Origin of the sequence: Novosphingobium barchaimii LL02 (assembly GCF_001046635.1) — a bacterium.
GTDB classification, from domain to species: domain Bacteria; phylum Pseudomonadota; class Alphaproteobacteria; order Sphingomonadales; family Sphingomonadaceae; genus Novosphingobium; species Novosphingobium barchaimii.
Genome location: NZ_KQ130452.1, coordinates 1,086,391 through 1,201,733 on the forward strand (window position 1 = coordinate 1,086,391; position 115,343 = coordinate 1,201,733).

At 65.1% G+C, this 115,343-nt stretch carries 101 protein-coding genes, 1 tRNA gene and 1 pseudogene (2 of these 103 only partly in view); 43 read left to right on the forward strand and 60 right to left on the reverse strand.

Going from position 1 to position 115,343, the window contains the following annotated elements; translation table 11 throughout:
- From scpA to gor, 5 genes are all read right to left on the reverse strand, one after another.
- A protein-coding gene (scpA, locus tag V474_RS05380; RefSeq protein ID WP_059150439.1) for a methylmalonyl-CoA mutase crosses the window boundary here: on the reverse strand, window positions 1–384 show its 5' portion. The gene continues 1,776 nt to the left of window position 1, outside the view; 384 of the gene's 2,160 nt are visible here — the first part of the coding sequence; its start codon is at window positions 382–384; its stop codon lies beyond the left edge, outside the window.
- Between the two features lie 125 nt (window positions 385–509).
- The gene (gene mce, locus V474_RS05385) at window positions 510–947 is read right to left on the reverse strand and encodes a methylmalonyl-CoA epimerase (RefSeq protein ID WP_059150440.1); all 438 of its coding nucleotides are present in this window, start codon (window positions 945–947) and stop codon (window positions 510–512) included.
- Window positions 944–2,125: a beta-ketothiolase BktB gene (bktB, locus tag V474_RS05390; protein ID WP_059150441.1), complete on the reverse strand. Its 1,182-nt coding sequence runs from the start codon at window positions 2,123–2,125 to the stop codon at window positions 944–946. Before bktB ends, mce begins: the two co-directional genes overlap by 4 nt.
- 119 nt (window positions 2,126–2,244) lie before the next feature.
- On the reverse strand, window positions 2,245–3,771 hold the full coding sequence (locus V474_RS05395) for an acyl-CoA carboxylase subunit beta (RefSeq protein WP_059150442.1): 1,527 nt from the start codon (window positions 3,769–3,771) through the stop codon (window positions 2,245–2,247).
- Between the two features lie 212 nt (window positions 3,772–3,983).
- Entirely contained in the window at window positions 3,984–5,330 is a 1,347-nt protein-coding gene (gor, locus tag V474_RS05400; protein ID WP_059150443.1) for a glutathione-disulfide reductase, read from the reverse strand.
- A 203-nt stretch (window positions 5,331–5,533) separates the two neighbouring features.
- Here gor and V474_RS05405 point away from each other — a divergent pair, with 203 nt between their 5' ends.
- The gene (locus V474_RS05405; protein WP_059150444.1) at window positions 5,534–6,184 is read left to right on the forward strand and encodes an RBBP9/YdeN family alpha/beta hydrolase; all 651 of its coding nucleotides are present in this window, start codon (window positions 5,534–5,536) and stop codon (window positions 6,182–6,184) included.
- 212 nt (window positions 6,185–6,396) lie between these two features.
- Here V474_RS05405 and pgi read toward each other — a convergent pair whose 3' ends face one another.
- Complete coding sequence (pgi, locus tag V474_RS05410) at window positions 6,397–7,917, reverse strand: glucose-6-phosphate isomerase (RefSeq protein WP_059150445.1); 1,521 nt, start codon at window positions 7,915–7,917, stop codon at window positions 6,397–6,399.
- 151 nt (window positions 7,918–8,068) lie between these two features.
- Here pgi and lepB point away from each other — a divergent pair, with 151 nt between their 5' ends.
- The 5 genes from lepB (at window position 8,069) to V474_RS05435 (ending at window position 13,298) form a co-directional block, all read left to right on the forward strand.
- Entirely contained in the window at window positions 8,069–8,926 is an 858-nt protein-coding gene (lepB, locus tag V474_RS05415; RefSeq protein WP_082699593.1) for a signal peptidase I, read from the forward strand.
- A complete protein-coding gene (rnc, locus tag V474_RS05420) occupies window positions 8,927–9,595 on the forward strand; it encodes a ribonuclease III (protein ID WP_059150446.1) in 669 nt (222 codons plus the stop codon). It begins immediately after the preceding gene.
- Window positions 9,592–10,488 (forward strand): GTPase Era, encoded by an 897-nt coding sequence (gene era, locus V474_RS05425; protein WP_059150447.1) that lies wholly within the window; start codon window positions 9,592–9,594, stop codon window positions 10,486–10,488. The genes rnc and era overlap by 4 nt, the downstream gene beginning before the upstream one ends.
- Window positions 10,488–11,672, forward strand: coding sequence for an SGNH/GDSL hydrolase family protein (locus V474_RS05430; RefSeq protein ID WP_236710702.1), 1,185 nt, complete (start codon window positions 10,488–10,490; stop codon window positions 11,670–11,672). Before era ends, V474_RS05430 begins: the two co-directional genes overlap by 1 nt.
- A 111-nt stretch (window positions 11,673–11,783) precedes the next feature.
- The gene (locus V474_RS05435) at window positions 11,784–13,298 is read left to right on the forward strand and encodes a hypothetical protein (RefSeq protein ID WP_059150448.1); all 1,515 of its coding nucleotides are present in this window, start codon (window positions 11,784–11,786) and stop codon (window positions 13,296–13,298) included.
- Here V474_RS05435 and V474_RS26935 read toward each other — a convergent pair.
- From V474_RS26935 to plsY, 6 genes and pseudogenes are all read right to left on the reverse strand, one after another.
- Window positions 13,299–14,470, reverse strand: a pseudogene (locus V474_RS26935) (alpha/beta fold hydrolase).
- Window positions 14,471–14,530: 60 nt separating this feature from the next.
- Window positions 14,531–14,710, reverse strand: coding sequence for a hypothetical protein (locus V474_RS05450; protein ID WP_007680958.1), 180 nt, complete (start codon window positions 14,708–14,710; stop codon window positions 14,531–14,533).
- Window positions 14,707–17,307 (reverse strand): type I DNA topoisomerase, encoded by a 2,601-nt coding sequence (topA, locus tag V474_RS05455; RefSeq protein WP_059150451.1) that lies wholly within the window; start codon window positions 17,305–17,307, stop codon window positions 14,707–14,709. The genes V474_RS05450 and topA overlap by 4 nt, the downstream gene beginning before the upstream one ends.
- Before the next feature lie 136 nt (window positions 17,308–17,443).
- The gene (locus V474_RS05460) at window positions 17,444–18,124 is read right to left on the reverse strand and encodes a hypothetical protein (protein WP_148649280.1); all 681 of its coding nucleotides are present in this window, start codon (window positions 18,122–18,124) and stop codon (window positions 17,444–17,446) included.
- 109 nt (window positions 18,125–18,233) lie between these two features.
- Window positions 18,234–19,340, reverse strand: coding sequence for a DNA-processing protein DprA (gene dprA / locus V474_RS05465; RefSeq protein WP_059150453.1), 1,107 nt, complete (start codon window positions 19,338–19,340; stop codon window positions 18,234–18,236).
- The gene (gene plsY, locus V474_RS05470) at window positions 19,337–19,924 is read right to left on the reverse strand and encodes a glycerol-3-phosphate 1-O-acyltransferase PlsY (protein WP_059150800.1); all 588 of its coding nucleotides are present in this window, start codon (window positions 19,922–19,924) and stop codon (window positions 19,337–19,339) included. The genes dprA and plsY overlap by 4 nt, the downstream gene beginning before the upstream one ends.
- 126 nt (window positions 19,925–20,050) lie before the next feature.
- Between plsY and murI the strand changes: the two genes are divergently transcribed.
- The 3 genes from murI (at window position 20,051) to V474_RS05485 (ending at window position 23,856) form a co-directional block, all read left to right on the forward strand.
- A complete protein-coding gene (murI, locus tag V474_RS05475) occupies window positions 20,051–20,884 on the forward strand; it encodes a glutamate racemase (protein WP_407938316.1) in 834 nt (277 codons plus the stop codon).
- A gap of 502 nt (window positions 20,885–21,386) precedes the next feature.
- Window positions 21,387–22,601, forward strand: a complete 1,215-nt coding sequence (gene hemA, locus V474_RS05480; protein ID WP_059150455.1) for a 5-aminolevulinate synthase — start codon at window positions 21,387–21,389, stop codon at window positions 22,599–22,601.
- A gap of 154 nt (window positions 22,602–22,755) precedes the next feature.
- Window positions 22,756–23,856, forward strand: coding sequence for an NADH:flavin oxidoreductase/NADH oxidase (locus V474_RS05485; protein ID WP_059150456.1), 1,101 nt, complete (start codon window positions 22,756–22,758; stop codon window positions 23,854–23,856).
- Between the two features lie 105 nt (window positions 23,857–23,961).
- Here the strand turns inward: V474_RS05485 and V474_RS05490 are convergent, their stop codons facing one another.
- The 5 genes from V474_RS05490 to V474_RS05510 form a co-directional block, all read right to left on the reverse strand.
- Window positions 23,962–25,170, reverse strand: coding sequence for a type III PLP-dependent enzyme (locus tag V474_RS05490; RefSeq protein ID WP_059150457.1), 1,209 nt, complete (start codon window positions 25,168–25,170; stop codon window positions 23,962–23,964).
- Window positions 25,171–25,538: 368 nt separating this feature from the next.
- Entirely contained in the window at window positions 25,539–26,732 is a 1,194-nt protein-coding gene (locus V474_RS05495; protein ID WP_059150458.1) for a carboxynorspermidine decarboxylase, read from the reverse strand.
- Window positions 26,733–26,748: 16 nt separating this feature from the next.
- Complete coding sequence (locus V474_RS05500) at window positions 26,749–27,099, reverse strand: DMT family protein (RefSeq protein ID WP_059150459.1); 351 nt, start codon at window positions 27,097–27,099, stop codon at window positions 26,749–26,751.
- Between the two features lie 8 nt (window positions 27,100–27,107).
- Window positions 27,108–27,527, reverse strand: a complete 420-nt coding sequence (locus tag V474_RS05505) for a hypothetical protein (RefSeq protein ID WP_059150460.1) — start codon at window positions 27,525–27,527, stop codon at window positions 27,108–27,110.
- On the reverse strand, window positions 27,527–28,738 hold the full coding sequence (locus tag V474_RS05510) for a saccharopine dehydrogenase family protein (protein ID WP_059150461.1): 1,212 nt from the start codon (window positions 28,736–28,738) through the stop codon (window positions 27,527–27,529). Before V474_RS05510 ends, V474_RS05505 begins: the two co-directional genes overlap by 1 nt.
- A gap of 250 nt (window positions 28,739–28,988) precedes the next feature.
- Here V474_RS05510 and V474_RS05515 point away from each other — a divergent pair, with 250 nt between their 5' ends.
- The 5 genes from V474_RS05515 to V474_RS05535 all read left to right on the forward strand — a co-directional run bounded on the left by V474_RS05515 (window position 28,989) and on the right by V474_RS05535 (window position 32,516).
- Window positions 28,989–30,203, forward strand: coding sequence for a DUF3419 family protein (locus V474_RS05515; protein WP_059150462.1), 1,215 nt, complete (start codon window positions 28,989–28,991; stop codon window positions 30,201–30,203).
- Between the two features lie 5 nt (window positions 30,204–30,208).
- Entirely contained in the window at window positions 30,209–30,847 is a 639-nt protein-coding gene (locus V474_RS05520) for a class I SAM-dependent methyltransferase (RefSeq protein WP_059150463.1), read from the forward strand.
- Between the two features lie 71 nt (window positions 30,848–30,918).
- Window positions 30,919–31,890, forward strand: coding sequence for a threonine ammonia-lyase (locus V474_RS05525; RefSeq protein ID WP_059150464.1), 972 nt, complete (start codon window positions 30,919–30,921; stop codon window positions 31,888–31,890).
- A 100-nt stretch (window positions 31,891–31,990) separates the two neighbouring features.
- Entirely contained in the window at window positions 31,991–32,224 is a 234-nt protein-coding gene (locus tag V474_RS05530; protein ID WP_082699595.1) for a hypothetical protein, read from the forward strand.
- A 31-nt stretch (window positions 32,225–32,255) separates the two neighbouring features.
- Window positions 32,256–32,516: a hypothetical protein gene (locus V474_RS05535; RefSeq protein WP_059150466.1), complete on the forward strand. Its 261-nt coding sequence runs from the start codon at window positions 32,256–32,258 to the stop codon at window positions 32,514–32,516.
- A gap of 41 nt (window positions 32,517–32,557) precedes the next feature.
- Here V474_RS05535 and V474_RS05540 read toward each other — a convergent pair whose 3' ends face one another.
- From V474_RS05540 to V474_RS05570, 7 genes are all read right to left on the reverse strand, one after another.
- A complete protein-coding gene (locus V474_RS05540) occupies window positions 32,558–33,817 on the reverse strand; it encodes a class I SAM-dependent RNA methyltransferase (RefSeq protein ID WP_059150801.1) in 1,260 nt (419 codons plus the stop codon).
- Between the two features lie 63 nt (window positions 33,818–33,880).
- Window positions 33,881–35,281, reverse strand: coding sequence for an NAD(P)H-hydrate epimerase (locus tag V474_RS05545; protein WP_059150467.1), 1,401 nt, complete (start codon window positions 35,279–35,281; stop codon window positions 33,881–33,883).
- Window positions 35,268–35,447, reverse strand: a complete 180-nt coding sequence (locus V474_RS05550) for a hypothetical protein (RefSeq protein WP_059150468.1) — start codon at window positions 35,445–35,447, stop codon at window positions 35,268–35,270. The genes V474_RS05545 and V474_RS05550 overlap by 14 nt, the downstream gene beginning before the upstream one ends.
- A 269-nt stretch (window positions 35,448–35,716) precedes the next feature.
- Window positions 35,717–37,573 carry a dihydroxy-acid dehydratase gene (gene ilvD, locus V474_RS05555; protein WP_059150469.1) on the reverse strand — a complete coding sequence of 619 codons (1,857 nt, stop codon included), beginning with the start codon at window positions 37,571–37,573 and terminating at the stop codon, window positions 35,717–35,719.
- 180 nt (window positions 37,574–37,753) lie between these two features.
- Complete coding sequence (locus V474_RS05560; RefSeq protein ID WP_059150470.1) at window positions 37,754–38,473, reverse strand: N-formylglutamate amidohydrolase; 720 nt, start codon at window positions 38,471–38,473, stop codon at window positions 37,754–37,756.
- A gap of 28 nt (window positions 38,474–38,501) precedes the next feature.
- Window positions 38,502–39,311 carry a 4-(cytidine 5'-diphospho)-2-C-methyl-D-erythritol kinase gene (locus tag V474_RS05565; protein WP_059150802.1) on the reverse strand — a complete coding sequence of 270 codons (810 nt, stop codon included), beginning with the start codon at window positions 39,309–39,311 and terminating at the stop codon, window positions 38,502–38,504.
- A 96-nt stretch (window positions 39,312–39,407) separates the two neighbouring features.
- Entirely contained in the window at window positions 39,408–41,054 is a 1,647-nt protein-coding gene (locus V474_RS05570) for an electron transfer flavoprotein-ubiquinone oxidoreductase (RefSeq protein ID WP_059150471.1), read from the reverse strand.
- Window positions 41,055–41,183: 129 nt separating this feature from the next.
- Here V474_RS05570 and V474_RS05575 point away from each other — a divergent pair, with 129 nt between their 5' ends.
- The 3 genes from V474_RS05575 (at window position 41,184) to moaB (ending at window position 44,312) form a co-directional block, all read left to right on the forward strand.
- Window positions 41,184–41,942, forward strand: a complete 759-nt coding sequence (locus tag V474_RS05575; protein ID WP_059150472.1) for a uracil-DNA glycosylase family protein — start codon at window positions 41,184–41,186, stop codon at window positions 41,940–41,942.
- Window positions 41,943–42,019: 77 nt separating this feature from the next.
- Window positions 42,020–43,792 carry a lytic transglycosylase domain-containing protein gene (locus V474_RS05580; RefSeq protein ID WP_201786005.1) on the forward strand — a complete coding sequence of 591 codons (1,773 nt, stop codon included), beginning with the start codon at window positions 42,020–42,022 and terminating at the stop codon, window positions 43,790–43,792.
- The gene (gene moaB, locus V474_RS05585) at window positions 43,782–44,312 is read left to right on the forward strand and encodes a molybdenum cofactor biosynthesis protein B (protein ID WP_059150473.1); all 531 of its coding nucleotides are present in this window, start codon (window positions 43,782–43,784) and stop codon (window positions 44,310–44,312) included. The genes V474_RS05580 and moaB overlap by 11 nt, the downstream gene beginning before the upstream one ends.
- A 17-nt stretch (window positions 44,313–44,329) precedes the next feature.
- On the opposite strand, the gene V474_RS05590 is transcribed toward moaB, so the two are convergent.
- Window positions 44,330–45,172 carry an arylamine N-acetyltransferase family protein gene (locus V474_RS05590; RefSeq protein ID WP_059150474.1) on the reverse strand — a complete coding sequence of 281 codons (843 nt, stop codon included), beginning with the start codon at window positions 45,170–45,172 and terminating at the stop codon, window positions 44,330–44,332.
- Window positions 45,173–45,395: 223 nt separating this feature from the next.
- Between V474_RS05590 and malQ the strand changes: the two genes are divergently transcribed.
- Window positions 45,396–47,408 (forward strand): 4-alpha-glucanotransferase, encoded by a 2,013-nt coding sequence (gene malQ / locus V474_RS05595; protein WP_059150475.1) that lies wholly within the window; start codon window positions 45,396–45,398, stop codon window positions 47,406–47,408.
- Here the strand turns inward: malQ and V474_RS05600 are convergent.
- The 3 genes from V474_RS05600 to V474_RS05610 all read right to left on the reverse strand — a co-directional run bounded on the left by V474_RS05600 (window position 47,401) and on the right by V474_RS05610 (window position 50,703).
- Window positions 47,401–49,035 carry an alpha-D-glucose phosphate-specific phosphoglucomutase gene (locus V474_RS05600; protein WP_059150476.1) on the reverse strand — a complete coding sequence of 545 codons (1,635 nt, stop codon included), beginning with the start codon at window positions 49,033–49,035 and terminating at the stop codon, window positions 47,401–47,403. The genes malQ and V474_RS05600 overlap by 8 nt on opposite strands.
- A gap of 197 nt (window positions 49,036–49,232) precedes the next feature.
- The gene (locus V474_RS05605; RefSeq protein WP_236710706.1) at window positions 49,233–50,129 is read right to left on the reverse strand and encodes a cytochrome-c peroxidase; all 897 of its coding nucleotides are present in this window, start codon (window positions 50,127–50,129) and stop codon (window positions 49,233–49,235) included.
- Between the two features lie 73 nt (window positions 50,130–50,202).
- Entirely contained in the window at window positions 50,203–50,703 is a 501-nt protein-coding gene (locus V474_RS05610; protein ID WP_148649281.1) for a homogentisate 1,2-dioxygenase, read from the reverse strand.
- 130 nt (window positions 50,704–50,833) lie between these two features.
- On the opposite strand from V474_RS05610, the gene V474_RS05615 reads away from it, so the two are divergent.
- The gene (locus tag V474_RS05615) at window positions 50,834–52,867 is read left to right on the forward strand and encodes a TonB-dependent receptor plug domain-containing protein (protein ID WP_148649282.1); all 2,034 of its coding nucleotides are present in this window, start codon (window positions 50,834–50,836) and stop codon (window positions 52,865–52,867) included.
- Here the strand turns inward: V474_RS05615 and V474_RS26790 are convergent.
- From V474_RS26790 to V474_RS05645, 6 genes are all read right to left on the reverse strand, one after another.
- A complete protein-coding gene (locus tag V474_RS26790) occupies window positions 52,864–53,460 on the reverse strand; it encodes a JAB domain-containing protein (RefSeq protein WP_269085127.1) in 597 nt (198 codons plus the stop codon). The two genes, V474_RS05615 and V474_RS26790, sit on opposite strands and share 4 nt — an antisense overlap.
- Window positions 53,400–53,927: a hypothetical protein gene (locus tag V474_RS25465; protein WP_059150480.1), complete on the reverse strand. Its 528-nt coding sequence runs from the start codon at window positions 53,925–53,927 to the stop codon at window positions 53,400–53,402. The genes V474_RS26790 and V474_RS25465 overlap by 61 nt, the downstream gene beginning before the upstream one ends.
- 39 nt (window positions 53,928–53,966) lie before the next feature.
- On the reverse strand, window positions 53,967–54,299 hold the full coding sequence (locus V474_RS05630; RefSeq protein WP_236710710.1) for a hypothetical protein: 333 nt from the start codon (window positions 54,297–54,299) through the stop codon (window positions 53,967–53,969).
- An 87-nt stretch (window positions 54,300–54,386) separates the two neighbouring features.
- The gene (locus V474_RS05635) at window positions 54,387–54,989 is read right to left on the reverse strand and encodes a helix-turn-helix transcriptional regulator (RefSeq protein WP_236710718.1); all 603 of its coding nucleotides are present in this window, start codon (window positions 54,987–54,989) and stop codon (window positions 54,387–54,389) included.
- 173 nt (window positions 54,990–55,162) lie between these two features.
- On the reverse strand, window positions 55,163–56,965 hold the full coding sequence (gene lepA / locus V474_RS05640; RefSeq protein WP_059150482.1) for a translation elongation factor 4: 1,803 nt from the start codon (window positions 56,963–56,965) through the stop codon (window positions 55,163–55,165).
- A 69-nt stretch (window positions 56,966–57,034) separates the two neighbouring features.
- A complete protein-coding gene (locus V474_RS05645; RefSeq protein WP_059150483.1) occupies window positions 57,035–59,773 on the reverse strand; it encodes an EAL domain-containing protein in 2,739 nt (912 codons plus the stop codon).
- A gap of 170 nt (window positions 59,774–59,943) precedes the next feature.
- On the opposite strand from V474_RS05645, the gene V474_RS05650 reads away from it, so the two are divergent.
- Entirely contained in the window at window positions 59,944–61,251 is a 1,308-nt protein-coding gene (locus tag V474_RS05650; protein WP_059150806.1) for an FAD-dependent oxidoreductase, read from the forward strand.
- Window positions 61,252–61,458: 207 nt separating this feature from the next.
- Window positions 61,459–61,818, forward strand: coding sequence for a DUF4168 domain-containing protein (locus tag V474_RS05655; protein ID WP_059150484.1), 360 nt, complete (start codon window positions 61,459–61,461; stop codon window positions 61,816–61,818).
- Between the two features lie 87 nt (window positions 61,819–61,905).
- Here V474_RS05655 and dnaN read toward each other — a convergent pair whose 3' ends face one another.
- The 5 genes from dnaN to V474_RS05680 form a co-directional block, all read right to left on the reverse strand.
- Window positions 61,906–63,024, reverse strand: coding sequence for a DNA polymerase III subunit beta (gene dnaN, locus V474_RS05660; RefSeq protein ID WP_059150485.1), 1,119 nt, complete (start codon window positions 63,022–63,024; stop codon window positions 61,906–61,908).
- Window positions 63,025–63,207: 183 nt separating this feature from the next.
- Window positions 63,208–63,972, reverse strand: a complete 765-nt coding sequence (fabG, locus tag V474_RS05665; RefSeq protein WP_059150486.1) for a 3-oxoacyl-[acyl-carrier-protein] reductase — start codon at window positions 63,970–63,972, stop codon at window positions 63,208–63,210.
- A gap of 87 nt (window positions 63,973–64,059) precedes the next feature.
- The gene (gene fabD / locus V474_RS05670) at window positions 64,060–64,995 is read right to left on the reverse strand and encodes an ACP S-malonyltransferase (RefSeq protein WP_059150487.1); all 936 of its coding nucleotides are present in this window, start codon (window positions 64,993–64,995) and stop codon (window positions 64,060–64,062) included.
- A gap of 131 nt (window positions 64,996–65,126) precedes the next feature.
- Window positions 65,127–65,651 carry a VOC family protein gene (locus V474_RS05675; RefSeq protein WP_059150488.1) on the reverse strand — a complete coding sequence of 175 codons (525 nt, stop codon included), beginning with the start codon at window positions 65,649–65,651 and terminating at the stop codon, window positions 65,127–65,129.
- Window positions 65,652–65,695: 44 nt separating this feature from the next.
- A complete protein-coding gene (locus V474_RS05680; protein WP_059150489.1) occupies window positions 65,696–66,505 on the reverse strand; it encodes an LD-carboxypeptidase in 810 nt (269 codons plus the stop codon).
- Between the two features lie 126 nt (window positions 66,506–66,631).
- Here V474_RS05680 and V474_RS05685 point away from each other — a divergent pair, with 126 nt between their 5' ends.
- On the forward strand, window positions 66,632–68,044 hold the full coding sequence (locus tag V474_RS05685) for a glutamate ligase domain-containing protein (protein WP_059150490.1): 1,413 nt from the start codon (window positions 66,632–66,634) through the stop codon (window positions 68,042–68,044).
- A 37-nt stretch (window positions 68,045–68,081) separates the two neighbouring features.
- Here the strand turns inward: V474_RS05685 and V474_RS05690 are convergent, their stop codons facing one another.
- Window positions 68,082–69,026, reverse strand: coding sequence for a DUF808 domain-containing protein (locus V474_RS05690; RefSeq protein WP_059150491.1), 945 nt, complete (start codon window positions 69,024–69,026; stop codon window positions 68,082–68,084).
- A 189-nt stretch (window positions 69,027–69,215) separates the two neighbouring features.
- Here V474_RS05690 and V474_RS05695 point away from each other — a divergent pair, with 189 nt between their 5' ends.
- From V474_RS05695 to V474_RS05730, 8 genes are all read left to right on the forward strand, one after another.
- A complete protein-coding gene (locus V474_RS05695; protein WP_059150492.1) occupies window positions 69,216–70,040 on the forward strand; it encodes a flagellin N-terminal helical domain-containing protein in 825 nt (274 codons plus the stop codon).
- A 175-nt stretch (window positions 70,041–70,215) separates the two neighbouring features.
- Window positions 70,216–71,460 (forward strand): putative DNA modification/repair radical SAM protein, encoded by a 1,245-nt coding sequence (locus V474_RS05700; protein WP_059150493.1) that lies wholly within the window; start codon window positions 70,216–70,218, stop codon window positions 71,458–71,460.
- The gene (locus V474_RS05705) at window positions 71,457–72,845 is read left to right on the forward strand and encodes a UdgX family uracil-DNA binding protein (protein WP_059150494.1); all 1,389 of its coding nucleotides are present in this window, start codon (window positions 71,457–71,459) and stop codon (window positions 72,843–72,845) included. Before V474_RS05700 ends, V474_RS05705 begins: the two co-directional genes overlap by 4 nt.
- Window positions 72,846–72,959: 114 nt before the next feature.
- The gene (locus V474_RS05710; RefSeq protein ID WP_059150495.1) at window positions 72,960–73,481 is read left to right on the forward strand and encodes an RNA polymerase sigma factor; all 522 of its coding nucleotides are present in this window, start codon (window positions 72,960–72,962) and stop codon (window positions 73,479–73,481) included.
- Window positions 73,482–73,551: 70 nt separating this feature from the next.
- On the forward strand, window positions 73,552–74,493 hold the full coding sequence (locus tag V474_RS05715; RefSeq protein ID WP_059150496.1) for a FecR family protein: 942 nt from the start codon (window positions 73,552–73,554) through the stop codon (window positions 74,491–74,493).
- A 3-nt stretch (window positions 74,494–74,496) separates the two neighbouring features.
- Window positions 74,497–76,935 carry a TonB-dependent receptor gene (locus V474_RS05720; RefSeq protein ID WP_059150497.1) on the forward strand — a complete coding sequence of 813 codons (2,439 nt, stop codon included), beginning with the start codon at window positions 74,497–74,499 and terminating at the stop codon, window positions 76,933–76,935.
- A 199-nt stretch (window positions 76,936–77,134) separates the two neighbouring features.
- Complete coding sequence (locus tag V474_RS05725) at window positions 77,135–80,353, forward strand: autotransporter outer membrane beta-barrel domain-containing protein (RefSeq protein WP_059150498.1); 3,219 nt, start codon at window positions 77,135–77,137, stop codon at window positions 80,351–80,353.
- Between the two features lie 6 nt (window positions 80,354–80,359).
- Complete coding sequence (locus tag V474_RS05730; RefSeq protein WP_236710722.1) at window positions 80,360–80,887, forward strand: DUF6438 domain-containing protein; 528 nt, start codon at window positions 80,360–80,362, stop codon at window positions 80,885–80,887.
- A gap of 69 nt (window positions 80,888–80,956) precedes the next feature.
- Here V474_RS05730 and V474_RS05735 read toward each other — a convergent pair whose 3' ends face one another.
- The 5 genes from V474_RS05735 to V474_RS05755 form a co-directional block, all read right to left on the reverse strand.
- Window positions 80,957–81,457: a nuclear transport factor 2 family protein gene (locus tag V474_RS05735; RefSeq protein WP_059150499.1), complete on the reverse strand. Its 501-nt coding sequence runs from the start codon at window positions 81,455–81,457 to the stop codon at window positions 80,957–80,959.
- Window positions 81,450–82,505: an NADP-dependent oxidoreductase gene (locus V474_RS05740; RefSeq protein ID WP_059150500.1), complete on the reverse strand. Its 1,056-nt coding sequence runs from the start codon at window positions 82,503–82,505 to the stop codon at window positions 81,450–81,452. Before V474_RS05740 ends, V474_RS05735 begins: the two co-directional genes overlap by 8 nt.
- A gap of 30 nt (window positions 82,506–82,535) precedes the next feature.
- Window positions 82,536–82,838: a putative quinol monooxygenase gene (locus V474_RS05745; protein ID WP_059150501.1), complete on the reverse strand. Its 303-nt coding sequence runs from the start codon at window positions 82,836–82,838 to the stop codon at window positions 82,536–82,538.
- 101 nt (window positions 82,839–82,939) lie between these two features.
- Window positions 82,940–83,575: a Dabb family protein gene (locus V474_RS05750; RefSeq protein ID WP_059150502.1), complete on the reverse strand. Its 636-nt coding sequence runs from the start codon at window positions 83,573–83,575 to the stop codon at window positions 82,940–82,942.
- Between the two features lie 97 nt (window positions 83,576–83,672).
- Window positions 83,673–84,260, reverse strand: a complete 588-nt coding sequence (locus tag V474_RS05755) for a TetR/AcrR family transcriptional regulator (protein WP_059150503.1) — start codon at window positions 84,258–84,260, stop codon at window positions 83,673–83,675.
- Between the two features lie 248 nt (window positions 84,261–84,508).
- On the opposite strand from V474_RS05755, the gene V474_RS05760 reads away from it, so the two are divergent.
- Entirely contained in the window at window positions 84,509–85,816 is a 1,308-nt protein-coding gene (locus tag V474_RS05760) for a sensor histidine kinase (protein WP_059150504.1), read from the forward strand.
- A gap of 16 nt (window positions 85,817–85,832) precedes the next feature.
- Here the strand turns inward: V474_RS05760 and V474_RS05765 are convergent, their stop codons facing one another.
- Window positions 85,833–86,369, reverse strand: coding sequence for a DUF924 family protein (locus V474_RS05765; protein WP_059150505.1), 537 nt, complete (start codon window positions 86,367–86,369; stop codon window positions 85,833–85,835).
- 166 nt (window positions 86,370–86,535) lie between these two features.
- On the opposite strand from V474_RS05765, the gene V474_RS05770 reads away from it, so the two are divergent.
- The 3 genes from V474_RS05770 (at window position 86,536) to V474_RS05780 (ending at window position 90,507) form a co-directional block, all read left to right on the forward strand.
- Window positions 86,536–88,194, forward strand: coding sequence for a phospholipase D family protein (locus V474_RS05770; protein WP_082699597.1), 1,659 nt, complete (start codon window positions 86,536–86,538; stop codon window positions 88,192–88,194).
- Between the two features lie 85 nt (window positions 88,195–88,279).
- On the forward strand, window positions 88,280–90,325 hold the full coding sequence (locus V474_RS05775; RefSeq protein WP_059150506.1) for a carbon starvation CstA family protein: 2,046 nt from the start codon (window positions 88,280–88,282) through the stop codon (window positions 90,323–90,325).
- Complete coding sequence (locus V474_RS05780) at window positions 90,322–90,507, forward strand: YbdD/YjiX family protein (RefSeq protein ID WP_059150507.1); 186 nt, start codon at window positions 90,322–90,324, stop codon at window positions 90,505–90,507. Before V474_RS05775 ends, V474_RS05780 begins: the two co-directional genes overlap by 4 nt.
- Before the next feature lie 123 nt (window positions 90,508–90,630).
- On the opposite strand, the gene V474_RS05785 is transcribed toward V474_RS05780, so the two are convergent.
- From V474_RS05785 to V474_RS05800, 4 genes are all read right to left on the reverse strand, one after another.
- A complete protein-coding gene (locus tag V474_RS05785; RefSeq protein ID WP_059150508.1) occupies window positions 90,631–91,413 on the reverse strand; it encodes an enoyl-CoA hydratase-related protein in 783 nt (260 codons plus the stop codon).
- Between the two features lie 29 nt (window positions 91,414–91,442).
- A complete protein-coding gene (locus V474_RS05790) occupies window positions 91,443–92,423 on the reverse strand; it encodes an NAD(P)H-dependent flavin oxidoreductase (RefSeq protein WP_059150509.1) in 981 nt (326 codons plus the stop codon).
- A 237-nt stretch (window positions 92,424–92,660) separates the two neighbouring features.
- Entirely contained in the window at window positions 92,661–94,151 is a 1,491-nt protein-coding gene (locus V474_RS05795) for a DEAD/DEAH box helicase (RefSeq protein ID WP_059150510.1), read from the reverse strand.
- Window positions 94,152–94,318: 167 nt separating this feature from the next.
- Entirely contained in the window at window positions 94,319–94,930 is a 612-nt protein-coding gene (locus tag V474_RS05800; protein ID WP_059150511.1) for a hypothetical protein, read from the reverse strand.
- Window positions 94,931–95,105: 175 nt separating this feature from the next.
- On the opposite strand from V474_RS05800, the gene V474_RS05805 reads away from it, so the two are divergent.
- Window positions 95,106–96,539, forward strand: coding sequence for an FAD-binding oxidoreductase (locus tag V474_RS05805; RefSeq protein WP_059150809.1), 1,434 nt, complete (start codon window positions 95,106–95,108; stop codon window positions 96,537–96,539).
- Between the two features lie 114 nt (window positions 96,540–96,653).
- Window positions 96,654–97,430: a SapC family protein gene (locus V474_RS05810; RefSeq protein WP_059150512.1), complete on the forward strand. Its 777-nt coding sequence runs from the start codon at window positions 96,654–96,656 to the stop codon at window positions 97,428–97,430.
- Window positions 97,431–97,738: 308 nt separating this feature from the next.
- On the opposite strand, the gene V474_RS05815 is transcribed toward V474_RS05810, so the two are convergent.
- Complete coding sequence (locus V474_RS05815; protein WP_059150513.1) at window positions 97,739–98,683, reverse strand: N-formylglutamate amidohydrolase; 945 nt, start codon at window positions 98,681–98,683, stop codon at window positions 97,739–97,741.
- A 173-nt stretch (window positions 98,684–98,856) separates the two neighbouring features.
- Here V474_RS05815 and cpdR point away from each other — a divergent pair, with 173 nt between their 5' ends.
- From cpdR to V474_RS05830, 3 genes are all read left to right on the forward strand, one after another.
- Window positions 98,857–99,231, forward strand: coding sequence for a cell cycle two-component system response regulator CpdR (gene cpdR / locus V474_RS05820; protein WP_059150514.1), 375 nt, complete (start codon window positions 98,857–98,859; stop codon window positions 99,229–99,231).
- A 99-nt stretch (window positions 99,232–99,330) separates the two neighbouring features.
- Window positions 99,331–99,405: transfer RNA gene (locus V474_RS05825), tRNA-Val, on the forward strand.
- Window positions 99,406–99,625: 220 nt separating this feature from the next.
- The gene (locus V474_RS05830; RefSeq protein WP_059150515.1) at window positions 99,626–100,849 is read left to right on the forward strand and encodes an NADP-dependent isocitrate dehydrogenase; all 1,224 of its coding nucleotides are present in this window, start codon (window positions 99,626–99,628) and stop codon (window positions 100,847–100,849) included.
- A 130-nt stretch (window positions 100,850–100,979) separates the two neighbouring features.
- Here the strand turns inward: V474_RS05830 and V474_RS05835 are convergent, their stop codons facing one another.
- Both V474_RS05835 and V474_RS05840 read right to left on the reverse strand, forming a co-directional pair.
- Complete coding sequence (locus V474_RS05835) at window positions 100,980–101,822, reverse strand: TauD/TfdA dioxygenase family protein (protein WP_059150516.1); 843 nt, start codon at window positions 101,820–101,822, stop codon at window positions 100,980–100,982.
- 158 nt (window positions 101,823–101,980) lie between these two features.
- Complete coding sequence (locus V474_RS05840; RefSeq protein ID WP_059150517.1) at window positions 101,981–102,571, reverse strand: TetR/AcrR family transcriptional regulator; 591 nt, start codon at window positions 102,569–102,571, stop codon at window positions 101,981–101,983.
- Window positions 102,572–102,669: 98 nt separating this feature from the next.
- On the opposite strand from V474_RS05840, the gene V474_RS05845 reads away from it, so the two are divergent.
- The gene (locus V474_RS05845; protein WP_059150518.1) at window positions 102,670–103,740 is read left to right on the forward strand and encodes a PA0069 family radical SAM protein; all 1,071 of its coding nucleotides are present in this window, start codon (window positions 102,670–102,672) and stop codon (window positions 103,738–103,740) included.
- Window positions 103,741–103,839: 99 nt separating this feature from the next.
- Complete coding sequence (locus V474_RS05850; RefSeq protein WP_059150519.1) at window positions 103,840–104,112, forward strand: hypothetical protein; 273 nt, start codon at window positions 103,840–103,842, stop codon at window positions 104,110–104,112.
- A gap of 10 nt (window positions 104,113–104,122) precedes the next feature.
- On the opposite strand, the gene V474_RS05855 is transcribed toward V474_RS05850, so the two are convergent.
- From V474_RS05855 to V474_RS05885, 7 genes are all read right to left on the reverse strand, one after another.
- Complete coding sequence (locus tag V474_RS05855) at window positions 104,123–105,718, reverse strand: long-chain fatty acid--CoA ligase (RefSeq protein WP_059150520.1); 1,596 nt, start codon at window positions 105,716–105,718, stop codon at window positions 104,123–104,125.
- 238 nt (window positions 105,719–105,956) lie between these two features.
- Window positions 105,957–109,556: a DNA polymerase III subunit alpha gene (gene dnaE / locus V474_RS05860; protein ID WP_059150521.1), complete on the reverse strand. Its 3,600-nt coding sequence runs from the start codon at window positions 109,554–109,556 to the stop codon at window positions 105,957–105,959.
- Window positions 109,557–109,659: 103 nt separating this feature from the next.
- Complete coding sequence (locus tag V474_RS05865) at window positions 109,660–111,066, reverse strand: carboxylesterase/lipase family protein (protein WP_059150522.1); 1,407 nt, start codon at window positions 111,064–111,066, stop codon at window positions 109,660–109,662.
- Between the two features lie 115 nt (window positions 111,067–111,181).
- Window positions 111,182–111,673: a glutathione peroxidase gene (locus V474_RS05870; protein ID WP_059150523.1), complete on the reverse strand. Its 492-nt coding sequence runs from the start codon at window positions 111,671–111,673 to the stop codon at window positions 111,182–111,184.
- A gap of 11 nt (window positions 111,674–111,684) precedes the next feature.
- Window positions 111,685–111,963 carry a hypothetical protein gene (locus tag V474_RS05875; RefSeq protein ID WP_059150524.1) on the reverse strand — a complete coding sequence of 93 codons (279 nt, stop codon included), beginning with the start codon at window positions 111,961–111,963 and terminating at the stop codon, window positions 111,685–111,687.
- Window positions 111,964–112,061: 98 nt separating this feature from the next.
- A complete protein-coding gene (locus V474_RS05880) occupies window positions 112,062–112,760 on the reverse strand; it encodes an ABC transporter ATP-binding protein (protein WP_059150525.1) in 699 nt (232 codons plus the stop codon).
- Entirely contained in the window at window positions 112,753–113,994 is a 1,242-nt protein-coding gene (locus V474_RS05885) for a lipoprotein-releasing ABC transporter permease subunit (protein ID WP_059150526.1), read from the reverse strand. Before V474_RS05885 ends, V474_RS05880 begins: the two co-directional genes overlap by 8 nt.
- 170 nt (window positions 113,995–114,164) lie before the next feature.
- Here V474_RS05885 and V474_RS05890 point away from each other — a divergent pair, with 170 nt between their 5' ends.
- Both V474_RS05890 and purF read left to right on the forward strand, forming a co-directional pair.
- Window positions 114,165–114,566: a hypothetical protein gene (locus V474_RS05890; RefSeq protein WP_059150810.1), complete on the forward strand. Its 402-nt coding sequence runs from the start codon at window positions 114,165–114,167 to the stop codon at window positions 114,564–114,566.
- 161 nt (window positions 114,567–114,727) lie between these two features.
- A protein-coding gene (purF, locus tag V474_RS05895; RefSeq protein WP_059150527.1) for an amidophosphoribosyltransferase crosses the window boundary here: on the forward strand, window positions 114,728–115,343 show its beginning. 833 nt of this gene lie beyond the right edge of the window; the window shows 616 of its 1,449 coding nt (coding positions 1–616); its start codon is at window positions 114,728–114,730; its stop codon lies beyond the right edge, outside the window.

Here is a 115,343-nt window from a genome sequence, read left to right on the forward strand (position 1 = left end):
GTCGATCGCAACGCCGGCCTTGCCGACATCGCCAACCACGCGGGGGTGGTCCGAATCGTAACCGCGGTGGGTGGCAAGGTCGAAGGCGACCGACAGACCCTTCTGCCCGGCGGCAAGGTTACGGCGGTAAAAAGCGTTCGATTCCTCGGCGGTGGAGAAACCGGCGTACTGGCGGATGGTCCAGGGGCGGCCCGCATACATCGAGGCTCGGACGCCGCGCGTGAACGGCGCGTAGCCCGGCAGGCCGGGGTCCACGGTCACGTCCTCGGCGGTGTAGAGCGGCTTGACCGCGATGCCTTCAGGCGTGTTCCAGGTCAGGTCCCTGCCCTTGACCTCCTTGTCAGCCGCTGCCTGCCAAGTCTCGATGGTGGGTTTATCAGTCATCGCCTTGCCTCGCCAATTTCGTCATCCTGAACGTGTTTCAGGATCCATTTTTCGATCCAATCCGTTCGTGCCTCGCCTGCACGATGGATCCTGAAACACGTTCAGGATGACGGACAAAATCACACTCAGTGCGCGCCCTTGGGCGTTTCCATGATCTCGGTAAGCTGTCCGCCCATGTCCTTGGGGTGGACAAAGAAGATCATGGTTCCGTGCGCGCCGATACGCGGTTCACCCAGGACGCGTTTGCCAAGACCCTCGAACCAGGCCTTTGCCTCCTGAATGTCGGGCACTTCGTAGCAGATGTGGTGCTGGCCCCCGAGAGGGTTTTTCTCCAACCACTTGCCCACCGCCGAGTCCGGCGTGGTCGGCTGGAGCAGTTCGATCTGCGTGCCCGCAGTACCGTTTTCGCCCGGCGTGTTGACGAAACACACGCGCACCTGCTGGCTTTCCAGCACGAACGGTTCGGTCACGTCGGCGGCGCCCATCACGTCCCGGTAGAACGCGATCGAGGCGTCGAGATCGGGCGTGGCGACGCCGATGTGGTTGAGGCGGCCCAGCTTCATGCGACATTCTCGATCACTAGAGCGATGCCCTGCCCGCCGCCGATGCACATCGTGACGAGGCCGTACCTGCCGCCGGTGCGCTTCAGTTCATAGGCGCACTTGATGGTGAGCATCGTGCCCGTCGCGCCGACCGGGTGACCGATCGAAACGCCCGAACCATTGGGGTTCACCTTTTCGGGATCGAAGCCAAGGGCCCGGGCGACGGCGCAGGCCTGCGCCGCAAAAGCCTCGTTGCTCTCGATAATGTCGATCTGGTCGAGGGTCAGGCCCGCGCGCTTCAGCGCGATCGGCACCGCCACGATCGGGCCCTCGCCCATGTATTCCGGCTCGACGCCGGCGTGGCCCCAGGCAACGATCCGGGCGAGCGGCTTGAGACCGCGCTTCTCGACCTCGGTGCCGGTGGCCAGCACCACGGCGGCGGCGCCGTCGTTGATGCCGCTGGCGTTGCCGGCGGTGACCAAACCGTCCTTCTTGAAGGCCGGCTTCATCTTGGCCAGCGTTTCCGGGGTGGTGTCGGCGCGGACATGCTCGTCGGTGTCGAATACGGTGACACCCTTGCGCGTCTTCACCTCGACGGGAAGGATCTGGTCCTTGAAGCGGCCTTCCGCGATGGCGCGGGCGGCTCGGCTGTGGCTGGTCGCGGCCAGCGCGTCCATGTCTTCACGCGAAACGTGGTGGCGCTCGGCCACGTTCTCGGCGGTGATGCCCATGTGGTATTCGCCGATGGCGTCCGACAGGCCAAGCGTCAGCGCGTCTTCCTGCGTGTTGGCGCCCATCTTCTTGCCCCAGCGCACGCCGTGGTCATGGTAAGGCACGTTCGACATCACCTCGGCGCCGCCGGCCAGCGTGACCGATGCCTCGCCCAGCTTCATCATCTGCGCGGACGAGATGATCGCCTGAACGCCCGATCCGCACAGGCGGTTCAGCGTCAGCGCGGGAGTGGCCAGCGGGATACCGGCCTTGATGCCGATCACGCGGGAAAGCGTCTGGTCGCGGGCGCTGGTCGGCATCACCTGACCGATGACGACATGTTCGACCGCTTCGGCTTCGATGCCCGCACGCTTCAGCGCCTCGGCGGCGACAAGCGCGCCCAGATCCGACGGCATGAAGCTCTTGAGCGAGCCGCCGAAGTCGCCGACTGCCGTGCGCACGCCGCTGACGATGTAGATCTCTTCCATGATCTGCCTTCCAATCTTTATCTCGGTTTCGAGTGGAGGGCCTATTCGCCCTCACCCCGCGATCGCGGTACTCTCAAAAAGAACACCGCCCGCAGCCCCGACCACGCCTCCGGCGCGCGTCAGAGCGGTATGTTGTCGTGCTTTTTCCAGGGGTTCTCGATGCTCTTGTTGGCCAGCTTGCGCAGGCCCAGCGCGATGCGCCGGCGCGTCGAGTGCGGGTAGATGACCTCGTCGATGTAGCCCCGGCTCGCCGCCACGAAGGGGTTGGCGAAGCGGTCTTCGTATTCCTTGGTCTTGGCGGCGATGCCGTCCGCATCCTGTCCGCGAAAGATGATCTCCACCGCGCCCTTGGCCCCCATCACCGCGATTTCCGCAGTCGGCCAGGCGTAGTTGAGATCGCCGCGCAGGTGCTTCGAACTCATCACGTCGTAGGCGCCGCCATAAGCCTTGCGGGTGATGATGGTGATCTTGGGCACGGTTGCTTCGCCGTAGGCGAACAGCAGCTTGGCACCGTGCTTGATGATGCCGTTATGCTCCTGATCGGTGCCGGGCAGGAAGCCGGGCACGTCGACGAAGGTGACGATCGGGATGTTGAACGCATCGCAGAAGCGAACGAACCGCGCGGCCTTCTTGGACGAGTTGATGTCCAGCACGCCCGCCAGCACCATCGGCTGGTTGGCGACGATGCCCACGGTCTTGCCCTCGATGCGGCCGAAGCCGATCAGGATGTTGCCCGCGTGGAGCGGCTGCAGCTCGAAGAACTCGCCCTCGTCAAGGGTTTTGCGCAGCACTTCCTGCATGTCGTAGGGCTGGTTGGCGGAAGGCGGGATGATCGTGTCGAGGCTATGCTCAAGACGGTCCCAGGCATCGGCGCAGGGGCGTTCCGGCACGTCGTCGCGGTTGGAGGCAGGCAGGAAATCGAAGAAATCGCGCGCCGCCAGCAGCGCCTCGATGTCGTTCTCAAGCGCCAGATCCGACACCGAAGTCTTGCTGGAGTGCGTGATCGCGCCGCCCAGCTCTTCCTGCGTGACGACCTCGTTCGTGACCGTCTTGACCACGTCGGGGCCGGTCACGAACATGTAGGAGCTGTCCTTCACCATGAAGATGAAGTCGGTCATCGCGGGCGAATAGACCGCGCCGCCGGCGCAGGGCCCCATGATGAGCGAAAGCTGCGGCACCACGCCGGAGGCAAGGATGTTGCGCTGGAACACGTCGGCATAGCCGCCCAGCGAGGCGACGCCTTCCTGGATACGCGCGCCGCCCGAATCGTTGAGGCCGATCACCGGCGCGCCGACCTTCATCGCCGCGTCCATCACCTTGCAGATCTTCTGTGCATGACGGGCAGAAAGCGAGCCACCGAACACCGTGAAGTCCTGGCTGAACACGAAGACGAGACGGCCGTTGATCGTGCCGGAACCGGTGACCACGCCGTCGCCGGGTATCTTCTGGTCCTGCATCCCGAAATCGACGCAGTCATGCTCGACGTAGAGGTCCATCTCCTCGAAGCTGTCCTCGTCGAGCAGCACGTCGAGACGTTCGCGCGCGGTCAGCTTGCCCTTGGCGTGCTGCGCATCGATGCGCTTCTGCCCGCCACCCAGCTTCGCTGCGGCCCGGCGCTTTTCCATTTCGGCGATGTTTGCTGACATCCGGCTTCCCTATGTACCCAATGGTCGCGGCATCGAAATGCCCATGCCCCGTAAAGGCAGCTGGAAGCGCTCAGGTCAACAGTTTTAATCGCCCGGTTAACACAATTCGTAGGGCTGTTTCGGCTATATCCGTCAGGCGATATGGGCAGCAGCGCGCCGTCCCGGACCTGATCCGGGACGGCATTGATATTATCGGCCCCTGCCCGCTGCGCTCACTTCAGCAGGACGAGTTCCTCCGACATCGTCGGGTGGATGGCGACGGTAGCGTCGAAGTCGGCCTTGGTGAGGCCTGCCTTCACCGCGACGGCAGCAGCCTGCATGATCTCGGGGGCTTCGGCGCCGATCATGTGAATGCCCAGCACGCGCTCGGTCTGTGCCTCGCAGACCATCTTGTAGAGCGAGCGTTCGTTGCGGTGGGCGACGACGTTCTTCATCGAGCGGAAGTCGCTGGTATAGACCTTGACCGAGCCGTACTGCGCCGTCGCCTCGGCTTCGGTCAGGCCCACGGCGGCGATCGGCGGATGGCTGAACACGGCAGAGGGAATGCACGAATAGTCGACCGTCGTCGGCTTGCCGCCGAACACGCTATCGGCAAACGCCTGCCCTTCGCGGATGGCGACAGGGGTGAGCTGCACGCGGTCGGTCACGTCGCCCACGGCGTAGATGCTCTCGACGCTGGTGCGCGAATTCTCGTCGACCTCGATCGCGCCCTTCTCGTTGAGGTTCACGCCCACGTCGCCGAGGCCAAGGCCCTCGATGTTAGGGACCCGGCCGGTGGCGAACAGCAAACAGTCGACTTCAAGCGGTTCATGATTGCTCATGTGGACGGTGAGCGAACCGTCCTTGTTCTTCTCCACCTTCTCGAACGCGGCGTTGAAGCGGAATTCGATGCCTTTGATGAGCGAGATTTGCAGCAAGCGGTCGCGCAGAGCCTCGTCATAGCCGCGCAGCAACTGATCCGAGCGGTTCATCAAAGTCACCTTCGCACCGAACTGGTTGAAGATGCCGGCAAATTCGTTGGCGATGTAGCCCGCGCCGGCGATCAGCACGCGCTTGGGGATGGCATCGAGGTGGAACGCCTCGTTCGAAGTGATACCGTGTTCGTGGCCCGGGCACGTGGGCACCATCGGGCGCGCACCTGTGGCAATCAGGATGTGCTTGGCCGTCTTCTTCTCGCCGCTCGCCAGCGTGATCTCGTGCGGGCCGGAAATGACGGCACGCTCGTGAAAGATCTCGACTTTGTTGTTGTCGAGCGTCTGCGTGTAGAGGCCGTTCAGCCGGTCCACGTCGCCCAGCACGTTGTCGCGCAGCTTGATCCAGTCGAACTTGGGCTGACCCACGTCCCAGCCGAAGTGGCGCGCATCCTCAAGATCCTCGGCGAAGTGGGCACCGTAGACGAGCATCTTCTTGGGCACGCAGCCACGGATCACGCAGGTGCCGCCGACCCGGAACTCCTCTGCCACGGCAACTCGCGCCCCGTGCGCCGCCGCCACACGGCTGGCCCGCACGCCGCCCGAACCGGCGCCGATGGTGAAGAGGTCGTAGTCGTATTCGGCCATGCGTCTGTGCTCCGTTGCGTTGGGGCGCATATGGGACATGGCCCCGCCGATTGCCAGCAACCACAAGGCCGCTTCGCCGTTTCCATCCGGCGTGCGGTTCACTCGATTTAGCGCCGGCCTATTGTCAACTATATTGGTTGAGTTTATATCCGAGTCCTGGCTGCTCCTTCGTACAGCAGCGCATCACGACTGGGAGATCACCGATGGCACGTTCGCATAACGCCTCGGCGGACAAGCAGGAGCCGCTGATATTGCTCGTACCCGGCCTCGAAGGCAGCGGCCCCGGCCACTGGCAGCGGCGCTGGGCGGAAGAGATCGACAATTGCCAGATCGCCGAACTGGGCAGCTGGGACACCCCGCACCGCAATACCTGGATCAACCGCCTAAACCTTGCGGTACACCGCGCCGGACGGCCGGTGGTGCTGGTGGCCCATAGCCTGGGCTGCGTGCTGACCGCATGGTGGTCCAAGTTCGAGCAGCCCGGCTACTCGACGCCGGTGATCGGCGCCATGCTGGTCGCGCCTCCCGAGGTCGACTTCTTCCCTCGTGACGAGCGCCTCACCGGCTTTGCGCCAACCCCTGCGGATGCGCTGCCCTTTCCCTCGCTGTTGGTGGCGAGCCGCAACGATCCCTGGATCGGCTTCGATACCGCCCGGGGCCTCGCGCGGCGCTGGGGGAGCGATTTCGTCGATGCCGGCAATGCCGGGCACATAAACGCCGATTCCGGGCTGGGAAGCTGGGAGGACGGCAAACACCTGCTGGCGCGTCTGCTCGACGGTCAGGTAGCGGCGGCGCCCGTGCCGCTACGCACCGAACATGGCGACTGGGCGGAAGGCCTCGAATACCGCGCCTGACGGCAACGTCAGCGCGTCAACAGCCCCTTGCAGGGCGCCGGGGCGGGACTTGCGCCCGCTCCGGCGTATGTTCCTGCGGCGGCGGATTACCCCATCCTTCGACAAGCTCAGGATGAGCGGAGCGGATGGGGAGACCGCGAATTAAAGAAACACCGTCCCAACCCCGCTCAGGCTGAGCCTGTCGAAGCCCCCTTGCGACAGGCCCTGCCCGATCAGCCGATACCGGCGATAGCCAGCAGCGCCTCGGTCGAAGGGTCGAAGGTCGTCCCGCCCTGCTCGATCTTGTTGGCGATTTCCTTGCCCAGTTCCACGCCGAACTGGTCGAAGGGGTTGATGCCCATCAGGACCGCGTTCGCAAAGGTGCGGTGTTCATGGAACGCCACCAGTGCGCCGAACGTCACCGGGCTGACTTCGTCCAGCAGGATCGTCGCCGAAGGACGGTTGCCGGCATAGGCGCGCGCCGGGTCTTCGCTGGCCTTGCCCGCCATCAGCGCCGCGCCTTGCGCGAAGCAGTTGGACAGCAGGATGCGGTGATGCGCCGAAGCCTGGTCATGGCCCGGCTCGATCGAGGCGATGAAGTCCACCGGCACCAGGTTGGTGCCCTGATGCAGCAGCTGGAACACCGCATGCTGGGCATCGGTGCCGACGCCGCCCCAGGTGATCGGCGCGGTAGGGCCGTCGACCGGGGTGCCGTCCATCTTCACGCTCTTGCCGTTCGATTCCATCTCCAGCTGCTGAAGATAGTCGGGCAGCAGCGCCAGCCGTTCGTCATAAGCGAATACAGCACGGGTCTGACAGCCGAGCAGGCGGGTGTAGTACTGGTCGGCGAAAGCAGCGCGCAGCGGCAGGTTGTCGATGCCATCGGCATCGCGGAAATGCACGTCCATCGCGGCGGCCCCGGCCAGGAACTCGGCGAAATCGGGCCAGCCCAGCGCCATGGCGACCGGGAAGCCGATCGAGGACCATAGCGAATACCGCCCGCCCACGCTTTCCGAGAACGGCAGGACGCGGGTTTCGTCCACGCCCCATTCCATCGCCTTTTCCGGCGAGGCGGTCAGCGCCACGACGCGGCCATAGGGGTCCTCGACGCCGTTATCACGCAGCCACGCGATCGCGCTTTCGGCGTTGGTCATCGTTTCAAGCGTGGTGAAGGTCTTGGAGGCGACCGCCAGCATCGTGGTGGCCGGGTCGCACGCCTTGAACGCCTGCTCCAGCGCGCAGCCATCGATGTTGGAGACGACATGCACGTCCACCAGCGCGCCCTTGCGGGCCAGCGCGTCCACGGCCAGCGCCGGGCCAAGCGCCGAACCGCCGATGCCGATGTGGATCAGGTGCTTGACTTCGCCCATCGCTCCGCGGTGGATAGCCTCGACGATCGCGGCCATGCGGTGGTGGTACATCGCCGCCAAATCGACGCTTTCCTCCTTGCCGATGCCGCGCTGGGCGGTGTGCTCGGCCGCGCGGCCTTCGGTGGTGTTGACGATCTCGCCGGCAAACAGCGCGGCGCGGCGGCCGGCAAAGTCCATCACTGCTGCCAGTTCCTCGAAGGCGGCGACATGGGCCGCGTCGAGGTGCGTCTTCGACCAGTCGAAGCGGATACCGGTGGAGTTCTCCTCCTCGCCCAGCTCAAGCTCGGTGGCGAATGTGTCGAGACGCGCCGGGTCACTGTCGAAAAGCTGCGCCAGAGTCGGCTTTTCCAGTCCCTGAAGCTTCTTCCAGACCGCTTCGCTCATGCCGTGCAACTCCTGTTGGCCGTGTTGGTCGGCCTTATGCGTTCCGCAAGTGCGAAATCCAAGCCCGAGTTGTGCAATTATCGGCCAGTGTCACACCTTGGTGGGGATCGCACTTGACGGGAGCGCGCCCGCGTGGGCAAGGGTTTCGATCATGAGCGATACCCCTATCCAAGCCGCAGAGGCCGCCGCGAAAGCCCCTGCGGACAAGCCCGTCACCGGACCGGCAACCCCGGTCAAGAAGGACGAGAGCTTTTTCTCCTTCCTGGCGTGGCTGGTGCTGGGCGTGCTGATCCTGCGCAGCTTCATCATCTCGCCCTTCAACATCCCCAGCGAATCCATGCTGCCCCGGCTGCTGACCGGCGACTATCTGTTCGCCACCAAGTGGTCCTACGGCTTCTCGCGCTATTCGCTGCCGTTCAGCGTGCCGCTGATCCCGGGCCGCATCTTCGCCAGCCAACCCGAGCGCGGCGATGTGGCGATCTTCAAGGCGCCTCCCGGCAACGACGTCGACTACATCAAGCGCGTCATCGGGCTGCCCGGCGACGAAGTGCAGATGAAGGGCGGCCAGGTCTGGCTCAACGGCAAGGCCATCCCCAAGGTCAAGGTCGCGGACTTCCTCGTGCCGATCAGCCCCAACACCGATTGCGGCCCCGGCTTCGACAGCACCGACAAGGACGGTACCCCCGTCTGCCGCTACCCGCAGTTCCGCGAAACCCTGCCCGGCGGCAAAAGCTACACCGTCCTGGACATGGGCCAGACCCCGCAGGACGATACCGGCGTGTTCATCGTTCCCGAGGATCACCTGTTCATGATGGGCGACAACCGCGACAACTCGATGGACAGCCGCTTCCCGGCAGTGGAAGGCGGCGGCATCGGCATCGTCCCGCAGGAAAACCTGGTGGGCAAGGCCGCCGTCATGATGTTCTCCACCGATGGCTCGTCCGAATGGATCAAGCCGTGGACCTGGTTCACCGCCGCTCGCTGGAACCGCATCGGGAGCGTTATCTGAGTGCTTGATGCGCCCACCCGCGCCTTCCTGACCGAACACGCCGGCTACGAACCCGCCGACGAGGCCCTCTGGCTCTCGGCCCTGACCCACGGGTCCACCGGTGATAAGCGCAATTACGAAAGGCTCGAATTCCTGGGCGACCGCGTCCTGGGACTGTCGGTCGCAGAGTGGCTCTACCGTAACAGCGAGGAGGCGGAAGGCCGCCTCTCGCAGCGCCTCAACGCGCTCGTCAGCCGCGCCACCTGTGCGATCATCGCGCGCGAGATCGGCCTCGGCCCGCACATGCGGCTGGGCAAGCAGGCGCGCGACGACGGCGGCGAGGATTCCGAGAACATCCTGGGCGACGTGATGGAGGCGATCATCGGAGCCTGCTTCACCGAACGCGGCTTCGAAGGCGGCCGCGACATGGTCCTGCGCCTGTGGAGCGACGTGCTGCACGGCAAGACCGGCAAGCGAAAGCATCCCAAGTCCGCCCTGCAGGAATGGACCGCCGGCAACCGCCGCCGCATGCCCGAATACAAACTGCTCGACCGCTCCGGCCCCGATCACGCCGCGCGTTTCACGGTCGAGGTATCCGTTCACAACGTCGGTTCGGCCCAGGCCACCGCAAACTCGAAGCAGGACGCCGAGACCGGCGCCGCCGAGGAATTCATGAGGAAATTCGGATGACCCAGCACTGCGGTCTCGTCGCCGTCCTAGGCGCTCCCAACGCGGGCAAGTCGACGCTCGTCAACGCTCTGGTCGGCCAGAAGGTGGCGATCACATCGGCCAAGGCCCAGACCACCCGCGCCCGCTTGCTGGGCATCGCGCTGGAGGATGAAACCCAGATCATCCTGGCCGACACTCCCGGCATCTTCGAGCCGCGCCGGCGCCTCGACCGGGCGATGGTAGCCGCCGCCTGGGAAGGCGCGCAGGAGGCCGACGCGATCCTGCTCGTGGTCGATGCGGTGAAACTGCGCCGCCACGAACTGGCACCTTTGCTGGAATCCCTGAAGGGCCGCCCGGAGCGCAAGCTGCTGGTGCTCAACAAGGTCGATGCCAGCGTCAAGGAAAAGCTCCTCGAACTGGCGCAGGAATTCAGCGCTGACTCCATGTTCGATGAAGTGTTCTTCGTCTCCGCGCTGACCGGCGACGGTGTTCCCCAGCTCAAGTCCTGGCTCGCCAAGCTGATGCCGGAAAGCCCGTGGCACTATCCGGAGGACCAGGTTTCAGACGCCAGCGAGCGCCTGCTGGCCTGCGAAATCACCCGCGAGCAGATCTACCGCCAGCTCCACGACGAGCTGCCTTACGACGCCGCCGTGCGCCCGGAAAGCTACACTCCGCGCAAGGATGGGTCGGTGGAGATCCGCCAGCAGATCGTGGTCGCCCGCGAAAGCCAGAAGGCCATTGTGCTGGGCAAGCGCGGCGCCAAGATCAAGACCATCGGCGAAGCGGCCCGCACCGAACTGGCCGCCGTGCTCGGCCATCCGGTCCACCTGTTCCTCCACGTCAAGGTCGAGGAAAACTGGGCAGATTCCGCCCGCGACATCTACGAAGAAATCAGGCTGGACTGGGTTAAGTGATGACGCCGGTATTGAGGAATCTCGGTGCAGCGCTGCTGCTGGGCTGCGCGGCCGCCTCGATGCCGGCACTCGCCCAGCAGGCGACGACAACCGACAGTGCCAAGGCCTCCTCGGTCAAGAAGCCGAAGGTCGAAAAGCCCAAGGTCTTGAAACCCAAGGGCAAGAAGGGGGCGCCCGCCCCCGTCGAAGCCGCCAAGGTGGTCCTCCCCGCCGAGGCGACAAAGCCCGTCGTCATGGAAAGCCTGCTCGACAAGCGCTACGTCGCGATCGGCTCATCTTTTGCGGCCGGGCCGCAGCTGCCGCCCTCCAAGCCAAGCTGGCCGGCGCGCTGCGGACAGAGCTTCAACAACTATCCCACGCTGCTTGCCGAACGCTTCGGGGTTGAGCTGATCGACCGCAGCTGCTCGGGCGCGACCACCGAAAACGTGCTCGGCCCGTGGAACGAAGTGCCGCCGCAGATCATCAGCGTCACGCCCGAAACGCGCCTCGTCACCGTGACGATCGGCGGTAACGACCTGTCGTACATCGGCAACCTGTTCTCGGCGACCTGCGCCTTCAACGCCAAGCTGGCCCCCGTTCCGGGCGCCAAGACCCGCGCCTGCGGCGCCGTTCGCATCCCCACCGAAGCGGACTATGTGCGCGACGAAGCGCAGTTGAACGAGATCGCGCGCCGCATCAAGGCCACCGCCCCGCAGGCCCGTCTCGTCTTCGTCCAGTACTTCAACCCGCTCCCCAAGCCCGGCGGCCTGTGCCCGGCGACCCCGGTCAGCGAGACCGACGCCGCCATCGTGCGCGAAATCGGCCGCCGCCTTGTTGAGATCACTTCGCGCGTCGCGGAAGCCCACGGCGTGCCCGCGATCGAGATGAACCTTTCCTCGGCCGCGCATACTCCGTGCGACAAGGAGCCGTGGATGATCGGCTCGCCTGCCGGCTACGACGGCCGCCAGGGCCTTCAGTGGCACCTCAACAAGGCCGGGATGCAGGCCACCGCCGACGCCATCGCCGCCTGGCTCATCAAGAGCGGCGTCAAGCCGGTACGCTCACCCGTCACCGCCGAACCGGGCCTCAACCCGCCCGGACAGGCCCCGACGATGACCGCACCGAACGCGCCCGCCCCGGCAGTCCCGGTGCCCGCGCCGACGGTCAAGGCCCCCGCGAAGCCCACAACCGGTACGAAGCGCTAAAAGCCCGCACAGGCCCATGCCCGCAACCCGTCGCAATTCTGCAAACTTGACGCAGTAATCGCCCCTTCAGCGAGCGCCCCCGGCGGCCGCACCGAGGAAGGGCTCGCCAGAATGATCGCGCGGATCGCCGCAAAAGCGCATTGGGCGATCCGCCCGGCCGCCGCGGACGCCCTGCGCCTCGGCTCGCTGGCACTCTATCTGCCTGTCGCCTTCGCGCTACGGATGGTGATGCTGGGCAAGCCCGCGTTCCAGTCGGACGAACAGTTCTACCTCCTCGTCGGCCAGCGCATGGCGGCGGGCGCCCTGCCCTATGTCGACATCTGGGACCGGAAGCCCTGGGGCCTTTTTGCCATCTTCCGGGGGGTCTACGCGCTGCCGTTCGACCCGGTGCTGACCTACCAGCTGCTCGGCCTTGCAAGTTCGGTGCTGACGGCGCTGGTGATCGAGCGGATCGCGCGGCGCATCGCACCGCCCCGCGCCGCGCGCATGGCGGGCCTCGCCTATCTGATCTGGCAGCCGGTGTTCAACGTGGCGCTGGGCCAGTCGCCGGTGTTCTACAACCTGCCGGTCGCGCTGGCGGCGCTGATCGTACTCGATGCCCGCCTGAAGCCCGGCGATCCGCTGCTGGCGCGGCGCGGAATGGAGGCGATGCTGCTGATCGGCCTCGCCCTGCAGATCAAATACAGCGCCGTGTTCGAAGGACTGGCCTTCGGCCTCCTCCTCCTCGCCCGGGGCCGGGCCAACGGCTGGACCGCTGCCCGCCTCGCAATGACCGGCACCGCATGGGTCACCGCCGCCCTTGCCCCGACCGGCGCGGTGCTGCTCGGCTATGTCTGGGCCGGCCACGGCGAGGCTTTCGTTCAGGCGAACTTCCTGTCGATCCTGGGTCGCTCCACCGACCATGCCGACGCTTTCGCCCAACTCGGCAAGGAATGCCTGGCGATGATCCCCTTCGGCCTTGCCCTCATCCTTGCGCCCCGGCGCCTGTCCACCGTTCGCGGCGAGCGGCCCGCGACATTGCCCGACCTGCGCCTTTGGGCACTGGCGAGCATCGGCGGCTTTTTGATCTTCGGCACATGGTACGACCACTACCTCGGCCCGGTTCTGGTACCGCTCTGTATCCTCGCCGCCCCGGCGCTGGCCCGCACCGCAAAAGGTGAGCGCTGGTACGGCCGCCTGCTGCTGGGCCTTGGTGTGATCGGCGCCATTGCCGTGCCCGTCGCCCAGGTGATCGAGCGGGGCACCGCTGCCCAATTCGCCGCCGCCACCCGCGCCGTCGCCGGCGAACTGCACGGCCGCTGCCTCTATGTGTACGAGGGCGACAGTGCGCTCTACCGCACCACGGGGGGCTGCATCCCGACCCGCTTTGCCTACCCCAGCCACCTTAACGCCATGAACGAGGCCGGCGCACTGGGCGTGTCTGCCGAAGCGGAGGTGCGGCGAATTCTGGCCAGCAAGCCCGGCGTGATCGTGGTTTCGGAAACAGGCCGCCCCAACCAGCCCAACCGGGCAACGCGCGCCTTGGTAAAAGCGGCGCTAGGCCGCGACTACGAGCGCTATCAGGTCGCCGCACTGGGTCAACGGCGCTACGGCCTGTGGCGCCTCAAAAGCGCACCGCGCCGCTGATCAGAACTTCCGGCAATCGTTGGCCGGTGTTCTGCCGGCAAAGCGCGCATCGATCCAGTCGAGCGTTTCCGCCGCACTGTTGCGCGCGCTGGCCGCATGGTCGCCGCCAGGGATCGCGATGTAGCGCACCGCCCGGCCCCGAGCGCAGAGCCGGCGCGCGAAATCCCGCGTCGCATCCGGCGAGACGAGCGGATCAGCGACGCTCTGCGCGATCAGCACCGGCCCCGGTACCTTGCCAGCATCCACGCTGTTCGTGCGTGCCAGCGTTGCCCAAGGCTCGATCGTGCCCAGATCCTTGCCTTTGAGGCCGCTGCGCACCGACATCACCCCCAACATCGTTCCCAGCTTCGGCGTCTTGTCCAGTTGGACGCAATTGTTCCGCGCCAGCCGTGTGACGACGCCCCGGTTGGTGGGACCGAACACACTGGCAAGGGGCGCGCCGTACCGTCTGGACCAGGAATAAGTCACGAATGCCGTGAACATGGCCTTCACAGCCGGATTGCCCTTATAGGCAAGGTTGACCAGCAAATCGGTCGGCGGCGCTGCGGCGGCCGTGCCGACAAGCGTGAGGTCCGGCGCATAGCGCTGCGCCTCGGCTGCGGTCCAAAGGGTAGCGTGCCCCCTTGCGATTCGCCCCAAAGCGCCAGTCTTGCGCTTGCACCGGTGCCGGGGATCGCCCGCGCCGCGCGCACGGCATCGAGCACCGAATGGGCCGTCTCGCGCCCGGCAAGGAAGCCGTGGACGCCTTCCGAGCCAAGCCCCGGATAATCCGCCGCCGCCACGACATACCCCCGCCGCACCATGTCGGCGAGCGCCGGGGTCGCCTCGAAGAAATTGCCGCTGAGCGAAGGCGCGCATTTGCTGGCAACGCCCCACGCACCATGCTGCCACGCGATCACAGGCCGGCCGCGCGGCGCCGGCGCCTCACGCGGCGCGATGACCATGCCCGTGGCCCGAACGGCGGCGCCGTCGTCCAGCGTGGTCCAGTACGTGATGCGCCAGGCCTGCATCCCTTCGGGCGGGGCGGCGATGGGATCGGCAGAGATCAACGAGCCGGGCATCGAGGGTTCCGGCTTGGCAGAAATCTGCCGCGCCCACGCCGGCGCCGAAAGGTTCAGGCAGGCCAGCCCCAGGACCAGAGCCAATGCGGGGCGATAAATGCGCGCGGCCATGCGGGGCTTCCTCTCCGATTCGAGGGGAAGCTAACACGCACGGCCGCCGCACCAAACCGGTCAACGCGCCTTGGCGACGCCGATATTGTGCTGCTTGGCGGCGTCCTTGGTCGATTCCTCGGTACGGTTGAGGGCCTTGGCGATTTCCTTGAGGCCCTTCCCCTTACCGGCGAGAATCTGCAGTTTCTGCAGTTCCTCGGGCTTCCAGGGCTGCTTGTGCTTGGCTGTCTTGTCGCTCATTCCGCTGCCTCCGCAGGCTTCTTCTTGACGGGAGCCTTCTTGGCAGCCGTCTTGGTGCCAGCCGCCTTGGGAGCCGCTGCCTTCTTGGCGGCAGGTTTCTTCGCCGCTGCCTTCTTGGGAGCCGCCTTCTTCTTGCCCTTGGCCGGGCCTTTCGCAGCCTTCTCGGTGATGAGCGTGACGGCCTGTTCTTCGGTGATGTCCTCGGGTTTCATGTCGCGCGGCAGCGTGGCATTGGTAGTGCCGTCGCTGACGTAGGGGCCGTAGCGCCCTTCCATCACCTTCATCTCGCCGCCGCTGACGGGGTGCGCGCCGAATACCTTGAGCGGCTCCGCCTTGGTGCGCGAGGCGCCGCCGCGATTTGCCGCGTCGGCCAGCATCGAGACAGCCGCGTTCATGCCGGTGTCGAACACCTCGGCAGTCGAGCGCAGTTTGGCATATTTACCATCATGAGCGAGGTATGGGCCGTAACGTCCTATGCTGGCAGTGATATCCTTGCCGCTCTCCGGGTGCTGGCCCACAGCGCGCGGCAGGCTGAGCAGCTTGATCGCCCATTCCAGATTGAGCTCGTCGATGTCCTTGGGGATCGACGCGCGCTTGGCCTCCTTGCCCTCACCCAGCTGGATGTAGGGACCGAAGCGGCCGGTGCGGCGCATGATATCCTGGCCGGTCTCGGGGTCCTGGCCCAGCGCCTCGTCATCGCCGCCGCCATCGGCGCTGCCACCGGGCTGCGCGAACTTGCGGGTGAACTTGCACTCAGGGTAATTCGAGCAGGCGATGAACGCGCCGTAGCGGCCACCGCGCAAGCTCAGGCGCCCCGCCTCGCACTTGGGGCAGATGCGCGGGTCGGTGCCGTCTTCCTTGGGCGGGAACAGATAGTCCGAGAGGAATTCGTCCAGCGCCTCGGTCACTTCCGAGGGCTTCTTCTCCATGACCTCGTCGGACTTGGGCTTGAAGTCGCGCCAGAAGTTGGCGAGCAGCACCTTCCATTCCTCGCGTCCGCCCGAGACGTTATCAAGCTGGTCTTCCATGCCTGCCGTGAAGTCGTAGGCGACATAGCGGTCGAAGAAGCGTTCGAGGAACGAGGTGAGAAGTCGGCCTGATTCTTCTGCAAAGAAACGGTTTTTCTCGGTCCGCACATAGTTGCGGTCCTTGATGACCTGGATCGTCGAGGCATACGTCGACGGACGGCCAATGCCAAGTTCTTCCAGCCGCTTCACCAGGCTCGCCTCGGAAAAGCGCGGCGGCGGCTGGGTGAAGTGCTGCTCGGCCGTGACGTCCTTCTTGGCCGGCATGTCGCCCGCCTTCATGAACGGCAGCAGGCCTGCCTCGTCGTCGTCGTCCGACTTGTTGTCGCGGCCTTCCTCGTAGACGGCGAGGAAGCCGGGAAACTTCACCACGGTGCCGGTGGCGCGCAGTTCGTTGCGGCCAGTACCGTCGCGCATCGTGATGGTGGTGCGCTCAAGCGCGGCGGAGGCCATCTGGCTGGCCATCGCGCGCTTGAAGATCAGGTCGTAGAGGCGCGCCTCATCGCCCGAATCAAAGCGGTCCTTGGTGAATTCGGTCGGCCGGATAGCCTCGTGGGCTTCCTGCGCGTTCTTTGCCTTGGTTTCGTAGTGGCGCGGCTTTTCAGGGACGTAATGGCCCGAGAAACGCTCGGCGATCGCCGCGCGTGCGGCCGAGATCGCGCTGGGGTCCATCTGCACGCCGTCGGTACGCATGTAGGTAATCGCGCCCGCCTCATAGAGCGACTGCGCCACGCGCATCGCCTGGCTGGCCGAGAAGCCCAGCTTGCGCGCAGCCTCCTGCTGCAGGGTCGAGGTGGTGAACGGCGGCTGCGGGTTGCGGCGGTGCGGCTTGGTCTCGACGCCCTCGACCTTGAAGGCGCCGGCCTCGACGGCGGCCTTCGCGCGCATCGCGGAGCCTTCGTCGCCAAGGGTCAGGCGGTCCAGTTTCTGGCCGTCGAAGGTCACCAGCTTGGCGGTGAAGTCGGTGCCGTCATGCGCCATCTGCGCGGCGACGGACCAGTACTCCTGCGCCTTGAACGCCTCGATCTCGCGCTCACGGTCGACGATCAGGCGCAGCGCCACCGACTGGACGCGGCCAGCGGACTTGGCGCCGGGCAGCTTGCGCCACAGCACCGGCGAGAGCGTGAAGCCGAACAGGTAGTCGAGCGCGCGGCGGGCCAGATAGGCGTCGATCAGGTCCTGATCCAGCTCGCGCGGCTGGGTCATCGCCTTGGTGACGGTTTCCTTGGTGATCGCGTTGAACGTCACGCGCTGCACGTCCTTGGGCAGCGCCTTGCGCTTGGCCAGCAGTTCGCGAACGTGCCATGAAATCGCCTCGCCTTCGCGATCAGGGTCAGTCGCGAGGATCAGTCGGTCGGCGTCCTTGGCCGCATCGGTGATCGCTTTCACCTGGCGCTGCTTGTCTCCGTAAAGCTCCCAGTCCATCGCGAATTCCTCGTCCGGGCGGACGGAGCCGTCCTTGGGCGGCAGGTCGCGGACGTGGCCGTAGCTGGCAAGGACCTTGTAGTCCTTGCCCAGATACTTCTCGATGGTCTTGGCCTTTGCAGGCGATTCGACGATTACCAGCTGCATTTCAGACTTTCGTTATGCCTTATACGCGTAGGCGCGTTGTGCTCGTGCACATGCGCGCTCTCGCGTGCGCATATGTGTGTACGCATAGGGTGGGAAGCATTGGGGCGGTTCGTCAAGCGCAAGACACGTCCTTTGCTCAGGCGAAAACCGCAGCCACACGCTCGTCCCGGTCGACCAGGAGTGCGAAGAGAGCCACGGTGCCGCAGGAAATCAGAGCGGAAAGCCCGTAACTGGCGATGTTGCCGAGAAATTCAACGATTTGCTGCGCCACGCCGATATTCGCGGCCTCCTCGCTGATCGCTGCATAGATACCCAGCGGCAGAAGGACAGCGGCGAAAGCCACGCATACGACAGCCAGAAAACCCACAATTGGCCAGGTGGAGCCGCGCGTCAGCCGCCAGCTTTCCGCGAGAGCCGGCAAGACCGAAGAACCCCGCGCCACGGCAAGCGCCCCTGCCAGTGACCAGCGCGCTATCAGGATCAGGCCGGGCAGGATCAGGAGCACCAGCCCCAGCAATCCCGCGACCGAGGTAATGAACGAAATGGCTGCATAGGCCATGAAGCCCGCGCCTCTGCTCCGGCTACCCTCCAGAAGCCCTTCGGTCGCCAGCACCTGCCAGAACAGAAAATAACCGGCGACCGAAGATACCGCCATTTCCACCCCGATGCCCGGCATATCGTCGGTCATGAATGACAGGACGCTGGAAACCAAGCTCATGCCCAGCGCGAAGCCAGCCAGCACCGCGCGACTGCGCCCGGCGATGCCCGCGCCTTGCGCAAAAATGTCGCCCACGCGAATTGCCGGTTGGGTAGTCACCGCCGAAAGCCCCGTTTCTGCCTTGGGTCGAGGCTCTGCGCGAGGCGGTCCCGGTCGTCAATCTGCAAGTTGCCAATTCGTTCTGATTGTTGGATAATTTGCTTAAGCGTCAGCCAATGCTGACCCGCCCGCCCGCATGGCGTACCAGTTGGCCCGCCAGTTCGAGTTCGAGCAGAGCCAGTTGCACGCTGGCGGCGCTGGCGCCCGACTGGCGGATCAGTTCGTCCACCCCCACCGGCGCGGTGGTGAGCAGCCCACCTACATCTGCCGGATCGCCGGTTTCCTCGGCCAGCTCCGACGCTCCCCAGTCCATGGCCACCTCGCGCAGGGAGGAACGCGGGTCGCCGGTGAAGCCGGACAGCAGTTCGATCACGTCGGCCGCGCCCTGCACCAGTATCGCTCCGTCGCGGATCAACTGGTTGCAACCATGCGAGCGCGGATCGACCGGAGATCCGGGGATCGCCATGACCTCGCGTCCCATTTCACCGGCGAGACGCGCGGTGATGAGCGAGCCGGACCGGGGCGCGGCCTCCACCACCAGCGTGCCTGCCGCCAGCCCGGAAATGATCCGGTTGCGGGTGGGAAAGTGGCGCGCAAGCGGCTCGGTGCCGGGCGGCTGTTCGGCCAGAAGCAGGCCTTTTGCCGCGATATCTTCCTGCAGCGCCGCGTGCTCGGGCGGGTAGGAAATGTCGATGCCGCTGGCGATAACTCCGATCGTCGCGCCGCCGGCCAGGGCACCGTGATGCGCGGCCCCGTCAATCCCGCGCGCCAGGCCCGAAACGACGGTCCAGCCCGCGCCCGCAAGATCGTGGGCGATTTCCCGCGACAGACGGATCGCGGCGGCGGATGCATTGCGCGCGCCCACCATCGCGACGCAGGGCCGCGATGAAAGCGCGATATCGCCCCGGTAGGTCAGGATTGGCGGCGCACCCTCGGATTCGGCGAGGAGGCGCGGATAATCGGGCGAATCGTGGAAAAGGTAGCGCGCGCCGGCCTTGCGCAACGCGGCGATTTCGTCGTGGATGCGCCGCTCGGGCGCGGCGGTGTATGTCCGGCCCTTGCGTCCGGCAATGTCGGGCAATGCTGCCAGCGCCGCCATGCCGCTGCCGAAGCGCGCCATGAAGTGCCCATACGTGACCGGCCCTACATTGGGCGAACGCAGCAGGCGGATGCGGGCGAAAGCCTCTTCCTGCGAAAGTCCGCCCTCTGCGCTCATCCCTTCTTGCCGCTGCCGATGCGTGGCTCGGTTCCGGCGCGCAGACGGGCGATGTTCTCGCGGTGCTGGAACAACACGAGCGCGGCGATCACCGCCAGCACCGTGGCGGCCTCACGCTCCCCCAGCGCCAGCGCGGCCAGTGGCGCGACGATGGCGGCGGTCATCCCTGCGACCGAGGAAATCTTCGCGGTTGCAAGCAGGCCAAGCCACGTCAGCGCATAAGCCAGCCCCACCGGCCAGGCGAGGCCGAAGGCAATGCCCGCCATGGTAGCCACGCCCTTGCCGCCCCTGAACCCCAGCCAGACCGGGAAGCAGTGACCCAGGAACGCCCCCAGCCCCGCCAGCGCGGCATAGTCAGGCCACAGGCGCGCGGCGATCAGCACGGCGGCAAGGCCCTTCGCAAGGTCGAGCAGCAACGTGGCCGCCGCCAGCCCCTTGCGGCCGGTGCGCAGCACGTTGGTGGCGCCGATATTGCCCGAACCGATCGAGCGCAGGTCTCCTGCGCCGAACAGGCGGGTGATGATGAGGCCAAACGGTACGGAACCGAAGGCGTAACCGAGCGCAAGTGCGAGAATCCAGTCCATGACGCGGTGCATTAGCGCCCTATCGCGCCAAGCAGAAGACAGGTTGCAGCATTGGACGTTGCCCTGTCCACGCCTGCGCGGTTAACAGGTGGCAAGGTCCAGGGAAAAACGATGGCTTCCGATACAATGAACGCGCCGCGCGGCGCCGGCACGGCTTTTGCCGCGATCGCTCGCTGGGCGCCAATTCTGGTGTTCGATTCGGGCGTCGGCGGCCTGACGGTGCTGGAGGAAGTACGCAAGGCCCTGCCCGATGCGCCGATCATCTACGCCGCCGACACAGCCGGTCTGCCCTATGGCACCAAGACCGAGGCGCAGATCGCCGCGCGCGTCGCCGGGCTGCTGGGCCGCATGACCGAGCGATTCCGCCCGCGCCTCGTCTGCATCGCCTGCAACACGGCTTCGACAATCGCGCTGGGGATGGTCCGCGAAGTGCTGGAGGTGCCCATCGTCGGCACGGTACCCGCAATCAAGCCCGCCGCCGCGATGACCCGCACCGGGGTGATCGGCCTGCTCGGCACCGAGGCAACCGTGCGGCAGGCCTATGTCGACCGGCTGGAGCACGAATTCGCCGCCGACAAGCGCCTGCTGCGGCACGGCGCGCCCGGCCTCGTCGAAGCGGCCGAGGCCAAGCTGCGCGGCGAAACCGTCGATCCGGCCATCATCGAACATGCCGCCAACGCCTTGCGCAGCCAGCCCGGCGGCGAGTTGATCGACACCGTGGTGCTGGCCTGCACCCACTTCCCTCTGGTTGAGGAGGAACTGGCCCGCGCCTTCGGTCCGGACGTGCGATTCGTCCACGGCGCGCAAGGGATCGCGCGCCAGGTCGCCCGTCTCACGGCGGGACAGGAATACGCCCGCCAAGCCCCTGACAGGGCGCTATTTACAGGGGCGGGAGACGTGCCTGATGCGTACCGCACGAAGCTGGCGCAATATGGATTGCTTGAGGTTCAGAGATTTTGACGCGGCAACTGAACATCTGGTTGTTGTCGGGACTGCTCACCATTGGAATTCCCTGCTACCGGGTACCTGGTCGACCCGGGCGCCGGTCCGACCCAGGGCAAAGCCGGTGGCGATAGCGCAACTTCGCGCGCTTGCGGCAATGCCCGAAGGCCAGCACCTGTCGCCTTGCGGGTGGAGACGGCGGCCCTGCGCTACAGCTCGCGCTAATAACTCATCGTGTCGGGCGGCAGTCCGATCGTAATCGACGCGCAGATGCCTATCGTAGCGAAAACCTCTCGTGGTTGAGTACGATCAATGCGTTCCACCGCGCCGAGCCGCAGATAGTGGTCGTCGCCGGACGCGACCCGGCAAAAGTTCCGTTTTCCGCGGGCACGTTTTCCGATTAGACCCTTGTCATAAGCGACTGGCAATGGATGACACGATACGCTATTGGCCGCCGGAAAAGCTAACCGGGCCGTTGATAAGGCGCACAGGGCAAGCAACGCAGGACACAGTCTCAACCGTGAACTACGAACATATATTTGACCAGGCGATCGAGCGGCTCCATTCCGAGGGCCGTTATCGGGTATTCATCGACATCCTGCGCAACAAGGGTGCCTATCCCAACGCGCGCTGCTTTGCCGGCCATAATGGTCCCAAGCCAATCACGGTCTGGTGCTCGAACGATTATCTCGCCATGGGCCAGCACCCCAAGGTGATCGAAGCCATGGAAGAAGCGCTTCACGATGTCGGCGCCGGTTCCGGCGGCACCCGCAATATCGGCGGCAACACCCATTACCACATCGAGCTTGAGCACGAACTGGCCGACCTGCATGGAAAGCAGGGCGCGCTGCTGTTCACCTCGGGCTACGTCTCGAACGACGCCACATTGTCGACGCTGGCCAAGCTGCTGCCGGGCTGCGTGATATTCTCGGACGAGCTGAACCACGCCAGCATGATCGCGGGCATCCGCAATTCGGGCTGCGAAAAAAAGGTCTGGCGCCATAATGACCTCGAGCATCTTGAGGAACTGCTGGCCGAAACCGACGAGACCGTACCCAAGCTGATCGCCTTCGAATCGGTCTACTCGATGGACGGCGACATCGCTCCGATCCACGCGATCTGCGACCTGGCGGACAAGTACAACGCGCTCACCTATATCGACGAGGTCCATGCGGTCGGCATGTACGGCCCGCGCGGCGGCGGCATCACCGACCGCGATGAAGCCGCTCACCGGATCGACATTATCGAGGGTACGCTGGGCAAGGCCTTTGGCGTGATGGGCGGCTACATCGCCACCAACACCAAGATCATCGACTGTATCCGCTCCTACGCGCCGGGCTTCATCTTCACGACCTCGTTGTCGCCGGTGCTGGTCGCGGGCGTGCTGGCCTCGGTCAAGCACCTGAAAAGCTCCAGCGCGGAGCGTGAGGGGCAACAGCGTTCGGCGGCCCTGATGAAGCAGATGTTCCGCGATGCCGGCCTGCCGGTCATGGATTCCACCACGCACATCGTGCCGCTCATGGTAGGCGACCCGGTGCGCGCCAAGCAGATCAGCGATATCCTGCTGGCCGAATACGGTGCCTATGTTCAGCCGATCAATTACCCCACCGTACCGCGCGGCACCGAACGCCTGCGCTTCACCCCCGGCCCGGCCCACACCGACGAGATGATGCAAGACCTTACACAGGCCCTTGTCGAAATCTGGGAACGGCTGGAGATGCGCGAAGCAGCCTGAGCCGCGCTTTACGGCATGGCAGCAATACTTTCGTAGGGGCTCCCCGCCAAACCGGCCGGGAGCCCTTTTCGTTGCGCTGCACAATCCCCAAATCACGTCCGCACCGCAGGCCCCCTCCCCCCGTGGACCTGCGCCCGTGATCGAAGGATATTTCATGGCCAAGCTGTTCGAACCCATTACCCTGGGCGACCTGACGCTCTCCAATCGCATCGTTATCGCCCCGATGTGCCAATATTCCGCCGAAGATGGCCAAATGACCGACTGGCACGCCGTCCACCTCGGCAACCTTGCCCAGTCGGGCGCAGCGCTCCTGACCATCGAGGCTACCGCCGTGACGCCAGAGGGCCGGATCTCCTACGGCGACGTGGGGCTCTGGGACGACGCTACCGAAGAGGCCATGGCCAAGGTGCTGGAAACGGTGCGCCGCTGGTCGGACATGCCGATCGCGATCCAGCTCGGCCATGCCGGACGCAAGGCGAGCTGCGCCAAGCCTTGGGATGGCGGCGGCCAGATCGCCCCGGACGCCCCGAACGGCTGGCAGACGCTGTCGGCCTCCAACCTGCCTTTCCAGCCTGACGAGAACCCTCCAACCGCGCTCGATAAGGCAGGCCTTGCCCGAATCCGTGATGCTTTCACCGAAGCCACGAAGCGCGCAGCACGCCTTGGGATCGACGCGGTGCAGATCCACGGCGCGCACGGCTACCTGCTCCATCAGTTCCTCTCGCCGCTCTCCAACCAGCGCACCGACGAATATGGCGGCAGCCTGGAGAACCGCCTGCGCTTCCCGCTTGAAATCTTCGACGCCGTGCGCGCCGCTTTCCCGCCTGAAAAGCCGGTAACCATGCGTGTCTCAGGCACCGACTGGGTTGAGGGCGGCTGGGACGCCGAACAGACCGTCGCTTTAGCCCAGGCGCTGGAAGCACGCGGCGCTTCGGCGATTCATGTCTCCAGCGGCGGGCTGGATGCATCGCAGCAGATCCCGGTCGGGCCCAACTACCAGGTCCCGCTGGCCCGCGCCGTGAAGGAAGCCGTGACCATGCCCGTGGTCACCGTCGGGCTCATCACCGAACCGGAACAGGCCGAGGCTATCATCGCCACCGGCGAGGCTGACATGATCGCGCTTGCCCGCACCGTGCTCTACGACCCGCGCTGGCCGTGGCATGCGGCAGCAGCGCTGGGCGCGAAGATGCCCGTGGCGCCGCAGTATCTGCGCAGCCAGCCCCACCGCGTGAAGGAACTTTTCGTCAAGGCATGACCGGAACCTCCTCCCCGTTACCAAAGGGGTATAGGGAGGATCGCAACAAAAAAGGCCCCCGGAACAGCAGTTCCGGAGGCCTTTTTTCGCTAAATCACGAGCGCATCAGCGCAGCGAGACGACATTGTCCGAAACGCGCGGATCCTTGCGACCGGTGTAAAGGCTGGCCATCGGCTCGTCCTGCGCCACCACGACTTCGCCGCCGCCGAAACCGTTGAAGGCCGTGCGCATCGCCGCGCCGTAGGCGCCCAGCATGCCGACTTCGATGAAGTCGCCCGCCTTGATATCGGCAGGGAGCATGAACGGGCCTTCCATGAAGTCGGCATCGTCGCAGGTCGGGCCGTAGAACGAGAAGCCCTGAAGCTCCGTCGACCGGTCGCCTTCACGCGGGATCGCCTTGACGGGGAAGCGCCAGGCGACATGGGCAGCATCGTAGAGGGCGCCGTAAGCACCGTCGTTGATGTACAGCTCATCACCACGGCGCTTCTCGACCTTGACCACCAGCGAGTTGTACTCGGCTGAAAGCGCCCGGCCGGGTTCGCACCACAGCTCTGCGTTGTAGGCGATCGGCAATGCCTCGAAGTGGCGGTGGATGATCGCGAAGTAATCCTCGAGCGGAGGCGGCTCCATGCCGGGGTAGCACGAGGGGAAACCGCCGCCGACGTCGATCATGTCGATGACGACGCCGGCATCCGCGATCGCGGCGCGTGCGCGCTCCAGCGCCTGGACATAGGCGAAGGGGGTCATCGCCTGCGAACCGACGTGGAAGCACAGGCCCAGCCAGTCGGCGACCTGACGGGTTGCCTGCAGCAGCTCACCCGCGTCGGCGATATCGATGCCGAACTTCGAGGCTAGGCTGAGTTCCGAGTATTCCGAGGAAACGCGCAGACGAACGCAAAGGCGCAGGTCCTTGGCGGCGTTGCCATCGGCGTCGGTGGTGGCATCAACGATCTTCTCGACTTCCTCAAGGGTGTCGAGGCTGAACGTGCGCACGCCGTGCTGGAAATAGGCTTCGCGAATCGCGCTCGCGGTCTTGACCGGGTGCATGAAGCACAAAGTCGCGTCGGGGAGCGTCGCGCGCACCATACGCACTTCGGTGATCGAAGCGACGTCGTAGTGCGAAATACCGTTATCCCACAGAATCTGGATCAGATCGGGCGAGGGATTGGCCTTGACCGCATAAAGCGATTTGCCCGGAAATTTGGTCGCAAAGAAGCGAGCCGCCCGTGCAGCTGCGTGCGGGCGGTTGATAATCACAGGTTCGTCCGGCGAAAGGGTGCCAGCTACAACCGATGCATCAGGATAAATGTGCAATTCAAGGGACCCCCAAACGGTGTGTTAACAACAAGAGCTGCCTTGCGGTTTGGAAGTCCCCATGGGGCAGCGAGGGGCCGGATATAGGGCTGCGTTCCTGAATCGCAAGTGAAAATAGACCCCTTTCACAAAAATGTCACAAGGGGTTTTGGGCGACCAGAACACGGCATAAAATCCGGAATCTTTATCTTAAAAAACAGGGGCTTGCATAAATCCACTCCATGACAGTCGGATGACCGATCCATAACGCATAAGCGAGTGACCAGGCCGGCGGTCTCAGGACGTGAACAGAACCGGGCTGCACGCGATCCCGGCGATTCGAAAATGCGGGATTGACCGCGCCTCTCACACGGCGAGCAGTGCAATCGTCAGCTCAACCTGCCACGGAAATCCTCGTAGTCGAACCGGCGGACACATTCGAGGCCGTCCGTCTCCGAATCCCAGAGCCAGATCGAGGGCAACGGCACGCCGTTGAAAGTCGTGGTCTTGACCATCGAATAGTGCGCCTGGTCGAGGAAAGCGAAGCGCAGGCCCGGTTCGGCGGCGGCCGGCAGGCGGTAATCACCGATAACGTCGCCGGCCAGGCAAGATGGACCGCCAAGGCGCACGGCCCCGCTCTCGTCCATACCGTCCTCGTCCATCGGCAACTCGCCCAGCATGGCGGGACGATAGGGCGCCTCGATCACGTCGGGCATGTGGCAGGTGGCCGAAATGTCGACGATGGCTACCGGCATTCCGTTCCAGCCCACGTCGAGCACGGTGCCCACAAGAATGCCGGCGTCCAGCGCCACCGCCTCGCCCGGCTCGATGTAGATTTGCGCGCCGGTATCCTCGGCCATGTCGGAGAGGAATTCGACCAGTTCATCGCGCTGGTAATCGGCGCGGGTGATGTGATGGCCGCCACCCAGGTTGATCCACTTGAGGCTGCCGAAATAAGGCTCGATAAAATCGAACACCTTGTCCCAGGTGCGGTGCAGCGGCTCGAAGTCCTGCTCGCACAGATTGTGGAAGTGGATGCCGTCGATCATGCCGACATGGTCTTCGGTCAGCTGGTCGATCGGGAAGCCGAGGCGCGAATGCGGCGCGGATGGATCGTATTTCGGCACCTCGCCCTCGGGGTGGAGCGGGTTGATGCGCAGGCCGATGTGGAAGATCTCGCCGCGCGCGCGGGCCAGCTCCACGTAAGGCCAGAAGCGCTCGATCTGGGCGGGCGAATTGAAGATGACGTGATCGGAGAGGCGCAGGATCTCGTCCATGTCCTCTTCCTTGTAGGCCGCGCAGTAAGTCGCGATCTCGCCGTCGTAGAATTCCGAGGCAAGGCGCGCTTCCCACAGGCCCGAGGTGCACACACCGTCGAGGTATTCGCCCACGATCGACGCGGTCGACCACATCGAGAACGCCTTCAGCGCGGACAGCACCTTGGCGCGCGAACGCTCGCCGATGTCGGCAAGAATGCGCAGGTTGTCGCGCAGCTTCGCGGCATCGACCACGAAGGCGGGGCTGTCGACGCGGGCAAGGTCGAACTTTGCGAAGGCGCCCGGATCGCCGGCTTTGGTTTCCATGCTTACTCGTCCCGTATCAGCCCAGCGGGCCTTTGAAGATGAACCACGCCCCTGCCCCGACAAGGCAGAAGCCGACGATCTCGTTCCAGCCCGGTTTCTGCCCGAACAGCGCCCAGGCCACCAGCACGAAGCCCAGCAGCGAAAACGCCTCCTGCATCACCTTGAGCTGGCCGAGCGAATAGACCTGCGCGCCGATCCGGTTGGCGGGCACGGCAAGGCAGTATTCGAAAAAAGCGATGCCCCAGCTCATCGCGATGGCCACCCACAGCGCCTTGCCCGGGATCTTCAGGTGCAGGTACCAGGCGGTGTTCATGAAAAGGTTAGAGCCGGCCAGCAGGGCCACCGGCGCGGCGAAGGACCAGTTCACGCCGGCCCTCAGTCAACGCAGATCGCGTAGGCGGCCTTGCCGTCCTTGATCTCGGAATAGCAGCCGAACAGGCGGTCGTCGGCCTGACACTGGCCAGAGACTTTCTCGTTCCCAGAGGCCGAACCGGCACTGCCTACGCACTTGCCCTCACACTGCGAGGTATCGGTGCAAGCCTTGCCCGCATCGGCGAAGGGGCGGACGCACTGTTCCATGCCTAGCCTGCCGCGGCGTTGCACCGTGCCGCCAGTGGAAGTGCAGGCAGCCTTGTCCGCCGCGCTCATATCGCGCGCGTAGGACTGGTTGCCGGGCGCTTGGGTGGCCCCACCGGTCGGCGGGGTTGGCGGCTGGGGGCCGGCCTGCGGCGTGCAGGCGCCGAGTGCGAAAGCACCCAGCGCAGCCAGAGCAAGACTGCGAACCGGCCCCACCATCAGAACGGAAGCGGCTCGGCGAGTTCTTCCACCGTCCACGGCAGGCCGTGCTTGTTCAGCATGTCCATGTAGGGATCGGGATCGAACTGCTCGATGTTGAACACGCCCTCACCCGCCCAGGCGCCGGTCAGCACCATGGCCGCGCCGATCATCGCCGGAACGCCGGTGGTGTAGCTGACCGCCTGGTTGCCGGTTTCGGCATAGGCGTCTTCGTGGTCGCAGATGTTCTTGATGTAGAACGTCTTTTCGCCCGAACCGTCCAGCGCCTCGCCGGTGGCGATGTCGCCGATGTTGGTCTTGCCCTTGGTCGTGGGGCCCAGCGATGCGGGCTCGGGCAACACGGCCTTGAGGAACTGCAGCGGCACGATCTCGACGCCGTTGTAGATCACCGGGTCGATACGCGTCATGCCCACGTTCTGCAGCACGGTGAGATGCTGGATATAGGCGTCGCCAAAGGTCATCCAGAAGCGCGCGCGCTCCATTTCGGGGACGAACTTCGCGAGGCTTTCCAGCTCCTCGTGGTACATCATGTACATGTTCTTGGGGCCGACGGCCTCGAAATCGAAGCTGACTTTCTTGCCCATTGCCGGGGTCTCGACGAACTGGCCGTTCTCCCAGTGGCGGGCCGGTGCGGTCACTTCGCGGATGTTGATTTCCGGGTTGAAGTTCGTCGCGAAGGCCTGGCCGTGGTCACCGCCGTTGCAGTCGAGAATGTCGAGCGTGCGGATGGTCTTGAGCTTGTGCTTCTTGAGCCACATCGCGAACACACTGGTCACGCCCGGATCGAAGCCCGAACCCAGCAGCGCCATCAGGCCGGCTTCCTTGAAGCGCTCCTGATAGGCCCACTGCCAATGGTATTCGAACTTGGCCACGTCCTTGGGCTCGTAGTTCGCGGTGTCCATGTAGTGCGTGCCGGTCGCCAGGCAGGCGTCCATGATCGCAAGATCCTGATAAGGCAGCGCAAGATTAACGACCAGCTTGGGACCGATCTCGCGGATCAGGGCCGAGGTGGCGGCAACATCGTCGGCGTCGATGGCATAAGTGCCGATGGTGACGCCGGTGCGCTCCTTCACCGAGGCAGCGATCGCCTCGCACTTGCTGACCGTGCGACTGGCAAGATGGATGTCGCTGAAGATATCGGGATTCATCGCCATCTTGTGGACCGCGACCGATCCGACGCCGCCTGCGCCGATCACCAGAACCTTGCTCATCCGACCTGTCTCCTTGGGCGGGGATAATAGAAAGAGGGCCATATAGGGCCGCTGTGTGACAACTCAACTGTAGAGCAGCAATCGGCACCTAAAGCGACCCGAACGACACTTAACGCGCGACGAGGCGGTTCCGGCGCGAGCACACCCCTCCCCGCCGCCCCGCACTGTCATAAACTGCCATCGCCTCGTCATCACCAGGTCACGGCTGCGGCGCATTTGCGCCACATCTCCTACGAAGGACACCGGCGCCATGACCACTTCCCGCTCCCGTCTGATCGAAGGCGCCGTCGTGCGCGAGGAGACCTCGCGCAAGGCCCGTCTGCTCGACAAGGCTTTCGCGATGGCCTTCAAAGGGCTCGTCTACGCGCAGATCTGGGAAGACCCGGTGGCCGACATGGAGGCGATGCAGATCACCCCTGATAGCCGGATCATCACTATCGCCAGCGGCGGCTGCAATGCGCTGTCCTATCTCACCGCGAACCCGGCGCACATCACCGTGATTGATCTCAACACCGCGCACATCGCACTTAACAACCTCAAGCACGAAGCGGTACGCCGGCTGGACTATGCCGATCTGCGCCGCTTCATCGCCGAGGCCGACCGGCCCGAGAACCTCGCGCTCTACCGCGACCAGTTGGCCCCGCATCTCGACGAGGCGACACGCCGCTACTGGGAAGGCCGCGACCTTGTCGGCCGCCGCCGCATCGGCGCCTTCACGCGCGGCGTCTATCGCCACGGCCTGCTGGGCGGCTTCATCGGCACGGCGCACCTCGTCGCCAAGATCTACAAGATCGACCTGAATGAAATCCTCGAGGCGGACACGCTCGAAGACCAGCGCCGCGTCTTCGACGAGCGGATCGCACCCGTGTTCGAGCGCCCCATGATACGCTGGCTGACCAAGCACCCCGCTTCGCTGTTCGGCCTCGGCATCCCCCCTGCACAATACGACGCGCTGGCCGGCGGTCACCGCATGGCCGACGTGCTGCGCGGCCGCCTGGAAAAGCTCGCCTGCCATTTCCCGGTGAACGACAACTACTTCGCGTGGCAGGCGTTCTCGCGCGGGTACGGCAAGGGCGTGGAAGCGCCGCTTCCCCCTTACCTCCAGAAGGCGAACCTGCCGCAGGTGCGGGAGCGTCTCGCCCGGCTCGACCTGCGCCACGCGAACTTCACTCACGTCCTGGCCGCTGCGGACGCCGCCAGCTACGACCGCTATGTCCTGCTCGATGCGCAGGACTGGATGACCGACGCACAGCTGACCGAACTTTGGGGCGAGATCACCCGCACCGCAAAGCCCGGCGCCCGCGTGCTGTTCCGCACCGCCGCCGAGCCTACGCTGCTGCCGGGCCGGGTGCCGCAGCATATCCTCGAGCACTGGGACTACCGCACCGAGGAATCGAACACCGCCACGCTGGCGGATCGCTCCTCAATCTACGGCGGCGTCCACCTCTACGTACTCAAGGGCTGACACGGATGGCCACGGCTTCCTCCAACCACGCGGCGCTAATGGACCGGGTCTATCGCTGGCAGCGCCCGATCTACGACCTGACGCGCAAGTACTACCTGTTCGGCCGCGACCGGCTGATCCGCGAACTCGATGCGCGGCCCGGTATGGCCGTGCTGGAAATTGGCTGCGGCACCGGGCGCAATCTTGCGCAAGTCGCAAAAACCTGGCCGGGGGTGCGCCTGCACGGTCTCGACATCTCCAGCGAAATGCTGCGCAGCGCCCGCAAGCAGCTGGGCCATGCCGGCACTCTGGCGCTGGGCGATGCGACCCGCTTCGACGCCAGGGCCCTGTTGGGACGTGACGGGTTCGAGCGGGTGATGTTGTCCTACGCCGTCTCGATGATCCCGAATTGGGAAGCCGCGCTGGAACAGGCCGCCGCCACGCTGGCGCCCGGCGGCTCGCTCCACGTCGTCGATTTCGGGGACTGTTCGGGCCTCCCCGGGCCGCTGCGCCGTCTGCTGCTGGGGTGGCTGGCGCGATTTCACGTTACGCCGCGCACCGATCTCGGCACTGTCGCGGCGCGGGTTGCGCGCGACCACGGGCTGGGGCTGGAACACCGGCGCGGCCCGCTGGGATATTATCAGATGGCGCGTCTCTCACGTTGAACTGTCGCTTATCTCATTCATTTCCTTCACTCGCTTGCCCCCCGCACAGGTCCGCCCCTAAGGGTCACTCCATGACCATTACCCGCGAACCGACCGCCGCAGGCGTAGCCATCGCCGCCCGCAAGGTGGCAGAAATCCTGCCTGCCACGCCCCTGCTCCCCCTCGAAATCGACGGCCGCACGATCTGGTGCAAGGCCGAGAGCCTCCAACCCGTTGGCGCCTTCAAGATTCGCGGCGCCTGGCACCGCCTTACCGATCTTGACGAGGCACAGCGCGGCGCAGGCGTCGTGGGCGTTTCCAGCGGCAACCATGCGCAAGGCGTCGCCTGGGCTGCACAGCGCCTTGGCATCACTGCCACCATCGTCATGCCCGTCGATGCGCCGGCGGTGAAACTGGCCAGCACCCGTGCGCTGGGCGCCGAAGTCGTGCTTTACGACCGCCCCGGCGGCGAGGACCGTGACGAAGTCGCGCGGCGCGAATGCGAAAAGCGGGGCGCCGTCCTGGTCCATGCTTTCGCCGATGCCTGGGTGATCGAGGGCCAGGGAAGCACTGGCATCGAAATCACCGCGCAGATGCAGGCGCTGGCAGGCGGCGCGCCGGATCTTGTCGTTGCCCCCTGCGGCGGCGGCGGGTTGACGGCGGGCCTTGCACTGGCCTGCCCCGATGCGCGGATCGTGCCGGTGGAACCTGAAGGCTGGGACGACGTGTGCCGCAGCCTCGTCGCCGGGCGTATCCTGCCGGTCGATCCCTTCGCGCCGCCCACCGCCTGCGACGCGCTACAGACGCCTTCGACCAAGCCCATTACCTTCGCTGTCTTGAAGCAGCGCTGCTCCTTCGGCCTCGTCGCCACCCCGGCAGAAGTACGCGCCGCCCAGCGCCTAGCCTTCGCGAAACTGCGGCTCGTGCTCGAACCGGGCGGTGCGGCAGCGCTGGCGGCCGTGCTCGCCGGTAAGGTCGAGTTGGGAGAACGCACCGCCGTAGTTCTCTCTGGCGGCAACACCGATGCCGAGGCTTTTGTCCGGGTGCTGGCCGGAGAGGACTGACCGGCCCGAACCGGGACGCGTCCCTTGACGTTTCGATGGAACCCGAATCGATTGCGGGATATATTTTCCATCGGAACGATCCGGGAATCGGGAGCAAGCCGTGGACAAGGGAATGCCCGTCCACGCGGTGAAGCCGCTGAAGTTCGCCTTCATCGCCGTGGAGCTGTTTTTCATCCTCATCACGCTGGCAGCGCTGGCGGACGCTCTTCTGGCCGAGAATTGGGGGCTGGGCTGGTCGGCGTTCTTCATCGGCTTCATCGCCAGCGCCTGGGGCGCTGTGGCCTATCCGGTCTGTAAAAGCTGCTGGGGCTGGGACCGAAGCGGTTCATCCTGACAGGGCGATCGCAGCCTGCTAGAGCAGCGCGATGGATTTCGACGACCAGCTACGCCGTTACTTCGGCACCGATGATCTTGCCACGATCGCCCCGACCACGCTCGAAACCGGGATCGACCGCATGAAGGTCGACTTCGGGATGGAGAAGGACAAGGGCCGCCGTTTCGCGCTGTGGACCCTGATGTACATGTTCGGTGCCTCCCCCGACCTCGACGTCGCGTTCGACAACGAGGACGAGCGAAACACCGCGCGCGATTTCATGGACATGATGGACAAGGCGGCGGAGGGATAACGCCCCGCCTCCGGTCCTGGCATCCGGCCGGACGAAGACCTTCAGTCCCGAACGAAGTAGCTGGCCAGTTCCACATGGGTCGACCAGCGGAACTGGCCCACCGGCCGCAGTTCCACCAGCCGGAAGCCCGCCTCGACCAGCCGCACGGCATCGCGGGACCAGCTTGACGGATTGCAGCTGATGTAGACCACCCGGCCAACGGTGGAATCGGCGATGCAGTCCACCTGCTCGCGCGCACCGGCGCGCGGCGGATCGAGGACCACGGCGGCGAAGCGGTTCAGCTCATCCGCTTGCAGGGGGTTGCGGAACAGGTCGCGGTGCGCGTTGAAGATCTGCAACTGCGCCCGGTCTGCCCCGGCCTTGGCGGCCAGATGGATATCGCGCGCGGCCTCGGCGGCGTAGACCTTCGTCTGCGGCCCGGCGAGCGCAAAGGCGAAAGTGCCCAGCCCCGAAAACAGGTCCGCCACGGTTGGCGCACCTGCCAGCCACTCGCGCGCGGCGGCAACCAGCGCTTCCTCGCCGTCCTTGGTGGCCTGAAGGAACGAGCCCGGCGGGAACGGCACTTTCACGCCGCCAAGGGTGACGGTGACCGGCACCGGCTCCCACACCGTCTCGAAGCCATAACCGCCGTCCATCGTCAGGCGGGCAAGGCCGTGTTCCTGCGAGAAGGCGAGCATCGCCTCGGTCGCGGCGAGGCCTTCGGCAGTGAGACCCTTGACGCCCAGATCCACGCCCTGATCGACCAGCGTCATCTCGATATCGGCGGCCATACGCACAGTGGCGTGCTTCGAGGATTTGCCCGGCTTGCCGCCCTTCTTCGCGGGCGCCGCCTTGCCCATCATGATGAGCAGCTTGCGCAAAGGTCCCAGCAACGCGACGAATTCCGGTACGAGGACGTGGCACTCCTCCAACTCGACCAGTCGGTGCGACTTCGCCTCGCGGAAGCCGATCACGATGCGCCCGCCCGAACTCTCCGCCCGCAGCGAAGCGCGGCGGCGCGAGGACGGCGGCGAAAGGTGCGGCGCGCCGAGCAGTTCGGTGCCCAGCCCCTGCCCGGTCGAGGCATTGGCGACGCGGCCCTCGACAAAGGCCGTCAGGCTCTCCTCGTCAAGCTGCTGCAACTGGCAGCCACCGCACTTGCCGAAGTGCGGGCACGGCGGCTCGACGTGGTGCGGGCCCCATTCCAGAGTGCCGTCGATAGCCAGCATGTCGCCGGGCGCGGCGCCCCAGGCGAAGCGACCGGACGCAGTGATGCCGTCACCCTTGGAGGCGATGCGCAGGATTTCTTCGGATTCGTTGATGTCAGACACGGCCGTGCGCCTAGCAGGACGCGGGCGTTCTGCCCACCCCGCTACGTCTGCCCTCTAAAGACAGCTCGCCAATGCCCTCGGCACCGCCTGCGCCAACTGCCCTGCGGTAAATGCGGGCAGACACAGCCGTGCCGCCTCGCCGTGAAGCCACACTCCCTCGCACGCCGCCTCGAAAGCGGCGATGCCGGTGGCGGCGCGGCTGGCGATCACGCCTGCCAGTACGTCTCCGGTCCCGGCGGTGGAAAGCCAGGACGACGCGCGCGGCGCACAGGCCAGCCTCCCATCCGGCGCGGCAACCACAGTGTCCGGCCCCTTGGCGACCACGACCATCCCGCTCGCCTTCGCCAGCGCCAGCGCGCGTTCGGGCCGCGTGCCGGAGCCGCCGAGATCGAACGCCCGCTCCAGCGCGGCCAGTTCGCCTTCATGCGGCGTGGCGATAGCGGGCGCGGCGCGCTCAGCCAGATGACGCGGCGACAGCAGCACCAGCGCATCGGCATCCACCACCACCACCGTCACCGGATCGGCCAAGGCCGCCGCCAGTCGCCCGCGCGCTGCCGCGTCGCGGCCAAGGCCCGGCCCGATCAGCACCGCACTGTTGCGATCGTCGGTAAGCACCTCGGCAAGCGGCCCGGTATCGACGACGAGATCGGCCGGTGGGTTACGTCCGGAATCGGCGAAGAGCTTGACGTATCCCGCCCCTGCCCCCTGCGCCGCGATGGCTGCAAGGATCGCCGCCCCCGGCATCGCCCCGCCCACTACGGCAAGGAGCCCGCGCCGATATTTGTGCGAATCCGCAGCCGGCGCATGAATTATGGGACGCCCGATGACGCGCGCCGCGCCTTTGACGGCGGAGACGCCGATCGGCACCACCCGCATCATGCCCATGTGCGAGCTTGCCGGCATGAGGAAATGCGCGAATTTCCACGCGCCAAGCGCGATCGTCAGGTCGTAGTCCGGCAGGCCATCACCCAGCAGCATGCCCGAATCGGCCTGCATCCCGCTGGGCAGGTCGATGGCGATGCAGCGGCGATGCGCGGCCGCGAGCCGGGTGAGCAATGCCCCGTGGTCCGCCGAGAGCGGACGCTTCAGGCCGCTTCCAAACAGGCAGTCGACAAGGACCTTGCCCTGCAACTCCTCATCCGGGCCCAGAACTTCGCCGCCGAACAGCGCCCGCGCATTGCGGCAGGCATCCGTTGCCGGCTCACCCGCCGCGACGACAACCGCGTGGCCGCCCCGCTCGCGGATCGCCTCGGCAATGACATAGCCGTCGCCGCCGTTGTTGCCGGGGCCGCACAGCACGGTCACCTTGTGACGGCCAGCCATGCGCCAAACCCACTGCGCGGCGCCGCGCCCGGCGATCTGCATCAGCGCATCGACGCTGGACCCCTGCGCGATCAGCAGGTCTTCCGCCTCGCGCATCTGCGCAGCGGTGAGGATCTGGTCAGTGTGCGCCATCGGGCGTCTCCATCGCCGGGAAAAGGTAGTTGTCGGCCACAACGGTAACGTCGAACTTGTCGTCCACAAGGCTGGTCACGGCTGCTTGCGGGCCATCACTGGTAGCACGGCCGGCGTCGCCCTGCGTCACATCGAACCGGCGGAATGCGCTGTCCGGGCGCCGCACAATGAAGGTGCGTTTTTGGCCTGCATCGCCTCGTTCGAGGAACAGTCGGCGAGCAGGAACGCAACCACCGCGCCGCCTCCCTTCGACACGCTCAGCGCGAGCAGGGTCGGGGAATGAGAACCCGCAGGCACTACCGCCTGGTGCAAAGCCAAGGGCTGATGCGAAAGCGACTTGAGGCCTGTTCGAGATCCGGCCAAAAACTCCCGCGCCCTCGCAACGACGAGGACAACGGGATGTTTTGAACTACCTCGGGCCAATCAGCTCGAAAATTACTTGCGCTTGAGCTGGGTCACGTCGCGAATGGCGCCGCGCGATGCGCTGGTGGTCATCGCGGCGTAGGCCTGAAGCGCCGCCGAAACCTTGCGCGGGCGCGGGTGGACCGGCGACCAGGCGTCGTCTCCGCGTGCGTCCTGCTGCGAGCGGCGGTGGGCCAGGATTTCGTCCGAGACCATCAGGTTGATGGTGCGCCCGGGGATGTCGATCTCGATGGTATCGCCGTTCTCGACCAGGCCGATCTCGCCGCCCTCGGCCGCTTCGGGCGAAGCGTGGCCGATGGAGAGGCCCGAAGTGCCGCCCGAGAAACGCCCGTCGGTCAGCAGCGCGCAGGCCTTTCCGAGGCCCTTCGACTTTAGGTAGCTGGTCGGGTAAAGCATTTCCTGCATTCCCGGCCCGCCGCGCGGTCCTTCGTAACGGATCACCACCACGTCGCCCGCGCCGACCTGCCCGCCAAGGATACCGGCAACCGCCGCGTCCTGGCTTTCATAGACCCGCGCGGTGCCGGTGAACTTGAGGATGCTGTCGTCCACGCCCGCCGTCTTCACGATGCAGCCATCGCGCGCGATGTTGCCGTAGAGCACGGCAATGCCGCCGTCCTGGCTGAAGGCATGCTCTTTCGAGCGGATGACGCCGTTCTCGCGGTCGAGGTCGAGTTCCTCCCAGCGGGCCGACTGGCTGAACGCGGTCTGCGTCGGCACGCCGCCCGGCGCCGCCTTGTAGAACTGCTCCACCGAAGGCTCTGTCGTGCGGCTGATGTCCCAGCGGTCGATCGCCTCCCCCAGCGTGCGGGTGTGGACGGTCGGCAGGTCGGTGTGCAGCAGGCCCGCACGTTCCAGCTGGCCGAGGATCGCATAGATGCCGCCGGCGCGGTGGACATCCTCCATGTGGACGTCGCTCTTGGCCGGGGCGACCTTGGACAGGCACGGCACCTTGCGGCTCAGGCGGTCGATGTCGGCCATGGTGAAGTCTACGCCCGCCTCGGCCGCGGCGGCAAGCAGGTGGAGCACGGTGTTGGTCGATCCGCCCATGGCGATGTCGAGGCTCATGGCGTTTTCGAACGCCTTGAAGCTGGCGACATTGCGCGGCAGGACGCTGTCGTCCTCCTGCTCGTAATAGCGGTGGCACATGTCCACGGCGACGCGGCCTGCTTCCAGGAACAGGCGCTCGCGGTCGGAGTGGGTGGCCAGCGTCGAGCCATTGCCCGGCAGCGACAGGCCCAGCGCCTCGGTAAGGCAGTTCATCGAGTTGGCGGTGAACATGCCCGAGCATGAACCGCAGGTGGGGCAAGCCGAACGCTCGATAGCGGCGACTTCCTCGTCGGTGTAGCTTTCGTCCGCTGCGGCAACCATCGCATCGACGAGGTCCAGCGCCTGGACCTTGCCCTTGAGGATGACCTTGCCGGCCTCCATCGGACCGCCCGAGACGAACACGGCAGGAATGTTGAGGCGCATCGCGGCCATCAACATGCCCGGCGTGATCTTGTCGCAGTTCGAGATGCACACCATCGCGTCGGCGCAGTGCGCGTTGACCATGTATTCTACGCTGTCGGCGATCAGGTCGCGGCTGGGCAGCGAATAGAGCATGCCGTCGTGGCCCATGGCGATGCCGTCATCGACCGCGATGGTGTTGAATTCCTTGGCGACGCCCCCCGAAGCCTCGATCTCGCGCGCGACGAGCTGGCCGAGATCCTTGAGGTGGACGTGGCCGGGCACGAACTGGGTGAACGAATTGACCACGGCGATGATCGGCTTGCCGAAGTCACCATCCTTCATGCCCGTCGCCCGCCACAGGCCACGCGCGCCCGCCATGTTGCGGCCGTGGGTCGAAGTGCGTGAGCGATAGGCGGGCATTGTTGGAACTCCGGGTCATGGTCGCATGGATGCGCGAGTTGAACGGCCCCTACACGTCAATAGGTTTCAATTCAACGGCAGTTTTCGACATTATATTTCGCGACGCAACACGATGGTTTCGGCTGCGGGGGGATGGTAGCACATCGCCGTCATCATTGCCCCTATCGAGAACTGCTCGGGCTAAAGTCGGTTGACGACCTCTGCGCTCAGCGCGCTCATGACCCTGGCCCACTCGGCCTGCCCTGCGGCATCGGCGATCAGGTCCTGACGGATTTCGATGCTGAGATACGGCAACCCATTCGGCTCGGCATGGCGGTTCATCGAAGCGTTGAGCAGCTTCCCCGAGTACGGTTCCTGATCGCCGACGACGAAGCCCTGCGCCTCCAGCCAGGGAATGGCGATGCGGGCGGCGCGCTCGTCCTCATTGTAGAGAATGCCGATCTGCCAGGGACGCGGCTTGTCGCAAGTGGCGAGGCCGGGGGTGAAGCTGTGCAGCGACAGGATCAGCGCCGGGGGGGTTTCGTGCAGCAATGTCGCCAGCCCCGAGTGATAGGGCTCGAAGAAGCGTGTCACGCGGGCATGCCGCTGATGCGGCGTCAGGACGTTGCCGGGGATGACGTGGCCATCGCTGATCTCGGGCATCATGCCGGGAACGTCGTGCTTGCGGTTGTAATCGCACACAAGGCGGCTGACATTACCCAGCCATGCCGCCGTACCGGGGCTGACCATCTGCTCGGCAATGGCGCCGACGCCGATGTCGATGGCAATGTGAAGCTGGAGGAGCGCCGGGTCGATGCCCAGGTCGATATCCTCCGGCACGCGGTTCGAAGCATGGTCGGAGACGATCAGTATGCCGCCAGCTTGCGGCGTGCCGAGCAGTCGGTGAAAATCGGATTCCAAACTGACCTCCTGAGCCGGGGCGTGAACCCTACCTCAATTTCCCCGCCATTTGCCACCAGCCGGGATGCGATTTCGCAAGCTTTTCCGCTGCCGCCTGCAATTGCGCCTCGTTGTCGTAGAGCGCGAAGCACGTCGCGCCCGAACCGGACATACGCGCGAGAAACGAATCGGTGCCGCGCAAGGCCGCCAGCACGTCGGCGATGACGGGACAGATTGCGATGGCAGGCGCTTCGAGATCGTTGCGGCCCTCCAGCGCGATCGTGCGGACGAAGCCGCCCGGCATGGCGCCGCGGTCCAGGCCGTCCCAGGCCTTGAAAACCGGCCCGGTGGTCAAGGCCACGCGCGGGTTCACCAGCAGTACCGGGGCGCCGGCAAGATCGTTGTCGACGGGTATGAGTTCCGTGCCGGTGCCGGTGCCGATGCAGGTGGTCGATAGCACGCAGGCCGGCACATCGGCGCCGAGCCTGGCAGCGCGCGCCTGCCAGTCGTCGGGGAGGCCGTGGGTGCGTTCCACCATGCGGAACACCGCACCTGCATCCGCCGACCCTCCGCCAAGACCTGCCGCCACGGGAAGGCGCTTTTCGAGTTCGACCACCCAGCCCTTTCCACGCGGGAGCGCCGAGAGCGCCTTGGCGACGATGTTGCCGAATGGGTCTTCGATACCGCCCGCGAATTCGCCGTGGGTAGTGAGGGTGTCGGCTGGGGCTGGAGAGGCGGAAAGGCGGTCGCCGTCGTCAACGAAGGCGAACAGGGTTTCCAGCTCATGATAGCCGTCTTCGCGCCGGCCGCGAACATGCAGCGCGAGGTTGATCTTTGCGTAGGCGGTTTCGGTCAGCATGCCCGCACCCATGGCGCGGCGGGGCGGGTGAGGCAAGGCAGGCCTTGGCCGCCTACCCAGACAACAAAGGGGAGGCCAGGCCTCCCCTTTGACGGATCACATATTCGGGTAATTGGGGCCGCCGCCGCCTTCCGGCGTCACCCATTCAATGTTCTGAGTGGGGTCCTTGATGTCGCAGGTTTTGCAATGGACGCAGTTCTGCGCGTTGATCTGCAGCTTCGGCCCTGCCCCGGCGTCGACGAATTCATAGACCCCCGCCGGGCAATAGCGCGCCTCAGGCCCCGCGTAGACCGGCAAGTTGATCTCGGTCGGGACGGAGGGGTCCTTGAGTTTGAGGTGTACCGGCTGGTCCTCCTCGTGATTCGTGAACGAGTAGGACACGCTGGTAAGCCGGTCGAAGCTGATGACACCGTCCGGCTTGGGATAGGCAATCGGCTTGTAGAGGTCCGCGCGCTGCGTTTCGCTGGCGTCGGTGTGGTGCTTCATCGGCTTGGCGACGCCGAAGCCGAACAATGTGCGCAGCCACATGTCGGCGCCGGCCAGGACCGTGCCCAGTTCGGTGCCCCACTTGGCGACCATCGGCTCGGCGTTCTGCACGAGCTTGAGTTCCTTGGCGATCCAGCTGGAGCGCACCGCGTCGTCGTAATCCTGAAGCGTGTCGGCCTCGCGCCCGGCCTTGATGGCCGCCGCGATCGATTCCGCTGCCAGCATACCGCTCTTCATCGCGGTGTGGGTGCCCTTGATGCGCGGCACGTTGACGAAGCCTGCCGAGCAGCCCGCCAGTACACCGCCGGGAAACGCCAGTTGCGGGACCGACTGCCAGCCGCCCTCGTTGATGACGCGCGCGCCGTAAGCAACGCGCTTGCCCCCTTCGAGGATCGCGCGGATTTCCGGGTGCTGCTTCCAGCGCTGGAACTCCTCGAATGGATAGACGTAGGGATTCTTGTAATCGAGCGCCGTCACGAAACCCAGGGCCACCTGGTTGTTGGCCTGATGGTAGAGGAAACCGCCGCCCCAGCTGTCGCTCTCGCTCATCGGCCAGCCTTGCGTGTGGATCACGCGGCCGGGGACGTGCTTGTCCGCCGGGATATCCCAGAGTTCCTTGATGCCGAGGCCATAGATCTGCGGCTCGCAGTTCGCTTCGAGGTCGAACTTGGCCTTGAGGCGCTTGGTCAGGTGGCCGCGCGCGCCTTCGCAAAAGACGGTGTACTTGCCGAGCAGGTTCATGCCCGCCTGAAAATCGCCCTTCTGGTTGCCTTCGCGGTCGACGCCCATGTCGCCAGTCTGCACGCCAAGCACGGCACCCTTATCGTCATAAAGGATCTCGGCGGCCGGGAAGCCGGGGAAAATCTCGATCTCCAGCGCTTCGGCCTGCTCCGCCAGCCAGCGGCACAGATTGCCCAGCGAGCCGGTGTAGTTGCCCTTATTCGACATGAAAGGCGGCTGGATCGCATGCGGAAGGGAGAACTTGCCCTTCTTCGTCATGTGCCAGTGCCAGTTATCGGTCACGGGAGTTTCGGCGAGCGGGCAGCCATCCTCGCGCCAGGTGGGCAGAAGTTCGTCGAGCGCCTTTGGGTCGATGGTGGCGCCGGACAGGATGTGGGCGCCGATTTCGGAGCCTTTTTCCAGCACGCAGACCTGCAGTTCGGGGTCGACCTGCTTGAGCCGGATCGCCGTCGCCAGACCGGCAGGTCCACCGCCAACGACGACGACGTCATAAGGCATCTCTTCGCGTTCAATCATGGAAGCCCCGTCCAAATTCGTTTTTTGCTCATCGCTTTTTGGCCCGATCGCCTTTTTTGCGACTTAGTTGAGCGATTAAATCATCTTGAGCCTTGATTGCTCCCGCGCGGCAGGTCAAGACCCTGTGCGATGGATCAACCCTCAAATCCTGCATTTCTAGACGATATCACAGGCGCGCTCGACTGGTGGCGCGATGCCGGCGTCGACCTGGACTTCGTTGACGAGCCTACCGCGTGGCTCGCTCCGCCCGAACCGGATGACCGCGCGAATCCGATTGCGGAGCGCCGCCCGGTGCGCGCGCCGGCCGCCGACGTAGAGGCAGCCCCGCCCCCTGCCCGCCTCGATCCGGCCAGCCTTCCCGCTCAACTTGCCGCGTTCGCTCCGTGGTGGCTAAGCGAGCCGCTGCTGTGCGGCGGCGAGCTTTCCACCCGCATCGCGCCGCAGGGGCCGGCAGGCCCCGATCTCATGATCGTGGTCGAGGAACCCGAAGCGCAGGACCGCGAGGCTCTGCTTTCCGGTCCTCAAGGAAAGCTGCTGGACGCTATGCTGTCCGCCTTCGGCACGCGGCGCGAAGACATCTATCTGGCCAGCGCCCTGCCCCGCCATACGCCGGGCCCGGATTGGCCCGCTTTGCAGGAACGCGGCCTGGGTCAGGTACTTGCGCATCATGTGAGCCTGGTGGCGCCGAAACGCCTTATCGTGCTGGGCGGCAACGCCCTGTCGCTAATCGGCCACGAATCGCCGCAAGGTCCTGCCGTTTTACGAAGTTTCAACCATGAAGGGGCATCGATACCCCTGCTTGCCTCATGGGCACTGACTGCGCTGCTCGGGCAACCGCGCGCGAAGCCGGTTCTGTGGAAGGCCTGGCTGGAGTGGACCGCCGCCTGATCGCGGTCCCCGAAAGGCTGACAGGCCAGGCAAACGGGACGTCGTACAGGATCGCGGGGAATAAAGACTTGAAACGAATTACCAGGGTCGGATTGTTGGCGGGATTCACCCTCGCCGCATGCATTTCGGCCGTTCCGGCCTTCGCGAACAGCGCTGCGGTTGATTATTTCCGCACCCGTGCAGACCGTACCGCCGTCCCTTCGCTGCTCAGCCAGGACGACCGCACGTACTACAAGCTGGTCTTCGACGCGATCGACGCCAAGGACTGGCAGGCGGTCCAGCGCATGCTTGCCGAACGGCCGGACGGCCCGCTGCACCAGCAGGCCCGCGCTGAATACTATCTGGCCGCCGGTTCGCCCAAGATTGAACTGGCCGAACTCGAGGGCTGGCTTTCGCAAGGCGCGCAGCTGCCCGGCGCCGACCAGATCAGCCGCCTTGCGCTGAAGCGCGGCGCCGCAACCGTCCCCAGCCTACCCAGCGAACAGACCTTTGCGCGTCTGCCCTCGATGTCCAAGCGCGTTCGTCCCGCCTCGATCGAGGACGGCACGATGCCCGGCTCGATCTCGAACGGCATTCTCGACCGCATCAAGAACGACGATCCGATGGGCGCGCGTCTGCTGCTAGACGGCATCGATGCGAACCTCAGCCCCTCGACGCAGGCCGAATGGCGCCAGAAGGTGGCCTGGAGCTTCTACATCGAGAACCAGGATGCCAACGCATACCAGATGGCCCAACTTGCCGCGCTCGGCACCGGGCCGTGGGTTGGCGAAGCCTGGTGGACTGCCGGGCTCGCTGCCTGGCGTCTGGGCGACTGCGACGGTGCCGCCGATGCCTTCGGCAAGGCCGCCCAATCCTCCGAGAACGCCGAGCTGACCAGCGCCTCGCATTACTGGAAAAGCCGCTCGCTGGTGCGCTGCCGCAAGCCCGAGCAGGCCGCGGCCGCTCTGCGCCTTGCCGCCGCCCGCGACGAAACGCTTTACGGAATGCTCGCGTCCGAGCAGCTTGGACTTAAGCTGTCGGAACAGCATTCCGCCGCCGACTTCACCCAGGCCGACTGGCAGCAGCTACGCGCCAACCCCAATGTGCGCGCTGCCGTGGAACTGGCCGAAATCGGCAAGGACGGACTTGCCGATGAAGTGCTGCGCCATCAGGCGCGTATCGGCGATGCCTCGCAATATGCGCCGCTGACCCGCCTTGCCCGCGATCTCGGCCTGCCCGGCACCCAGTTGTGGATGGCCTATAACGCCCCGTACGGCGGCAAGCCGGAACCGGCAACGCGCTTCCCCACGCCGAAGTGGACCCCGGTGGGCGGCTGGAAAGTCGACCCCGCACTGGTCTTTGCCCATACGCTGCAGGAATCGGTGTTCCGTGCCGGTGTCGTCAGCCCCGCCGGGGCGCGCGGACTGATGCAGATCATGCCCGCCGCCGCCCAGGACCATGCCTCGTCGCTGGGCGTGGCGGGCAATGCCTCCGATCTCAACAAGCCCGAGGTCAACCTCGCCTTCGGTCAGCGCCACCTGCAGATGCTGCAGAACAATTCCGCCACGCAGGGCCTGCTGCCCAAGGTCATGGCCGCCTATAACGCCGGCCTGCTGCCGGTGGGCCGCTGGAACACCGACGTGAACTGCCAGGGCGACCCGCTGCTGTGGATCGAATCGCTGCCCTATTGGGAAACGCGCGGCTACGTGAACATCGTCATGCGCAACTACTGGATGTACGAACGCCAGGCTGGCGGTGCATCGGAAAGCCGCATGGAACTGGCGCAGGGCGAATGGCCCACCTTCCCGGGGCTATCGGGGTCGCAAGGCGTGCGTATGGCCGCGAATGGAGCGATCCTGCGTGGCCGTTGACCCGAGCCGTACCTTCAAGCCCATCAACATCGCCCTGCTGACCGTCTCAGACACCCGCACTGCGCAAAACGATACCTCGGGCGATATCCTCGCCCAGCGCATCGCGGACGCTGGACATACGCTTGCACGCCGCACGATCGAGCGCGATGACGCAGCCGCGATCGCGGCGCTGCTCGAAAGCTGGATCGACGATCCCGAGGTGGATGCGGTGGTCTCCACCGGCGGCACCGGCCTGACCGGGCGCGACGTCACCCCTGAAGCATTGGGCCGGGTAACGGGCGCACGGGAAATCCCCGGCTTCGGAGAACTGTTCCGCTGGCTGTCCTACCAGACCATCGGCACTTCCACGGTGCAGAGCCGCGCCATGGCGGTGGTCGCGCGCGGGACGTACATCTTCGCATTGCCCGGCTCGAACGGCGCGGTGAAGGATGGCTGGGACGGCATCCTGGCCGAGCAGCTCGACAGCCGAAACCGCCCCTGCAACTTCGTCGAACTGATGCCCCGCCTGCTGGAAGTTTAGGGTAGCACCCGCAAACCTCAGCGCAGCAACGGCAACAGCGCGGCGTCCTGTTCGGTCATCGCGATCCTGAATACTTCGCACAAGGTGCGGGCATAGTCCGCCGCATCGGCCATCACGCGCCGCTCGGTCCCGTTGGGGCCATGCACCGTCAGATCGCGGTCCACCATCGAGGCGAAGCCCCCGATCAGTGGAATGCTTGCGACATGCAGGCTGGTAAAGCGCGTATCGGGCCGGGTCGAGGTCCAGTGATTGGCCTGCTCCAGATCACCCGGCACGACCTGCGCCAGATCGAAGGTGTATTGCGCCTGCCAGTCGCCATGCGCGGCGGCGCGGCCGTCGGTCGCACAAACCGGCCCGGCACGCTCCAGGAGCCACTCGCCCTCAAGGCTGCCCCGCGCCCCGGTGCGGCGCAGACGATGGCGGGCACCATCCACGGTATGCGCCTCGGCCCCGTCCTCCAGCGGCAGGGGCGCAAGGTCGCTGCCGCCGAAGCCTGCGTCGACCAGCCACTCGCCGCCCGCAATCGCGGCGAGCAGGCAGACATGCGTGCGCGGTGGAATGACGTCATGCGCAAGTCCCAGCCTGACGCGCGCAAGCAGCGGCCGATTGGCTACGCCGAGCGCCGACAGCACATCGCCGAACAGGCGGTTCTGCTCGAAACAATAGCCTCCGCGTCCATTCACCACGATCTTGTCGAACACACTTCGCGCGTCGATACGGATTGGCCGGCCGAGCATGACGTCAAGGTTCTCGAAGCCGATTGCCAGCCGGTGCGCCGATTGCAGCGCCGCAATGGCCTCGGGTCCGGCAGAGGGGCGAGCGACGAGGCCGATGCGGCCTAGATAACGGTCAAGGTCCATGCGGCCCTACTAAGCGCCCCTTCGCACGGTGGGCAAGCCTGTGGACAGATCGGGTATTGCAAGTGGAAAAACGGTGGACGGCCCGGGAAAACTTCAACCGGGAACGCGAGCCGGCGCGGTCCAAGGCGAGCAAGTCCGATTGCTCCCGCGATGCAGGCACGCTAGCCTCCCGCCACAGCGCGCGGGGCGGCGCTCCTGACGGCCCCAAGGAGCAATCCCACCGATGCAGCAGTTGCACGCGCTGGCCGACGCGATCGGTCTGGTCCGCACCTGGTGGAATGTGGACGGAGCGCCGCAAACCGTCAGCGACGCATCGCTGGCCACGATCGCAACAGCGCTCGGTTATCCTGCGGCAACACAGGGTGAGATCGCGGCCAGCCTTGCCCAAGTCGCCAGCGAGCGCGCCCAGCCCCCGGCGATGATCGTGGCTGATATAGGTCAGCCCACGCCGCTGCCCGCCGCCCTCACTGAAGCTCGGATCACGGCGGCAGACGGCACGGTGCGCGATCTTGACGTGTCGAACTGGGTGCTGCCGCCCATGGACGAGGTGGGCTATCACGCGCTCACCGTGAACGGCCACGCCTTCACGTTGGCGGTCGCGCCGCGCCAATGTCCATCGGTGGCAGCTCTCGGCAAGGGGCGTATCTGGGGACCGGCGGTGCAGATCCCGGCTCTACGCGGCGCGGCGCCGAATTCTTTCGGCACGTTCGCCGAGCTTGCCGAAGCCGTCGATACGTTCGCCGCGCGCGGCGCGGATGCGGTGGCGATTAATCCGGTCCATGCGCTTTTCGCCGGATACGGGCATGATTTCAGCCCCTATTCGCCCTCCAGCCGGCTTTATCTCAATGCCGCAATGGGCGATCCCTCGATGCTCGGCCTGCCGCCGCTGGACGAGGCGGAAGCAGTGAACGAAGCCGCCCTCATCGACTGGGAAACCGCCTTGCCCCGGCGTCTGGCCCAGATGCGCCGCCTGTTCGCCCGTCTTGATGCCGCCACCCGCGAACGCATCGCCCGCGGCAATGCGCCGCATGGCCAGGGGCTGGCGCGGCAGGCGCTTTATGATGCACTGGACGTCCATTTCCGCGCGCAAGGCCTGCATGGCTGGCGGGCCTGGCCCACCCCCTTCCACGATCCCGAAGGCGACGCCGTGACAGCCTTCGCCCACGACAATGCCGAAGAGGTCGAGTTCCACCTCTTCACTCAATGGCTTGCGCGTGAAAGCCTTGCCCGCGTGCAGGAACGGGCACGCGCATCGGGCATGGCGGTGGGCCTGCTCGCCGATCTGGCCGTGGGCGTACACACCGGCGGAGCGGATGCATGGGCGATGCGCGGCGCCTTGCTGCAAGGCCTGACCATCGGCGCCCCGCCTGATCCCTTGGGCCCGCTCGGCCAGAACTGGAACCTTACCGGGTTCTCGCCAAGGGGGCTGGCCCAAAGCGGCTACGCGCCCTGGATCGCCACGATCCGCGCCGCTCTGGCGACATCGGGCGCACTGCGTATCGACCATGCCTTCGGCCTAGCCAGGCTATGGGTGGTGCCCGAAGGACAGCCGTCGAGCGCGGGGGCATACCTGACTTATCCGTTCGACGATCTCATCCGCCTTGTCGCACTGGAGGCGCACCTGGCGGGGGCGCTGATCGTGGCTGAGGACCTGGGCACGATGCCGGGCGGCTTCGGCCCCGCGATCACCCGGCGCGGGATGCTGGGCATGCGTGTGCTGTGGTTCGAACGCGCCGAGGACGATGGCTTCATCGGCACGCAGGACTACGACGCCCAGGCGGTAGCCATGACCGGAACCCACGATACCGCAACTGTTGCCGGGTGGTGGACCGGGCGCGACCTCGACTGGGCGGAAAAGCTCGGGCGTCTCCCGGAGAACACCAGCCGCGCACAGGCGGAAGAGCGGCGCGACTGGGACCGGGGCCTGCTGTGGGCGAGCCTGACCCATAATGTCGCCCCGCGTCCTGCTTCCGACGACCCGGCTCCGGTCGTCAAGGCTGCCCTGAGCCGCATCGGCGCTGCGCCCTGCGGCCTTGCCATAGCTCCGCTCGAAGACCTGCTGGCACAGCGCGAGCAGCCCAACCTTCCCGGCACGATAACCGAACACCCCAACTGGCGTCGCCGCCTGGATGCCCCCCTGTCAGCCCTGCTGGCCGAACCGGATACCGCCGCGCGGGTGCAAGCGCTGGATGAAGCGCGCAAGAACCCGGTTCGGGACGACGCTCAGATCAGGTGATCACGTCAGGCGCTGTCCGGCCGGTATGGGCGACAATCCCGGCAATGGCTTCAGCGGCAGCGATCTGCGCTTGCAGCATCACGCCGGTGTCGGCGTCCAGATCACCGAAGCTGGGCTCGTAGCGTTCGAGGTAGAGACGAAGGGTCGCGCCCTGCGTGCCGGTGCCCGAGAGGCGCATGACGATGCGGCTGCCGTCCTCGAACAGCACGCGGATGCCCTGGTTTGCGCTGACCGAACCGTCGACGGGGTCGGTATAGGAAAAGCTGTCGGCAACCTGTACGGTCAGCGGGCCGAAGGTCTTGCCGGGCAGGTCCGCCAATTGCGCCTTGAGCCCGTCCATCAGCGCGTTGGCGCCCTCGGTCGCGATGCCTTCGAAGTCGTGGCGGGCGTAATAGTTGCGGCCGAAACGCGCCCAGTGTTCACGCGCAAGATCGTCGACGCTGATACCGCGCACGGCAAGCACGTTGAGCCAGAGCAGCACTGCCCACAGGCCGTCCTTTTCACGCACATGGTCCGATCCGGTGCCCGCACTTTCTTCCCCGCAGATGGTCACCTTGCCGGCGTCGAGCAGGTTGCCGAAGAACTTCCAGCCCGTCGGAGTCTCAAAGCAGGGCACGCCCAGAGCTTCGGCCACGCGGTCGGCGGCGGCGCTGGTCGGCATCGAGCGGGCGATGCCGGCCAGGCGGCCGCGATAGGCCGGGGCGATCTCGATGTTGGCGGCCAGCATCGCCAGCGAATCCGAAGGCGTGATGAACCGCCCGCGCCCGATGATGAGATTGCGGTCGCCGTCGCCGTCCGATGCCGCGCCGATATCGGGCGCATCTTCCGACATCATCAGGTCGTATAGTTCCTTGGCGTGGATCAGGTTCGGATCAGGGTGGTGCCCGCCGAAGTCCTCCAGAGGCACGGCGTTGACCACCGTGCCCGGAGCGAAGCCCAGACGGCGTTCGAGTATCTCGACCGCATAGGGCCCGGTCACCGCGCTCATCGAATCCATACGCATCGTGAAACCCGAGGCGACGACCTTGCGGATCGCATCGAAGTCGAACAGCGTCTCCATCAGGTCGGCATAATCGGCCACGGGATCGAGTACCTGCACCGTCAGGCCGCGCACCGCGGTTTCGCCCAAGGTGTCCAGATCGACGTCGGGCGCCTCCACCGTCAGCCAGCGGTCGATCACCCTGGTGCGCTCCAGCATGGCACCCGTGACGCTCTCCGGCGCGGGGCCGCCGTTGGCGATGTTGTACTTGATGCCGAAATCTTCATCCGGCCCGGCGGGGTTATGGCTTGCGGAAAGGATCAGGCCGCCGCTGGCCTTGTACTTTCGGATGACGTGGCTTGCCGCCGGGGTGGACAGGATGCCGCCCTGCCCCACCAGCACCCGGGCGTAGCCGTTGGCAGCCGCCATGCGGATCGCCTGCTGAATGACTGTGCGGTTATGGTAGCGCCCGTCGCCGCCGATCACCAGCACCGCACCCGGCGCACGCTCCACCACGTCGAACACCGACTGGATGAAATTTTCCGCATAACCCGGCTGCTGGAAGACCTTCACCTTCTTGCGCAGGCCCGAGGTGCCGGGCGCCTGCCCGTCGAAGGGCGTGGTCGGAACAGTGACGATCTGGGTCAAGCGAACATCTCCAATAGGATCACGATCTGGCGCCGAAAATGGCATGTGCGCACAAGACGACACTTTCGTGTCGGCGCGCGCATTGTCAAATGGGTGCTTTTGCCAATGCTGCACAGGCGCTGAGGTTGCACCGACCGTAAATTTCACACCTCATGGCTGTGAAATTACACCGCCGGGCGGCGATATGCCTGTGAACTCTAGGAAATCTCGCAAGTCTTTTCAGGCCGCGCATAGCGGGCGTCGGCGGTGACGGCAGTGTCGGTCAAGGCGCCAAGAAACGCCTCGACATCCGTTGCATCCCCAGTCGACAGCAGGATGCCGTGCCGGGCGACGGCGTCGGCAATGGTATCGGCGCTGCCATCGTGAAGGTAAGGACCGGTCAAGGCGACGTTACGCAGCGAAGGCGTGCGAAAACGGCCGCGATCCCCGCTGCGCCCCGTAGCGCGCGCGAGGCCGAAGTCGCCATTCCGGGGCGTGTCAGGCTCCCCCCTCAGCCGGTGAAAACCAAGGTCGGTGAATTCACGGCCCGAATGGCATGAGGCGCACCCCGCCCCGCCCCTGAACACAGCCTCGCCCCTGACCGCCGCCGCAGCCAGCGGCGCCCCGCCCGAGGTCGCCCGGTCCCACGCCGTTTCATGGCTGACGATCGTGCGCTGAAACGCTGCGAGGGCAGTGGAAACGGTGGCGAAGTCGATCCGTCCGCGCGCCTTGGGAAAGGCCGCCTTGAACAGCTTGCGATAACATCCATCGGCGGACAACCGACGAGCGAGTTCGGCCTCCTGCCCCTTCATCCCCATCTCGACCGGGTCCTCGCCCGCGATGGGCACCAGCGCCTGCAGTTCCAGCGTCGTCAGCGCATCGTTGCCCCAGGTGAGCGGCGAGAACGCGCCGACATTGACCAGCGACGGCACATTGCGCAGCCCCGGCTCCCCATGCGCTCCGGGATGGGCACGTGTGCCATCGGCAAAGCTGTGGCGCGGATCGTGGCAGGTGGCGCACGAAAGCGTGCCGTTGACGGACAGGTCTCCGTCGTGAAACAACCGCCGCCCCAGCGCGACCTGCGCCTCCGCCGCACCACCCCTGTCCTTTGCCATGCCCGCCCCTGCGGCAAGCACGAGACCGCCGAAAAGGAGGGCCCAGCGTCCTGCCCGGCTCATCGGACGGCGTTCATCGAACCGGGGCGACCATCACCGTCAGCGCCGCCTCGCCGTTCGCCGCGATCTGCAAAAGGTGGCGACCGGCGGGCAGATCGTACTCGACCATCTTGGTGATCCCCGAACACTCCGGCCCATGACCGTGCGCGGCCGAGGCTACGGCTTTGCCGGCGACGATCACATCGACCCACGAACGTCCGTTCTGGGCAATGCGGTAGCGACCAGCCTTGATGACATCAAACGCGAATAGGCCGCCGAAACTGACCGATCCGCCCGGCTTACCCGGCTCGAGAACGTAATCAACCTTGGGTGTGGGCGCCAGCGTAGCATCGAAAGCGGTGCCCATCACCAGTAGCGCCTTGCCTGATGCAGCCGGCTTTACCGCTGTTTTGAGCGGGCGATGCGCCGCGCTCCAACCGGCAAGATCAGCGGGAACGGCAGCCGGTGCCATGCAGGCAGCATGTTCGTGCCCCGCCATTGCCTCAGCGGCAAGCGCCGGCGCTGCGGGCATCATTATTGCTGCACCAGCGAGAAAAAGCGCCCGGGGCTTTGGTATCATGCTTGCGGCTCCATGCATCATTTATATACGGCGGAATATAGATTCGCTCAAAGCGCGGATGAGACAAAGGTTCAAGGGGGTTTTCATGAAATATCGGGTAACGGCGGCGCTTGCCGTATCGCTGGCCAGTGCCATCGGCGTACCGGCCTTCGCCGCTGACGCTGACGATAGCGGTAATACCTTCGGCCTCGGCCAGATCGTCGTTACCGCGCCCGGCAACGAGGAAAGCGGCATCAGCAGCACCTCGGTCAATGCCGAGGCCATCTACGACTTCTCGCGCGATACGCTCGACGAAGCCGTAAAACTGATCCCCGGCGTCACTTCCGGCATCTCGGGCAATTCGCGTAACGAGCGCCTGATCTTCGTGCGCGGTTTTGACCGTTTCCAGGTCCCGCTTTCGATCGACGGTATCCGCGTCTATCTGCCTGCCGACGGCCGCCTCGACTATGGCCGTTTCCTGACGCCCGATGTTGCCGAGATCCAGGTCGCCAAGGGCTATGTCTCGGTGCTCAACGGCCCCGGCGCGATGGGCGGCGCGGTGAACCTCGTCACCCGCAAGCCGCAGAAGGAATACGATGCCGAGGCCCGCTTCAGCCTCAACCTCGACAACGACACGGACTATGCGGGCTATACCGGCTTCGCCTCGCTCGGCACGAAGCATGAAAGGTGGTACGCGCAGGCCAGCTACGCGCGCAACTTCACCGATCACTGGAACCTGTCGAACGACTTCAAGCCCACCCGCAACGAGGACGGCGGCGCGCGCGATCTGTCGCGCACCGAAGATTGGCGCGTCAACGCGAAGATCGGCTTCACCCCCAACGCGACCGACGAATACGCGATCAGCTATACCCGCCAGGAAGGCGAGAAACTGGCTCCGACGCACGTCTCCGACAGCACCGGCCTGCGCTACTGGACATGGCCATACTGGAACCTGCAGAACGCCTACTTCCTCTCGACCACGCAGCTGGGCGAGATCGCCACGCTGCGCACACGCGCCTATTACAACACCTTCAAGAACAGCCTCGACAGTTTCGACGACAAGACGCTGACGACCCAGACGCGCGGCAGTTCGTTCAACAGCGCTTACAGCGACCGCGCCTATGGCGGCTCGGCCCAGCTGGACCTGCGCCCCAGCGACGCCGAGCGCCTCAGCGTCTCGTTCCACTACCGCAACGACCGCCACCGCGAAATCCAGCAGAGCTTCCCCGGCGGAGTGTTCGAACCGTGGCAGACCACCATCGAGGAGACCTACAGTGCCGCGATAGAGAACGGCTACAAGCTGACGCCGCAGCTCGAACTGGTGGTGGGCGCCAGCTACGACTGGCGCGACCTGCGGCGGGCCGAGGACTACACCAGCGGGGCTTTCGTCTATTACAACTTGCGCAATGGCGATGCCTGGAACGCGCAGGGCCAGCTGCTGTGGACGCCTGACGATGCAACCAACCTGCACCTCGCGGTCTCGTCACGCGCGCGCTTTCCGACCATCTTCGAGCGCTTCAGCACCCGCTTCGGTGGCGCCACCTCGAACCCGGACCTCGACGCCGAACGCGCGACCCAGATCGAGCTGGGCGGCGCCCGCCAGTTCGGCCCGCTGCGCATAGAGGCATCGGGCTGGTACGCGAAGATCGACGATGCGATCGTCTCGTTCCCCTTCATCTTCCAGGGACAGGCCACCGCGCAGAGCCGTAATGTGGGTTCGGGCGACTACTACGGCGCCGAATTTTCAGCGACCGCGCAGATTGCGGAAGGCCTGCGGGCCGGGGCGAACTACGGTTGGGTCCACCGCAAGCTGGACGATCCCTCACTTCCTGCATTCCACGCTACCAGCGTGCCGGAGCATTCCGGCTTTGTCTGGGCCGAATGGTCGCCGATCGAGGCGCTGCGTGTTCTGCCCAGCCTCGACGTCGCCTCAAAGCGCTGGACGGTCAACACCGCCGGCACGCGCTATTACAGGATTGGCAGCTACGCGCTGGCGAACCTGCGCGTCGACTTCGACGTCACCGACTGGGCGACGCTGGGCGTGGGCGGACGCAACCTGTTCGACGAGAATTACGCCACCGTCGACGGTTATCCCGAGGGCGGCCGCACGCTGTTCGTCAGCCTGCGCCTGAAGAACTAGAGCAGGCCCATCGCATGCATGCTGGCAACGCAGTTGCCGGCAACGATGCAGTGGTCGTCGAGGCGGATTTCCAGCGCCTCGACGACCTCGCGAAAACGCCTGGTAGCGGCGATGTCCGAAGCGCTGGCCCGAGGTACGCCCGAGGGGTGGTTATGCGCGATAATCAAACGGCGCGCATCGAGGTCGAAGGCCCGGCGCACGGTGCGGCGCAGCGGTATCCTGATCTCCGAACGCTGCCCACCGCCGTAAAGGTCCTCGGCTATGTAGAGGCCCTCGTCGGTGAAGAAGACGACCATCACGCATTCTTCGCGGCGGCTCCCGAGCCGGTTGACGAGGTAGCGGCGAAAAGCCGGCGCGGATGTCTCGATGGGGACGCCCAGTAGCGTCTCTCGTGATGCGGCCTCGGCCAGACGGCGGGCGCCGACGATGGCGGCGGCGATCTCGGTCCGACGCTCCCCCGCATCGGCAAGCGCTTCGACAAGAGCCTCGGTAGAAGCGGAGTAGATCGTGCGAAGGGAACCGAAGCGGCGGATCAGAAGGTGGGCGAAATACTCGCCCCGGCCGGCGGCATAGGGCGCCAGGAGTGCCGCCAGGACGGATAGCTGCCCAGCCTCCTGCGCCGCGACGTGTGAAACAAGATGCCTAGCGTCATCGCAACCAGTTGGATGTAGGACGGCATCACCACCATCATGTCGTAGGCGAACCGATTGATCTCCTCCAGCCCCAGCCGGTAGATGTGGCCGAACACCGAAATGATCTCTACCCCGGCTACCCACAGCGGATAGACCCGGTTGGCATGGAGCGCGATAACGAACGTACATGCCATGACCAAGAGGTCGATGACGAAGTGCCCCAAGTTGGCATGGTGCCACAAGATCGACCCGCCCAGCAGGGCGTGGTGGATCTTGTCGAACGCGAGCATTGCGAACAGCACGCCGGAAAGCAGCCGCTCGGGCGCCGCGCCGCGAACCATCGAGTAGAGGAAAAGCACGAGATAGGCTGCAAACTGTACCTCGTCCTTGATTGCCCACAAGATGGAAGACCAGGATAGTTCAAGCATAAAGATGCCCTTGCCATCGCGGCGGCGAATATATCGATCTCAGGCAACCCGGCGCAGCGATGCCCTCTCCAGCAGTCCTGTCGGCTTCGGACAATTTCCATCGTCGTCGCCCACGGCCTCGATCTCCCTGCCGATGCCGAGCATTTCCTCGTGGAGACGGAACATGTCGTTCTGACTCTCGATCAGCAGGCGCTGCGCCTTCGCAAGCCGCATCAGGGCAGCCTGGCGGGCATAAGGCTGCTCGCCTTCTTCCCGGGGAGTGAGCAGTATAGTTTCCATGAGCTGCGCCGAGGCAAGCAACGCGGAATCGAGCGACAACTCGGCTTCGGGTAACTGCCGAGAGATACGTGCGGTAGCGACGGCAATCGTCATGGACATGGAAATTCCCCTGCCGGCAGGCTGGCTTAACCAGCGCAGCATAAGCAAACAATTCTGTACACTGTAACAAATTCGGCCCGTTCAGATCAGGTCGCTAAGCGCACGCACAACCCCGAGACCTACCATAGCCACCAGCAACATGCCCCCGGCGATGGCCACCATGGCAGCGGTCCTGACAAGCCCGGCATTTTCCCCATCAAGTACTTCCGGGACGACCCGGTCGAACGAACTGCTCTGCCAGGGTGCCGTCACGGTGTACGTCATGGCATCTGCCAGGGCGAACTGTTCGGCGTTCTCGTCCCGCGCCCTGGCTGCCACATCGGCCACCCTGGAGGGAACCTGAGTATTCTTATCTGGTATCGGATTACAGGCTGCTTCCAGTTCTTGCAGGTAATGCCTGTAAGCCCGAGCAAGCTCTGCTCGGGGGAGCGCTCCGGCACGAGTGCGCACACCCTCGATCCGCTGATTGACCGCACTCTCGGAAATCCCGAGCTCCCAGGCGATTTCCTTACTCGTGCGGTTTTCGGCCACGAAGCAAAGCACTTCGTGCTGCTTTGGCGTTAATCCGGGAAAGATGAGCAGCAGCGGCGAGACCTGCTCGCGATTTATGTCCTGACCTGATTGACCAAAATTTGTCATATACCGCCAGAGACCCACCCGCCTCTTCGCCAACTTAATCATCATTGCGCGGATTGCGCAACGATTAGGCTAATTAGCCAATAATTTGTCGAAATTGCAAGGGATTACATGCCTCAAACGAACGCGAAATCGCCGCGCGCGCCCGGGCAAGAGAGAAACCTCGCAAAACGGGTGTGACAACCTAGAGCAGGCCCGGGCGGCGCGCCGCCCGGGTGAACCTATTCCTCGCCCATCCGCAGCGCGGCGATGAAGGCTTCCTGCGGAATCTGGACGTTGCCATATTCGCGCATGCGCTTCTTGCCTTCCTTCTGCTTGTCGAGAAGCTTCTTCTTGCGGCTGATGTCGCCGCCGTAGCACTTGGCGGTCACGTCCTTGCGCATCGCACTGATCGTCTCACGCGCGATCACCTTGGCGCCGATGGCGGCCTGGATCGGCACCTTGAACATGTGACGGGGGATCAGTTCCTTGAGTCGTTCCACGAGCCCGCGCCCGCGCGGTTCGGCCTGGTTACGGTGAACGATCATCGACAGCGCATCGACGGGCTCGTTGTTGACCAGAATGTTCATCATCACGAGGTCGCCCTCGCGCAGGCCGGTCTGCTCGTAGTCGAAGCTGGCATAGCCCCGGCTGATCGACTTCAGGCGGTCGTAGAAATCGAACACCACTTCATTGAGCGGCAAGTCGTATGTCACCTGTGCCCGGCCGCCGACATACGTCAGGTCCTTCTGGATGCCGCGCCGGTCCTGGCACAGCTTCAGGATCGAACCGAGGTATTCGTCGGGCGTATAGATAACCGCCTTGATCCACGGCTCCTCCATGAAGTCGATCTTCACGGGATCGGGCATGTCGGCCGGGTTGTGCAGTTCCTTGACGCTGCCGTCGGTCATGGACAAGCGGTAGACAACCGAAGGCGCGGTGGTGATGAGGTCGAGGTCGTATTCGCGGCTCAGGCGCTCCTGAATGATCTCCAGGTGCAGCAGGCCGAGGAAGCCGCAGCGGAAGCCGAAGCCCAGCGCCGCACTCGATTCCATCTCGAAGCTGAACGAGGCGTCGTTGAGGCGCAGCTTGCCGATCGATTCGCGCAGCTTCTCGAAGTCGTTGGCGTCGACCGGGAACAGCCCGCAAAAGACCACCGGTTGGACTTCCTTGTACCCCGGCAGGGCCTGCGTCGCGCCGCCCTTCACGGTAGTGATGGTGTCACCGACCTTCGCCTGCTCGACTTCCTTGATCTGCGCGGTGATGAACCCGATCTCGCCGGGCCCGAGTTCGGGCAGGTCGACGCGCTTGGGCGTGAAGCAGCCAACGCGGTCGATCAGGTGCTCGGTGGAGCCTTGCATGAACTTGACGTTCAGGCCCTTCTTGATGACGCCGTCGATGACGCGCACCAGAATGACGACGCCAAGGTACGGATCGTACCACGAATCGATCAGCATCGCCTTCAGCGGCTTGGTACGGTCACCCTTGGGCGGCGGGATCTTCTTTACGATCGCTTCCAGCACTTCGGCGATGCCGATGCCCGACTTGGCGCTGGCCAGAACGGCCTCGCTGGCATCGATGCCGATCACTTCCTCGATTTCGGCACGGACCTTTTCGGGCTCGGCGGCAGGAAGGTCGATCTTGTTGATGACGGGCACGATCTCGTGGTCATGCTCGATCGATTGGTAGACGTTGGCCAGAGTCTGCGCTTCCACGCCCTGCGCCGCGTCGACCACCAGCAGCGCGCCCTCGCAGGCGGCGAGGCTGCGGCTGACTTCATAGGCAAAGTCGACGTGGCCAGGCGTATCCATCAGGTTCAGCTCATACGTCAGCCCGTCCGCCGCCGTATAGTTCAGGCGCACGGTCTGCGCCTTGATGGTGATACCGCGCTCTTTCTCGATATCCATGTTGTCGAGCACCTGGGCGCTCATCTCGCGCTCGGTCAGGCCGCCGGTGCTCTGGATCAGGCGGTCGGCGAGCGTCGACTTGCCATGGTCGATGTGGGCAATGATGCTGAAATTTCGGATTTGCGCGAGTTCGGTCATGATGCGCCGTTAGCAGTGCTTTGAGGCGCTGTCAGCCTGCCCGTTTCAGTGATTTTCACACTGCCCCCATCAGGCGGTACGGCGAAGCTGCGACTGTTCACTGCGCTCGCGCATCTGGCGGGCCGGGGTGAACATCACCGCGCCGTTCCCGTCGACGTCCAGCGCCTGCGCGAACTCCACGCCGATGCGGTCTTCCTTGCACCAGCGGGCCTTGGCCATCATCACATACCCTTCCGAGAGATGGACGCCGAAAACGGTCCCTTCGGGCACATTCCACAGTCCCTCGATCATCGCGCCCGACAACGAGATGTTGCGGATGGTACCCTGATAGGTGTGTGATCCATGCTCGAGCATGACCTTGCGAAGCATTGTCTGCCGCGGCGCACGGGCAGATCGCGGCCCCTGCGCCACGGCCGTGAGGCTTTCCGACAATTTCGCCGCCGCCGCCTCGCAGGTGATCGGGCGGGCATAGATAAAGCCCTGCACATGGCTGCACCCCAGCACGCGCACCAGATCCAGTTCGTCCAGCGTTTCAACGCCCTCGGCGGTGGTTTCCATGCCCAGCGCCTCGGCGAGACTGACGATCGAGGAAATGATCGCACCGTTGCGGCTGCCCGGCACGGTAGCGCCGCGCACGAAGCTCTGGTCGATCTTGATCTTGTCGAACGGTGCCTTCTTCAGATAGCCGAGCGAGGAATAGCCGGTCCCGAAATCGTCGAGAGCCAGACGCACGCCGATGCCCTTGAGCGCAGTAAACATCGATTCGGTCGATTTGTCCTCACCCAGAAATACGCTTTCGGTGATCTCCAGTTCCAGCCGCGCGGGGTTGATCCCGGCAGCAGCGATGGCGCTGGTGACGATTGCCGGCAACGCCGGATTGGCGAACTGCAAGGGCGAGACGTTCACCGCCACGCGCACTTCCTCAGGCCAGCCGGCAAGGTCGCGGCAGGCGGTGCGCAGCGCCCATTCGCCGATCTGGGCAACAAGGCCGGTCTCTTCTGCTACCGGTATGAACTTGGCGGGTGAGAGGTAGCCGTGGACCGGATGCTTCCAGCGCAGCAGCGCCTCGAAGCCGGTGATCCGCTCAGTCGTGGTGCGCACCTGCGGCTGATAGTGCAGTTCCAGCGAGCCGCTGGCGATCGCATCGCGTAGATCTTCCTCGAGCTGCTGGCGCTCACGCGCGTCGGAGTGCAGGTCCTCGTCATAGAAGTGATGCCGCCCGCGCCCGTTGCCCTTCGCGGCATAGAGCGCAAGGTCGGCGTTGCGGATCAGCGCTTCGGACGTGGTGCCGTCATCCGGGCACAGCGCAATGCCGACCGAGGCGCCGATGGTCACCCGGGCGCCGTCGATCGAATAGGGCTGCGAAAGGTTCTCGATGATCCGGCGCGCAAGGTGCGCAAGGCCCTCGCGCTGCTGAGCGCCGTGCAGGACGACCTGAAATTCATCGCCGCCCAGACGGCCCACACGGCCCCGGTCGCCCACGGTGCCGCCCAAACGCTCCGCCACCTGCTTGAGCAGCGCATCGCCGGCCGGGTGGCCCATCGTGTCGTTGACCTGCTTGAAACGGTCGAGGTCGAGCAGGAACACCGCGCAGGCGCGCGTCTCGATGCGCGGGCTGGTAAGGATCTTCTCCAGCCACTCGGCCATCTGGAAGCGATTCGCCAGCTTGGTAAGCGAATCGAATCGCGCCAACTGGGTCACATGCTGCTGCGAGCGACGCTTTTCCGTGAGATCGGTCCCCGACCCGCGAAAACCCATGAAATTGTTGAACTGGTCCAGCACCGGCCGCCCGGAAATGGACCACCAGCGCTCATCCTCGCCTACGCTGGCAGCGCGCACATCCAGGTCCTGGAACGAGGAGCGGGTGTTGAGGTGGAATACCAGTGTCCGCTCGCTCTGCTGCCCCTGCGCTTCCAGCATGAACAGGGCGGTGAATGGCCGCCCCTCCAGGTCGCCCACGCCCTTACCCAGCAGCGCGGCGATCCGCTCGGATACATATGTAATCTTGCCCAGGCGGTCGGTTTCCCAGAACCAGCCCTGCCCGGTCTGCTCATATTCGTGGAGCAATTGCTCGGCCCGGCGCTGTTCGCGCTCCCGCTCGGAGTGGACTTGTGATTGCGAGGCCGCGCTGCGGGCCTGGTTGACCGCGAGGATCAAGCCAATCGTGCCGCCCACCGCAAGCAGACCAAGCGAACCCGGCGATCCGGCATAAATCGAACAGCCGCCCCACAAACCGATGGTCGCACCGATGATCGATGTCAGACGGTTCTTCAGCAATGCCGTCGCCATCAGCACGACGATGACATAGACATTGACCGTCACGTCCCAGTCGAGACCGGCGTGAAGGTTGGTCCAGCGCGCGGCGCCAAAACCGAACAGGCCCATCGGCAGGACGACGGCCAACGCCATCAGCGGATAGCGTTGCCAGCCGTCATGCAGGATTCTCCGCTCCAGCCTGGCATAAAGCGATGCCGGCGCGCAGAGCGCCATTGCCGCGACCATGAACAGCGCCGAGATCAGATCCGGCATCACCGCCGCGACGATCCCCATCATCAGGGCACTGACCAGCAGCGTAGGCCCCATCAGCGCCCAGCGCGGCGATGTGAAGTAATGCAGGACATCGTTGGCATCGGGACGGGTACGAAAGCGCGCAAATCCGCCGAATGCGACCGGAGCTACCGGCGGCGGAGAGGAAGCCCCGGCAACCGGCGCGGACGCCGGCGCCGCTTCGCGGTCATCGGGCACAGCCCCGCTATCGGCACTCGAGGGCGCCGCCCGTCGTTTTCCACGCAAGCCCGTAATCGTCATGATCGCACCATGGCCGCGTGCCCATTTCGAAACGGTTAAATGTGGCCGGTCCGATCACCACTACCTTCCAACCGAAAAACGTAACCATTTCACTTGCCCCCGCCCCGCCGCCATGCTTGCTTGGCCTGAGACCGGCAAACCATGAAGCCGGCCCCATGGGAGATATGACCGTGCGCCACATCGCCATCGTCGGATCGGGTCCTGCAGGCTATTACACCGCCGAAGCCGCGCTCAAGCAGTGGGGAAGCAGCGTGCGGATCGATATATTCGACGCCCTGCCCGTCCCCTTCGGCTTGATCCGCAGCGGAGTCGCCCCGGACCACCAGTCTATCAAGAGCGTATCGCGCCGCTACGAAGCGACCGCACTAAACGAGAACGTGCGGTTCGTCGGCAACGTCATGCTCGGCCGCGACCTTTCGGTGGCGGAACTGCAAGGGCTCTACGACGCGGTGATTCTTGCCACCGGTGCCCCGCATGATCGCAAGCTGGGCCTTCCCGGCGAAGACCTGGCCAATGTTTTCGGCTCGGCCGCTTTCGTGGGATGGTACAACGGGCACCCGCAGTTTACCCGGCTTGACCCCGCGCTGGGGCACGATACCGCTGTCGTGGTGGGCAATGGTAACGTCGCGCTCGACGTGGCGCGCATCCTCGCCAAGTCCGAGCAGGAATTCGCCGAGTCGGACATCGTCGCCCACGCGCTCACCGCGTTGAAGGGATCTGCGGTGCGGCGGATCGTCATCCTCGGCCGGCGCGGGCCGCATCAGGTGGCGATGACGCCCAAGGAACTCGGCGAACTCGCGAAGTTGTCGCGTGCGCACCCTGAAGTCGATCCCGTGGACCTGCCGGACGTGGCCGAGGACGCCCATCTCGACACCGGGCAGCGCAAGGCCGTAGCCCTGCTGCGCAGTTTCGCCTCGAGCCAGTCCGCACCGGGGAAGGACGGGGTCACCGTCGAATTCGACTTCTTCGCCGCGCCCCGCGCCATTCTGGGCGACATCCGGGTCGAGGGCGTAGAGGTGGAACGCACCCGACTCGAAGGCGGCAAGGCGGTCGGCACCGGCGAGACGTATCGCATTCCGGCCGGGCTGGTCGTCGCCTGCATCGGCTACCAGACATCGCCGATCCCCGACGTGCCTTTCGACGAGGAAGGCGGCCGCTTCGCCAATGCCGAAGGGCGCATTGCTCCGGGCCTTTACTGCGTCGGTTGGGCGCGCCGGGGGCCGACCGGCACCATCGGCACCAACCGTCCTGACGGCTTCGCCATCGTCGAAAAGATCGCCGCCGACATGGCCGGCGACAGCGGCAAGCCCGGCCGCCCCGGCTTCGACGCACTGGCGCAGGAGCGCGGGATTGATGTGGTCAAGTTCACCGACTGGCAGAAGATCGACGAAGCCGAAGTCGCCAATGCCCGTAGCGGCGCGCCTCGGGAGAAATTCGTCGCTGTGGAGACGATGATCGAGGCCTCGCACCGGGTCTGAGGCGGGCTGAAAAGGAGACGCTGCGGGGGCGATTTCCCACTCACCGTTGGGTTTTTCGGCGCCCTTCGCGGATCGCATGTTATGCCTGAATGGCGGCCTGGAGCTTCAGTTCACCCCGGTTTAGTCACCGTGCAGCAATGCTTCGGTTGACCCGGCCGGGCCGGCTGGGGAGTTGTGCGGAGCAAGCCAACTTCAGGAGAAACCGATATGAAATCCAGCAAAGCCATCGCCCTTGGCGCTGCCCTTTTCGGGATGGCGACGATCTCCGGTCCCGCCATCGCTCAGCAGCCGTCCACGGGTGCAGCACCAGGCGCCAGTTCCGCAAAGTACAGCGATGCCGAGGTCAATCAGTTCACCAAGGCAGTGATGGCCCTTCAGTCGATCCAGAAGGACGCCGCCGTCCCCGCCGCTGACAAGCAGGCGAAGATGGCCGGCGCCGTCCAGCAATCGGGCCTACCGCCCGAGAAGTTCAATGAAATCGCCACTGCATCCAACACAGATCCGGCATTGATGCAGCGCATTCAGCTTGCGGCCGGCAAGATGCAGGGCGGCGCGAAGAACCCTTGATCCTCTAACCGCGCGCAAAGCCGGCAAACAAAAAGGCCGGGGCTTTCACCCCGGCCTTTTTCGTTATCAGACAGACCTTGGGGCCGTTCAGACTCGCATCGGCATCAGAACGTAGAGCGCCGGGCTCTTCTCGTCCTTGCGGATCAGCGTCGGAGCAGCGGCATCCGCAAGGTGAAGTTCCACCGTGTCACCATCGATCTGGCCAAGGATGTCCTTCAGATAGTTGGCGTTGAAGCCAATCTCGAAGCCTTCTGAACCATACTGCGCAGGCACTTCTTCAGCAGCCGTGCCATTGTCGGGCGAAGTGACCGAAAGCGTGACCCGGTCCGTATCCAGCGCCATCTTGACGGCGCGGGTCTTTTCGGTGGCGATGGTCGCCACGCGGTCCACGCCCTGGAAGAAGCTCTTGGGATCGATCCTGAGCAGCTTGTCGTTCCCGGTCGGAATGACGCGGGTGTAGTCCGGGAACGTGCCGTCGATCAGCTTGCTGGTAAGCACCACACCGTTCTCGCCGCCGAGCGTGAAGCGGACCTTGCTGGCGGACAGGTCGACCAGCACGTTGGTGTCGAGCGCCTCTTCGAGCAGCTTGCGCAGTTCGCCCACGCACTTACGCGGCACGATCACGTCGGGCATGCCATCTGCGCCGTCGGGACGGGCAATGGTGAAGCGCGCGAGGCGGTGGCCATCGGTGGCAGCGGCCTTCAGTTCCTCGTCGGTAACGTGAAAGAAGATGCCGTTGAGATAATACCGGGTTTCCTCGGTAGAGATCGCAAAGCGCGTCGCGTCGATCAACTGCGCCAGCGTAGCCGCCGAAATCTCGAAGCTGGTCGGCAGTTCGCCTTCCGCGATCATCGGGAAATCGTCACGCGGGAGCGTCGGCAGCTGGAAGCGGCTGCGCCCGGCCTTGACGATCATGCGGTTGTCCGCCGCATCGAGGCTGACCTGACTGCCTTCGGGCAGCTTGCGCGCGATGTCGAACAGCAGGTGCGCCGAAACCGTAATCGCACCGGCAGCCTCGACCGAGACGGCGCCGAGCGATTCCACGACCTGCAGATCGAGGTCGGTCGCCATCACCCGCAGCGAACCGCTCGCGGACGCTTCGATCAGGACGTTGGAGAGAATCGGAATGGTATTGCGGCGTTCGACGACGGACTGCACGTGCGAAAGGCAGCGCAGGAGCGCGGAACGTTCAATGGTGGCCTTCATGACAGCCTAAAGTCCCCCTTGGTCGGGTTAGGGTTCGCAAAAAACCCGAAAATCGGACGACTATCTCTAACGCCCGCTAGTGCTGCGGCAAGCGCGATATGGGCGCAACCCCGCGAATCTGGGGATAAACTTGGGGGTTCAGGTCAGGTAGGGGAGAGAGAGGCCCCTCTCCCCCGCCTGACCTCAGATCATCACCATGCCGCCGTTGACGTGGATCGTCTGGCCGGTGACGTAGCCTGCCTGCTTGCTGGCAAGGAACACGGCGGCGGCGGCGATGTCCTCGCCCTCGCCCATGCGGCCCATCGGAATGCGGCCGTTGAGCGCGTCCTTCTGGGCATCGGGCAGCACGTCGGTCATGGCGGTGCGGATGAAGCCCGGCGCGATGCAGTTGACCGTCACGCCGCGAGTGGCCAGCTCCTGCGCAAGGCTCTTGGACATGGCGGTGATGCCGCCCTTGGCCGCGCAGTAGTTCATCTGGCCGGGGTTGCCGGTGGTGCCGACCACTGAAGTCACGTTGATGATGCGGCCGAAGCGCGCCTTCATCATCGGCTTGGTGACGGCGCGCATCAGGCGGAAGGTCGATTCGAGGTTCACGCGGATCACCGCGTCCCATTCCTCGTCCTTCATGCGCATCGCCAGATTATCGCGGGTGATACCGGCGTTGTTGATGAGGATATCGATCTTGCCCAGCGATTCGAGCGCGGCGGGCACCAGCTTCTCGACCTGCTCGGCGTCCGAGAGGTTGCAGGCGATCGCGACGTGATCGACTTCCTGCGGCGCCTGCGGGCTGTGCTCGTCCAGTTCGTCACGAAAGGCGCGCAGCTTGTCGGGGTTGGAGCCGGAAATGGCGAGGCGAGCGCCCTGCGAGGCCAGCGCGCGGGCCACCGACGAACCGATACCGCCGCTCGCTCCGGTTACCAGGGCAGTCATTCCGTGAAGGTCGAACATGTGAAACTCCTAGATAGTCGTCTGGTCCGATGCGCGGACCTACTTCAAAGCCGACAGCAGCCCCGGGTCAAGCCCGGGGCACCGCCGTCACAGGCTCTTTGCGAGTTCCTCGATCTCGGCCATCGTCGAGGCAGACGTCACGTCCACGTCGCCGGCCGAGCGCTTGATCATCGGGCCGACGACCTTGCCGCCCAGTTCGACGAAGCGTTCCACGCCCGCTGCATGCATGGCGATCGCGCTTTCACGCCAGCGGACGCGGCCGGTGACCTGCTCGACCAGCAGGCGCTGGACTTCGGCCGGATCGGTGACAACGGCGGCGGTGACGTTCGCGAACAGGGCGACGCGAAGCGCCCCCGGCGGCGTTGCGGCCAGCGCTTCGGCCATCGCATCGGCGGCAGGCTGCATCAGCGGGCAGTGGAACGGCGCCGAGACCGGCAGCGCGATGCCGCGCTTGATGCCGTGCTCCTTGACGAGGGCAATAGCGCGCTCGATCGCTTCCAGATGACCCGAAAGCACGACCTGGCCCGGATCGTTGTCATTGGCGACGGTGCACACCTGTCCCTCTGCGGCCGCTTCGGCAAGCGCAGTGGCCTTTTCGATGTCAGCGCCCAGCAGAGCGGCCATGGCGCCCACGCCCACCGGCACCGCAGCCTGCATCGATTCGCCGCGCAGCTTGAGCAGGCGCGCGGTGTCGGCAAGGCTGAAGGCACCCGCAGCGCAAAGCGCGGTATATTCACCCAGCGAGTGGCCGGCGACGAAGTCCGCCTTGTCGGCGAGGCTGATGCCGCCCTCCTTCTCCAGCACGCGCAGCACGGCGATGGCGTGGGCCATGATCGCAGGCTGGGCGTTGGCGGTGAGGAGAAGCTGGTCCTCGGGGCCATCGGTCATGATCTTGAACAGGTTCTGCCCAAGCGCGTCGTCGACCTCCTGGAAAACCTCGCGCGCGGCGACGCTGGCGGCGGCCAGTTCCGCGCCCATGCCGACCTTCTGGCTGCCCTGTCCGGGGAAAACGAATGCACGCATCTGCGACCGTCCTTCTGTTGAAGCGGGCGTTTGGTCACATTACCAGTCACCGGCCGCTTGCGATTCGAGTGTGGCGCGGCGGGTTATTGACCTTGCGGACTTACGGCAACCCCTAACGCGGAAATGCAGGCTCACAAGGCAATGTCGATAATGACGCCTCTGGAGAAATCGCCGGCGCTTTTGCGCACCGTTTCATAGAAGCCCGTCAGCGCCGGGGTGGGCTGATAGAGTTCCAGCATGTGCCCATAAGCGGCGCGCGCATCCACGAAGACATAGCGGAAACCGTCGGTCATCTCGGCATCGAGCGCAACCTGGTGCCCCTGCGCCGCGAACCCGGCGACCGCTTCGTCCAGATCGTCCACAAACAGCGCGACATGGTGCACCCCCTGCCCGCCGGAACCTTCGGGATAGATGTCGTGAAAAGCTGACTGCCCCGAATTGTTCTGCTGGCAGAACTCGATCATCACTTCGCCCCATTGCCCGTATGCGCTCGAATGGTCGAGTTCGCGCGGAGTGCCGCGATGAAGCGCGCGGGTCAGGGCGATATGCTCCGCCACGTAGTACGGGCCGGAACCGAAGGTGGCCGAATGGGCCAGCGCGGCGGCGCGCACGTCAGGCACGAAATAGGCGATCTGGCGGATCGGCAGCGGCGCCATGGCACTCTCCTCTTGTCGTTATCGCCGGGAGAGTGGCGCGCCGGTCAGCCGAAAGGAACTATCTTATTGGCTGCGTCGTGACCGATATCGGCCTCGCCAAGGAATGCTATGGAGTGGCGCTCGCACCAGTGGCGGGCGATACTTAGCGCGTCGGCGCCGAACGGGCGGTCGTTCTCTGGCACGTCGCTGACCCGGCCGAGCCGCAGCCCGGCGATGCCGCCAAGATGCGCGGTGGCGTGGAAGAACAGGCGATCGACCGCGTAGAGATATTCGGACACTTCCTCGACCATGACCACATGCCCCGCTAGGCCGGGCATAAGCCGGGTGCCGCTCATCATCGCCAGCGTCATCAGGTTGAAGGCGGCGACGGGATGGCGCTCATCCGCCAGCGAAGGTTCGAGGCCATCACGCTCCCCGGCAAGGAATCCCAGTGCGCGGCGCACCGCGTCCTTGCCGCCGGACCGGCGGATGTCAGCCAGCATCGGCGCGTGGACGGGCCTGCCGATTTTCGCGCGGTAAAGGCCGCCCAGCAGATAGCCGCCATCCGAATAGCCGAGATAAGCCTTCTGGCCCGCAGCATGGGTGAGGCTGCCCAGCACATCTTCCGCAATCCGGCATGCGCCATAACCGCCCCGCGCGAACCACACCGCGTCAAAAGACGGGTCGTTGGCGCATTCCACGAAGGCCGCTTTGCGCGACTCGTCGGAGCCGGCAAAATGACCGTCCACCGCAAAGCACTGGTCATGGATTTCCAGTTCCAGGCCGGAAAACTCGGCAGCCGCCAGAGCCTGGACGGCCTGGGCATCCTCAAGGGTGATCGGAGTGGACGGGGCGCAGACGGCGATACGGGTCATGGGCCGATGCTACCCCTCACCGGCGGCGCCGCGAAGCCGGAAACGGCGCCTTTTCCACCGGCGCGATGCAGATCGGCGCGGGGATCACGGTTGTGTTTGGCCGCCGTGCGAAATACTCAAGGCGGCATGACCGACGCTTCTGCTCTCACCGCCCATCCCTGGTTCTTCTGCGGCATCGGCGGCTCGGGCATGTTGCCGCTCGCGCTGATCCTGAAGGGACACGGCGCGCAGATCGCAGGGTCCGACCGCAGCCGCGACCAAGGCCGCAGCCCGGAAAAGTTCCGCTGGCTGGAATCGCTCGGCTTCGATCTGCACCCGCAGGACGGCAGCGGCATCACTTCGGCCAGCCAGACGCTGGTGGCCTCCGCCGCCGTCGAGGATACCGTGCCCGAAGTGGTCCGTGCCACTACGTTCGGCTGCCCGCGCATGAGCCGGGCGCAGCTGCTGGCAACACTGTTCAACGCCGCGCCCTTCGGCGTCGCCATCGGCGGCACCAGCGGCAAGTCGACCGTGACCGGCATGACTGGCTGGATCATGACCGCTGCGGGCACGGATCCCACGATCATGAACGGCGCGGTGATGAAGAATTTCGCGACGCCCGACGCTCCGTTCGCCAGCGCCCGCGTGGGACAAGGCGATGCGTTCGTCTCGGAAGTGGACGAAAGCGACGGCTCTATCGCGCTCTATCGCCCGAAAGTGGCGGTGCTGGGCAACGTCAGCCTCGACCACAAGAGCCTTGAGGAACTGCGCGAACTCTTCGGCGATTTCCTCGCCCGCGCCGACGTGGCCGCGATCAACCTCGACGACGCGGAAACCGCCGCGCTGGCGCCGCGTGCCAAGACGCTGGTCACTTTCGGCGTCACATCAAGTGAAGCGCAGATTGGCGCTGTCGATATCGTCGAAGGCCCGGTTACCCTCACCGCCACCGTGCTCGACCGGCGGGACGGCACTTCGCACGCGCTCACCCTCAAAGTACCGGGCCGCCACAACCTCTACAACGCGCTGGCCGCCATCGCCGCTGCCAATGCCGCCGGTGTTTCGGTGGCCGATGCCGTGGCAGCGCTCGGCTCGTTCTTGGGCCTTGCCCGCCGGTTCGACGTGGTCGGCTCGTCGCCCGGCGGTGTGACCGTGATCGACGACTTCGGCCACAACCCGGACAAGGTCTCGGCAACGCTTGCCACCCTGAAGGCGCATCCCGGCCGCGTCATCGCCTTCTTCCAGCCTCATGGCTACGGCCCCTTGCGTCAGATGGGTGCGGAGCTGGCCGAAGTCCTCGCCCGCAAGCTGGACGCGGACGATCTCACCATGCTTTGCGATCCGGTCTACTTCGGCGGCACGGTCGATCGCAGCGAAGGCAGCGAAAGGATCGTGCGCCTGATCGAGGACCATGGCGGCAAGGCGGAATACGTACCCTCGCGCGCAGATTGCGGCACAAGGATCGCGCAGATCGCCCGTCCCGGCGACCGCGTGGTCATCATGGGCGCCCGCGACGATACACTGACGCTCTTCGCGAAAGACCTGCTCGCCGCGCTGGCCTAATCTTCGTCCCGGATCAAATCCGGCGCGACGCGGGACTTCAATGGGCTTTGCCGCGCGCTTTCGCGACAAAGTGCACCGCCACCGCCACCACTGCGCCCAGCACCAACCCCACGATCGCGGAAGCCACCGCATAGGCCAGCCAGCCAGCTACCGGACCAAGCGGCCCGGCCGCATCTGCCAGCATATGCTGGATATTGTGGGCCACATGTGCGGGCGCTGGAACGCCAAGTTCTTCCAGGCCGTGCAGAATGATGCCGCCGCCCACCCACAGCATCGCCAGCGTACCGACGCTGCCAAGCACCGTGAGCACCACCGGCATCGCCCGCAGCAGGAACCGCCCTGTAGCCTGAGCGGCGGAAGACGCCTTCTTCGTCAGGTGCAGGCCAACGTCGTCCATCTTCACGATCAACGCCACCGCGCCATAGACCGCGACGGTGATCGCAATGCCAACCACCGCCAGCGTCACCGCGCGCGCCAGCAGGGTCTCGTCGCTCACCTCGTTGAGGGCGATGGCCATGATCTCGGCCGAGAGGATCAGGTCGGTCCGCACCGCGCCGGAAACACGGGTCTTCTCGAAGCTGGCTGGATCCGCGATCGGGTCCTCCAGCGTCTCGCCGTGCTTTTCCCCGCCGAGCTTCTCGATCACCTTCTCTGCGCCCTCGAAGGCAAGGTAGAGCCCGCCCAGCATCAGGATCGGCGTGATCGCCTGTGGCAGGAAGGCGCTTAGCAGCAGCGCGATCGGCAGCAGGATCAACAGCTTGTTGCGGAAGGACCCTTTGGTGATCTTCCAGATCATCGGCAGTTCGCGATCAGGCGTGAAGCCGGTCACGTAGCCGGGCGTCACCGCCGCATCATCGATCACCACGCCGGCCGCTTTGGTGCCCGCCTTGGCCACCCCTGCCCCGACATCGTCCAGCGATGCGGCGGCGGCACGGGCAATGACCGATACGTCGTCGAGTAAGGCAACAAGGCCGGATGGCATCGGTATTCCTTATGGTTGTAAATGCGAGATCGCTGCGAGCAATGCGGGGGAACCGCCGCGTAATCAAGGACGGTCACGAAACGAAATACACAGGGCTTAAATCGGTTGCACCCCCGCCGTTCTCATCCCTGCACGAAGAAGGCGCCATGATCGGGACCTTCATTTACAACAGTTTATCGGGGAAATATCATGTCTGTCATCAATACCAACATCAGCGCCATCCGCGCATCCAACGCCTCGAACGCCGCCAACAAGATGCTCGGCACCGCGATGGAGCGCCTGTCGACCGGCAAGCGCATCAACTCGGCCAAGGACGATGCCGCCGGCCTTGCGATCTCCACCTCGATGACCTCGCAGATCCGCGGCATGAGCCAGGGCATCCGCAACGCCAACGACGGTATCTCGCTGGCGCAGACCGCCGAAGGCACGCTGTCGGAAGTCAGCAACATGCTGCAGCGCGTGCGTGAACTGGCGATCCAGTCGGCCTCGGGCACCTATCAGTCGTCGGACCGCGCGGCGATGCAGCAGGAAGTCACCGCGCTGACCTCGCAGATCTCGGACTCGTTCACGCAGGTCAAGTTCAACGGCAACACGCTGATCTCGACCACCTCGGGCACCGACCTGACCTTCGACATCCAGACCGGCTCGAACTCGGGCGAGAAGGTCACGCTGACCGCCAAGGCCATCAACGGCGCCAACCTCGCCGCCTCGGCTCTGGACGTGACCGACGCCACCAAGGCCGCCGCCACGCTGACGAACGTGGACAATGCGCTGAAGGACGTGAACTCGACCCGCGCTTCGCTGGGCGCCGGCCAGAACCGCCTGGAATCGGCGATCAACAACCTGACCAACACCGTCACCAACCTGTCCGACGCCAAGAGCCGCATCGAAGACGCCGACTACTCGGCCGAAACGACCGCGATGGCCAAGGCCCAGATCCTGAGCCAGGCATCCACCGCGATGCTCGCCCAGGCCAACCAGAGCCAGCAGAACGTCCTGTCGTTGCTGCGCTAAGCGCAGAGCGACGCCGACACCGGCACGCCCATCGGCGCGCCGACATGGCCTCCCGTCCCCCCGGAGGTCCCAGCCCGGCGGTCTGCCTCCAGACCGCCGGGCGTTTCGATCAGGTGATTGAGACAAGCCAAAACGGAGGGTTGCGCCGAAAGTCATAAGAACATATAATGAACAAATGTCCCGTCCAACCGTCATGGAGCGGCTCGCGATTCTCGCCGATGCTGCCAAATACGACGCTTCGTGCGCCTCATCGGGCACCACGAAGCGCAATAGTCGCGACGGCAAGGGACTGGGGTCGACCACCGAAGGCATGGGCATCTGTCACGCCTATGCCCCGGATGGGCGCTGTATTTCGCTGCTCAAGCTGCTGCTGACCAACCACTGCGTGTTCGACTGCCATTATTGCATAAACCGCAAGAGCTCGAACGTGCGCCGCGCCCGCTTCACGCCGCAGGAAGTGGTCGACCTGACCCTCTCATTCTATCGTCGAAATTATATCGAGGGGCTGTTCCTGTCCTCGGGCATCATCAAATCTTCCAGCCATACGATGGAACAGCTTATAGAAGTTGCCCGTATCTTGCGGGAAGAACACGATTTTCGTGGCTACATTCACCTCAAGACCATCCCCGAGGCTGATCCCGAACTCGTCGCGCAGGCGGGGCTGTGGGCCGACCGCGTCTCGATCAATGTCGAGCTGCCCACCGATGCCGGGCTCGCCCGCCTCGCACCCGACAAGAATAGCGCCACGATTGAAGGCGCGATGGGCAACCTGTCGAGCGCCATCGACGACGCCCGCGATTCGCAAAAGCGTTTTACCAAAGCCCCGCGCTTTGCGCCCGCCGGACAATCCACACAGATGATCGTCGGCGCGGACGGCGCCAGCGATGCGCAGATCGTCGGCAAGGCCAGCACGCTCTACGACAGGTTTGCGCTGCGCCGGGTCTACTATTCCGCCTTCAGCCCGATCCCGGAAGCAAGCGCCGTGCTGCCGCTCAAGCGCCCGCCGCTGATGCGCGAACATCGACTCTACCAGTCCGATTGGCTGATGCGGTTCTATGGTTTCGCACCGCACGAAGTGCAGGCAGCGGCCGATAGGGACGGGATGCTGCCGCTCGACATCGACCCCAAACTGGCCTGGGCGCTGAAATTCCGGGAGAGTTTCCCCGTCGATGTCAACCGCGCCCCTCGCGAGGCGCTGCTGCGTGTCCCCGGACTGGGCACCAAGGCGATAGACGCGTTGCTCGCCGCCCGCCGCTATCGCACGATCCGGCTGGAGGATGTGGCGCGCCTGACCGTCTCGGTAAAGAAGCTCCGGCCTTTCATCGTCACTGCCGACTGGCGCCCCACCCTGCTCACCGACCGCGCGGACCTGCGCGCGCGACTGGCGCCAAAGGCGGAACAGATGGAACTGTTCGGATGATCGCGGCGGACCTCGCCGAGCCTGACGACTTCGAGGCCTGGCGCACCAACGCGCGGCGGCTGATCGCCAGCGGGACACCGCCCGAAATGGTCGCATGGAGCGACGGCGGCGGGACAGCCGATCTCTTCGCCGATACCGTTACGCCTCCGGCCGCTCCGGCGCCGCCGCGCGAAGTGCGCGCCAGCCGCGTCTTCATGGACCTTGCTCGCACCGCTGTCCTGCATTCGGCACCCGAGCGACTCGATCTGCTCTATCGCCTGCTCTGGCGGCTGCAGGATCGCCCCCGCCTGCTCGACGATGCGGCTGATCCTGACGTGGGCGCGCTGCGACGCATGGCGATGCAGGTGCGGCGCGACATCCACAAGATGCACGCCTTCGTCCGCTTCCGCTCGGTGACGGACGAGGACGGTGTGGAACGCTACGTGGCCTGGTTCGAACCCGACCATCATATCGAGCGAGCCACTGCCGATTTCTTCGTCAATCGCTTCGCGAGCCAGCGCTGGTCGATCCTGACCCCTCGCCTCTCGCTGCACTGGGATGGCATGGCACTGCTGGAAGGCCCGCCCGGCTCGCGCGAAGACGCTCCCGGCGAGGATGCCGTCGAGGACTTGTGGGTCAGCTACTATCGTTCGATCTTCAACCCGGCGCGCCTGAAAGTCGGCATGATGGTCAAGGAAATGCCGCGGCGGTATTGGAAAAACCTGCCCGAAGCGCGTGAAATCGCCGATCTCATCGCCGGCGCCCACAAGCGCGAGGCATCGATGATCGCTACCGGCGCAAGCCTGTTCGACGACGCCGCGCCCGCCAGCCTGGAAGCGATTGCCGGAGGCATCGCGCAGTGCCGCCGCTGCACCATCGGCTGTAACGGCACCCGCGCCGTGATGGGCGAAGGTGCAAGCGATGCACGGCTGATGATCGTGGGCGAACAGCCCGGCGATACCGAGGAACTCGAAAACCGGCCCTTCGTCGGCCCCGCCGGACAGATCCTCGACAGCGCGATGGGCGAAGCGGGCATCGACCGCTCGGCCGCTTACGTCACCAATGCGGTCAAGCATTTCAAGTTCGCGCCGCGCGGCAAAATACGCCTCCACCAGAACCCCACTGCTGGCGAGATCGACATGTGCCGCTGGTGGCTGGATGGCGAGCGGGCACTGGTCAAGCCGAAAGTCATCCTCGCTCTGGGCGCGAGCTCCGCACGGGGGTTGATGGGCCGCACCCCGTCCATCGGCCGCGAACGCGGACAGGCTTTGACGCAGGGCGACGGTACAGTGATCTGGCTGACCGCCCACCCCAGCTACCTCCTGCGCCTCGACGGCGAAGCGCGGGAGCGTGAACATACACGGTTTGCGCAGGATCTGGCGGGATTGGCGCAAATTCTGCGCTGAGCGCGCCTGCGCTCCTGCTCGCGTCACCGCAATCTGGCGCTTGGTGATCGGGCACTTCCCCGCAGGGCTGCGAACGTCTATCTGCGCTGGCGACTACAGCAATCCAAGCAGCCAGTGACAGCAGAATCCTCCAGTGCCGGGCTTGAAGCGGCTTTTCTCGATAACCGGGAGAAGCTGGTCCGATTCCTGCGCGCGCGCGGCGCCGGAGAGGCGGCGGAGGATCTGGTGCAGGAAGTATGGCTGAAGATCGCCGCAAGCAGCCCCGGCCCGGTCGCCTCGCCGCTGTCGTACCTGTTCCGCACCGCCGACCTCTTGATGATCGACCGCTTCCGCTCGCAAAGGCAGGCCGGCGCGCGCGACCGGGACTGGAGCGACGTCAACGCCGGCGATCCTCCGGGCGTTTCCGCCGAACCATCGGCCGAACGGCGCATCGCCGCTGCACAGGAGGCCGCCAGCGTCCTAGCGCTTCTGGACGGACTTGGCCCCCGCATCGCCGCGATCTTCCGCCGCCACCGGATCGACGGAGCGCCGCAGAAGACCATCGCGGCAGACATGAACATCAGCCTGAGCACGGTGGAAAGCGACCTTCGCGTCGCCTACCGCGCGCTGGCCGAATGGAAGGAACGCGCGCCATGAAGCCGCTGGCCCCATGGGCAATCAAGGCCGCTGCCGATCGTCTCCGTCTTCGCCGCATAAGGAGCGCGTGATGGCGAGTGACGGCACGATACAGGAACAGGCGCTGGATTGGGCAGTGCGCGCGGGCGACCCCGCGTTCGCCGACTGGGAAGCGTTCACCCTATGGCTGGAGGCCGACCCCGCCCACGCGCGCGCCTATGACGAGGTGACCGCCGCCGTCACTGATGCCGCCGGCCTCGCCGCTGCATCCGGCCCCGCCAACGACGACATCGTTGAGGAATATGCCCCTGCCTTGCAGGCTGCTCATGCAGGATCGGGGCCCATGTGGCTGGGCGGCGCGGTCGCGGCCTGCGTTGCGCTGGTGGGCGCGGTCTGGATGTTCCAGGGCGAGCGGCGCGATCTCTATACGGTCGAGACCGCGCTGGGCGAAACCCGTGCGGTCACGCTGGACGCTGGTACGCGTATCGAGCTGGCGGGCGGCACGACCGTCGTTTTCGACCGCCGCGACCACCGCTTCGCGCAGCTCGACAAAGGCCAAGCGTTGTTCACCGTCAGGCACGACGAAGCAAACCCATTCGCGGTGCGAGTGGGCGACAAACAGCTTGTCGACATCGGCACCGTCTTCGACGTGCGCCACGATGATGAGGGCCTTAGCGTTGCCGTGTCCGAAGGCGCCGTGCAATTCGATCCGTCCGGAGCGGACGTGCGCGTCTCGCCGGGCGAAGTACTGCGCAGCACCGCCGCGACTTATAGCGTATCGAAGATCGCGCCGGCACAAGTCGGCGAATGGCGCGAAGGCCGTCTGACTTTCGAAGCGGCATCGCCAGCCGAGGTCGCCGCTCAGCTCAAGCGCGCGACCGGCATCGACTATGCTGCCGCGCCGGGCGGCAGCGGCGCCGTGTCCGGCTCGATCCTCATCGCCCCGCTGCGCAAGGACCCCGCCGCCATCGGTCCGTTGCTTGGGCTATCGGTGGAGGCGCAGGCCAATCGCTGGGTGATCGGCGCCAGGTAAGTCATGCGGCGGGTGCACCTGATCGTGGCGGCCATGCTGACCACGCCGCTGGCTCTGCCGGCAGCCGCCTCCGCGCAGGACGTGGTTGTCGCCACGCGCGCCGGGACAATGGGCAATGTCGCTATCGAACTGGCGCGGCAGACCGGATCGAGCATCGTCGTCGCCGACCCGCAGATCGCGCGGCGTGCGGTAGCGGCCCTGCACGGCAGGATGACCCCTGCCGAGGCCGTGCGCCGTCTCGCCCGCTCGGCGGGGGGCCGCGCGGTGGCGGTCGGCCCCGGCGCGTGGCGGATCGAGGCCGTGCCTGCGCCCCGGCCCAGCGCGCCGCGCCGCGCACCTTCGCAGGCGCGCGGCCCCTCACCCACAGATGAGGCGGCCGCCAAACCCATCATCGTGATCGCTTCCAAACGCGATCTTGCGATCGGGCAGATTCCGGGCCAGGTCTCGATCCTTGATGGTGCTTCGCTGGAAGCCGGCGGCATCGGCGGCACCGAGAAGATCACCCAGCGCCTAGCAACGGTCACCTCCACTCACCTGGGCAGCGGGCGCAACAAGCTATTTATCCGCGGCATCGCCGATTCCAGCTTCACGGGGCCGACGCAGGCCACCGTGGGCCAGTACCTTGGCGACCTGCGTCTTACCTACAACGCCCCCGACCCTGACCTGCGCTTGTCTGACATGGCCCGCGTAGAAGTGCTGGAGGGGCCGCAGGGCACGCTTTACGGCGCAGGATCGCTGGGCGGGATCATTCGCCTCGTCCCCAATGCCCCGGTCATGGGAGAGACCAGCGGATCGGCCGCGCTCGGCGGTTCGCTGACCCAGAACGGCTCGCCCGGCGGCGACGGCGCGGCCACCATCAACCTGCCGGTGAGCGAAAAAGTGGCCTTTCGCGCCAACTTCGATGCGGCGACGCTGGGCGGCTATATCGACAAGCCGCTGCTAGGCCGCAAGGACGTCAACCGCACCCGCATCATTGGCGGGCGGGCCAGCCTGCGCGCGCGACTTGGGCCGGAGTGGACCGTGGATCTGATCGGCCTTGGCCAGTCCACCCATGCCCGCGACAGCCAGTACGCCACCCGCTATGCCGAGCCGCCGCTGACGAGCGATGCACGGGTGCAGGAAGGCTCCGACGCGGATTATGCCATGGGGCAGTTCGTGATCTCGGGACGGATCGGCGACATCCGCGTGCGCTCAACCACCGGGGCCGTGCGCCAGCATCTGGAGGAGCGTTACGACGCCAGCCTTTCCGCCGACGCGCCGCGTGTGTTCGCGCAGGAAAACCGCACCCGCATGATCGCCCACGAAACCCGCCTGTGGCAGCCCGAGCGCGGCGGCTTCAGCTGGATCATCGGCACCAGCTATACCCACAACCGCACCGTCCTGCGGCGCGGGTTCGAGACCGAAGTTTCCACCGCCGCCGCCACCGGCGTGCGCAATACCATCGACGAGGCCACGCTCTACGCCGAGGCCAGCATGCGCATCCGCCCCGGCCTGACCGCCACGGCAGGCGGACGCGTGACCCATTCGCGGCTGAGCGGCGCGGGCGAGGATGTGATGCCCGCCGACGCCGCATTCATCGCCATGGCCCGCGAGGCAATGACGGCGGACCGCAGCGCCACCACAGTCCTGCCCTCGGTCGCGCTGAATGCCGAGCTGTTTGGCGAGACCGCGCTCTACATGCGCTATCAGGAGGGTTTTCGCCCCGGCGGCTTCGCGATTGAAAGCGATTTCGTCCGCCGCTTCAAGGGCGACCGCACCGGGACCTGGGAATTCGGCGTGCGCCACGGACGGCCCGGTGCGGGCGTTTTCGACATCGCCGCCAGCATATCCTTCACCCGCTGGCGCGATATCCAGGCGGATTTCATCGATAATTCCGGCCTGCCCTCCACTGCCAATATCGGTGACGGGCGGGTCTGGTCGGCCAGCGTGAGCGGCGGTGTCCAGCTCATGACAGGCCTTCGTTTCGAGGCCGGGGCGACCTGGAACCGGAGCAAGGTCGATACGCCGCCCACCGAACTCCTCGCGCTGGTGGCGCGGACTGCACCGGCATACGACATCGCTGGCATGAGCCTTGTCGATGCGACGCTGGCTCGCTCCATGCAGGTGCCGAATATCGCGCAGTTCTCGGGCCGGATCGGGATCGGGTGGAACCGGGATCTGGGCGAACGCCTGCGCCTGAGTGCCAACGGCTGGGCCAGCTATGTGGGCGAATCCCGGCTCGGCATCGGGCCGGAACTGGGCCAGCCTCAGGGCGATTACCTCGATAGCGGGGCGGATATCCGTGTGGGTACTGAGCGTTACGGCGTGACGTTGACGGTCAACAACCTTACCAACTCACACGGCAATCGCTTCTCGCTGGGCACGCCTTTCGGGACCGGGCGCGATCAGGTGACGCCGCTGCGACCGCGCACGATCAGGCTGGGGCTGGACGCGCGGTTTTAGGCGGCGGGGGCTTCGACAAGCTCAGCCTGAGCGGTGTTGAAAGTATCGCGTAACCTGTAGAACCCTGTTGGAAGCACCAAGCAACTTCAGCTCACCCGGAGCTTGTCGAAGGGTGCTCTGCCAGACCCCCGAACATTTTTTCAAGGCTCCCCCCACCTGCCTCCGTCTCAAGGGTCATTACCGACCTGAAGGGACGAAGATGCCTCGCTACCTGTCTGCCAAGACGCTTCTCGCCACGACCGCGTTGCTGGCGATTTCCACCGCCGCGCACGCGGAGGACGTGAAGACCAAGGGAACCTCTCCGCTCAAGACCTCGACCATCAAGGCTGGCGCCGCCGATGCCATCAACGTCACCAAGGACGGCGGCGTCACCCTTACCGCCGGCACCGCGATCACGCAGGATAGCAACCACGCCGTCGCCAATGCGGGCGCGCTTGCGATCAGCAACGCCAACGGCGCGGTAGGCATCGATTCGCTGGCGGGAACCAGCGGCGACATCGTCAACACCGGCACCATTACCGTCGACGAACCCTATGTCCCCACCGACACCGACAAGGACGGCGACCTCGATGGTCCCTTCGCGCTCGGCGCGAACCGCACCGGCATCCGCACCAAGGGCGACCAAACCGGCAAGTTTACCCAGAGCGGCACGATCACCGTCAAGGGCAACGATTCGGCTGGCATTGCCCTGGGCGGCAAGCTGACCGGCGCCTTCACCCATGACGGCACCACCACCGTGCTGGGCGACCGCACGGTGGGCATTTCGGCGCAAGCCATCGACGGCAACGTGCGCCTTGCCGGATCGGTTTCGGCGCAAGGCAAGGATGCCATCGGAGCGCGTTTCGCCGGGGACGTGAACGGCGCCATGGTGGTTCAGGGAACCATCGCCGCGACCGGCTACCGCTACACCACTCCGCCTGCCGACCCGTCCAAGCTCGACGCGGACGACCTGCTGCAGGGCGGTTCGGCGCTGATCGTCGAGGGTAACGTCAGCGGCGGCATCATCCTTGCCGTTGCTCCCAAGGCCGACCCTGCAAAGCCGGATTCGGACGCTGACGGCATAGATGACACCAAGGAAGGCAATGCCAAGGTCGTCTCCTACGGCTCCGCGGCTGCCATGCAGATCGGGGCGACCGACCGCGCCGTCACCATCGGCCCGGTCGCCGGAACCGCCAGCCAGTTCGGCCTCATCATCGACGGCGCCGTGGACGGCCAGGGCCTCTACGCAGGCGTGAACGCCAATGGGCTGGTCATCGGCGGACGCGGCGGCGCGGTAAGCATTGCCAACGGCATTGGCGTTTCAGGGACAGTGAACGCAACCTCGAACGGCGCCAGCGCCACCGCGCTCCGCGTCGGTGCAGGCGCGACCACGCCGCAACTCCAGAACACCGGCACGATTTCGGCCACCAGTGGCAATGCCGCCGGCGCCCTTGCCACTGCCGTACGCGTCGACGCGGGCGGCAGCTTGCCGACGATCCGCAACAGCGGCACGATCAAGGCCGTTGCGGGCGAAAAGGGATCGGCCACCGCCATCTCCGACGCCAGCGGCACGGTGAACCTGATCGAGAATGCCGGCACCATCTCGGCCACCGGCGCCAAGGCCAGCACCGAGGTGCCCGGCGCACGCAACATCGCCATCGACCTGACAACTGCTACCGGCAATGTCACGATCAGGCAGACGCAGGTCGCCTCGGGGATCACCGCACCGGCCATCGTCGGCGACGTAAGGCTGGCCGGCGGCAACGACCTGCTCGATCTGGCCGACGGCACGCTGACCGGCAACGTCAGCTTCGGCGGCGGCAACAACACGCTCAATCTTTTGGGCGATGCAGTACAGACAGGCGCGGTGAGCTTCGGTGCGGGCGCGGATACGATCTCGCTGGCCGGGACCAGCGCCTACAATGGCGCGGTGGACTTTGGCGGCGGCGCCGATGCGCTGAACCTGTCGGGCACCGCCTACTTCGGCGGCTCGATCGCCAATTCGGCCAATCTCGCGGTCAAGGTCGCGGGCGGTACGCTCGACATCAACAAACCCGCTTCGATCGGCTCGCTCGATGTAGGTGCGAGCGGCGTGGTGCTGGTGACGCTGGACAAGACCGCCGGGGCTGGCTCGGCCTACACCGTTTCGGGCAATGCCAGCTTCGCGGATGGCTCGAAGCTGGCGATCCGTCTTGCCGATGTCGCCACGGCCGAGGGCAGCTATCAGGTCCTAACCGCCGGCAATTTGACCGGGCGTGACAAGCTCGCCACCAACACCGACCTCGTGCCTTTCATGTTCAAGGCCGAGCTGGACAAGGAGGCCGCCGCCAACACCATCGTCGTCGATGTATCGCGCCGCACCGTCAGCGAACTGGGCCTCAACCGCTCGGGCGCATCGGCTTACGACGCGGTGTTCGACGTACTGGGCAAGGACGAGAAGATCGGCGACGTGTTTCTGGGCATCACCAACGGCGACCAGTTCCGCGCCGCCGTTGGCCAGTTGCTACCCGATCATGCGGGCGGCGCCTTCGAGGGCTTGAGCCTGGGCACCCGCGCCCTCGCCCGCCAGATGCAGGACCCTCAAGGGCCCATAACCCGCAGCGGCCGCTTCACCACCTCGCTTAACATGGCGGTCTGGGGCAGCGACCGGAAGACCGGCCAAAGCGCGGCCTACAAGCTGAGCGGTTACGCGTGGTCCGCTAGCGGCGAGTACGAAACCAAGATGGGCCGATTCGGCGCCACGTTCGCCTACCTGTGGAACAACCATAAGAACGGCCAGGTCTCCGAGGTGGACTCCACCGCGTTCGAACTGGCGGCGCACTGGCGCGGCAAGTTCGGTCCGCTAAGCGCCTTCGCGCGCGGCTCGTTCGGCAAGGCCGACTTCGACGGGGAACGCACCTTCACCGGCGCCATCGGCACCGAGACGGTGAACCGCAAGATGGATGCCAGCTGGAAGGGCAATTTCGTCACTGCCAGCGGCGGCGCAGCCTATGAGGGCGGCGGGCAGTTCTTCTTCTTCCGGCCCGGCGTCACCGTCGACTACCTGCGCCTGAAGGAGAACGGCTACACCGAAAAGGGCGGCGAGACGCTGAACCTGATCGTGGATGCCCGCACCAGCGACGAACTGGCGGTGAACCCCAGCATGACCGTGGGCGTCGATTTCCTGGGTATGCGCGCCAAGGACGAAAACTGGCTGCGCATGGAAACCGAAGGTGGCTGGCGTGAAATCGTCAAGGGCGGCCTGGGCGCGACCACCGCGCACTTCGACGGCGGCAAGGACTTCACCCTCACCGGCGACGATGCGACGAGCGGCTGGTTCGCGCGCCTGCGGGCGATTGGTGGTTCGTCCGGCTTTACGATGGGCGGAGAAGTTTCCGCCGAAGACCGTCACGGGCGGGTCGATCTGGCCCTGCGCGCGTCGGTCTCGGTGGGCTGGTAAAGGGCGATGCGCGCGACATTCGTCGTTGCCGTCGTCCTGGGCACCGGACTGCTGATATGCTGCACCCCCCGCGTGCGGTCCGGTGCCCCCACACTTCCCGTTACGGCTCAGGGAGGTGAGGAAATCCGCATCTCTCGCGGGCCATGCTTCGGCTTCTGCCCGGTCTACACCCTTGCGGTCACCCCGGCCGGGCGGGTCGATTTCAAGGGCGAGCGGCACACTGCCGTCCTTGGCCAGCGCGCGCATTCGGTGGGTCGAACGGCTTACGAGGACGTGCGCGGCGCCCTGGCCGCACTGCGGCCCGAAACCGGCATTGAGACGGAGTTTGCGTGCAAGGTCGCCGTCAGCGACATGTCGCACCTGACACTGGAATGGATCGCCGCCGACGGTACGCGTACGGCGTTGACCTACGGCATGGGCTGCCGCGACCCAGAAGGCGCCGCCATCATGCAAACCGTAGAGAAGCAGTTGCACAAGCTGGAAGCCGCCGAATGGGCGGCGCAGAAGACATGGCCAGGAGATACGCGCGGGTAGCGCCGCAGCCAGGGTCTTTTGGCAGGCTTTGAGCGAGCGGGAACGGAAAACTCTTCTGTTCCCGTAATGCTACCTCCCCGCAAACAGCGGATGTGCCGGGGACAGCCCGTCACCGAAAGTCATCGGCCCGCCGCGATCGTCAACCTGCCGCTCCACGCGGTCGAACAGGTTGAGCACATACGTGAGCCCCGACAGACGCCATTCCCCCTCTCGGCATTCGGCGGTGAAGAGGTACCGCCCCCAGAACGTATCGTCGATGCCCGGCGCAGGGTCATCGGTGCGGCAGACGATCACGCACCCCGCATCGATCCTCGCCTGCTTTCCTGTCAACGTGACCACAGGCATGGCGAACATGTGGAGGCGGCGCGAATAGCCCTCCTCCAGTTCAGCCACGAATTTGCGATATTCCCCGAAATCGCCCTTGAACATGCCGAAGTCGAACAGCGATTCCGGCCAGAACACGTCGCTCAGCCGGTCCCAGTCGAGCCAGTCGATAAGTTGCGCATATTCAGCCACCAGTTCACCGAGGCGCGCCTTGGCGATCAGCGCCGCGGTGGCGCCGTCAGACATGCGCGGCAACCTTCCAGTCCGCAAGGGTCGATACGGTCTCGTCAAGGCGCACCAGCGTCTTGCCGGTGGTCTCGCCCGACATCAGGCGGATGAAGGCGTCCGGCGTCGCTTCGAGACCCGTGGCGACGTTCTCGGTGGCAGTGAGCTGGCCCGAGCGCACCCAGTTCGCCAGCGCATCCTCAGCCTCATGCAGCATGTCCACCGCCTCGTAAGCAAGGAAACCGCGCATAGTGATGCGATTGACCAGCACCTGCCACATGTTCTTCAGACGGTAGGGATCGGTCTGGTGATTGTAATTGGCGATCATTCCGCAGACCGGAATACGCCCGAACCCCTTCATGCGCGGCAACACGGTGTCGAGCGTGATGCCCCCGACGTTGTCGAAATAAAGGTCGATGCCGTCCGGGAAATGCCTTGCGATCTCGGCGTCTAGGTCCTTGCAGTCCCGGTAATTGATCGCGCCGTGCATGCCAAGGTCTTCGGTGATGTGGCGCGCCTTGGCATCGGAGCCCACCGTGCCGACCACGCGGCAGCCCGAGAGCCGGGCGATCTGCCCGCCAACCGAACCCACCGCACCGGCCGCCGCGCTCATCAGCACTTCGTCGCCTTCGCGTATTTCGCCGTAGCGCTTGAGGCCGACATAAGCGGTGATGCCCGACCAGCCGCAGGCACCCATGTAAGCGGTAAGCGGCAGGTCATCGGCGACGCGCACGTTCTCGAAGCCGACGCTGCCGGGCGAGATCACGGAATGGGTCTCCCAGCCGATGAAGGCGCGGCCATAGTCGCCCTCGCGGAATTCGGGGTGGCGCGATTGGACCACGCGGCCCAGCACCATCGTCGGGATAAGGCCGCCGATCTCCACCGGCGGCATGTAGCTCTTCACGTCGTCGAGCATCCCGCGCACTGCCGGATCGATGGCGAAGACCCGGTTTTCGAGCAGGACCTGCCCCTCCCCGATCTCGGGTAACCGGGCTTCCTCGATGCGGAAGTTATTGGGCGAAGGCACCCCGGTGGGGCGCGAATCCAGCACTATGCGGCGGTTCATCATTGTCTCTCTCCCAGTGTTTCCATCGCCGCGTCAGTCTGCGAAGCTGCGCTCGTTGGTGGCGTCGAACTTGCGCACGCCGGTCGTGTCGATCCGATCCGCCCAGCCGCCCAGCAGGGCCTGCACTGTGGGTTGGGCCAGGTGCCCCGCCAGCGCATCTTCGTCCCGCCAGCGTTCATAGGCGAGCACGGTGCCGTCCTCGCGACTGTCGAGGGCGAAGTGGTAGCCCAGGCAGCCATCCTCCTGCAGCGTCGGTTCGACCAGCGAACGCAGCGCATCGGCAAGCTCCTCGACAAGGTCAGGCGAGGTCTTCAGGTGTCCGGCGAGCACGATCATGGCGTGGCGATCCTCTTTATCTTGTCCTGGCATTTCATCGCCGCGTGAACGGCGCACGGGCACTGTCCCTTGTGACAGGTCATGACCGGCATCCGGCTCGCTCACCACGCGGGCGCATCGCCTCCGGGCACTGCCGGGCCGGTAAGCCAGTCTCCGGTGATGCCGATCCTGATCGAAGAACCCCTGGCCACTTCAGTTCCCGCATCGGGGGTGACGAACATGATGCGGTTCGGCGCCCAGACCGAGCCGATGATCTCCTCCTCGTCGGCCGAAAGTTCGACACCGGCCGCCGCGCACATTTCCAGCGCCCGCTCGCGGGTCTGGCCGCGCACTTCAGGGACATAGGCCTTGGCGGGATCTTCGTGGAGCTTGAGCACACGGGCCTTCTCGCGCTCCGCTTCCTCGGCGGCGAGACCTTCGTCGAAGGCGGGACCGTGGTAGTCGATCTCCCAATCGAACGACATCATGTTCTCCAGGATGTCGGGCAGGAAAGGCGTCATGCGCAGATGCGACCAGTGCGACATGTATCGCTCCATCGCTTCGTAGGTGTCGATGTCGCAGCAGTTGGCGAAGTCGAAATCGCCGGAATGGAAGCGGGTGTGGACCACCTTGCCATGGCTGTAGTCGCGCACCTCGCGGTTGAGATGGGACAGCTTTTTCACTTCCTCGATGAACAGGTCAATCTTGGCCGGATCGGCGTCTTTCTTGAATTTGAGCATCACCACGTGGCGGATCATCGTTCTCTCCCATGCTGGCGTCTGCGTCGCGGCGCCGATTGTGGAGAGACTAACCCGATATTTTTTATCTGGTGCCTGTCAGATTAAACAGGTGTTGTCAGGCATCCGCGGCGAAGCCAAGGTCGGCCAGCTGTGCTGTCAAAACCTGGATCATACGCCCGGCGGTCCAGTCGTCGGGCGCAAAGCAGGCTTCAAGCGAAATCCCCGCGACCGAGGCGATCAGCCGCCGCGCTTCGAACAACAGGTCGCCGTCTTCGACCGGGCGAGCGCTGCGCCGCACCAGCATCACCCGATAAAGTTCGAGGCTCTGCTCGGCAGCCCGGCGGCGTTCTTCAAGATATTCCGGCTCAAGGTGCGCCCTGCCCCAGAACGCGATCCATACGCGCCAGTTGGCCCGCGCGCCTGCGGTCAGCGGCATGATCTCGCCCAGGCAGTCCAGCAGCGGCAGGCCGGCATCGAACGCCGCCTCCAAACGCTCGCGGGCGCGGTCGTTGGCGAGCTGGTAGACGCCGAAGAGCAGCTCGTTCTTGTTGCGGAAATAATGCGACACGATCGAGGTACTGCACGCCGTCGCCGCCGCGATCTCGCGGAAGGTCAGCGCATCTATCCCCCTGTCCGCAACAAGGTCGAACGCGACCGACAGGACGAGAGACCGGCGCTCCTGCTTGTCGACGATGATCGGCATCGTTGTCCTTCCCGGCCTTTCACACGAAACTACCAGCCGGGGCTTCCAGATGGGCGACGCTCTTGTCAAGCGGCCGAAACCGGCGCGAAAGCCTGCGCACCATTGCGCCTGCGCCTGATTGCGTATCAAATCATTGCTGGCAGCAATGCTTGTGTTGACGCCGGTGGGCCGGGATGGAACCGCAAGATCAAAGACCCACCGTATCGTGCCGCCGAACGTGGGAAATACAACGCGAGAGAGGATAACAGGTGGCCCGACCCTTTGCCCCGCGCTTCGCGGTCTACGTTGCGCTGGTGTTCCTGCTTCTGGGCGTGATGCAGCTCGTGGCCAGCCTCGTTTTCTACCAGTCGATCGACCACCAGACCCTTCGCGAGGACCACGCCCGCCGCGTTGCCGAGATGCTGGTGGTGAGCGACCGGATTCACGCGCTCGACCCGCGGCTCACCGCCCCCACCATGAGCACGCGCCACCTCGCCGCAGCCGTGGCCAATGCGCCTTCCGTTGCCGCGTCTGCACCTTCGGAAACGCTGCGGGCGATCGCCACCCGCATCGTCGAATGGGAACCGTCGCTCGGCGGGCGGTCGCTGCGCCTTGCGGTGCGCGATGTCGGCCATGGCAAGCGCGATCTCGTCGGCTCGATCCGGCTGACCGACGAACACTGGCTGAACTTCCGCTCGCGCGATATGAACGCCGCGTGGCCGGTGGCCCTGCGCGCCACCGTGCTTACGCTAGCCACGACGCTGGCCTGCCTCGCCATCGGCCTTGCCGCACTGCACGTCCTCACCCGCCCCCTGCGCCGGATGAGCGACGCCGCCGACGCTATCGGCCAGGGCCGCCAGGTCACCGTGCGCGAAACCGGATCGCCGGACCTGCGCAAACTGGCGCATTCGATGAACGTCATGCAGGACCGCATTGCGCGCCTGCTTCAGGATCAGGCCAGGTCGTTCGAGGCGATAAGCCATGATCTGCGCACCCCCCTTTCGCGCCAGAAGGTAGCCGCCGAACTTATCGACGACGCCGAACTGGGCGGGGTGATCCTGGCCAGCGTGGACGAGATGGAGGCCCTGCTCGCCTCGCTCCAGCGTTTCCTGCGCGCGCAGCACCTCGATGCCGAGCCGGAGACGGTGGAACTGGGACAACTGGTGCGGGGCGTGCTGTTCCCGTATCGCGGCAGGGCGCGGTTCGCCGTCGAGGGTACGGCCAGCGTCCGGACCTTCCGCGAACCTTTGTCGCTGGCGCTCGAAGCCCTGATCGAAAACGCGATCCAGTTCGGCGGAGAAGCGCGCATCACTATTCGCCGCGTCGAGGGCCATTGGTGCATAGAGATCGCCGACTCGGGGCCCGGCATCCCGTCATGCTACTTCGATGCGATCCTGGACCCGTTCTTCCGCCTCGATGCAGCCCGCGCGCGCGACACCAAGGGCTTCGGGCTGGGCATTCCCACGGCGCACCGCCTGATGATGCGGTTCGACGGCAAACTGACCTTCGCTTCTTCGCCCGAAGGCGGGCTGATCGCGCGCATCCGCGTGCCCCAACCGCAGGACGCCGCTGCCTGACACGCAGCGGCTGCGCTCATCCGTCGATGAATGCGCGTTCGCCCTCGCTCGAGGTCCTTGCCAGCGCCTCGTTACGGTGCGGAAAACGGCCGAAACGGTCGATCTCGCCCTTGTGGCCTTGCGCGAACTGCAAGACATCTTGAGCAAAGTCACGCAGCGCGGTGAACCGCTCGATGCTCATCGCCTGAAGCTGCGGGTCCTCGGCGTGCATCAAGGGCATGTAGAAGAACTGGCGCTGCCCGAACGCCAGCTTCTCGTCCATGCCCATCGCCATCCCCTCGACCGCCAATTGCTGGGCGCGAACGTCCGTTTCGAACGCGGCGGCAGTGTCGCGATGGATGTGCCTTGAGAATTGATCGAGCAGCAGGATCAACCCCAGCCGGCCGAGCGGGGTGGCCGCCCAGTCGTCCAGCATGCCCGCACCGGCCTGCCGATGCAGATCGGCGAAGCGCCCGCGAACCAACGCATCGAGCGCCTCGCCGCCCTTGAACCAGTCCTGCGGCGTCAGTTCGCGAAACCAGAAATTCAGCACCTCGTCCTGTGGGTCGTTCAATCTGGCGCTCCTGCCCGTTTTCCTGTTTTTGCCCGATTGCGCGGGCATTGCCATGTGCCTTAGATGGCTTGCAATTCACGGGGATCAAGCCGGGTCCTTCGGCCGTTCCACACCGCTTGCATTCCGTGTCAGGAACGCATGACCGCAACGAACACCAGGAGTAGCAATGGCACGGGTGAGCCCGTTTAGAACGGCCCTGAGCGGCGCTGGGCGCGGCGCCGGACGGCGCTGGGCGATAGGGCTTGGCAGCATTGCCGCCGCAGGCGCGGCGCTTTGCCTCGCCAGCCGCCTGCCCCGCAGAACGCCCCCCGCAACTGCCCGCCTTCCCCTGCCCGGCGACAGCTCGCTATCCCGTTCCGTGGCGGCGCAGACATCGGGGCACCCCGGCCTCTCCGGCGTCCACCTGCTGAGCGACGGCATCGATGCCTTCGCGGCGCGCCTGCTGCTGGCCCGCACGGCGGAGCGCACGCTCGACCTGCAATATTACATCTGGCACGGCGATCGCACCGGCACCCTCCTGCTCGAAGCAGTCCACGAAGCGGCCCGGCGCGGCGTGCGGGTTCGCATGCTGCTGGACGACAACGGCATCACCGGATTGGACCATGTGCTGTCCGCGCTGAACGACCACCCTGATATAGAGGTGCGGCTGTTCAACCCGTTCCGCATCCGCTTCCCCAAGACAATCGGCTTCCTCACCGAATTCGGCCGCCTCAACCGGCGGATGCACAACAAGAGCTTCACCGTCGACGGCGCCGTGACGATCGTGGGCGGGCGCAACGTGGGTGACGAGTATTTCGGCGCGGGCGACGGCGCCATGTTCGCCGACCTCGACGTCCTGGCGATCGGACCGGTGGTGCGCGATGTCGAACAGGATTTCGAGCGCTACTGGAACAGTGCATCGGCCTATCCCGCCGCGCAGATCCTGGCGCGGGTAGGCAAGCGCCAGCGCGCGAAGCTGGCATCGCGAGCATCGGTGGTCGAAAGCGACGCCTCGGCGCGGCGCTATGTCGAACGCCTGCGCAGCCTGCCGCTGGTCAGGCAGCTTGCCCAAGGCGACCTCGATTTCGAATGGGCGCAGGTGGAGGTCATCAGCGACGATCCCGCCAAGGCCTTGCACGATATCGAGCACGACGAACTGCTCGCCGGCAAGCTGGACGATACGATCGGCGCGCCGCTCAAGGAACTGGCGATCGTCTCGGGCTATTTCGTCCCCGGCCAGCAGGGTACCGACCAACTCTGCGCGCTTGCACGCTCCGGGGTAGCGGTATCGGTGTTGACCAACGGGTACGGCGCCACCGACGTGGCGATGGTCCATGCCGGCTATGCACCGTGGCGCAAGCAACTGCTGAAGGCCGGCGTACGCCTGTTCGAAACCGGCCCCCAAACGCGCGCCGCGCCTACGAAAAAGGCCGCCAAGAAAGAGCGCCGCAAGGGCAACCGGCTCGGCGTCGGCAGCCGCCTGCGCGCCACCGGCAGCGGCTCGTTCGCGGCCCTGCGCTCCGGCGCCTCGACGATCCACGCCAAGACCATCACGGTCGATCGGACGCGCCTGTTCATCGGCTCGTTCAATTTCGACCCCCGATCGTACCGGCTGAACACCGAACTCGGCTTCGTCATTCACAGCCCGCTGTTCGCGGCGCACGTCGCCGATGCCTTCGACAGCATCATTCCCGATGCGTCCTATGCCGTCTCCCTCGGCACCGATGGCGAACTGCGCTGGAGCGACGGTACGGCGCCGCCCCGCACCGATGAGCCGGGGATGCGTCTGTTCGACCGTGTAATGGTCGGCGTCGCCTCTCGGCTGCCGATCGCGTGGCTGCTGTAAGCACGGGACCTTTTCGGTTCACTCGGGGCAAAAGCGATCCTACAGGCTAAGGCAGGCCCCCGGGTTCTGAACAGGAGAGCGTGACTTGAAACATATCCCGTGGATCATTCTCGCCCTGATCGGCGCGGCGTGCCTTGCCGTTCTGGCAACGGTGCGCGGCGAACAGATCAACGCGCTGTGGATCGTCGTCGCCGCGGTGAGCACGTTCCTTGTCGCCTATCGCTATTACGCCCTGTTCATCGCGCAGTACGTCATGAAACTGGATGGCAGGCGCGCCACTCCGGCCCATTACCGCGCCGACGGCATGGACTATGTGCCCACCGACAGGCGTGTGCTGTTCGGCCACCACTTCGCCGCCATCGCCGGGGCAGGCCCGCTTGTCGGCCCTGTGCTGGCGGCACAGATGGGCTATCTGCCGGGCACGCTCTGGATCATCGCGGGCGTCGTGGTGGCGGGCGCGGTGCAGGACTTCATGGTCCTGTTCATCTCGATGCGCCGCGACGGCAAGTCTCTGGGCGAACTCGTGCGCATGGAAATGGGCGCGGTGGCCGGCACCATCGCCCTGGCCGGCGCTTTCCTCATCATGGTCATCATTCTGGCGGTGCTGGCGCTGATCGTGGTGCGGGCGCTGGCGGAAAGCCCGTGGGGCATGTTCACCGTCGCCGCCACGATCCCGCTGGCGCTGATGATGGGCGCATACACGCGCTGGATCAGACCGGGCCGGGTGGGAGAAGTGTCGATCCTGGGCTTCGTGGGCCTGATCGCGGCCATCGTCTACGGGCAGGCCGTGGCAGCATCGCCGTTCTGGGGACCGCTATTCACCTTCACTCCCGAGCAGCTGTGCTGGATTCTGATCGGCTACGGCGCCCTCGCCTCACTGTTGCCGGTATGGCTGCTGCTGGCCCCGCGCGACTATCTTTCGACGTTCCTCAAGATCGGCGCGATCAGCGCGCTGGCGGTGGGCATCGTTATCATGGCGCCGCCGCTGCGAATGCCGCCGCTCACCCAGTTCATCGGCGGCGGAGGCCCCGCGTGGTCGGGCGCCCTGTTCCCGTTCCTGTTCATCACCATCGCCTGCGGTGCGGTCTCCGGCTTCCATGCCCTGATCGCCAGCGGCACCACGCCCAAACTGATCGCCACTGAGACCGACGCCCCCTTCATCGGCTACGGCGCGATGTTGATGGAGGCCTTTGTGGCGATCATGGCGCTGGTGGGCGCCTCGATCCTCGATCCGGGCATCTACTTCGCCATGAACAGCCCCGCCGCCGTGCTGGGCACCGACGCGGTCAGCGCCGCTCATGCCGTGACCGCGATGGGCTTCCCGGTTTCCGCCGACCTGCTGGTCCAGACCGCGCGCGACGTAGGCGAACACACCATCGTCTCACGCACCGGGGGCGCGCCCACGCTGGCCGTCGCCATGGCCGAAATCTTCAGCCACGTCGCCGGCGGCTCGGCGATGAAAGCGTTCTGGTATCACTTCGCGATCCTGTTCGAGGCGCTGTTCATCCTCACTGCCGTTGACGCCGGCACCCGCGCCGGACGCTTCATGCTGCAGGACCTGATCGGGCTGGCCGTGCCCTCGTTCCGGGCGGGAACTTCGTTCCTGCCGGGCGTGGTGGCGACCGGGCTTTGCGTGGCGAGCTGGGGGTTCTTCCTCTACCAGGGCGTCACCGACCCGCTGGGCGGCGTGAACACGCTGTGGCCGGTGTTCGGTATCTCGAACCAGATGCTTGCCGCCGTGGCGCTGATGCTTTCAACCGTGGTGCTGTTCCGCATGAAGCAGCAGCGCTTTGCCTGGGTGACGGTGGTGCCCACGGTCTGGCTGCTGATCTGCACCCTGAGCGCAGGCACCCTGAAACTGCTGTCGAGCGATCCCACGGTCGGCTTTCTCGCCCATGCCCGCAAGTTTGCGGACGCGGTTTCGGCCGGGCAGGTTCTGGCCCCGGCCAAGTCGATGGAGCAGATGGAGGCGATCGTATTCAACGACCGCGTCGATGCAGGGCTTTGCGTGTTGTTCCTGTTCGTGGTGATCTCGCTAATGGGCTTCACGGTCCGCACCTGCCTCGCCGCCTTGCGGGAGGATCGGCCGACGGTGAACGAAATGCCCGCACAGATGGTCCCGGCGGAATGAGCGGGTTCTTCAAACGCCTGCGGGAGACCGCCCGCCTCATGGTCGGCCAGCCGCCTTACGAGGTCTATCTCGCCCACATGGTGAAGCACCACCCCGGCACCCCGCCACTGGACCGCGTGGCGTTCTTCCGCAACCGGGAGAACGCCCGCTTCAGCGGCGCGGGCGGGGGAAAATGTTGTTGAATTCTGCCCAAGGATAACCCCCACCTCCGCTCATCCTGAGCTTGTCGAAGGATCACAGCGCAGTGCCAGCATCCTTCGACAGGCTCAGGATGAGCGGGGGTGGGGTTACGGAAAAGTGAAGCGTTACTGCCCCTTGAACACCGGCTTGCGCTTTTCGAGGAATGAGTTGACGCCTTCGAGGAAGTCCTCGCTGCGCCCCGCCTCGCGCTGGTTCCTGCGCTCCGCCTGAAGCGCCGTCTCGAGGCTGGAATCGAGCGCGTCCCAGGCCATCCGCTTGATCATACCCAACGAACGCGGCCCGCGCGCCAGAGCCTTTGCCAGCTTCATCGCCTCGGCATCGAGGTCCGCATCGGGCACCACCTTCGTCGCCAGCCCCCAATCGAGCGCGGTCTTGGCATCGACCTTCTCTCCCAGCAGCATCATCTGCATCGCGCGCACCCGGCCCACCGCCTGCGCCAGCAGGTATGTGGCGCCGCCATCAGGCACCAGCCCGACATGGCAGAAGGCGCAGAAGAAGTACGAACCCTCGGCCATCAGCACCACGTCACCCGCCGCTGCAAGGCCTGCGCCGAAGCCAGCCGCAGCGCCGCGAATCGCGGTCACCACCGGCTGCTCCATGGTCTTGATCGCCATAATGACCGGGTTGAACGCGCGGTCCAGCTGTCCGCCGATGTCGCGCAGCGGATCGGCGAGCATGTCCTGCGCCGCAGCAAGGTTCGCGCCCGAACAGAACCCCTTGCCCTCACCGGTGAGCAGCACCGCGCGGGCACCGCGCGCCGCTTCGTCGAGGGCGTGGACCATCTCGTGACCCATCGCCTCGGTCACGCCGTTCATGGTTTTGGGATCGTTCAGAGAAATGCGCGCGACGCCGTCCTCCAGCGAATAGAGGATGTGCTCGTAAGTCATGGGGATTCCTCTCCAGTGATCGCCGGGTTTCAGGCGAGCATTCTACCGAGGCGTGTTTTCACGATCTCCTCGGCTTCGCCAACGATCCTTTCGATCAGTTCCTTGCAGGTGGGCACGTCGTGGATCAACCCCTGCACCATCCCCGCCCAGAAAATCCCCTTGTCGAGATCGCCGCTGGCCAGCAATTTACGTCCCGCCGCCCCGACCACCAGATGGCGAATATCCTCGAACTGCGCATCGGGACGCGCCGAAATCTCGACCACCTCGTCGGAGACGGAATTCTTGCCTACGCGCGCGGTATTCTTGAACTTGCGGAAGATCAGGTTGGTGCCGCGCTCGTCGTTCTCGACGTATTTCGCTTTCACATTGTCGTGGATCGGTGCTTCTTTCGTCGCGCAGAAGCGGGTGCCCATGTTGATGCCTTCCGCCCCCAGCGCCAGCGCCGCGACAAGGCCGCGCCCGTCACCGATGCCGCCGGATGCCAGCATCGGGATTTTCACCTTGTCCGCCGCCGAAGGGATCAGGATCAGGCCGGGAATATCGTCCTCGCCCGGGTGGCCGGCGCATTCGAAGCCGTCGATCGAGATGATGTCGCAGCCGTGCTTCTCGGCCGAAAGCGCGTGGCGCACGGCGGTGCACTTGTGCAGCACGGTGATACCGTGGGGCTTCACCATCTCCCAGATTTCGCGCACCTGCTGGGTGCCGGCCGTCTCGACGATCCTCACGCCGCCGTCGATCACCGCCTGGGCATAGGCCTTGTAGTCAGGCGGCAGGATCGTCGGGAAAACGGTGATGTTCACCGCGAAGGGCTTGTCCGTCATCGACCGGCAGCGCTCGATCTCGTCGCGCAGGGCTTCGGGGCTGGGCTGGGTGAGCGCGGTCAGCGTTCCGAGACCGCCTGCGTTCGACACCGCGCTCGCCAGTTCGGCGTAGCCCACGCCCTGCATGCCGCCCTGGACGATCGGATGTTCGATGCCGAGCATCTCGGTGACGCGGGTCTTGAATGCCATGGCTTTTGTAAACTCCCTGAAGACGCGCCCGCCGGTTGCCCGGCCAGCCATGCAACGGGGCTATGCCATGGGGCGCGGGCCTTCAAGGCGGCGATGGCCCTCCCCCGGCCAAACCGTTTGAGCATCGTGGCAGCGAACGCGCAAAGGCCCGGCGCCGGGCCGTCAGATGCGCCCCGTCGAGAGCGCGAGCCCTTTTTTCGCGTCAGTCGCCGGGCGTTTCGCCCGGCCGACCGCCTATTAAAGGGCCGAGACGTGAAGGAAGTTGGGCACCGGGCCGTTCCAGCTGCCGTCGTCGCGGGCCACCGGCTCGGCATCACGGCGGCGTCCGCCACGGCTGGAAGCGGGAGCAGAGGCCGGAGCGCTGGGCGCAGGCGTTTCCGCTCGTACTTCGCGCCGGGGGTCCTCGGCACGCGGTTGACGGCGCGCGGTCCGCGCGGGGCGTTCCTCACGCTTGGGCGCGGCTTCGGGCTGTTCGGCGACTTCACGCGGCTCGGCCGCTTCGGTCTTGGCAGGAGCCTCGCGCCGGGCGCGCGGTTCGCGCCTGGGCTTTTCCTCGCGGGCAGGCTTGGCCGCACGCGCGGGCTTTTCCTCATGGGCTTCGGCCGTGTCGCCAAGGCCAAGCTCATAGATCGGGATCGGGCCGCCGGTCAGCTTCTCTACGTTGGCGATCGCCTCGGCGTCCTCGGGTGCAACGAAGGTGAAGGCGCGGCCCGTCGCTCCGCCGCGGCCGGTGCGGCCGATGCGGTGGACGTAGTCGTCCGGATGCCAGGGAGTGTCGAAATTGAAGACGTGGCTTACGCCCTTCACGTCGAGGCCGCGCGCGGCGACGTCGGAAGCGCAAAGGATGCTGATCTCACCGGCCTTGAACCGTTCCAGTTCCGCGTTGCGCGAAGCCTGGTCCATGTCGCCGTGGATTTCGCCGGCCGAGAAACCGTAGCTCTTCAGGCTCTTGGCCAGTTCGCGCACAGTGGTCTTGCGGTTGGCGAAGACGATCGCGGTGGTGACGTTATCCGTCTTCAGCAGTTCGCGCAGGACTTCACGCTTCTTGCGCGAAGGCACGGCGACTTTGTGCTGGACGATACTGGTGTTGTTCGACGCCGGACGGGCGACTTCGATGTACTTCGGGTTCGTCAGAAATCGGTCGGCCAGCTTCTTGATGACCGGCGGCATCGTTGCCGAGAACAGCAGCGTCTGGCGATTGGCCGGCAGCTTGGAGCAGATCGTCTCGATGTCGGGGATGAAGCCCATGTCGAGCATGCGGTCGGCTTCGTCGATGACCAGCAGTTCGCAGCCGGTGAGCATGATCTTGCCGCGCTCGAACAGGTCCATCAGGCGGCCCGGCGTGGCGATCAGCACATCGACACCGGCGGACAGCGCCTTGAGCTGGTCACCCATCTGCACGCCGCCGATCAGCAGCGCCATCTTGAGGTCGTGGTTCTTGCCGTACTTCTCGAAGTTCTCCGCGACCTGCGCGGCGAGTTCGCGCGTAGGTTCGAGGATCAGCGAGCGCGGCATCAGCGCGCGGCGGCGACCATGACCGAGGATGTCGATCATCGGCAGCACGAAAGCCGCGGTCTTGCCGGTTCCCGTCTGCGCAATGCCGATGATGTCCTTCATCATCAGCACGGGCGGGATCGTCTGCGCCTGGATCGGAGTCGGCTCGGTATAACCCGCAGTCTCGACCGCTTGGAGCAATTCGTTCGACAGGCCGAGATCGGCAAAGCTCATAAGCGTATGGTTTTTCCGGAAAAACTTGGTCAATGGGGCGACATGCGATCAGGAGGAGCATGCGCTCGTCAAGACACCTGTTGCGCGACAGTGCGCCCTTCGCGGGAAACGCCCCGAAAGTCAAGGAATTCCGGGTTTGCCGGTTTCGACACTCCGCCGACGCGCGTTCAGCGATCCTGTTCGATCAGTTCGCGGATGCGGGTGAGCTTGCAGTTCATGCCGCTGCGCGACAGCAATGTGTCACGGTCCACGCAGAGCCGTCCGTCCGGGATGTCCTCCAGAAGGAAGCCCGAATAGAAGTCCCGCGCTCGGCAGGAACGGTCGAGTTCGGCGCTGACGACGCGCCGGTCGCGCATGAACAGCAGCAGGCGATTGGCACGGTCGGGCCGCACGCTGGCTATGCCCGCGACCGGCAGGCAATTGCCGATCTTGCGCTCGGTGATCTGCGGCATACCGCCGTCGCCGTCGGGCATGCCCATGAACATCTCCGGCATCGGCACGGCGGATCGCGGGGTGATGCGGATGATCATGCGCTGTTCGATGCGCACCTGCCAGGCATCTTGCGGCAGCGCATGGCTGAGCAGGCTTACCGGGAAAGGCGAATCGGAGGGGAGCCCCGGAATTTCATACTTCGGCCAGGCATGGGCCTTTGGCGGGATTTCCGCAGGCGCCTGCTCACCCTGCGCCCGGACGTCATCCGCGCGCGGCGCTACGTCGGTCGCGCCCGCTGCGGGAAGCAGCAGGAGGATGGGATAGAACAGGACTGAGGCGAAATTCATTCTCGATAATGTCCCCGGATGCCGGACATGCCGACATGTCCCCCTTATCGCAAGAGCTTGAACCGCCGCTTAACTCTCCGCGCATGACTGCCTTGCCGGGCGATGCATTTATGCCACTGGACGAGAAAGAGCCGCAGATGATGAAACCGGCCGCGCCATGTGCCATATCGGCCCCATGACCGCTTCACTCGCCTCCATCGACCCGTTTCTCGAAGACGCCCTTGCCCTGCTCGGGCCGCGCGGACTGACATGCGACCCCGAACTTGTCTCGCCCTGGCTGACCGACTGGCGCGGGCGCTTCACCGGCAAGGCCCGCGCCCTCGCCTCGCCCGCGAATGTCGAGGAACTCTCGCAGCTCGTGCGGCTTTGCGGCCAGCACGGCGTGCCGATCGTGCCGCAGGGCGGAAACTCCGGCATGTCGGGCGGCGCCACGCCCGACCAGACGGGTGAGGCCCTGCTCCTCTCGCTGCGCCGGATGAACCATATCCGCGAGATCGACGCCGAAGCGGGCCGCGTCACCTGCGAGGCCGGCGTTGTCCTCCAGACGCTGCACGAAGCGGCGGAAGCACAGGACCTGCGCTTCCCGCTCACGCTGGGCGGCAAGGGGTCTGCGACCGTCGGCGGCCTCATATCCACCAACGCAGGCGGATCGCAGGTACTGCGCCACGGCTCAATGCGCGCGCTGGTGCTGGGGCTGGAGGCGGTGCTGGCCGACGGCCAGGTGTTCTCGGCGCTCACCCCGCTCAAGAAGGACAACCGGGGATTCGATCTGAAGCAGCTGCTCATAGGCTCGGAAGGCACGCTCGGCATCGTCACTGCCGCCACGCTACGGCTGCTTCCCGCCGTGGCCGAGCGCGTGGTGATCTGGGCCGGGGTTTCCTCCCTGCCCGCAGCCCGAACGCTGCTGCTCCACTGCGAGGCGATGGAGGGCGAGACGCTCGAAGGTTTCGAGGTCATGCCTCAGGCCAGCATCGACGCGGTGAAGGACCATATGCCCGCCGCCCGCGCCCCGCTGGAGGGCCGCCATGCGTGGCACGTCCTCATCGAAGTCGTCGCCGACCGCGCCGGCGCCGCGACCTTGCGCGAACGCTGCGAGGCGATGATGGCCGATGCCTTCGAGAAGGACCTGCTGGAAGACGCCGCGATGTCCGCCAGCGAAGCCCAGGCCGACGCCTTCTGGCTGATCCGCGAGACCGTCCCCGCGGCCGAACGCGCGCGCGGGCCGGCCGTCCAGCATGATATCTCCGTTCCGGTGGAGAAGATGCCGGCCTTTGTCGAGATTACCGCGCCCATGCTGGAGGCGGAATTCCCCGGCACCGAGGCGATCGCTTTCGGTCATCTGGGCGACGGCAACGTCCACTACCACGTCATCGCGCCGCAGGTGACCGATGGAAAGGCGTGGAATGCGAACGAAGGCAAGGCGATCAGCCGCCGCGTCCATGATCTGGTGACGCAGTGGGGTGGCTCGATCTCGGCCGAGCACGGCATCGGCCAGCTCAAGCGCGACGAGCTGGTGCGACTGGGCGATCCGGCGGCGCTATATATGCTGCGTGCGGTGAAGCAGGCGCTCGATCCGCAAGGGCTGCTTAATCCGGGAAAATTGATCTAGCGTATTCATTGCAGGAATCCCCGAAACGGCGGGGAGCTGCGCTTGCGCGGCCGGGGCCTAGCCACTAAAGCCGGCGGCCTCTACAGATTACCCCACCTCGCGGAGAGTATCGCAATGGCCAGCGCGCCTCAGAATCCTGCACTGCCCCTGTTCTACAAGGACCTCATTCCGCTTAATTCGCAGCAGCATGCGAACTGGAAGACCCGCGCCACCGACAAGGCCACCTGGCTTGTCGGGGTCAATTCGGTGCCGCTCACGGTTGAAGAGTTCCCCCAGGCTCAGCGCAACTTCCCGATCATCTTCACCGCCGGCCCCGACCCGATCCCGCTCGTGCTGATGGGTATGAACGAGGGCGTGAACGTCTTCGTCGACGAGGACGGCATCGTGAACACGCCGATCTACATCCCCGCCTATGCGCGCCGCTACCCCTTCATGCTCGCCAAGCTGCGTAACGACGCTGACGAACTGTCGCTCTGCGTCGATCCGACTAGCGACCTGGTCGGCGAGATCGAGGAAGGCGAGGCCCTGTTCAATGAAGAAGGCCAGCCGAGCGACACCACCACCAACATGCTCAAGTTCTGCGAGAACTTCGAGATGGCCGGCACCAAGACCGCCAATTTCATGGCCGAGCTGCAAAAGCACAAGCTGCTGATGGACGGCGAGCTCAACATCGACCTCGGCAACGGCCAGCCGCCTTTCAACTATCGCGGCTTCCAGATGGTCGACGAGAACAAGCTGCGCGAAGTACGCGGCGACGTACTGCGCACATGGAACCAGAACGGCATGCTGCCGCTGATCTATGCTCACCTGTTCTCGCTTGACCTGGTTCGGGACATCTTCGGCCGCCAGGCAGGTCAGGGCAAGGTACCCAACATGCCGGTAAACGGCTGATTTACCACGCATAGGGCGAGGCTTATGACACTTTTGTCACAGTCTCGTCCAATTCGCTGAGCAACGCTGATAGGTCTCTGGACATTTTTCATACCTGCTGCATGACGAATCGCTTGAAGTTTGAAAAATGGGTGCGTAAGTAGGTCTTGCCCGGCCGGCGCTACCCTCATGGCCCGTTCGGGTTGGTGCACTTCGTGCACCTCCTCCCTGAACCTTGGCCACCTCGCGCATCGCGCGAGGTGGTTTTTTATTGCCTACCACATTTTCAGGCTCTCTGATCGTTTTCAGGCCGCCTGAGTGGTGAGCGGCTACTCAGCCGCCAGCGGCCAGCCTGCGTTCTGTCCGAGGTCCGCCACCACCGAAGCGAGGCGTCGCACAAGTCCCGCGATGTCCTCTACCATCTCCTCCATACCCTGCCCCGGCTCAGCGAGCGCCGAATCGAGATACCGGCTACGGTCGATCTCGATCTGCAGCGCGTGGATGCCGCTGCTCGGGTCTGCATGTCGCTCCAGCACATAGCCGCCCGCGTAGGGCCGGTTGTGCGCCGCCTCGCGCCCTACCTGCGCAAAATGCGCGAAGGCCGCCGCGACCACGCTACCGTGACAACTCGCCCCGAATCGATCGCCCAGCACTATTTGCGCACCGGGCCCACCTGGACGCGAGGGAAGCGGCGGCATCGAATGCAGGTCGATCAGCAGTGCCGCACCCCAGCGCTCTCGCAGCCCCGACAAAACGCGGGCGAGCGCAGCATGATAAGGCTCGTGAATGCCTTCGAGGCGGTCCTTCAGGTCCTGGGATCCGAAGCGGCGGCGCCATAATTCACCCATCCCGGCCAGCCGGCGCGGGATGAGGCCCAGTCCGCTGCGCGCACGGCGGCTGGGCAGTGGCAGACCGCCAGCGGGACGCGCATCGCGCGCGAACATTTCCCAGTCGATATCGTCAGGCGCACGGTTGAGGTCGATCATCGCGCGCGGCGCGTGGGCCAGAAGCAGGCTCGCCCCGGTAGCAGTCGCCACACCCTGCGCCAGCCTGTCGACGTAGCGATCCTCGAGCCGCAGGGCTACGCTGCTGCCGTGACGCAGTTCCCGGAGCAGCGATTGCGGATAGGCGCGGCCGCCATGCGGCGCCGCGATCACCACCGGAATCGCTGAAGGTTCCCTGGCGTCCAGGACGTAGGCGGCAACGCTCGGGGCACCGGGTATCCACCCTCCCCTTTCCTGTCGGGAATCACTCTCATCGGGCAGATCGATCATGAAACAACGCTGTGCGTTTCCCGCAATTTAGTCAAAGCGTCCCGTTCCCGGTCACTGCCAAATCCGGACAAGAATTTTAACCCGTGAGGCGCTATGGCGAGTCCCAGAACGACACGCGCCCCGGAGCGACGCGTCGCGCCCTCGCATAACACTACTAAACTGGACATATCGCGATGATCCGCATCCTCCTCGCCGAAGACGACGACGCCATGCGCACTTACCTGGCGCGCGCACTTCAAAATGCAGGCTACAGCGTCGTTGCGGTTGACCGGGGCACCGCCGCGATCCCCCATCTCAAGAACGACGATTTCGATCTGCTGCTTTCGGACATCGTCATGCCCGAGATGGACGGCATCGAACTCGCCCAGAAGTGCGCTGAGATTTCGCCCATGACGAAAGTGATGTTCATCACCGGATTCGCGGCCGTCACCCTGCGCGCCACCCGTGAGGCACCCCAGGCCAAGGTCCTCTCCAAGCCCTTCCACCTGCGCGACATCGTAATGGAAGTGCAGCGCATATTCGGCCTTACCGAACACGCTACTCTTTGAGTCAAAAAATCTTCATGAAGCCCCTTGCCACGGTAATGAACCGCAGCTAGAGGGCCAGTCCTCCGGCGGGGACACTCACCAGAGACGCCGAATTGGAATGGGCGTATAGCTCAGTGGTAGAGCACTATGTTGACATCGTAGGGGTCGCAAGTTCAATCCTTGCTACGCCCACCATTCCTTGAAAACCCGCCGTGAAAACGGCGGGGTTTCTGCTTTCGGGCTCTGGCTCCTCGCAAGCATCGCCCCCTCCGGCGCATCTACCCTGCGATTAGTGACAGGCTGGACGGCCAAACCCGGCCTCCGCCGCCGATTAGTGCCCAGCACCGGCCTTGCCATGCGCGCCGCCGCTGCCTAGAGACTGCCCCAATTCTCACCCCAGGGGAGTCCCTTTAGAATGGCAAAGATCAAGGTTACGAACCCCGTCGTCGAAATGGACGGCGATGAAATGACCCGCATCATCTGGCAGTGGATCCGCGAGCGTCTGATCCTCCCCTACCTCGACATCGACCTCAAGTACTACGACCTCTCGGTCGAGAAGCGCGACGAGACCGGCGACCAGATCACCATCGACGCCGCCAACGCGACCAAGGAATTCGGCGTCGCCGTCAAGTGCGCCACCATCACCCCCGACGAAGCCCGCGTTGAGGAATTCAGCCTCAAGAAGATGTGGAAGTCGCCCAACGGCACGATCCGCAACATCCTGGGCGGCGTGGTCTTCCGCGAGCCTATCGTGATCTCGAATGTGCCCCGCCTGGTTCCGGGCTGGACCGACCCGATCGTGGTCGGCCGTCACGCTTTCGGCGACCAGTACAAGGCCACCGACACCCTGATCCCCGGCCCGGGCAAGCTGCGCCTGGTCTGGGACGGCGAGAACGGCGAGAACATCGACCTCGACGTGTTCGACTTCCCGGCTCCGGGCGTCGCCATGGCGATGTACAACCTCGACGAATCGATCCGCGACTTTGCACGCGCCTCGTTCAACTACGGCCTCAACCTTGGCTGGCCGGTGTACCTCTCGACCAAGAACACCATCCTCAAGGCCTATGATGGCCGCTTCAAGGATCTGTTCCAGGAAGTGTTCGACACCGAAGGCTTCGCCGAGAAGTTCAAGGCTGCCGGCATCGTCTACGAGCACCGCCTGATCGACGACATGGTCGCCTCGGCGCTCAAGTGGTCGGGCAAGTTCGTCTGGGCCTGCAAGAACTACGACGGCGACGTGCAGTCGGACACCGTTGCGCAGGGCTTCGGCTCGCTGGGCCTGATGACCTCGGTCCTGCTCTCGCCCGATGGCAAGACCGTCGAAGCGGAAGCCGCCCACGGCACCGTGACCCGTCACTACCGCCAGCACCAGCAGGGCAAGGCGACTTCGACCAACCCGATCGCCTCGATCTTCGCCTGGACGCGCGGCCTGATCTATCGCGGCAAGTTCGACAACACGCCTGACGTGGTGCGCTTCGCCGAGACGATCGAGCGCATCTGCATCGAAACCGTCGAGAGCGGCAAGATGACCAAGGACCTCGCGCTGCTCATCGGCCCCGACCAGAGCTGGATGACCACCGAGCAGTTCTTCGAAGCCGTCGTCGAGAACCTCGACGCCGAAATGCTCAACTGGGCCTGATCCCGTTTCGGCCGGTGGCATAGACCACCGGCCAATCGGCACAGTAAAAAGCCCGCCGGCTCTGATGAGTCGGCGGGCTTTTTGCATCCGTAATTCTTCCCCTAGCTTGCCTCGGGACGCGACTTGCCCCTCACTCGGCCCAGGCTTCCTCACCTTCCAGCTTGGTGCGGTGCATCATGCGCCCGCAATCGGGATCGTAGGCCTCTGCGCGGTGCATGGTCCCGGTGTTGTCCCAGATCACCAGATCGCCCACCGACCACTCGTGGCTGTAGGTGAAGTCCGGGCTGGTCGCCCATTCGCGCAGGCCGTGGATGATCTGCGCACTTTCACTGTAATCGACGTCGATCACATGATGGCACGTGCATCCAAGGACCAGCGACTTGCGGCCCGATGCATGCTTCCACACCAGCGGCAGCACTTTCTCGCCGATGCTCTGCATGATCTTGAGCTTGGCCAGGCTGGGCTCGGCTTCATAGTAGAACAGCGAGGCCCAGGGCGCGTGCAGCACGCGCATGTTTTCATAGCGCGCCTTGTCCTCATCCGAGAGATCGTCGTAGGCAGCGTATGTATTCGAGAACCCGGTGTTCCCCGTTCCTTTGGGAATGGGCACCTTGCACGAAAGCAGCGAGGCCAGGATCGGCACTTCGTTGCGGGTGCCGTCGATGTGCCAGTAGAGCGAACCCTTTAGGTATTCGGCGCTGCTGGGGTTTTCCTTCACATCGAGCGTGATCTTGGAAGGCGAACCGTCGGCGTTTTCCGAGGCGTATTCGCCGAGCGTTTTCGTGAAGGCGATCTGCTCCTCGTCCGAGAAATTGATCTGCGGAAAGACCAGTACCCCGCGCGCTTCCAGTTCCTCGCGGATCCGGGCGGCGAATTCGCCGGACAGCAGCTCTTGCTTGGAATTGAGGATACGGCTGCCGATCTTCGGCTTGACGTGTTCGACTTTGAATTCAGCCGTAGTTGCGACCGACATGATGATATCTCCCGAAGTTTAGGCTGCGAGAACGCTGTTACCGCGTCTGCGCCCGAAGCTTCGGAAGCGTCAAGTGGACTGGCCCGGCAAGGTCAAGTCAGCGCTGATGCGGTAAATCAGCCCAATTTTGGCGGACCAGATGAGTCCCTCACGCCAGATCAGTCTTTGGCGGGGGCCAACTTTTCCAGCCACATCTCGACGATGCGCATTGCCTCCTCGTGGCCGGTGCGAACGCCCAGCCCCTCCTCCATTACTATGGCCCGGCCGATCCCGGCCAGGATGAGGCTGAGGCCCGCCGCGTCGAAACCTTCAAGGCGGTCGATCCGGTCGCCCAGGATTCGCTTGAAGATTTCCACCTGACGCGCCCGCATCTCCTCGCTGTGCTGCGCCATATAGTCGCGCACGGCGGGGCGGTGGTTGGCCATCGCCATGAATTCGAGCGCCATGGCGGTGCGGCTGGTGTCCACGAAGAACTTCCAGAGCGAACGCAGCGGATCGTCGGACGCCAGCGCTTCCTCGATCATCCGGTCGCTCTGGGCGGCGCCCAGCCGGGAGACTTCGACCAGCAGATCGTCAGTGGTCGGGAAATAGTAATGCACCAGCGAGGGTTTGAGCCCGGCGTGCGCGGCCACCCGGCGGGTGCTGACCGAGGCATAGCCCTCGTCCCGGATCAACTGGTTGGTCGCCTCGACGATGAGCGCCCGCGTCGCGGACGTCTCTGCTCCGACCCTGCGCGCTGCGCCTGCCATCGTAATTCCCTTCGCGGGTCGGCCTAGGGGCGGGAGAATGCAAGATCAACCGCGAATGGCCGATTGACATTTGTTCTCTTTTTGTTCAACCTCGCCTCATGGACGCAATCAAGGGCAGAGGCGCGGTTACGGGAGCGGCAAGCGCGCGCTTCAACCTTCACGCGCGTGAAGCGGACGGCGACTGGCTCGACGACGCCGAGGCCATCGACGGCCCTGCCCGCCATCCGGCGACCACCGTGACCGAGGAACATCCGCGCTCGATCCTCTCGTTCAACAAGTCCCCCGACATACCGTTCGACCGCTCGGTCAACGCTTATCGCGGCTGCGAGCACGGCTGCATTTACTGCTTTGCCCGACCCAGCCACGCCTATCACGATCTATCCCCCGGCCTCGATTTCGAAACGAAGTTGTTCGCCAAGCCCGCCGCCGCCAGCCTCCTGCGCGAAACGCTGGCCAAGCGTGGTTACAAACCCGCGCCGATCGCGATGGGAACCAACACCGACCCTTACCAGCCGATCGAGAACACCTACCGCATCACCCGCGACGTACTCGAACTATGCCTCGAAACGCGCCACCCGGTGACGATCACGACCAAGTCCGACCGCGTGCTGCGCGACCTCGACCTGCTGGTGGAACTGGCCCAGCGCAATCTGGTCAGCGTGGGCATCTCGGTGACCAGCCTCGATCCCAAACTCTCGCAGTTGCTGGAACCTCGCGCCTCATCCCCCGCCAAGCGCATGGCGGCTCTGGGGCGGCTGGCCGAAGCGGGCGTCCCTGCGCATGTTTCCGTCGCGCCGGTGATCCCGGCGATCACCGACAGTTTCATGGAGGCGATCCTGGAAGAATCGGCGACATGCGGCATCCATGCCGCGACGTGGATCATGGTCCGCCTGCCGCATGAGGTCGCGCCCCTGTTCCGCGAATGGCTGGAGGCTCATTTCCCAAGCCGCGCCGACAAGGTCATGGCAACGATCCGCTCGATGCGCGGCGGGCGCGACAACGATCCCGATTTCTTCACCCGCATGAAGCCCAAGGGCGTCTGGGCCGAACTGTTCCGCAGCCGCTTCCGCCTCGCCGCCACGCGGCTTGGCATCACCGGCCCGAAGCCCGTGCTGGACTGTACGCAGTTCCGCCGCCCATCGCTGGACGGTCAGCTTTCGCTCCTGTGACGCCGCGCTGTTGCGGCGATGGCCAAGACCCGTCCGTTCGCAACCGCATCGCCGTACGCGCGTTGCGTTGGCAACAAGATAACGGACAGGAGCCCAGATATGGCCGACGAAACCTTCGAAACCGCGCGCCAGCCGGAAGCCCCCGCTACGCACACCACGATCATCCATGAAGCTCCGCGCTCCAGCAGCGGGATCGGTATCATCATGGCGCTGATCCTGCTCGTCGTCGTCGTGGGCGGCATCTATCTGTTCAGCAAGACCTCAGGCGAAAGCGTTCGCGACAACGCCATCGCCGAAGCGGCGAGCGATGTGGGCAATGCCGCTACGAAGGTCGGCGATGCCGCCGAAAACGCGGTGAACACCAACAAGTGAGGGCGGTGGATCAGTCCAGGCGATAATCGCGGAACTGGATGCGCAGGTCCTTCTTGCTGATCTTGCCGGTGCCGGTGTGGGGCAACTCATCGACGAATTCGATGGCATCGGGCACCCACCACTTCGCAACGCGCGCGGTGAGATATTCGCGCAGCGCCTCTGCCGAAATCGCGGCGTCCGGTTTTTTCACAACCACCAGCACCGGGCGCTCGTCCCAGCGAGGGTGGAATATCCCGATCGCCGCCGCCTCCAGCACGTCGGGATGGCTGACGGCGGCGTTTTCCAGATCGACCGAGCTGATCCACTCGCCGCCAGATTTGATGAGGTCCTTGGTCCGGTCGGTCAGCCGCACCGTGCCGTCGGACGAGATCGCCGCAACATCGCCGGTATCGAACCAGTCGCCGGGCCCGGCAATGTCCTCCTCCGCCTCGAAGTAGCGTTTGATCGTCCATGGCCCGCGCACCTGTAGCGGTCCGCTCGTCTCGCCGTCGTGCGCGGCTTCGCATGTGGGGTCGGTCAGCGACATCACCCGCACTTCGCTGCCGTAGACCGGACGGCCCTGACGGCTCTTGCATTCGACTTGCTGTTCGAAAGTCATGTCATCCCATTCGGGCGGCTCGTAGGTGACCGTGGCGATGGGAGAAGTTTCGGTCATGCCCCAGGCCTGCACCACGCGTACACCGGCACGCATCAACCGTTCGACCACGCTGGATGGAACCGCCGAGCCGCCTGAGAGCGCCAGCCGGAACGGCGGCATCGTGCGTCCGGTGCTGTCGAGATGCTCGAACATCGCAAACCAGACGGTGGGAACGCCGCCGACATGCGTGACTTTCTCGTCCGCGATCAGATCGCACAGGATAGTGGGTTCGTTGACCTGACTATAGACCATCTTCGCGCCTGTCGCGGCGCAGGCCCAGGGCAGCCCCCAGTTGTTGGCATGGAACATCGGCACCACCGGCAGCACGCAGGACCGCGGCTCGATCGCCAGACATGCGGGTTGAATCATCGCCAGCGTGTGCAGCACGTTCGAGCGATGCGAATAAAGCACGCCTTTGGGATCGCCGGTTGTGCCGCTGGTGTAGCACAGCATACAAGGTGCCCGCTCGTCGCCCGCGGCCCACACGGCGTCGCCGTCCTCTCCTGCGATCCAGTCCGTGAAACTGACGGCATTGCGGGCGTCGTCGAAGCATATGTATTGCTCGATAGTCGGCCAGCGCGCGCGCATGCGCTCGACGATGGGCTGGAACTGGCTATCGTAGATCAGTACCCGGTCGCCCGCATGGTTGACGATATATTCGAGCTGGTCGTCGAACAGGCGCGGGTTGATGGTGTGGAGCACGCAGCCTGCGCCGGTGATGCCGAACCAGCTGGCAAGGTGGCGCGAATGGTTCATTGCCAGAGTGGCTACACGCGCGCCCGGGTAGATATCCAGCCGCCGCAGCGCCTGCATCATGCGCAGGGCATCGGAGCGCAAGTCATGCCAGTTCGTTCGTGTCTGATTGCCATCCGCCCATCGACTGACGATCTCCCGCCCAGGATGAGCCCGCGCGGCATGATCGATCAGGCCGGAGACGCGCAGTTCCCAATCCTGCATACCACCCAGCATCGCAGCGCTCTCCCGTACCGGCAATTGCGGGCACTTGTGTACTAAACGCGCTAAAGAAATTGTAAAATAAGGACAAGACGGTGCGAAGAAGGGCTAAATGGAACAGCCCGTTTTCAGCGAGACGCCATTCTTACTTTGTTGATCGCAAACGCTGCGCAGATACCCGCCCGATTGCCGTGCGCAAACAGACCGATCCACCCCATTAACGCAGCGTAAAATCAGGTGCGACGTGCCGCTGTCAGGCGGCCATCGGCACCTTTTCCGGCCCTCGGCGCGCGGTCAGTTCAATGCCCGATATGCCCGCCACGCTCTGCAATTGCTCGGCAAAGTCGCCGTCCAGCGCGAAGTCGCGGCCAAGGCGCACCTTCTGCTCGCGGCCATCGCCCAGGTGCAGGGTGGCAATCACCTCGCCGCTGCCCTTGGGTCCGGGGCGCATCAGCAGGGCAAGTTCCTGCACCGCCTCTACCCGGTCAATATCCAGCTTCAGCAGCATTCGTGCGTCCGCCTTCACTTCGGCCAGAGGGCGCCCGCCGCGCACTGTGACGCGCGGAGGCTCGTCCGCACTGGGCGAATCCAGCTCGACCTGGAGCAGGATGCAGGTGCCTTCCTTGGCCCACTTCACGAAGTTCTCAACCAGACTTTCCTCGAAACACGAGGCCGAGAAATTGCCCGACTGGTCCGAGAAATCGGCCATGACGAAGTCCTTGCCGCGCTTGGTCTTGCGCCGCTGCACGCTCTCCACCATCGCCGCCATGACCGCGCCAGTGCGCCCGCCGCCGCCGCCCGCCATCAGGCTGGAATAGGTACGCGCGCCGTTGCCGCTGGCGACCACACGGTACTGCTCGACCGGGTGGGCGGCGAAGTAGAAGCCGAAATTCTCGCGCTCCTTCGCCATCTGTTCGATACGGCTCCAGGGTTCCGCTTCGACGAGGCGCAGGCCCTGTTCGGCATGGTCATCGCCGCCGAACAGCGCGGCCTGCGTGGAATTGCGTTCGCGCGAGGAGCGGTCGGCCTCGGCCAGCAAGGTGTCCGCGTTGGCGAGGACCTTGGCGCGGTTCGGCTCCAGCGTATCGAAACCGCCCGCCGCGCCGAGGCTTTCAAGCTGGCGGCGGTTCATCGAACCGGCAGGCGCACGGCGGAACACATCGTCCAGGCTGACGAACGGGCCATTGGCCACGCGCTCGGCGACGATAGCGTCCATCGCTTTTTCGCCGACGTTGCGGATGCCCGCCAATGCATAGCGCACCGCGTGGCTTTCGGCGGTTTCCTCGACGATGAATTCGGCTTCCGAGCGGTTGATATCGGGCGGCGCCAGTTCGATGCCGTTGCGGCGCGCATCGTCGACGAAGATCGCCAGCTTTTCCGACTGGTGCATGTCGAAACACATGGCGGCGGCGTAGAATTCGTGCGGATAGTGCGCCTTGAACCAGGCGGTGTGGTAGGCCAGCAGCGCATAGGCGGCCGCGTGCGATTTGTTGAAGCCGTAACCGGCGAACTTGTCGATCAAGTCGAACAGTTCATTGGCCTTGGCCGCTTCGATGTCGGATTCGCGCTTGCAGCCTTCGACGAAGCGCAGGCGTTGGGCGTCCATCTCGGCCTGGACTTTCTTGCCCATGGCGCGGCGCAGAAGGTCGGCGTCGCCCAGCGAGTAGCCCGCCAGGATCTGCGCGGCCTGCATGACCTGCTCCTGATAGACGAAAATCCCGTACGTCTCGCCCAGGATCACCGAGAGCTTCTCGTGCGGATATTCGATCGCGGCGAGGCCGTTCTTGCGCTGTCCGAACAGCGGGATGTTGTCCATCGGCCCCGGACGGTAGAGCGAGACGAGCGCGATGATGTCGCCGAAGTTGGTCGGCTTCACGGCCGAAAGCGTGCGGCGCATGCCTTCCGATTCCAGCTGGAACACGCCCACGGTGTCACCGCGCTTGAGCAGTTCGTAAACCGCTGGATCGTCCCAGCCCAGGGTCGCAAGGTTGATCGTGATGCCGCGCCGCTGCAGCAGTTCGCCCGCCTTGTGCAACACCGACAGCGTCTTGAGGCCGAGGAAGTCGAATTTGACGAGACCCGTGTCCTCGACATATTTCATGTCGAACTGGGTCACCGGCATGTCGGAACGCGGATCGCGGTAGAGCGGCACCAGCTGCGCCAGCGGACGATCGCCGATGACGACGCCCGCCGCGTGGGTGGAGGAGTTGCGCGGCAGGCCTTCGAGCTGCACCGCCAGATCGACCAGCCGCCGCACTTCCGCGTCATTGTCGTATTCGCGGCGGAATTCCGGCACCGGGCCGTCCTTGGTGACGCCGTGCTGCTTTCGCCCGTTGATCGTCTCGGTCAGCGTCCAGGGGTCGGTCGGATGGTTGGGCACCATCTTGCACAGGCTGTCGACCTTGCCGTAGCCCATCTGCAGGATGCGCCCGCAATCGCGCAGAACCGCGCGGGCCTTCATCTTGCCGAAGGTGATGATCTGGGCGACGTGGTCCTCGCCGTACTTGGCCTGGACGTAGCGGATCACCTCGCCGCGCCGGGTTTCGCAGAAATCGATATCGAAGTCAGGCATCGACACGCGTTCCGGGTTGAGAAAGCGTTCGAACAGCAGGCCCAGCTTCAGCGGATCAAGGCCGGTGATGGTCAAGGCCCATGCCACCAGCGAGCCGGCGCCCGAACCGCGCCCCGGACCCACGGGAATGCCATTGTCGTTGGCCCACTTGATGAAGTCGGCAACGATCAGGAAGTAGCCGGGAAAGCCCATGCCGACGATGATGCCGACCTCGAAATCGAGGCGGTCGGCATATTCGAGGAAGTCTTCAGTGACGCCTTTTTCGCGCAAGGCTTCGTAGGCGGCGCGGCGCTCGTCGCCCTTGAGGGCCATCGCCTCGTCCAGTTCCTGCACGGTGATGTCGGGCCAGTACGGCGCGAGGCGGACGGCAAGGCCAAGGCGCGAATCGTCGGCCAGCATCCGTGCCTCACCCTCGCGGTCACCGGCGAGGCTTGGCAGCAGCGGCTTGCGCTTGGGCGGTGCATAGGCGCAGCGCTGCGCAACCACGAGGGTATTGGCCAGAGCTTCGGGCAGGTCTGCGAACAGTTCCTGCATGACCGGCATCGGCTTGACCCAGCGCTCAGACGAGGAGCGCGGGCGATCTTCGGCGTCGATCTGGGTGGAGTTGGCGATGCACAGCAGCGCGTCATGCGCGGCATGGAAGGTCTTTTCCGGGTACTGCGCCGGGTTGGAGGCGACCAGCGGGATATCGCGGCTGTAGGCGAGCGCGATCAGTTCCTCCTCGCTCTCGTCCTCCTCAGGCTCACCGGTGCGGGTGATCTCGATGTAGAGGCGGTCGCCGAACAGCGATTGCAGCGTGTCGCAGTAGCTTTCAGCAGCATCGTATTTGCCGCCCGCGAAGAGCCGCGCCAGCGCGCCTTCGTTGCCGCCGGTGAGACAGATCAACCCATCGGTATAGCCCCGCAGCGATTCGAGCTGGACGTGGGGGTCAAGCTCCAGCGGGCGCGCCAGGTGTGCCCGGCTGACGTGGTGGCACAAGTTGAGCCAGCCCGCCTCGTTCTGGGCAAGCAGGGCCAGCCAGTCGATCGGGAAATCCTGGCCCTGCACCGCCGCACCGGGCCGGGCCACGGCGAGGAAGGTGCCGACGATGGGCTGCACGCCCGCGCTCTTGGCTGCCCCTGCAAAGATCGGGGCGCCGTAAAGGCCGTTACGATCGCAGATCGCGGCGGCGGGGAACTTGCGCTCCTTGGCCAGCTTGGCGATCGCCTTCGGCTCGATCGCGCCGTCCAGCATGGTGAAGCTGGAGAAGATGCGAAGCGGTACGAAGGGAGAATGAGCCATCGCCCGAATTTAGGCACTGCACCCATAGACGATCAAGGCCGCGCCGGGGAAAAGGCGGGGGATAGCACCGCCCATCCCTCAATTTGGCGCGCCCTGTGGCGTTTCAGCGCTTCAGGGTGAGCGGGTCGCGCGCGGCGCGAGCTTCGCCATCGGCGGCGAAGTCCATGATAACGTCCTTGCCGGGGTCGTAGCGCGGCCATGCCGGCAGCGCGCCGCCGTTCGGGTCGCCCTTCTTCGCAAAGGCCACCAGCGCATCGCTCATCATCTTGCCCATGTGGTTATCCATCGCGGTGATCCCGTCCGCATATTTCACCGCCTGGGTATCGAAGAAGAACGGGATGTCGGTGGCATGGCCCGCGCCTTGCGCCTTGGTCGAGGCGGCGACGTAGGAGAAGCGATAGGCGTAGACCGGTACGCCCGCCTTGGTCAGCGCCCCGGCGATGTCGCGCGCGCCCTTTATCATGACGCCGTCCGGGCCGCCCATATCGGCGCTGGTTGCGCCTACCATGACCGGCACCTTGGCGAACTGGCCCTGCGCATACGCCTTGCGCATGTCCACCGCGATCCGGCCGTCCGCGAAGGGCGACGAGAACGGCGGGCGCGGAGAAGCGAACAGCGCCGCCATGTTCAACCCGTCGACCACCTGCTCGGCGCTGAGCGCACGCAGCTTGTCCAGCGCTTTGGGATCGTTTGCGGCGATGCCTTTGGTGGCGGCGAACGCCACGCCGGCCTTCTCGGCCTCGGCCATGTCGCCCTTGCCAAGCATGTCGCCGTTGCCGCCGGACATGATGACCGCGCGGTGGAAAAGGCCCTTGGTCAGGGGTGAGGTCATCAGCATGTGAACCGAGAAACCGCCCGCGCTCTCACCCATCAGGGTGATATTGGCGGGATCGCCGCCGAAGGCCGCGATATTGTCATGCACCCATTTGAGCGCGGCGATCTGGTCCATTGTGCCGTAGTTGCCCAGCAGTCCGCCATCGGCATTTTGCGCGGCAAGCTGCGGGTGGGCGAAAGTGCCGAAACGGCCGATGCGGTAATTGAAGCTCACCACCATCACGCCTTTTCGTGCCAGTTCCGCGCCCGAATAGGTCGGTGGCGACGACCCCCCGTTCACGAAGCCGCCGCCGTAGATCCACAGCACCACGGGCAGCTTGCCTCTGGCGCCATCCGGCTTCCAGACGTTGAGGTAGAGGCAGTCCTCCGCAGGCGGCGTGCCGAGCGGCGCGGCGTCGCTGGGGAACGGCTTTTGCATGCAGTCGTGCCCGTAGGCCGTCGCCGGGCGTACGTCCTGCCACGCGGCGGCAGGCTGCGGCGCCCGCCAGCGCAGATCGCCCACCGGCGGCGCGGCGAAAGGGATGCCCTTCCAGCTGACGACGCCTTCCTCGCTAACGCCGGAGACTTTGCCGGTTTTCGTCTCGGCGATGGGATCCTTGGCCATCACCGGCGCGCAGGCTGCCGAGGCAAGCGCGATCGAGACAAGCGCGGAGGACGAGAAACGCAGACGCAGCATCTTGAGTGCAACTCCGAGGAAGGAAATGGGAGCGCTGTGGATCGGCCCAAATGTCGGCCGCATCAATCCCTTGCTCACGCGAAGCGGCGGGGCAACGCTGCGAATGATGAATGTGCTAGAGCAGCGCCTCGATATCGCCGGTCAACGCGGCGGGCTTGTCAGTGGGGGCATAGCGGCGGACCACTTTACCCTGGCGGTCGATGAGGAACTTGGTGAAGTTCCACTTGATCGACTTCGACCCGAGCAGACCGGGTGCCTGCGTCTTGAGCCATTCGTATAGAGGCGCGGTGCCCGGCCCGTTGACTTCGACCTTCCCCATCAGCGGGAACGACAGGCCGAAGTTGACCTCGCAGAACGCCGAGATCTCGTCAGCGTCGCCCGGCTCCTGCCCGCCGAACTGGTTGCACGGGAAGGCCATCACCTCGAACCCGCGCTCACCGTACTTCTGCCAGAGTTCCTCCAGCCCGCTGTATTGCGGAGTGAAGCCGCACTTGCTGGCGGTGTTGACCACCAGCACCACCTTGCCGAGACGGTCGGCAAGGCTAACCTCCTCGCCATTCGGCAGAACGGCGGAGAAATCAGCGATAGTGCGCGGGCTGTCCCTCACGCTTGGGACTTTCACGCCAGAGGGAAATCAGCGCGGCGCGACAGCCTGCGAATTTCGCCGATGCGGAACGTGTGGTCGCCGTCCTTCTGAATGGCGTAATCGTCCTGCCGGTCTTCGGGCATTCCGAGGACGAAAAGGATCAGTTCGGCCACCGTGCCGCGCCGGATGGTCTTGAACCGGTGGAACAGGCCGCCGCCATCTTCGCACTTGTGAAGCTCGGCGGAATCCTCCCAGCCGAAGCCCTTTGCCGGGCTGGTGCTCGTCTCGATGGTGGAGGGGGTGTCGCTCATGGGCGCTGACCTTCTTTTCTGTTCAAACTGACACACTCGATGTGGGAACAGAAAATCCCGAGTTCAACGCTGGTTCCGCCATAATCCTGCGTAACCCTCTAAGTCAGCACACCTTCATGCAAGCGCACCACGCGGTCCATTGCTGCGGCCAGCCGTTCGTTGTGGGTGGCGACCAGCGCGGCGCTGCCCTCGCCCCGCACCAGCGCGAGGAACTGGGCGAAGACCTTGTCGGCCGTCGCCTCGTCGAGGTTGCCGGTCGGTTCGTCCGCCAGCACCAGATGCGGGCGGTTGGCCAAGGCGCGCGCCACCGCGACGCGCTGCTGCTCTCCGCCCGAGAGCTTGCTGGGACGGTGCTCCAGACGCTGGCCGAGGCCCAGCGCGGTGAGCAGTTCGCGTGCGCGTTCGTCGCACTCGGGCCGGGGCTTGCCGGTGATGAGCTGGGGCAGAACCACGTTTTCGATCGCGTTGAAATCGGGCAGCAGGTGGTGGAACTGGTAGACGAAGCCGATGTGATCGCGGCGCACGGCAGCGCGCTGGTCCTTCCCCAGCTTGCTGGCGTCGATACCGGCGATCTCGATCCTGCCGCCGAAGCCGCCTTCCAGCAGGCCGATTGCCTGCAGCATGGTCGACTTGCCCGAGCCCGAGGGGCCAAGCAGGCCGACGATCTCGCCGGGGCGCACCGTCAGGTTCACGCCGCGCAGCACGTCGATACGCACCCCGCCCTGCTCGAAGCTGCGGGTAACGTCGGTGAGGCGCACGACCGGCGCGGAAGTCGAAGCGGGGATGGTTTCACTCATAACGCAGCACCTGCACGGGATCGGTGCTCGCCGCCCTGTAGGCCGGGTAGAGCGTGGCAAGGAAGCTGAACACCAGCGCCATACCGCAGATCGAGACGATCTCGACAGGGTCGGAGCGCGCGGGCAGCTCGGTCAAAAAGCGAATCGAGGGGTCCCACAGGTTCTGGCCGGTGACGATCTCCACCAGATGCACGATAGGCTGGCGGAAATAGAGGAACACGAAACCCAGCAGCAGTCCCAGCACAGTGCCCATCGCACCGATGCAGAAGCCTGCCGTCACGAACACCTTGAGCAGCGAGCGGCGCGTGGCCCCCATCGTGCGCAGGATCGCGATGTCGCGGGTCTTGGCGCGCACCAGCATGATGAGCGAGGAGAGAATGTTGAACACCGCCACCAGCACGATGATCGAAAGCACCACGAACATCGCCACCCGCTCCACCGCCAGCGCCTCGAACAACGAGGCGTTGATGGTCTTCCAGTCGGTGACGATGGCCCGGCCCTCAAGCTGGCGCGAAAGGGGGGCAAGAATCCTGCCGACATTGTCCGGATCGTTGGTGGTGACCTCTATGGTGCCGATCGCATCGCCGGTCAGCAACAGCGTCTGCGCATCCTTGATCGGCATCATCACGAAGGCGTTGTCGTAATCGTAAACGCCGATTTCGAAGATCGCGGCGACCCGGTAGCCGATCTGGCGCGGCACCGTGCCGAACGGAGTAGCGCGGCCCAGCGGGTTGATGACGGTGATCACGTCGCCCACTTGCGCGCCCAGGTTCTGCGCCAGCTGATTGCCGATCGCGACATTCTCGGCGCCGGGTTTGATCTCGGCAAGACTGCCGACTTTCACCTTGTCCTGGATGCGGGCGATGTCTTCGGCGGTATGGCCGCGAAGCTGGATGCCTTCGGTGCGGCCATTGAACGTGACGAGCAGCGGCTGGTCGATCAGGGGCGAGGCTCTGACCACGCCCTTGGTGGCGCGCACATCCTTGAGTACGCGCTCCCAGTCATCGAGCCGGCCGCCGTAGGCCTGGATGATGGCATGGCCGTTGAGATTAACGATCTTGTCGAACAGTTCCGCGCGGAAGCCGTTCATCACGCTCATGACGATCACCAGCGCGGCGACGCCCAGCGCCACCGCGACAAGGCTGATGCCGGCGACCAGCGCTATGAAGCGCTCGCCCTTGCCCGGCAGCATGTAGCGCTTGGCGATGGTCCATTCGAAAGGGGATAGGATCAAGAGCGCGGGGTCCGTCTGTGATCGGTAAAGGGGCAGGGCGGCATTAGGATGATGGATGCGCGCTGGCAAGCTGTGGGCAGGCAAATGGTTCCCGGCGGAATGCGCAAAAGAAGCCTCTGCTATTGGAAAGACTGCTTGATCTGGGGTTCGCCTGGGTGCCAGATGCAGCAATGCATTCCCATACCCGCGCAATGATCGCCGCCGCCACATTCGCTTTCATCACCGGCAAAAAGGTTGCCGGTCTCTACGATCACTCGGCTGGACGCGACCTGCGTATCGCCGCGGAGTTCAGGGGCAAGCAGTTGCAGGGGTTCGACGGCGATCGCGGCGTGAAGTTCGGGGGCACCCTTCCCGAACTGCGCGACGAAGGCGACAGGACGTTCGTGTCCTTCGAGAGCGATGGCAGCACCGTCAAGGGATACGACCGGGGTTCGTCGAGCTTCTATGAGGCGCAAGTGACGGACGGCCTCGTGCAGGTGTACGATCACGGCCCGGCCGCGTGGTTCGCCTATGACGTCCAGGACGCGGAATCGGCCAGCAGCTATCATCGCGGCGCGGCGGACGGCCGCTAGGCAGAGCCACCTGGCCGTCATCACGGCGTCATGTATCAGGCGTTGGAAAGGCCCAGTTCGCGCGACGCACTGCAAGTCTTGCCCCTTCCCCCTTGCTTTTGCCGACAATCACAGCCAAATGCGCGGACGTTTTGACGCGCCAGCGGGCTGGACATACATCCATGAACATTACTCATCCCTTTCTCGATTCGGACGGGGACAAGCTGCGCGAAGAGTGCGGCATCTTCGGCGTTATCGGTGCCAGGGAAGCCGCTGCGATCACGGCGGCAGGTCTTCATTCCCTTCAGCATCGCGGCCAGGAGGCGGTGGGCATCACCAGCTTCTCGGGCGACGAGTTCCACTCGCACCGGGGCATCGGCCACGTGGCGCAGGTGTTCAGCCAGAAGGAACTGGACACCCTGCCCGGCAACATGGCCTCGGGCCACGTCCGCTACGCCACGACCGGCGGATCGGGCCTGCGCAACGTCCAGCCGCTGTTCGCCGACCTTGCCGCGGGCGGCTTCGCCATCGCGCATAACGGCAACATTTCCAACGCGATGACGCTGAAGCATGACCTCGTGTCCAAGGGGTCGATTTTCCAGTCGACGTCCGACACCGAAGTCATCATCCACCTTGTCGCTACCAGCCGATACCCCACCCTGCTCGACCGCTTCGTCGATGCGCTGCGCATGGTGGAAGGCGCCTACTCGCTGATCTGCATGACCCCGGAAGGCATGATCGCCTGCCGCGATCCGCTGGGCATCCGCCCGCTGGTGATGGGCCGCATCGGCGACGCCA

Coding starts and splice junctions, on each gene's coding strand:
- V474_RS05395 (WP_059150442.1), bottom strand. CDS start 3,771: ATGTCAGCAAACATCGCCGAAATGGAAAAGCGCCGGGCCGCAGCGAAG.
- V474_RS05855 (WP_059150520.1), bottom strand. CDS start 105,718: ATGCTGGGTGGTATGCAGGATTGGGAACTGCGCGTCTCCGGCCTGATC.
- V474_RS05565 (WP_059150802.1), bottom strand. CDS start 39,311: ATGCTGACCGAAACCGCCTACGCAAAGATCAACCTCGCGCTGCATGTT.
- V474_RS05680 (WP_059150489.1), bottom strand. CDS start 66,505: ATGACCCGTATCGCCGTCTGCGCCCCGTCCACTCCGATCACCCTTGAG.
- plsY (WP_059150800.1), bottom strand. CDS start 19,924: ATGGACTGGATTCTCGCACTTGCGCTCGGTTACGCCTTCGGTTCCGTA.
- V474_RS05505 (WP_059150460.1), bottom strand. CDS start 27,527: ATGGTGGGGCCGGTTCGCAGTCTTGCTCTGGCTGCGCTGGGTGCTTTC.
- V474_RS05830 (WP_059150515.1), top strand. CDS start 99,626: ATGGCAAAGATCAAGGTTACGAACCCCGTCGTCGAAATGGACGGCGAT.
- V474_RS05785 (WP_059150508.1), bottom strand. CDS start 91,413: ATGACTTACGAGCACATCCTCTATTCGCTGGAGGACGGCGTCGCGCGC.
- cpdR (WP_059150514.1), top strand. CDS start 98,857: ATGATCCGCATCCTCCTCGCCGAAGACGACGACGCCATGCGCACTTAC.
- V474_RS05845 (WP_059150518.1), top strand. CDS start 102,670: ATGGACGCAATCAAGGGCAGAGGCGCGGTTACGGGAGCGGCAAGCGCG.
- V474_RS05750 (WP_059150502.1), bottom strand. CDS start 83,575: ATGATCCGCCACGTGGTGATGCTCAAATTCAAGAAAGACGCCGATCCG.
- malQ (WP_059150475.1), top strand. CDS start 45,396: ATGCAGCAGTTGCACGCGCTGGCCGACGCGATCGGTCTGGTCCGCACC.
- V474_RS05715 (WP_059150496.1), top strand. CDS start 73,552: ATGGCGAGTGACGGCACGATACAGGAACAGGCGCTGGATTGGGCAGTG.
- V474_RS05730 (WP_236710722.1), top strand. CDS start 80,360: ATGCGCGCGACATTCGTCGTTGCCGTCGTCCTGGGCACCGGACTGCTG.
- V474_RS05850 (WP_059150519.1), top strand. CDS start 103,840: ATGGCCGACGAAACCTTCGAAACCGCGCGCCAGCCGGAAGCCCCCGCT.
- V474_RS05880 (WP_059150525.1), bottom strand. CDS start 112,760: ATGAGTGAAACCATCCCCGCTTCGACTTCCGCGCCGGTCGTGCGCCTC.
- V474_RS05570 (WP_059150471.1), bottom strand. CDS start 41,054: ATGATTGAACGCGAAGAGATGCCTTATGACGTCGTCGTCGTTGGCGGT.
- V474_RS05745 (WP_059150501.1), bottom strand. CDS start 82,838: ATGATCGTGCTCGCCGGACACCTGAAGACCTCGCCTGACCTTGTCGAG.
- V474_RS05705 (WP_059150494.1), top strand. CDS start 71,457: ATGATCGCGGCGGACCTCGCCGAGCCTGACGACTTCGAGGCCTGGCGC.
- V474_RS05835 (WP_059150516.1), bottom strand. CDS start 101,822: ATGTCGGTCGCAACTACGGCTGAATTCAAAGTCGAACACGTCAAGCCG.
- V474_RS05535 (WP_059150466.1), top strand. CDS start 32,256: ATGGATTTCGACGACCAGCTACGCCGTTACTTCGGCACCGATGATCTT.
- V474_RS05875 (WP_059150524.1), bottom strand. CDS start 111,963: ATGAGCGACACCCCCTCCACCATCGAGACGAGCACCAGCCCGGCAAAG.
- V474_RS05450 (WP_007680958.1), bottom strand. CDS start 14,710: ATGAGCGACAAGACAGCCAAGCACAAGCAGCCCTGGAAGCCCGAGGAA.
- dnaE (WP_059150521.1), bottom strand. CDS start 109,556: ATGGCTCATTCTCCCTTCGTACCGCTTCGCATCTTCTCCAGCTTCACC.
- dnaN (WP_059150485.1), bottom strand. CDS start 63,024: ATGAAGGCCACCATTGAACGTTCCGCGCTCCTGCGCTGCCTTTCGCAC.
- V474_RS05690 (WP_059150491.1), bottom strand. CDS start 69,026: ATGCCATCCGGCCTTGTTGCCTTACTCGACGACGTATCGGTCATTGCC.
- V474_RS05740 (WP_059150500.1), bottom strand. CDS start 82,505: ATGATGAACCGCCGCATAGTGCTGGATTCGCGCCCCACCGGGGTGCCT.
- V474_RS05435 (WP_059150448.1), top strand. CDS start 11,784: ATGATCGCGCGGATCGCCGCAAAAGCGCATTGGGCGATCCGCCCGGCC.
- dprA (WP_059150453.1), bottom strand. CDS start 19,340: ATGAGCGCAGAGGGCGGACTTTCGCAGGAAGAGGCTTTCGCCCGCATC.
- murI (WP_407938316.1), top strand. CDS start 20,051: ATGAACGCGCCGCGCGGCGCCGGCACGGCTTTTGCCGCGATCGCTCGC.
- V474_RS05770 (WP_082699597.1), top strand. CDS start 86,536: ATGGCACGGGTGAGCCCGTTTAGAACGGCCCTGAGCGGCGCTGGGCGC.
- ilvD (WP_059150469.1), bottom strand. CDS start 37,573: ATGCCCGCCTATCGCTCACGCACTTCGACCCACGGCCGCAACATGGCG.
- V474_RS05590 (WP_059150474.1), bottom strand. CDS start 45,172: ATGGACCTTGACCGTTATCTAGGCCGCATCGGCCTCGTCGCTCGCCCC.
- bktB (WP_059150441.1), bottom strand. CDS start 2,125: ATGGAAGAGATCTACATCGTCAGCGGCGTGCGCACGGCAGTCGGCGAC.
- V474_RS05840 (WP_059150517.1), bottom strand. CDS start 102,571: ATGGCAGGCGCAGCGCGCAGGGTCGGAGCAGAGACGTCCGCGACGCGG.
- gor (WP_059150443.1), bottom strand. CDS start 5,330: ATGGCCGAATACGACTACGACCTCTTCACCATCGGCGCCGGTTCGGGC.
- V474_RS25465 (WP_059150480.1), bottom strand. CDS start 53,927: ATGCTTGAACTATCCTGGTCTTCCATCTTGTGGGCAATCAAGGACGAG.
- V474_RS05755 (WP_059150503.1), bottom strand. CDS start 84,260: ATGCCGATCATCGTCGACAAGCAGGAGCGCCGGTCTCTCGTCCTGTCG.
- V474_RS05735 (WP_059150499.1), bottom strand. CDS start 81,457: ATGTCTGACGGCGCCACCGCGGCGCTGATCGCCAAGGCGCGCCTCGGT.
- fabG (WP_059150486.1), bottom strand. CDS start 63,972: ATGTTCGACCTTCACGGAATGACTGCCCTGGTAACCGGAGCGAGCGGC.
- V474_RS05805 (WP_059150809.1), top strand. CDS start 95,106: ATGACCGCTTCACTCGCCTCCATCGACCCGTTTCTCGAAGACGCCCTT.
- V474_RS05630 (WP_236710710.1), bottom strand. CDS start 54,299: ATGACGATTGCCGTCGCTACCGCACGTATCTCTCGGCAGTTACCCGAA.
- V474_RS05720 (WP_059150497.1), top strand. CDS start 74,497: ATGCGGCGGGTGCACCTGATCGTGGCGGCCATGCTGACCACGCCGCTG.
- V474_RS05405 (WP_059150444.1), top strand. CDS start 5,534: ATGGCACGTTCGCATAACGCCTCGGCGGACAAGCAGGAGCCGCTGATA.
- V474_RS05695 (WP_059150492.1), top strand. CDS start 69,216: ATGTCTGTCATCAATACCAACATCAGCGCCATCCGCGCATCCAACGCC.
- V474_RS05810 (WP_059150512.1), top strand. CDS start 96,654: ATGGCCAGCGCGCCTCAGAATCCTGCACTGCCCCTGTTCTACAAGGAC.
- V474_RS05780 (WP_059150507.1), top strand. CDS start 90,322: ATGAGCGGGTTCTTCAAACGCCTGCGGGAGACCGCCCGCCTCATGGTC.
- V474_RS05700 (WP_059150493.1), top strand. CDS start 70,216: ATGTCCCGTCCAACCGTCATGGAGCGGCTCGCGATTCTCGCCGATGCT.
- V474_RS05520 (WP_059150463.1), top strand. CDS start 30,209: ATGGCCACGGCTTCCTCCAACCACGCGGCGCTAATGGACCGGGTCTAT.
- V474_RS05800 (WP_059150511.1), bottom strand. CDS start 94,930: ATGAATTTCGCCTCAGTCCTGTTCTATCCCATCCTCCTGCTGCTTCCC.
- V474_RS05545 (WP_059150467.1), bottom strand. CDS start 35,281: ATGGCGCACACTGACCAGATCCTCACCGCTGCGCAGATGCGCGAGGCG.
- fabD (WP_059150487.1), bottom strand. CDS start 64,995: ATGCGTGCATTCGTTTTCCCCGGACAGGGCAGCCAGAAGGTCGGCATG.
- V474_RS05485 (WP_059150456.1), top strand. CDS start 22,756: ATGGCCAAGCTGTTCGAACCCATTACCCTGGGCGACCTGACGCTCTCC.
- V474_RS05575 (WP_059150472.1), top strand. CDS start 41,184: ATGGATCAACCCTCAAATCCTGCATTTCTAGACGATATCACAGGCGCG.
- V474_RS05655 (WP_059150484.1), top strand. CDS start 61,459: ATGAAATCCAGCAAAGCCATCGCCCTTGGCGCTGCCCTTTTCGGGATG.
- V474_RS05645 (WP_059150483.1), bottom strand. CDS start 59,773: ATGACGATTACGGGCTTGCGTGGAAAACGACGGGCGGCGCCCTCGAGT.
- V474_RS05890 (WP_059150810.1), top strand. CDS start 114,165: ATGCATTCCCATACCCGCGCAATGATCGCCGCCGCCACATTCGCTTTC.
- lepB (WP_082699593.1), top strand. CDS start 8,069: ATGAGCGATACCCCTATCCAAGCCGCAGAGGCCGCCGCGAAAGCCCCT.
- V474_RS05675 (WP_059150488.1), bottom strand. CDS start 65,651: ATGGCGCCGCTGCCGATCCGCCAGATCGCCTATTTCGTGCCTGACGTG.
- V474_RS05610 (WP_148649281.1), bottom strand. CDS start 50,703: ATGATGCCCGCAGCGCCGGCGCTTGCCGCTGAGGCAATGGCGGGGCAC.
- V474_RS05725 (WP_059150498.1), top strand. CDS start 77,135: ATGCCTCGCTACCTGTCTGCCAAGACGCTTCTCGCCACGACCGCGTTG.
- V474_RS05510 (WP_059150461.1), bottom strand. CDS start 28,738: ATGAGCAAGGTTCTGGTGATCGGCGCAGGCGGCGTCGGATCGGTCGCG.
- V474_RS05495 (WP_059150458.1), bottom strand. CDS start 26,732: ATGGAAACCAAAGCCGGCGATCCGGGCGCCTTCGCAAAGTTCGACCTT.
- V474_RS05605 (WP_236710706.1), bottom strand. CDS start 50,129: ATGGCAAAGGACAGGGGTGGTGCGGCGGAGGCGCAGGTCGCGCTGGGG.
- mce (WP_059150440.1), bottom strand. CDS start 947: ATGAAGCTGGGCCGCCTCAACCACATCGGCGTCGCCACGCCCGATCTC.
- lepA (WP_059150482.1), bottom strand. CDS start 56,965: ATGACCGAACTCGCGCAAATCCGAAATTTCAGCATCATTGCCCACATC.
- V474_RS05815 (WP_059150513.1), bottom strand. CDS start 98,683: ATGATCGATCTGCCCGATGAGAGTGATTCCCGACAGGAAAGGGGAGGG.
- V474_RS05615 (WP_148649282.1), top strand. CDS start 50,834: ATGAAATATCGGGTAACGGCGGCGCTTGCCGTATCGCTGGCCAGTGCC.
- V474_RS05430 (WP_236710702.1), top strand. CDS start 10,488: ATGACGCCGGTATTGAGGAATCTCGGTGCAGCGCTGCTGCTGGGCTGC.
- V474_RS05515 (WP_059150462.1), top strand. CDS start 28,989: ATGACCACTTCCCGCTCCCGTCTGATCGAAGGCGCCGTCGTGCGCGAG.
- era (WP_059150447.1), top strand. CDS start 9,592: ATGACCCAGCACTGCGGTCTCGTCGCCGTCCTAGGCGCTCCCAACGCG.
- V474_RS05790 (WP_059150509.1), bottom strand. CDS start 92,423: ATGGCATTCAAGACCCGCGTCACCGAGATGCTCGGCATCGAACATCCG.
- V474_RS05525 (WP_059150464.1), top strand. CDS start 30,919: ATGACCATTACCCGCGAACCGACCGCCGCAGGCGTAGCCATCGCCGCC.
- V474_RS05795 (WP_059150510.1), bottom strand. CDS start 94,151: ATGAGCTTTGCCGATCTCGGCCTGTCGAACGAATTGCTCCAAGCGGTC.
- pgi (WP_059150445.1), bottom strand. CDS start 7,917: ATGAGCGAAGCGGTCTGGAAGAAGCTTCAGGGACTGGAAAAGCCGACT.
- V474_RS05685 (WP_059150490.1), top strand. CDS start 66,632: ATGACCGACGCTTCTGCTCTCACCGCCCATCCCTGGTTCTTCTGCGGC.
- topA (WP_059150451.1), bottom strand. CDS start 17,307: ATGCAGCTGGTAATCGTCGAATCGCCTGCAAAGGCCAAGACCATCGAG.
- V474_RS05865 (WP_059150522.1), bottom strand. CDS start 111,066: ATGCTGCGTCTGCGTTTCTCGTCCTCCGCGCTTGTCTCGATCGCGCTT.
- V474_RS05635 (WP_236710718.1), bottom strand. CDS start 54,989: ATGATGATTAAGTTGGCGAAGAGGCGGGTGGGTCTCTGGCGGTATATG.